The sequence below is a fragment of the Streptomyces dysideae genome, from assembly GCF_001514305.1.
Classification (GTDB): Bacteria; Actinomycetota; Actinomycetes; order Streptomycetales; family Streptomycetaceae; genus Streptomyces; species Streptomyces dysideae.
On record NZ_KQ949091.1, the window covers coordinates 94,557 to 206,649 of the forward strand.

Annotated in this window: 113 protein-coding genes, 1 tRNA gene and 6 pseudogenes (1 of these 120 running past the window's edge); 74 read left to right on the plus strand and 46 right to left on the minus strand. The window is 67.6% G+C overall.

The features are described from left to right. Positions 1–436, minus strand: a 436-nt coding sequence (locus AQJ91_RS53775; protein WP_199848020.1) for a hypothetical protein, incomplete at its 3' end; no start/stop codon positions are given. A 133-nt stretch (positions 437–569) separates the two neighbouring features. Here AQJ91_RS53775 and AQJ91_RS25220 point away from each other — a divergent pair. The 8 genes from AQJ91_RS25220 to AQJ91_RS25255 all read left to right on the plus strand — a co-directional run bounded on the left by AQJ91_RS25220 (position 570) and on the right by AQJ91_RS25255 (position 10,588). Next, positions 570–1,958 carry an MFS transporter gene (locus tag AQJ91_RS25220; RefSeq protein WP_067026001.1) on the plus strand — a complete coding sequence of 463 codons (1,389 nt, stop codon included), beginning with the start codon at positions 570–572 and terminating at the stop codon, positions 1,956–1,958. Between the two features lie 132 nt (positions 1,959–2,090). After that, complete coding sequence (locus AQJ91_RS25225) at positions 2,091–3,242, plus strand: uroporphyrinogen-III synthase (protein ID WP_067026002.1); 1,152 nt, start codon at positions 2,091–2,093, stop codon at positions 3,240–3,242. A gap of 291 nt (positions 3,243–3,533) precedes the next feature. Further along, positions 3,534–4,130, plus strand: coding sequence for a CGNR zinc finger domain-containing protein (locus AQJ91_RS25230; protein ID WP_067026004.1), 597 nt, complete (start codon positions 3,534–3,536; stop codon positions 4,128–4,130). A gap of 339 nt (positions 4,131–4,469) precedes the next feature. After that, on the plus strand, positions 4,470–4,991 hold the full coding sequence (locus AQJ91_RS25235; protein WP_010039908.1) for a sigma-70 family RNA polymerase sigma factor: 522 nt from the start codon (positions 4,470–4,472) through the stop codon (positions 4,989–4,991). A gap of 47 nt (positions 4,992–5,038) precedes the next feature. Then, positions 5,039–5,818, plus strand: a complete 780-nt coding sequence (locus AQJ91_RS25240) for a zf-HC2 domain-containing protein (protein WP_324618025.1) — start codon at positions 5,039–5,041, stop codon at positions 5,816–5,818. Positions 5,819–5,909: 91 nt separating this feature from the next. Beyond that, positions 5,910–8,228 (plus strand): HelD family protein, encoded by a 2,319-nt coding sequence (locus tag AQJ91_RS25245; protein WP_067026007.1) that lies wholly within the window; start codon positions 5,910–5,912, stop codon positions 8,226–8,228. Between the two features lie 306 nt (positions 8,229–8,534). Beyond that, a complete protein-coding gene (locus AQJ91_RS25250) occupies positions 8,535–9,947 on the plus strand; it encodes an NAD-dependent malic enzyme (protein ID WP_067026008.1) in 1,413 nt (470 codons plus the stop codon). A 359-nt stretch (positions 9,948–10,306) separates the two neighbouring features. After that, positions 10,307–10,588, plus strand: a complete 282-nt coding sequence (locus tag AQJ91_RS25255) for an HU family DNA-binding protein (RefSeq protein WP_007382399.1) — start codon at positions 10,307–10,309, stop codon at positions 10,586–10,588. Between the two features lie 100 nt (positions 10,589–10,688). Here AQJ91_RS25255 and murA read toward each other — a convergent pair whose 3' ends face one another. After that, a complete protein-coding gene (gene murA / locus AQJ91_RS25260; protein ID WP_067026009.1) occupies positions 10,689–12,035 on the minus strand; it encodes a UDP-N-acetylglucosamine 1-carboxyvinyltransferase in 1,347 nt (448 codons plus the stop codon). A gap of 264 nt (positions 12,036–12,299) precedes the next feature. Between murA and AQJ91_RS25265 the strand changes: the two genes are divergently transcribed. From AQJ91_RS25265 to AQJ91_RS25310, 10 genes and pseudogenes are all read left to right on the plus strand, one after another. Continuing rightward, the gene (locus tag AQJ91_RS25265; RefSeq protein WP_067026011.1) at positions 12,300–12,872 is read left to right on the plus strand and encodes a YqgE/AlgH family protein; all 573 of its coding nucleotides are present in this window, start codon (positions 12,300–12,302) and stop codon (positions 12,870–12,872) included. Positions 12,873–12,901: 29 nt separating this feature from the next. Next, the gene (locus tag AQJ91_RS25270; RefSeq protein ID WP_079085174.1) at positions 12,902–13,207 is read left to right on the plus strand and encodes a DUF3039 domain-containing protein; all 306 of its coding nucleotides are present in this window, start codon (positions 12,902–12,904) and stop codon (positions 13,205–13,207) included. 237 nt (positions 13,208–13,444) lie between these two features. Then, positions 13,445–13,580: pseudogene (locus AQJ91_RS52335) on the plus strand (carbohydrate ABC transporter permease); the annotation flags it as partial. A gap of 1 nt (position 13,581) precedes the next feature. After that, positions 13,582–15,216, plus strand: a complete 1,635-nt coding sequence (locus tag AQJ91_RS25280) for a beta-N-acetylhexosaminidase (RefSeq protein ID WP_067026020.1) — start codon at positions 13,582–13,584, stop codon at positions 15,214–15,216. 225 nt (positions 15,217–15,441) lie between these two features. Beyond that, complete coding sequence (locus tag AQJ91_RS25285) at positions 15,442–16,335, plus strand: FAD binding domain-containing protein (RefSeq protein ID WP_067026021.1); 894 nt, start codon at positions 15,442–15,444, stop codon at positions 16,333–16,335. Next, positions 16,332–17,960: a 2Fe-2S iron-sulfur cluster-binding protein gene (locus tag AQJ91_RS25290; protein WP_067026022.1), complete on the plus strand. Its 1,629-nt coding sequence runs from the start codon at positions 16,332–16,334 to the stop codon at positions 17,958–17,960. The genes AQJ91_RS25285 and AQJ91_RS25290 overlap by 4 nt, the downstream gene beginning before the upstream one ends. Then, complete coding sequence (locus AQJ91_RS25295) at positions 17,957–20,266, plus strand: xanthine dehydrogenase family protein molybdopterin-binding subunit (RefSeq protein ID WP_067026024.1); 2,310 nt, start codon at positions 17,957–17,959, stop codon at positions 20,264–20,266. The genes AQJ91_RS25290 and AQJ91_RS25295 overlap by 4 nt, the downstream gene beginning before the upstream one ends. 112 nt (positions 20,267–20,378) lie before the next feature. Further along, positions 20,379–20,912: an AAA family ATPase gene (locus AQJ91_RS25300; RefSeq protein ID WP_067026027.1), complete on the plus strand. Its 534-nt coding sequence runs from the start codon at positions 20,379–20,381 to the stop codon at positions 20,910–20,912. 276 nt (positions 20,913–21,188) lie between these two features. Beyond that, positions 21,189–22,355: an SUKH-4 family immunity protein gene (locus AQJ91_RS25305; RefSeq protein WP_067026029.1), complete on the plus strand. Its 1,167-nt coding sequence runs from the start codon at positions 21,189–21,191 to the stop codon at positions 22,353–22,355. Between the two features lie 43 nt (positions 22,356–22,398). Next, the gene (locus AQJ91_RS25310; protein ID WP_067026190.1) at positions 22,399–22,884 is read left to right on the plus strand and encodes a GNAT family N-acetyltransferase; all 486 of its coding nucleotides are present in this window, start codon (positions 22,399–22,401) and stop codon (positions 22,882–22,884) included. Here the strand turns inward: AQJ91_RS25310 and AQJ91_RS25315 are convergent. Continuing rightward, positions 22,849–23,862 carry a helix-turn-helix transcriptional regulator gene (locus AQJ91_RS25315; protein WP_067026030.1) on the minus strand — a complete coding sequence of 338 codons (1,014 nt, stop codon included), beginning with the start codon at positions 23,860–23,862 and terminating at the stop codon, positions 22,849–22,851. The genes AQJ91_RS25310 and AQJ91_RS25315 overlap by 36 nt on opposite strands. 172 nt (positions 23,863–24,034) lie before the next feature. On the opposite strand from AQJ91_RS25315, the gene AQJ91_RS25320 reads away from it, so the two are divergent. From AQJ91_RS25320 to AQJ91_RS25350, 7 genes are all read left to right on the plus strand, one after another. After that, a complete protein-coding gene (locus tag AQJ91_RS25320; protein WP_067026032.1) occupies positions 24,035–24,496 on the plus strand; it encodes a VOC family protein in 462 nt (153 codons plus the stop codon). A gap of 308 nt (positions 24,497–24,804) precedes the next feature. Next, positions 24,805–26,286 (plus strand): MFS transporter, encoded by a 1,482-nt coding sequence (locus AQJ91_RS25325; protein WP_067026192.1) that lies wholly within the window; start codon positions 24,805–24,807, stop codon positions 26,284–26,286. 12 nt (positions 26,287–26,298) lie between these two features. Next, the gene (locus tag AQJ91_RS25330; RefSeq protein ID WP_060892904.1) at positions 26,299–26,496 is read left to right on the plus strand and encodes a hypothetical protein; all 198 of its coding nucleotides are present in this window, start codon (positions 26,299–26,301) and stop codon (positions 26,494–26,496) included. Continuing rightward, a complete protein-coding gene (locus AQJ91_RS25335; RefSeq protein WP_067026033.1) occupies positions 26,496–26,864 on the plus strand; it encodes a type II toxin-antitoxin system death-on-curing family toxin in 369 nt (122 codons plus the stop codon). The genes AQJ91_RS25330 and AQJ91_RS25335 overlap by 1 nt, the downstream gene beginning before the upstream one ends. A gap of 141 nt (positions 26,865–27,005) precedes the next feature. Continuing rightward, the gene (locus AQJ91_RS25340) at positions 27,006–28,808 is read left to right on the plus strand and encodes a DEAD/DEAH box helicase (RefSeq protein ID WP_067026035.1); all 1,803 of its coding nucleotides are present in this window, start codon (positions 27,006–27,008) and stop codon (positions 28,806–28,808) included. 340 nt (positions 28,809–29,148) lie between these two features. Beyond that, the gene (locus AQJ91_RS25345; RefSeq protein WP_067026041.1) at positions 29,149–29,790 is read left to right on the plus strand and encodes an IclR family transcriptional regulator; all 642 of its coding nucleotides are present in this window, start codon (positions 29,149–29,151) and stop codon (positions 29,788–29,790) included. 76 nt (positions 29,791–29,866) lie between these two features. Further along, positions 29,867–30,658 carry a S16 family serine protease gene (locus AQJ91_RS25350; protein WP_067026043.1) on the plus strand — a complete coding sequence of 264 codons (792 nt, stop codon included), beginning with the start codon at positions 29,867–29,869 and terminating at the stop codon, positions 30,656–30,658. Here the strand turns inward: AQJ91_RS25350 and AQJ91_RS25355 are convergent. Beyond that, positions 30,655–32,679, minus strand: coding sequence for a transposase (locus AQJ91_RS25355; protein ID WP_067026045.1), 2,025 nt, complete (start codon positions 32,677–32,679; stop codon positions 30,655–30,657). The genes AQJ91_RS25350 and AQJ91_RS25355 overlap by 4 nt on opposite strands. A 272-nt stretch (positions 32,680–32,951) precedes the next feature. Then, positions 32,952–33,191, minus strand: coding sequence for a hypothetical protein (locus AQJ91_RS53780; RefSeq protein WP_159054649.1), 240 nt, complete (start codon positions 33,189–33,191; stop codon positions 32,952–32,954). 116 nt (positions 33,192–33,307) lie between these two features. On the opposite strand from AQJ91_RS53780, the gene AQJ91_RS25365 reads away from it, so the two are divergent. Then, the gene (locus AQJ91_RS25365) at positions 33,308–33,646 is read left to right on the plus strand and encodes a transposase (protein ID WP_159054650.1); all 339 of its coding nucleotides are present in this window, start codon (positions 33,308–33,310) and stop codon (positions 33,644–33,646) included. Between the two features lie 7 nt (positions 33,647–33,653). Here AQJ91_RS25365 and AQJ91_RS25370 read toward each other — a convergent pair whose 3' ends face one another. The 6 genes and pseudogenes from AQJ91_RS25370 to AQJ91_RS25385 form a co-directional block, all read right to left on the minus strand. Continuing rightward, on the minus strand, positions 33,654–33,854 hold the full coding sequence (locus AQJ91_RS25370; RefSeq protein WP_067026049.1) for a hypothetical protein: 201 nt from the start codon (positions 33,852–33,854) through the stop codon (positions 33,654–33,656). Positions 33,855–33,867: 13 nt separating this feature from the next. Beyond that, complete coding sequence (locus AQJ91_RS25375; RefSeq protein ID WP_067026050.1) at positions 33,868–34,452, minus strand: ArsR/SmtB family transcription factor; 585 nt, start codon at positions 34,450–34,452, stop codon at positions 33,868–33,870. Positions 34,453–34,598: 146 nt separating this feature from the next. After that, a complete protein-coding gene (locus tag AQJ91_RS25380; protein ID WP_407696912.1) occupies positions 34,599–35,423 on the minus strand; it encodes an ABC transporter permease in 825 nt (274 codons plus the stop codon). Positions 35,424–35,446: 23 nt separating this feature from the next. Further along, positions 35,447–35,647 (minus strand): annotated as a pseudogene (locus AQJ91_RS55975) (polyamine ABC transporter ATP-binding protein); the annotation flags it as partial. Further along, positions 35,640–36,284: pseudogene (locus AQJ91_RS49965) on the minus strand (ABC transporter permease); the annotation flags it as partial. The pseudogenes AQJ91_RS49965 and AQJ91_RS55975, both read right to left, overlap by 8 nt. Positions 36,285–36,465: 181 nt before the next feature. Further along, complete coding sequence (locus tag AQJ91_RS25385) at positions 36,466–36,960, minus strand: Lrp/AsnC family transcriptional regulator (protein WP_067026053.1); 495 nt, start codon at positions 36,958–36,960, stop codon at positions 36,466–36,468. 127 nt (positions 36,961–37,087) lie between these two features. Between AQJ91_RS25385 and hppD the strand changes: the two genes are divergently transcribed. From hppD to AQJ91_RS25395, 3 genes and pseudogenes are all read left to right on the plus strand, one after another. Next, a complete protein-coding gene (gene hppD, locus AQJ91_RS25390; RefSeq protein ID WP_067026055.1) occupies positions 37,088–38,242 on the plus strand; it encodes a 4-hydroxyphenylpyruvate dioxygenase in 1,155 nt (384 codons plus the stop codon). Between the two features lie 92 nt (positions 38,243–38,334). Then, positions 38,335–38,532: pseudogene (locus AQJ91_RS57835) on the plus strand (Teichoic acid biosynthesis protein C (Precursor)); the annotation flags it as partial. A gap of 59 nt (positions 38,533–38,591) precedes the next feature. Next, entirely contained in the window at positions 38,592–39,209 is a 618-nt protein-coding gene (locus tag AQJ91_RS25395) for a Teichoic acid biosynthesis protein C (Precursor) (RefSeq protein WP_234382914.1), read from the plus strand. Here AQJ91_RS25395 and AQJ91_RS25400 read toward each other — a convergent pair. Continuing rightward, entirely contained in the window at positions 39,188–40,597 is a 1,410-nt protein-coding gene (locus AQJ91_RS25400; protein WP_067026196.1) for a tetratricopeptide repeat protein, read from the minus strand. The genes AQJ91_RS25395 and AQJ91_RS25400 overlap by 22 nt on opposite strands. 93 nt (positions 40,598–40,690) lie before the next feature. Between AQJ91_RS25400 and AQJ91_RS25405 the strand changes: the two genes are divergently transcribed. After that, entirely contained in the window at positions 40,691–42,106 is a 1,416-nt protein-coding gene (locus AQJ91_RS25405; RefSeq protein WP_067026056.1) for an FAD-binding oxidoreductase, read from the plus strand. A gap of 16 nt (positions 42,107–42,122) precedes the next feature. Here AQJ91_RS25405 and AQJ91_RS25410 read toward each other — a convergent pair whose 3' ends face one another. Further along, a complete protein-coding gene (locus tag AQJ91_RS25410; protein WP_067026057.1) occupies positions 42,123–42,605 on the minus strand; it encodes an SsgA family sporulation/cell division regulator in 483 nt (160 codons plus the stop codon). Positions 42,606–42,859: 254 nt separating this feature from the next. Between AQJ91_RS25410 and AQJ91_RS25415 the strand changes: the two genes are divergently transcribed. Beyond that, on the plus strand, positions 42,860–44,461 hold the full coding sequence (locus AQJ91_RS25415; protein WP_067026059.1) for an RDD family protein: 1,602 nt from the start codon (positions 42,860–42,862) through the stop codon (positions 44,459–44,461). Positions 44,462–44,550: 89 nt separating this feature from the next. Next, a complete protein-coding gene (locus AQJ91_RS25420; RefSeq protein ID WP_067026061.1) occupies positions 44,551–45,198 on the plus strand; it encodes an RDD family protein in 648 nt (215 codons plus the stop codon). Between the two features lie 18 nt (positions 45,199–45,216). On the opposite strand, the gene AQJ91_RS25425 is transcribed toward AQJ91_RS25420, so the two are convergent. After that, positions 45,217–45,501 carry a hypothetical protein gene (locus AQJ91_RS25425; protein WP_067026198.1) on the minus strand — a complete coding sequence of 95 codons (285 nt, stop codon included), beginning with the start codon at positions 45,499–45,501 and terminating at the stop codon, positions 45,217–45,219. A 385-nt stretch (positions 45,502–45,886) separates the two neighbouring features. On the opposite strand from AQJ91_RS25425, the gene AQJ91_RS25430 reads away from it, so the two are divergent. Both AQJ91_RS25430 and AQJ91_RS25435 read left to right on the plus strand, forming a co-directional pair. Continuing rightward, the gene (locus AQJ91_RS25430) at positions 45,887–48,238 is read left to right on the plus strand and encodes an immune inhibitor A domain-containing protein (protein ID WP_199848021.1); all 2,352 of its coding nucleotides are present in this window, start codon (positions 45,887–45,889) and stop codon (positions 48,236–48,238) included. A 122-nt stretch (positions 48,239–48,360) separates the two neighbouring features. Next, the gene (locus AQJ91_RS25435; protein WP_067026064.1) at positions 48,361–48,705 is read left to right on the plus strand and encodes a hypothetical protein; all 345 of its coding nucleotides are present in this window, start codon (positions 48,361–48,363) and stop codon (positions 48,703–48,705) included. Between the two features lie 17 nt (positions 48,706–48,722). Here the strand turns inward: AQJ91_RS25435 and AQJ91_RS25440 are convergent, their stop codons facing one another. Beyond that, positions 48,723–49,313 (minus strand): isochorismatase family protein, encoded by a 591-nt coding sequence (locus tag AQJ91_RS25440; protein WP_067026066.1) that lies wholly within the window; start codon positions 49,311–49,313, stop codon positions 48,723–48,725. 296 nt (positions 49,314–49,609) lie between these two features. After that, the gene (locus AQJ91_RS25445; RefSeq protein WP_067026068.1) at positions 49,610–50,956 is read right to left on the minus strand and encodes a nicotinate phosphoribosyltransferase; all 1,347 of its coding nucleotides are present in this window, start codon (positions 50,954–50,956) and stop codon (positions 49,610–49,612) included. 111 nt (positions 50,957–51,067) lie between these two features. On the opposite strand from AQJ91_RS25445, the gene clpS reads away from it, so the two are divergent. From clpS to AQJ91_RS25475, 7 genes are all read left to right on the plus strand, one after another. Beyond that, the gene (clpS, locus tag AQJ91_RS25450; RefSeq protein WP_067026070.1) at positions 51,068–51,385 is read left to right on the plus strand and encodes an ATP-dependent Clp protease adapter ClpS; all 318 of its coding nucleotides are present in this window, start codon (positions 51,068–51,070) and stop codon (positions 51,383–51,385) included. 12 nt (positions 51,386–51,397) lie between these two features. Then, complete coding sequence (locus AQJ91_RS25455; protein WP_067026072.1) at positions 51,398–52,000, plus strand: DUF2017 domain-containing protein; 603 nt, start codon at positions 51,398–51,400, stop codon at positions 51,998–52,000. A 295-nt stretch (positions 52,001–52,295) separates the two neighbouring features. Then, positions 52,296–53,834: an alanine/glycine:cation symporter family protein gene (locus tag AQJ91_RS25460; RefSeq protein ID WP_067026075.1), complete on the plus strand. Its 1,539-nt coding sequence runs from the start codon at positions 52,296–52,298 to the stop codon at positions 53,832–53,834. A gap of 191 nt (positions 53,835–54,025) precedes the next feature. Beyond that, positions 54,026–54,448 carry a M67 family metallopeptidase gene (locus AQJ91_RS25465; protein WP_067026077.1) on the plus strand — a complete coding sequence of 141 codons (423 nt, stop codon included), beginning with the start codon at positions 54,026–54,028 and terminating at the stop codon, positions 54,446–54,448. 123 nt (positions 54,449–54,571) lie between these two features. Next, complete coding sequence (locus tag AQJ91_RS57840) at positions 54,572–54,667, plus strand: putative leader peptide (RefSeq protein ID WP_324618026.1); 96 nt, start codon at positions 54,572–54,574, stop codon at positions 54,665–54,667. A 119-nt stretch (positions 54,668–54,786) separates the two neighbouring features. Then, entirely contained in the window at positions 54,787–55,074 is a 288-nt protein-coding gene (locus AQJ91_RS25470) for a MoaD/ThiS family protein (RefSeq protein ID WP_067026078.1), read from the plus strand. 6 nt (positions 55,075–55,080) lie between these two features. Continuing rightward, positions 55,081–56,031, plus strand: coding sequence for a PLP-dependent cysteine synthase family protein (locus AQJ91_RS25475; protein ID WP_067026080.1), 951 nt, complete (start codon positions 55,081–55,083; stop codon positions 56,029–56,031). A 70-nt stretch (positions 56,032–56,101) separates the two neighbouring features. Here AQJ91_RS25475 and AQJ91_RS25480 read toward each other — a convergent pair whose 3' ends face one another. Then, entirely contained in the window at positions 56,102–56,554 is a 453-nt protein-coding gene (locus tag AQJ91_RS25480) for a type II toxin-antitoxin system PemK/MazF family toxin (protein WP_067026082.1), read from the minus strand. A 236-nt stretch (positions 56,555–56,790) separates the two neighbouring features. Here AQJ91_RS25480 and AQJ91_RS25485 point away from each other — a divergent pair, with 236 nt between their 5' ends. Then, on the plus strand, positions 56,791–57,543 hold the full coding sequence (locus tag AQJ91_RS25485) for an MBL fold metallo-hydrolase (protein WP_067026085.1): 753 nt from the start codon (positions 56,791–56,793) through the stop codon (positions 57,541–57,543). A gap of 273 nt (positions 57,544–57,816) precedes the next feature. Here AQJ91_RS25485 and AQJ91_RS25490 read toward each other — a convergent pair whose 3' ends face one another. Further along, the gene (locus AQJ91_RS25490) at positions 57,817–59,067 is read right to left on the minus strand and encodes a PTS transporter subunit EIIC (RefSeq protein ID WP_067026086.1); all 1,251 of its coding nucleotides are present in this window, start codon (positions 59,065–59,067) and stop codon (positions 57,817–57,819) included. Between the two features lie 294 nt (positions 59,068–59,361). Here AQJ91_RS25490 and AQJ91_RS25495 point away from each other — a divergent pair, with 294 nt between their 5' ends. From AQJ91_RS25495 to rdgB, 4 genes are all read left to right on the plus strand, one after another. After that, positions 59,362–59,595 (plus strand): PTS sugar transporter subunit IIB, encoded by a 234-nt coding sequence (locus AQJ91_RS25495; RefSeq protein WP_067026087.1) that lies wholly within the window; start codon positions 59,362–59,364, stop codon positions 59,593–59,595. A gap of 90 nt (positions 59,596–59,685) precedes the next feature. After that, positions 59,686–60,423, plus strand: coding sequence for a ribonuclease PH (rph, locus tag AQJ91_RS25500; RefSeq protein ID WP_067026089.1), 738 nt, complete (start codon positions 59,686–59,688; stop codon positions 60,421–60,423). 141 nt (positions 60,424–60,564) lie between these two features. After that, entirely contained in the window at positions 60,565–60,972 is a 408-nt protein-coding gene (locus AQJ91_RS25505; RefSeq protein ID WP_067026091.1) for a hypothetical protein, read from the plus strand. Positions 60,973–61,018: 46 nt separating this feature from the next. Continuing rightward, complete coding sequence (gene rdgB, locus AQJ91_RS25510) at positions 61,019–61,621, plus strand: RdgB/HAM1 family non-canonical purine NTP pyrophosphatase (protein WP_067026093.1); 603 nt, start codon at positions 61,019–61,021, stop codon at positions 61,619–61,621. 55 nt (positions 61,622–61,676) lie between these two features. Here the strand turns inward: rdgB and AQJ91_RS25515 are convergent. Together AQJ91_RS25515 and AQJ91_RS25520 are read right to left on the minus strand one after the other, a co-directional pair. After that, positions 61,677–61,760, minus strand: a tRNA-Leu gene (locus AQJ91_RS25515). A gap of 53 nt (positions 61,761–61,813) precedes the next feature. Continuing rightward, positions 61,814–62,842 (minus strand): HNH endonuclease family protein, encoded by a 1,029-nt coding sequence (locus AQJ91_RS25520; protein ID WP_067026095.1) that lies wholly within the window; start codon positions 62,840–62,842, stop codon positions 61,814–61,816. Positions 62,843–63,003: 161 nt separating this feature from the next. Here AQJ91_RS25520 and AQJ91_RS25525 point away from each other — a divergent pair, with 161 nt between their 5' ends. Beyond that, on the plus strand, positions 63,004–63,513 hold the full coding sequence (locus AQJ91_RS25525; protein WP_067026097.1) for a GNAT family N-acetyltransferase: 510 nt from the start codon (positions 63,004–63,006) through the stop codon (positions 63,511–63,513). Here the strand turns inward: AQJ91_RS25525 and bcp are convergent. Beyond that, positions 63,510–63,977 carry a thioredoxin-dependent thiol peroxidase gene (gene bcp / locus AQJ91_RS25530; protein WP_067026099.1) on the minus strand — a complete coding sequence of 156 codons (468 nt, stop codon included), beginning with the start codon at positions 63,975–63,977 and terminating at the stop codon, positions 63,510–63,512. The genes AQJ91_RS25525 and bcp overlap by 4 nt on opposite strands. A 106-nt stretch (positions 63,978–64,083) precedes the next feature. Here bcp and AQJ91_RS25535 point away from each other — a divergent pair, with 106 nt between their 5' ends. Together AQJ91_RS25535 and AQJ91_RS25540 are read left to right on the plus strand one after the other, a co-directional pair. Continuing rightward, positions 64,084–64,413 carry a DUF3618 domain-containing protein gene (locus AQJ91_RS25535; RefSeq protein ID WP_067026101.1) on the plus strand — a complete coding sequence of 110 codons (330 nt, stop codon included), beginning with the start codon at positions 64,084–64,086 and terminating at the stop codon, positions 64,411–64,413. Between the two features lie 43 nt (positions 64,414–64,456). Further along, entirely contained in the window at positions 64,457–64,813 is a 357-nt protein-coding gene (locus AQJ91_RS25540) for a GroES family chaperonin (protein WP_067026103.1), read from the plus strand. Positions 64,814–64,925: 112 nt separating this feature from the next. On the opposite strand, the gene AQJ91_RS25545 is transcribed toward AQJ91_RS25540, so the two are convergent. Next, positions 64,926–67,355, minus strand: a complete 2,430-nt coding sequence (locus AQJ91_RS25545) for a transglycosylase domain-containing protein (protein ID WP_107122531.1) — start codon at positions 67,353–67,355, stop codon at positions 64,926–64,928. 213 nt (positions 67,356–67,568) lie between these two features. On the opposite strand from AQJ91_RS25545, the gene AQJ91_RS25550 reads away from it, so the two are divergent. The 3 genes and pseudogenes from AQJ91_RS25550 to AQJ91_RS25560 all read left to right on the plus strand — a co-directional run. Continuing rightward, positions 67,569–68,369 (plus strand): ABC transporter permease, encoded by an 801-nt coding sequence (locus AQJ91_RS25550; protein ID WP_067026202.1) that lies wholly within the window; start codon positions 67,569–67,571, stop codon positions 68,367–68,369. Between the two features lie 85 nt (positions 68,370–68,454). Beyond that, on the plus strand, positions 68,455–69,219 hold the full coding sequence (locus AQJ91_RS25555; protein ID WP_067026204.1) for an ABC transporter permease: 765 nt from the start codon (positions 68,455–68,457) through the stop codon (positions 69,217–69,219). 9 nt (positions 69,220–69,228) lie between these two features. Then, positions 69,229–69,525 (plus strand): annotated as a pseudogene (locus AQJ91_RS25560) (ATP-binding cassette domain-containing protein); the annotation flags it as partial. Positions 69,526–69,778: 253 nt separating this feature from the next. Here AQJ91_RS25560 and AQJ91_RS25565 read toward each other — a convergent pair. Both AQJ91_RS25565 and AQJ91_RS25570 read right to left on the minus strand, forming a co-directional pair. After that, on the minus strand, positions 69,779–70,000 hold the full coding sequence (locus AQJ91_RS25565) for a DUF397 domain-containing protein (RefSeq protein WP_067026107.1): 222 nt from the start codon (positions 69,998–70,000) through the stop codon (positions 69,779–69,781). Then, positions 69,997–70,866: a helix-turn-helix domain-containing protein gene (locus AQJ91_RS25570; RefSeq protein ID WP_067026108.1), complete on the minus strand. Its 870-nt coding sequence runs from the start codon at positions 70,864–70,866 to the stop codon at positions 69,997–69,999. The genes AQJ91_RS25565 and AQJ91_RS25570 overlap by 4 nt, the downstream gene beginning before the upstream one ends. 210 nt (positions 70,867–71,076) lie before the next feature. Here AQJ91_RS25570 and AQJ91_RS25575 point away from each other — a divergent pair, with 210 nt between their 5' ends. The 3 genes from AQJ91_RS25575 to AQJ91_RS25585 all read left to right on the plus strand — a co-directional run bounded on the left by AQJ91_RS25575 (position 71,077) and on the right by AQJ91_RS25585 (position 72,499). Next, entirely contained in the window at positions 71,077–71,532 is a 456-nt protein-coding gene (locus tag AQJ91_RS25575) for an ATP-binding protein (RefSeq protein ID WP_067026110.1), read from the plus strand. Continuing rightward, on the plus strand, positions 71,517–71,900 hold the full coding sequence (locus tag AQJ91_RS25580) for a hypothetical protein (RefSeq protein ID WP_067026113.1): 384 nt from the start codon (positions 71,517–71,519) through the stop codon (positions 71,898–71,900). The genes AQJ91_RS25575 and AQJ91_RS25580 overlap by 16 nt, the downstream gene beginning before the upstream one ends. An 80-nt stretch (positions 71,901–71,980) precedes the next feature. Then, positions 71,981–72,499: an ATP-binding protein gene (locus AQJ91_RS25585; RefSeq protein ID WP_079085190.1), complete on the plus strand. Its 519-nt coding sequence runs from the start codon at positions 71,981–71,983 to the stop codon at positions 72,497–72,499. Positions 72,500–72,637: 138 nt separating this feature from the next. On the opposite strand, the gene AQJ91_RS25590 is transcribed toward AQJ91_RS25585, so the two are convergent. Then, positions 72,638–73,213, minus strand: a complete 576-nt coding sequence (locus tag AQJ91_RS25590; RefSeq protein ID WP_159054651.1) for a TetR/AcrR family transcriptional regulator — start codon at positions 73,211–73,213, stop codon at positions 72,638–72,640. A 171-nt stretch (positions 73,214–73,384) separates the two neighbouring features. Beyond that, entirely contained in the window at positions 73,385–74,062 is a 678-nt protein-coding gene (locus AQJ91_RS25595) for a TetR/AcrR family transcriptional regulator (protein ID WP_067026117.1), read from the minus strand. A gap of 355 nt (positions 74,063–74,417) precedes the next feature. Between AQJ91_RS25595 and AQJ91_RS25605 the strand changes: the two genes are divergently transcribed. The 5 genes from AQJ91_RS25605 (at position 74,418) to AQJ91_RS25620 (ending at position 78,678) form a co-directional block, all read left to right on the plus strand. Then, positions 74,418–74,636 carry a hypothetical protein gene (locus AQJ91_RS25605; protein WP_159054652.1) on the plus strand — a complete coding sequence of 73 codons (219 nt, stop codon included), beginning with the start codon at positions 74,418–74,420 and terminating at the stop codon, positions 74,634–74,636. 194 nt (positions 74,637–74,830) lie between these two features. Next, positions 74,831–74,989 carry a hypothetical protein gene (locus AQJ91_RS53785; RefSeq protein WP_159054653.1) on the plus strand — a complete coding sequence of 53 codons (159 nt, stop codon included), beginning with the start codon at positions 74,831–74,833 and terminating at the stop codon, positions 74,987–74,989. Between the two features lie 4 nt (positions 74,990–74,993). After that, entirely contained in the window at positions 74,994–77,171 is a 2,178-nt protein-coding gene (locus AQJ91_RS25610; protein WP_159054654.1) for a type IV secretory system conjugative DNA transfer family protein, read from the plus strand. Between the two features lie 62 nt (positions 77,172–77,233). Beyond that, positions 77,234–77,872, plus strand: a complete 639-nt coding sequence (locus AQJ91_RS54560; RefSeq protein ID WP_199848025.1) for a hypothetical protein — start codon at positions 77,234–77,236, stop codon at positions 77,870–77,872. 137 nt (positions 77,873–78,009) lie between these two features. Next, positions 78,010–78,678, plus strand: a complete 669-nt coding sequence (locus AQJ91_RS25620; protein ID WP_067026124.1) for a replication-relaxation family protein — start codon at positions 78,010–78,012, stop codon at positions 78,676–78,678. 12 nt (positions 78,679–78,690) lie between these two features. Here AQJ91_RS25620 and AQJ91_RS53790 read toward each other — a convergent pair whose 3' ends face one another. Beyond that, entirely contained in the window at positions 78,691–79,170 is a 480-nt protein-coding gene (locus tag AQJ91_RS53790) for a hypothetical protein (protein WP_159054655.1), read from the minus strand. 317 nt (positions 79,171–79,487) lie between these two features. Between AQJ91_RS53790 and AQJ91_RS25625 the strand changes: the two genes are divergently transcribed. From AQJ91_RS25625 to AQJ91_RS25640, 4 genes are all read left to right on the plus strand, one after another. Next, complete coding sequence (locus tag AQJ91_RS25625) at positions 79,488–79,796, plus strand: hypothetical protein (RefSeq protein WP_067026126.1); 309 nt, start codon at positions 79,488–79,490, stop codon at positions 79,794–79,796. After that, positions 79,793–80,077 carry a DUF2958 domain-containing protein gene (locus tag AQJ91_RS25630; RefSeq protein WP_067026128.1) on the plus strand — a complete coding sequence of 95 codons (285 nt, stop codon included), beginning with the start codon at positions 79,793–79,795 and terminating at the stop codon, positions 80,075–80,077. The genes AQJ91_RS25625 and AQJ91_RS25630 overlap by 4 nt, the downstream gene beginning before the upstream one ends. Further along, positions 80,074–80,289 (plus strand): hypothetical protein, encoded by a 216-nt coding sequence (locus AQJ91_RS25635; RefSeq protein ID WP_067026130.1) that lies wholly within the window; start codon positions 80,074–80,076, stop codon positions 80,287–80,289. Before AQJ91_RS25630 ends, AQJ91_RS25635 begins: the two co-directional genes overlap by 4 nt. A gap of 699 nt (positions 80,290–80,988) precedes the next feature. Next, on the plus strand, positions 80,989–82,233 hold the full coding sequence (locus AQJ91_RS25640; protein WP_159054656.1) for an L-histidine N(alpha)-methyltransferase: 1,245 nt from the start codon (positions 80,989–80,991) through the stop codon (positions 82,231–82,233). 182 nt (positions 82,234–82,415) lie between these two features. On the opposite strand, the gene AQJ91_RS25645 is transcribed toward AQJ91_RS25640, so the two are convergent. From AQJ91_RS25645 to AQJ91_RS25675, 11 genes are all read right to left on the minus strand, one after another. Continuing rightward, the gene (locus AQJ91_RS25645) at positions 82,416–83,276 is read right to left on the minus strand and encodes a hypothetical protein (RefSeq protein WP_234382916.1); all 861 of its coding nucleotides are present in this window, start codon (positions 83,274–83,276) and stop codon (positions 82,416–82,418) included. Continuing rightward, complete coding sequence (locus tag AQJ91_RS25650) at positions 83,276–84,007, minus strand: hypothetical protein (RefSeq protein WP_159054657.1); 732 nt, start codon at positions 84,005–84,007, stop codon at positions 83,276–83,278. Before AQJ91_RS25650 ends, AQJ91_RS25645 begins: the two co-directional genes overlap by 1 nt. Before the next feature lie 218 nt (positions 84,008–84,225). Then, the gene (locus tag AQJ91_RS49975) at positions 84,226–85,578 is read right to left on the minus strand and encodes a tyrosine-type recombinase/integrase (protein WP_159054658.1); all 1,353 of its coding nucleotides are present in this window, start codon (positions 85,576–85,578) and stop codon (positions 84,226–84,228) included. 74 nt (positions 85,579–85,652) lie between these two features. Continuing rightward, positions 85,653–85,874, minus strand: coding sequence for a helix-turn-helix domain-containing protein (locus AQJ91_RS57845; RefSeq protein ID WP_079085180.1), 222 nt, complete (start codon positions 85,872–85,874; stop codon positions 85,653–85,655). Between the two features lie 79 nt (positions 85,875–85,953). Further along, positions 85,954–86,775, minus strand: a complete 822-nt coding sequence (locus AQJ91_RS25655; RefSeq protein ID WP_067026136.1) for a replication-relaxation family protein — start codon at positions 86,773–86,775, stop codon at positions 85,954–85,956. A gap of 145 nt (positions 86,776–86,920) precedes the next feature. Continuing rightward, positions 86,921–89,062, minus strand: a complete 2,142-nt coding sequence (locus tag AQJ91_RS25660; protein ID WP_067026138.1) for a type IV secretory system conjugative DNA transfer family protein — start codon at positions 89,060–89,062, stop codon at positions 86,921–86,923. 396 nt (positions 89,063–89,458) lie between these two features. After that, positions 89,459–90,037, minus strand: coding sequence for a class I SAM-dependent methyltransferase (locus tag AQJ91_RS49985; RefSeq protein ID WP_159054659.1), 579 nt, complete (start codon positions 90,035–90,037; stop codon positions 89,459–89,461). A 287-nt stretch (positions 90,038–90,324) separates the two neighbouring features. Next, on the minus strand, positions 90,325–90,597 hold the full coding sequence (locus AQJ91_RS53795; RefSeq protein WP_159054660.1) for a hypothetical protein: 273 nt from the start codon (positions 90,595–90,597) through the stop codon (positions 90,325–90,327). A 12-nt stretch (positions 90,598–90,609) separates the two neighbouring features. Further along, positions 90,610–90,840 (minus strand): hypothetical protein, encoded by a 231-nt coding sequence (locus AQJ91_RS53800; protein ID WP_159054661.1) that lies wholly within the window; start codon positions 90,838–90,840, stop codon positions 90,610–90,612. Between the two features lie 854 nt (positions 90,841–91,694). After that, a complete protein-coding gene (locus tag AQJ91_RS25670; RefSeq protein WP_067026142.1) occupies positions 91,695–92,186 on the minus strand; it encodes a DUF3846 domain-containing protein in 492 nt (163 codons plus the stop codon). A 170-nt stretch (positions 92,187–92,356) separates the two neighbouring features. Continuing rightward, positions 92,357–92,680 carry a hypothetical protein gene (locus AQJ91_RS25675; protein ID WP_067026145.1) on the minus strand — a complete coding sequence of 108 codons (324 nt, stop codon included), beginning with the start codon at positions 92,678–92,680 and terminating at the stop codon, positions 92,357–92,359. A gap of 348 nt (positions 92,681–93,028) precedes the next feature. On the opposite strand from AQJ91_RS25675, the gene AQJ91_RS25680 reads away from it, so the two are divergent. Continuing rightward, complete coding sequence (locus tag AQJ91_RS25680; RefSeq protein ID WP_067026147.1) at positions 93,029–93,973, plus strand: hypothetical protein; 945 nt, start codon at positions 93,029–93,031, stop codon at positions 93,971–93,973. Between the two features lie 242 nt (positions 93,974–94,215). Here the strand turns inward: AQJ91_RS25680 and AQJ91_RS25685 are convergent, their stop codons facing one another. Further along, positions 94,216–95,790, minus strand: coding sequence for a recombinase family protein (locus AQJ91_RS25685; protein WP_159054662.1), 1,575 nt, complete (start codon positions 95,788–95,790; stop codon positions 94,216–94,218). Positions 95,791–95,823: 33 nt separating this feature from the next. Between AQJ91_RS25685 and AQJ91_RS25690 the strand changes: the two are divergent. Next, a pseudogene (locus AQJ91_RS25690) lies at positions 95,824–96,582 on the plus strand (ATP-binding cassette domain-containing protein); the annotation flags it as partial. A gap of 33 nt (positions 96,583–96,615) precedes the next feature. Next, positions 96,616–97,395: a DUF1707 SHOCT-like domain-containing protein gene (locus AQJ91_RS25695; RefSeq protein ID WP_067026151.1), complete on the plus strand. Its 780-nt coding sequence runs from the start codon at positions 96,616–96,618 to the stop codon at positions 97,393–97,395. Between the two features lie 247 nt (positions 97,396–97,642). Here AQJ91_RS25695 and AQJ91_RS25700 read toward each other — a convergent pair whose 3' ends face one another. Beyond that, positions 97,643–98,983 carry an SGNH/GDSL hydrolase family protein gene (locus tag AQJ91_RS25700; protein WP_067026153.1) on the minus strand — a complete coding sequence of 447 codons (1,341 nt, stop codon included), beginning with the start codon at positions 98,981–98,983 and terminating at the stop codon, positions 97,643–97,645. A 259-nt stretch (positions 98,984–99,242) separates the two neighbouring features. On the opposite strand from AQJ91_RS25700, the gene AQJ91_RS25705 reads away from it, so the two are divergent. Beyond that, positions 99,243–100,643 (plus strand): DUF445 domain-containing protein, encoded by a 1,401-nt coding sequence (locus tag AQJ91_RS25705; RefSeq protein WP_067026155.1) that lies wholly within the window; start codon positions 99,243–99,245, stop codon positions 100,641–100,643. Positions 100,644–100,748: 105 nt separating this feature from the next. Here the strand turns inward: AQJ91_RS25705 and AQJ91_RS25710 are convergent, their stop codons facing one another. Further along, positions 100,749–102,227, minus strand: coding sequence for an alginate lyase family protein (locus AQJ91_RS25710; RefSeq protein ID WP_107122528.1), 1,479 nt, complete (start codon positions 102,225–102,227; stop codon positions 100,749–100,751). A gap of 358 nt (positions 102,228–102,585) precedes the next feature. Here AQJ91_RS25710 and AQJ91_RS25715 point away from each other — a divergent pair, with 358 nt between their 5' ends. Further along, positions 102,586–103,683 carry a hypothetical protein gene (locus AQJ91_RS25715; RefSeq protein ID WP_067026157.1) on the plus strand — a complete coding sequence of 366 codons (1,098 nt, stop codon included), beginning with the start codon at positions 102,586–102,588 and terminating at the stop codon, positions 103,681–103,683. Between the two features lie 83 nt (positions 103,684–103,766). Here the strand turns inward: AQJ91_RS25715 and AQJ91_RS25720 are convergent, their stop codons facing one another. Further along, positions 103,767–104,549, minus strand: a complete 783-nt coding sequence (locus AQJ91_RS25720; RefSeq protein WP_234382918.1) for a class I SAM-dependent methyltransferase — start codon at positions 104,547–104,549, stop codon at positions 103,767–103,769. Positions 104,550–104,627: 78 nt separating this feature from the next. On the opposite strand from AQJ91_RS25720, the gene AQJ91_RS25725 reads away from it, so the two are divergent. Further along, positions 104,628–105,086 (plus strand): Lrp/AsnC family transcriptional regulator, encoded by a 459-nt coding sequence (locus AQJ91_RS25725; RefSeq protein WP_067026159.1) that lies wholly within the window; start codon positions 104,628–104,630, stop codon positions 105,084–105,086. A gap of 76 nt (positions 105,087–105,162) precedes the next feature. Here AQJ91_RS25725 and AQJ91_RS25730 read toward each other — a convergent pair whose 3' ends face one another. Beyond that, entirely contained in the window at positions 105,163–105,975 is an 813-nt protein-coding gene (locus AQJ91_RS25730) for an NAD(P)H-dependent oxidoreductase (RefSeq protein WP_067026161.1), read from the minus strand. 109 nt (positions 105,976–106,084) lie between these two features. Here AQJ91_RS25730 and AQJ91_RS25735 point away from each other — a divergent pair, with 109 nt between their 5' ends. The 3 genes from AQJ91_RS25735 (at position 106,085) to AQJ91_RS53810 (ending at position 107,443) form a co-directional block, all read left to right on the plus strand. Then, the gene (locus AQJ91_RS25735) at positions 106,085–107,029 is read left to right on the plus strand and encodes a helix-turn-helix transcriptional regulator (RefSeq protein WP_079085185.1); all 945 of its coding nucleotides are present in this window, start codon (positions 106,085–106,087) and stop codon (positions 107,027–107,029) included. Positions 107,030–107,096: 67 nt separating this feature from the next. Then, the gene (locus tag AQJ91_RS53805; protein ID WP_159054663.1) at positions 107,097–107,273 is read left to right on the plus strand and encodes a hypothetical protein; all 177 of its coding nucleotides are present in this window, start codon (positions 107,097–107,099) and stop codon (positions 107,271–107,273) included. After that, on the plus strand, positions 107,270–107,443 hold the full coding sequence (locus tag AQJ91_RS53810) for a hypothetical protein (protein ID WP_159054664.1): 174 nt from the start codon (positions 107,270–107,272) through the stop codon (positions 107,441–107,443). The genes AQJ91_RS53805 and AQJ91_RS53810 overlap by 4 nt, the downstream gene beginning before the upstream one ends. Here the strand turns inward: AQJ91_RS53810 and AQJ91_RS25740 are convergent. The 3 genes from AQJ91_RS25740 to AQJ91_RS57850 form a co-directional block, all read right to left on the minus strand. After that, positions 107,406–108,443, minus strand: a complete 1,038-nt coding sequence (locus tag AQJ91_RS25740) for a DUF2330 domain-containing protein (protein ID WP_067026219.1) — start codon at positions 108,441–108,443, stop codon at positions 107,406–107,408. The genes AQJ91_RS53810 and AQJ91_RS25740 overlap by 38 nt on opposite strands. A gap of 431 nt (positions 108,444–108,874) precedes the next feature. Beyond that, positions 108,875–110,950 (minus strand): FAD-dependent oxidoreductase, encoded by a 2,076-nt coding sequence (locus AQJ91_RS25745; protein WP_067026163.1) that lies wholly within the window; start codon positions 110,948–110,950, stop codon positions 108,875–108,877. After that, positions 110,950–111,162 carry a DUF6879 family protein gene (locus AQJ91_RS57850; RefSeq protein ID WP_324618028.1) on the minus strand — a complete coding sequence of 71 codons (213 nt, stop codon included), beginning with the start codon at positions 111,160–111,162 and terminating at the stop codon, positions 110,950–110,952. Before AQJ91_RS57850 ends, AQJ91_RS25745 begins: the two co-directional genes overlap by 1 nt. 415 nt (positions 111,163–111,577) lie before the next feature. On the opposite strand from AQJ91_RS57850, the gene haaT reads away from it, so the two are divergent. After that, positions 111,578–112,093, plus strand: the 5' portion of a protein-coding gene (haaT, locus tag AQJ91_RS25750; protein WP_067026165.1) for a cyclophane-containing RiPP biosynthesis TPR protein HaaT. It continues 2,265 nt past the right edge of the window; the window shows 516 of its 2,781 coding nt (coding positions 1–516); its start codon is at positions 111,578–111,580; its stop codon lies beyond the right edge, outside the window.

The following is a 112,093-nucleotide window of genomic DNA, read 5'->3' on the forward strand; positions in this document are numbered from 1 at the left end:
CGGCTTCGGCGGCCAGTCTGTGGCTCCTGGCCCTGGCGGCTTCGGCGGCCAGTCTGCGGCTCCTGCCCCTGGTGGTTACGGCAGTCAGTCTGCGGCTCCCGCTCCCGGTGGTTACGGAAGCCAGCCCGCGGCTCCCGGCCCCAGTGGCTACGGCCAGCCGGCCCCCGCTCCGTACGCCCACCCGCAGCAGCCCCCGGCCCCGGGCCCCTATGCCCAGCCCTATCCCCAGCAGCAGTACCCCCAGCCCCAGCAGCAGCCCTACGCCCAGCCGCCGGAGCAGCCCCAGCCGCAGCAGCCCCAGCAGTACCCCCAGCCCCAGCCGCCCCACCCCGGCCAGCAGTACCCCCAGCAGAACCCCCACGGGCAGCCCCAGAACCCGCCGCAGCACTGACGCCCAGGCCACTCCTTCATAACGGACGGCCGCAGAACCTCTCATCCCGCCTCCTCCCGGGGTGAGAGCAAAGTTCCTTTCCGGTCACCCGGTGCCACAGTGTGGAAACGCGCCCTCCCTACCTTCGGGACTCAGCCACTCGTAGTTATGACCGAGCCCGGAGCACCGTGGAGGCGTAATGACAGCCCCAAGCACCGCCAGTGCATCCCACAAGGGATCCCACTGGATCGAGCAGTGGGACCCCGAGGACGAGACCTTCTGGGAGTCGGAAGGCAAGCACATCGCCCGACGGAACCTGATCTTCTCGGTGATCTCCGAGCACATCGGGTTCTCCGTGTGGAGCATGTTCTCCGTACTGGCCCTGTTCATGGGCCCCGAGTACGGGATCGACCCGGCCGGCAAGTTCTTCCTGGTGGCCGTGGCCTCGCTGGTCGGCGCCATCCTGCGGGTGCCCTACGGCTTCGCGGTCGCCCGTTTCGGCGGCCGGAACTGGACCATCTTCAGCGCGGGCCTCCTGCTGCTGCCGACCACGGCACTACTGATCGTGATGGAGCCCGGCACCTCGTACGCCACCTTCATGGCGGTCGCGATCCTCACCGGTGTGGGAGGGGCGAACTTCGCCTCCTCCATGACCAACATCAACAACTTCTACCCGCTGCGCCTCAAGGGCTGGGCTCTCGGCATGAACGCGGGCGGCGGCAACATCGGCGTCGCCGTGGTCCAGCTGCTGGGCCTGCTGGTCATCGGCGTCGCCGGCGCCGGTCACCCGCGCGTGCTGCTGTCGATCTACATTCCGCTGATCGTCGTGGCGACCGTGCTCAGCGCACGCTGCATGGACAACCTGGGGCCGGTGCGCAACGACACCGGTGCGGCCAAGGAGGCGGTGAAGGAGGGGCACACCTGGATCATGTCCTTCCTCTACATCGGGACCTTCGGCTCCTTCATCGGCTACAGCTTCGCCTTCGGCCTCGTGCTGCAGAACCAGTTCGGCCGTACGCCCCTGCAGGCGGCCGCGCTCACCTTCATCGGCCCGCTGCTGGGCTCGCTGATCCGGCCCGTCGGCGGTCAGCTCGCCGACCGGATCGGCGGTGCCAAGGTCACGCTGTGGAACTTCGCGCTGATGGCCGTCGCGACCGCCGTCATCGTCACCGCGTCGGTGCGGGAGTCGCTGCCGCTGTTCATCGGCGGCTTCATCACTCTCTTCATCCTCACCGGCCTGGGCAACGGCTCGACGTACAAGATGATCCCCGGCATCTTCCGGGCCAAGGCCGCGGCGAAGGGGATGGCCGGAGAGGACGCGGCCGTCTACGCCAGGCGGTTGTCCGGTGCCTCCATGTCCCTGATCGGTGCGGTCGGCGCGCTCGGCGGCCTCGGCATCAACCTGGCGCTGCGGCAGTCCTTCCTCTCCGTCGGCAGCGGGACCGGAGCCTTCGTGGCCTTCCTCGTCTACTACGGCACCTGCTTCGTGGTCACCTGGGCCGTATACCTTCGCCGCCCGGCGTCCGCCAAGGCCCAGGTCACGGCCGCATCGGAGGCGAAGCCGCAGCTCAGCTACGCCGAGGTGTGACGTAACACCGTCGACATCTAGCCGAACCGAGCCTGTCACGCACCATTGACAGGCTCGATCGGCATGTAGGTGTCGACTTGTGGGCGAATCCGCCCAGACAAGTGCAACGACTCGAGTGCGGGACGAGAGTTTATGTACGACGAAAAGCAGCAACCTCAACACGGGCCCCTCGCGGGGTTCACCGTGGGCGTCACCGCCGCGCGCCGAGCCGATGAGCTGGGGGCGCTGCTCCAGCGGCGCGGTGCCGCCGTCCTGCATGCCCCGGCCCTGCGGATCGTGCCGCTCTCCGACGACAGCGAGCTCCTCGCCGCAACCAAGGACGTCATCCACCAGAAACCGGACGTCGTGGTCGCCACCACCGCGATCGGTTTCCGCGGCTGGGTCGAGGCCGCCGACGGATGGGGCCTGGGCGAGGACCTGCTGGACCGGCTGCGCGGTGTGGAGCTGCTCGCGCGCGGTCCCAAGGTCAAGGGCTCGATACGGGCCGCCGGGCTGACGGAGGAGTGGTCGCCGTCGTCCGAGTCCATGGCCGAGGTGCTCGACCGGCTCCTGGAGGAGGGCGTCGAGGGCCGCCGTATCGCCCTCCAGCTGCACGGCGAGCCGCTGCCTGGCTTCGTGGAGGCGCTGCGGGCCGGGGGAGCGGAGGTGCTGGGCATTCCCGTCTACCGGTGGATGCCGCCGGAGGACATCACGCCGGTCGACCGGCTGCTGGACGCGACGGTGTCCCGGGGCCTGGACGCGCTGACCTTCACCAGCGCGCCGGCGGCCGCGTCCCTCCTGTCGCGGGCCGAGCACCGGGGCCTGCTCGCCGAGGTGCTGGCCGCTCTCCACCACGACGTCCTCCCCGCCTGTGTGGGACCGGTCACCGCACTGCCCCTCCAGGCCCACGGCATCGACACGGTCCAGCCGGAGCGCTTCCGCCTCGGCCCGCTCGTCCAGGTCCTCTGCCAGGAACTGCCGGGCCGCGCCCGCACCCTGCCGATCGCCGGCCACCGGATCGAGATCCGCGGTCACGCGGTCCTGGTCGACGGCGAGCTGCGCCCGGTCCCGCCGGCCGGCATGTCGCTGCTCCGCGCCCTGTCCCGGCGCCCCGGCTGGGTGGTCGCCCGCTCCGAACTCCTGCGCGCCCTCCCGGGCGCGGGCCGCGACGAACACGCGGTGGAGACGGCGATGGCCCGACTCCGCACGGCCCTCGGAGCGCCGAAGCTGATCCAGACGGTGGTCAAGCGGGGCTACCGGCTGGCACTGGACCCGTCGGCGGACACGAAGTACGCGGACGTGTGACCAGGTACCCGGCGCCGGGGTCGGCACCCGGCGCCGGTGCCGCCCTCGCCGGGGGCCGCCGCCCCCAGACCCCCGCTTCGGCCTGAACAGCCTCGTCCTCAATCGCCGGACGGGCTGGGTTGCCACGGAACACGCCCCCCGGACGCGCGCTGGCCCAAGCTCGCGTCGACGCACCGCCGGTACGAGGGGTTCCGGCCGCGGGAGCGGGCAGGCACTGTTAGAGGGAACGGTTCCCCCACCTCTCCTCATGGCGTCTCATGACCGGGGTAATCCCTAGGCGGTGACAGGCACATGGCACTGGGTACGGCCACTGCCGCGTACGAGCTGCGGTTCGACTCCGGGCGGATCTGCCTGGATCTCCTCGCGACCACACATCCCGAGGAACGGTTCGACTCGGTCGAGGTGCTGTGCGCCTGGATCACCGGATCGGGACTCGTCCCGCCCGGCACGCGGCTGGCGCACGCCGATGCCTCCTGGCTGGTCGCCTTCCGTGAACTGCGCGGACAGCTCGGCCAGTTGGTGCGCGGCAGCCTCGCCCCCGAGCCCTGGCCGTCATACGACCGTGCCCTCGCCCGGGTGAACGACCTCGCCCGCACCGCGCCCCCGGCCCCGCGGGCCGTACGCGGCGAGGACGGCACCCTCGTACGGGAGTTGGAGCGGCCGCCGGAGTGCGCCGCGCTGCTCGGCGCCATCGCGCGGGACGCCGTGGAACTGCTCACCGATCCCGTCGCGCGGGCGTGTCTGCGGGAGTGCGCGGGCGACAACTGCCCCATCGTGTACCTCGACACGTCCCGCGGCCGCCGGAGGCGCTGGTGCTCCAGCGAGGTCTGCGGGAACCGCGAAAGGGTGGCCCGGCACCGCCGCCGAGCCGCCCTCGCACGCGCCTGAGCGACCCGCACGCCCGGCTGAGGGTCCGTTATGCGGCTTGTATGGCACGGCAGTCGAAGTGATTTCGATTACACGTCGTTTATCTTGGCCGCCCCACGGGCAGCCGCCGAGATCTTGCCGATGTGGCGGAAATGTAAAGATCGCGCGGTGGGAATGTGCGCTCATGTCCCCCTCGTCATGACACCCAGAAGAAAACTGTCGCCTCCGTTTGAACACTCAACACGCCCCTTGCGTACCGGTGATTGAGCGACCGACTGGGGGAACCCCCGGACATCGGAGGTGGGCGTGCGCAAGGATTCCGTCGTGGCCAATGAACGTGGATCGAGGGCCCGACATCGCATGTCCCAGCCCTCGGAACCTGATGAGGAGCTGATGCGTGCTCTGTACAGAGAACACGCCGGACCCCTCCTGGCGTATGTCCTTCGGCTGGTCGCCGGTGATCGGCAGCGAGCAGAGGACGTTGTGCAGGAGACACTCATCCGTGCCTGGAAGAACGCCGGCCAGCTCAATCGAGCGACCGGATCGGTACGCCCCTGGCTGGTGACGGTCGCCCGGCGCATCGTCATCGACGGCCACCGAAGCCGGCAGGCCCGGCCGCAGGAGGTCGATCCGTCGCCGCTGGAGGTCATCCCCGCGGAGGACGAGATCGACAAGGCGCTGTGGTTGATGACGCTGTCGGACGCGCTCGACGACCTGACTCCCGCCCATCGGGAGGTGCTCGTCGAGACGTACTTCAAGGGGCGTACGGTCAATGAGGCGGCCGAAACCCTGGGCATACCCAGCGGAACCGTCCGCTCCAGGGTGTTCTACGCCCTGCGCTCGATGAAGCTGGCACTGGAGGAGCGGGGGGTGACGGCGTGATGAGTGTTTACGGGGGTTCCCAGGGGTTCGGTGCAGGTGGTTCGGGTATGTCTGGAGCCATGCAGGGACATCCGGGCCCGAGCGAGCACGAGACCGTCGGCGCCTACGCCCTCGGCATCCTCGACGACTCCGAGGCAACCGCTTTCGAAATGCATCTCGCGACCTGCGAGTGGTGCGCCCAGCAGCTCGACGAACTCGCCGGCATGGAGCCGATGCTGGCCGCCCTCGCGGACCTGCCGGGCTCCGGTACACCCGCCATCGGCGAGTCGCTCTCCTCGAAGCCCAGCCCTCGGCTGGTCAACAAGCTCGTCGACGAGGTCTCCGAGCGCCGCGCCCAGAAGCGCCGGCGCGGCTTCTACCTGGTGGCGGCCGCGGCCGCGCTGATCATCGGCGGCCCGCTGGTCGCCGTGGGTGCGACCGGCGGCGGCGAATCGAGCAGCGGCGGCAACACGACCCTCTCGGCGAGCCCGGCCAAGACCCTCTTCGACGGCATGGGCGACAAGCTCTCGGCGACCGACCCGTCCACGGACGTGAGTGCGACCGTGGCCATGGAGGAGAAGGACTGGGGCACCCAGGCGGTCCTCGAACTGAAGAACGTCAAAGGCCCGCTCAAGTGCGCCCTGATCCTCGTCGGCAAGAACGGCGAGCGGGAGACGGTCGCGTCCTGGTCCGTCCCGAACTGGGGCTACGGCCTCCCGGACGCCAAGACCGAGAAGGCCAAGAACCCGCTCTACATCACCGGCGGCGCGGCCATGTCACCGGACGAGATCGATCACGCGGAGGTCGTGACCTTCGACGGGAAGCGGCTCGTCGAGATCGATGCGTGAATCGCTGAGCGCGCATACATCGCTTCCGTAGCTTTACCGGGTCCCCTTCGCGTACGGTTGACGGCTGCCCAGCACGTCAGAAGGGGGCCCGGTGGCCGCTCAGGCTCATCAATCTGCGGTCGGCTCGGTTCACGATTCGGTTCGTGACCGGGAGATCAGCGTCGAACAGGAACACCTGGACCGGGTGTACCGGCGTCTTGAGGAGAAGATCCACGAGGCCGAGTTCCTGATGAACGACGCGGCCAAGCGCGGCCAGGTCGGCACGCCCGGTGCCCTGGCCGAGCGGGACGCGCAGGTGTTCCGGGCCGGCATCCACCTCAACCGGCTCAACAACGAGTTCGAGGACTTCCTCTTCGGCCGGATCGACCTGCTCCTCGGCAAGGACGGCAAGAAGGGCCCAGACGGCGCCTACACCGCCGTGGAACCCGCCGACGGCGCGGTACGCGACGACAGCACCGCCGACATCGCCGAGACCCTGCACATCGGCCGCATCGGCGTCCTGGACTCCGACTACGCCCCGCTGGTCATCGACTGGCGGGCGCCGGCCGCCGCGCCGTTCTACCGGTCCACCCCGGTCGACCCCGGCCGGGTCGTGCGCCGCCGCGTCATCCGCTCCAAGGGCCGCCGGGTCCTCGGCGTCGAGGACGACCTGATGCGCCCCGAGCTGAAGGCCGTCCTCGACGGCCACGAACTGCCCGTCATCGGCGACGGCGCCCTCATGGCCGCCCTCGGCCAGGCCCGCAGCCACACCATGCGGGACATCGTGGCGTCCATCCAGGCCGAGCAGGACCTGGTCATCCGCGCCCCCGCCGCCTCCGTGACGTACGTCGAGGGCGGCCCCGGCACCGGCAAGACCGCCGTCGCCCTGCACCGCGCCGCCTACCTCCTCTACCAGGACCGGCGCCGGTACGCGGGCGGCATCCTCATCGTCTCCCCGACCCCGCTGCTGGTGGCGTACACCGAGGGCGTGCTGCCCTCCCTCGGCGAGGAGGGCCAGGTCGCCATCCGGGCCATCGGCTCCCTCGTCGACGGGATGGAGGCCACGCTCTACGACTCCCCGTCGGTGGCCCGCGCCAAGGGCTCGTACCGCATGCTCAAGGTGCTGCGGAAGGCCGCCCGCGGAGCCCTGGAGCTGAACGATTCACCGACCCGTCTTCGGGTCGTCGCCTTCGGCCGCCGCCTGGAGCTGGAGGCCGACGATCTGAACCGCATCCGGCACAACGCGCTGGGTGGCACCGCCCCGGTGAACCTGCTCCGCCCCCGCGCCCGCAAGCTCCTCCTAGACGCCCTGTGGGACCGGTCGGGCGGCGCCGACCGGCACACCGACCCGGAGCTGGCCGCCGAACTGCGCTCCTCCTTCGACGAGGACGTGACGAGCGAGGACAGCTTCATCGACTTCCTGGGCGCCTGGTGGCCGGAGCTGACCCCGAAGTCCGTCCTCACGGCCATGGCGGACGAACGGCGCCTCGGCCGCTGGGCCCGCCGCATCCTGAACCCCGGCGAGGTCCGCAAGGTCGCCCGCTCGCTCCGGCGCGACGGCTGGTCCGTGCACGACATCGCCATGCTCGACGAGCTCCAGTCGGTCCTCGGCACCCCGGCCCGCCCCCGCAAGCGGCGCGACCTGGACCCGCTCGACCAGCTCACCGGCCTGGAGGAGCTGATGCCGGTCCGTGAGGAGTCGCAGCGCGAGCGGGCCGAGCGGCTCGCCCAGGAGCGCACCGAGTACGCCCACGTCATCGTCGACGAGGCCCAGGACCTCACGCCCATGCAGTGGCGCATGGTCGGCCGCCGCGGCCGGCACGCCACCTGGACGGTCGTCGGCGACCCGGCCCAGTCCTCCTGGTCCGACGTCGACGAGGCGGCCGAGGCCCGCGACGAGGCCCTCGGCAGCCGCCCGCGCCGCCGCTTCCAGCTCACCGTGAACTACCGCAACCCGGCCGAGATCGCCGAGCTGGCCGCCAAGGTACTGGCGCTCGCCATGCCCGGCTCGACCTCACCGTCGGCCGTACGGTCCACGGGCGTCGAGCCGCGTTTTGTGGCAACGAACCATGGACGCGGCACTGCCGTACCGGACTCGCTCGCGAAGACCGTCCGCGAGGAGGCCGGCCGGCTGCTGGACCGCGTCGACGGCACGGTCGGCGTCGTCGTCGCCATGCAGCGCCGCGAGGAGGCCGCCCGCTGGCTCACCGGGCTCGGCGACCGCGTGGTGGCGCTGGGCAGCCTGGAGGCGAAGGGCCTGGAGTACGACGCGACGGTCGTCGTCTCGCCCGCGGAGATCGCCGACGAGAGCCCGGCCGGCCTGCGGGTGCTGTACGTCGCCCTGACCCGGGCCACCCAGCAGCTGACGGTCGTCTCGGCCGACCGCGACGAGCCTGACGCGCAGGGCGTGCCGGACCTGCTCAGAGACTGAACCGCGGCCAACTCGCGGGACGGGAATGGGCTAACGGGATCTGTTTGTTAGCCTGGGTGTGGCACCGGCTCGATCCAAGCCCCCGGGCCCAACCTTCGTCGCTACGAGCGACCACTTGCCGCGAGGCGAGCATGGCGGGTCGGTGCCACTGACCGTGCGAGAGGCCCACGTCACCACATGTGACGTGGGCCTCTTTCGCTGTGAACAAAACGTTCGCAATCCGGGGTGGCTAACGCCTACCCGGGAGTAGGTGCGACCATCGGACGGCATAATCCAGCGACACGGTGAAAGCAGAGGAAGTCGGCCATGGCAACGGCGCCCAGCGTCTCCTACTCGATGACGGTCCGGCTGGAGGTGCCCGCGAGCGGAACCGCGGTCTCCCAGCTCACCGGGGCCGTCGAGTCACACGGAGGCTCGGTCACCGGCCTCGACGTCACCGCCTCCGGGCACGAGAAGCTCCGGATCGACGTCACCATCGCGGCCACCTCCACCGCGCACGCCGACGAGATCGTCGAGCAGCTGGGCGGCATCGAGGGCGTCACGCTGGGCAAGGTCTCGGACCGTACCTTCCTCATGCACCTCGGCGGCAAGATCGAGATGCAGTCCAAGCACCCCATCCGCAACCGTGACGACCTCTCGATGATCTACACGCCGGGTGTGGCCCGGGTGTGTATGGCGATCGCCGAGAACCCCGAGGACGCCCGCCGCCTCACCATCAAGCGCAACTCCGTTGCGGTCGTGACGGACGGCTCCGCCGTGCTGGGCCTGGGCAACATCGGTCCCAAGGCCGCGCTGCCGGTCATGGAGGGCAAGGCGGCCCTCTTCAAGCGGTTCGCCGGCATCGACGCCTGGCCGCTCTGCCTCGACACCCAGGACACCGACGCGATCGTCGAGATCGTCAAGGCCATCGCCCCCGGGTTCGCCGGCATCAACCTCGAGGACATCTCCGCCCCCCGCTGCTTCGAGATCGAGGCGCGGCTGCGCGAGGCCCTCGACATCCCGGTCTTCCACGACGACCAGCACGGCACCGCGATCGTCGTCCTCGCCGCCCTCACGAACGCGCTGCGCGTGGCCGGCAAGGCGATCGAGAACATCCGCGTCGTCATGTCCGGTGCCGGCGCCGCCGGTACGGCCATCCTCAAGCTCCTGCTCGCCGCCGGCGTGAAGAACGCCGTCGTCGCCGACATCCACGGCGTGGTGCACGCCGGCCGCGAGGACCTGGTCGACGCCGCCGCCGACTCGCCGCTGCGCTGGATCGCCGACAACACCAACCCCGAGGGCCTCACGGGCACGTTGAAGGAGGCCGTGCGTGGCGCGGACGTCTTCATCGGCGTCTCCGCCCCGAACGTCCTGGACGGCGACGACGTGGCCGCCATGGCCGACGACGCGATCGTGTTCGCGCTCGCGAACCCGGACCCCGAGGTGGACCCGGCGATCGCCCGTCAGACGGCGGCGGTCGTGGCCACCGGGCGTTCCGACTTCCCGAACCAGATCAACAACGTCCTGGTCTTCCCCGGTGTCTTCCGCGGCCTCCTGGACGCCCAGTCCCGCACGGTCAACACCGACATGATGCTGGCCGCCGCGAAGGCGCTGGCGGACGTGGTGACCGAGGACGAGCTGAACGCGAACTACATCATCCCGAGCGTCTTCAACGACAAGGTCGCGGGCGCCGTGGCCGGCGCGGTGCGCGAGGCCGCGAAAGCCGCGTCCGCGGAGTGACCAGGACATCGAGCGGCTGTGCGGCGGCTGTGGGGCTGTGAGGATCGCCACGCCGGGCCGGAACTCCGGCGCGTCGTGGAACCAAGCGCCTCCGGCCGCCGTTTATGGTGTCGGCCAGGCTCAAGCCCTCGACGGAGCGTCACCATGCCTCGGCCGTGGCGCTCCTCGTGTGACTCCCAAGGGTGTTCTCACGCCTCCTGGGGGTGCCGGATTGGCTTTCCCGCCGCAGGTAGGGGCAGGATGCGTCCCTGGGCGCGAGGGTCTGACGACGGACCCGGGTCCGGGGACTCACCGAGGACCCTGGCAGCATCGGCTTCGATCGCACGCCTCAACGGCAAGAAGAACACGGGAGTAACAACATGAACCGCAGTGAGCTGGTGGCCGCGCTGGCCGACCGCGCCGAGGTGACCCGCAAGGACGCCGACGCCGTGCTGGCCGCGTTCGCCGAGACCGTCGGCGAGATCGTCGCCAAGGGCGACGAGAAGGTCACCATCCCCGGCTTCCTGACCTTCGAGCGCACGCACCGTGCCGCTCGCACCGCGCGCAACCCCCAGACCGGCGACCCGATCCAGATCCCGGCCGGCTACAGCGTGAAGGTCTCCGCGGGCAGCAAGCTCAAGGAAGCGGCCAAGGGCAAGTAAGCCTTCGCGTACGCGACGACACCGCGTACGAGGCTCAGCAACGCCAATGGGGCGGCCCCCCTCACCGGGGGCCGCCCCATTGGCGTACTCAGGCAGTGGACTATCCGAGCGCCTTGCCGGGCAGCTCCACCTTCGCGCCCAGTTCCACAAGCTTCTCCATGAAGTTCTCGTAGCCCCGGTTGATGAGGTCGATGCCGTGGACGCGGGACGTGCCCTGGGCCGCCAGGGCCGCGATCAGGTACGAGAAGCCGCCGCGGAGGTCGGGGATGACCAGGTCGGCGCCCTGGAGCTTGGTCGGGCCCGAGACGACCGCGGAGTGCAGGAAGTTGCGCTGGCCGAAGCGGCAGTTCGAACCGCCCAGGCACTCGCGGTAGAGCTGGATGTGGGCGCCCATCTGGTTGAGCGCGGACGTGAAGCCCAGCCGGGACTCGTAGACCGTCTCGTGGATGATGGACAGGCCCGTGGCCTGCGTCAGGGCCACCACCAGCGGCTGCTGCCAGTCGGTCTGGAAGCCGGGGTGGACGTCCGTCTCCAGCGCGATGGACTTCAACTGGCCGCCGGGGTGCCAGAAGCGGATGCCCTCGTCGTCGATCTCGAAGGCACCGCCCACCTTCCGGTAGGTGTTCAGGAACGTCATCATCGAGCGCTGCTGGGCGCCGCGGACCAGGATGTTGCCCTCGGTCGCCAGCGCCGCGGACGCCCAGGAGGCGGCCTCCAGGCGGTCCGGGAGGGCGCGGTGGTTGTAGCCGCCGAGGCTGTCCACACCGGTGATGCGGATGGTCCGGTCGGTGTCCATCGCGATGATGGCGCCCATCTTCTGCAGGACGCAGATGAGGTCCTCGATCTCCGGCTCCACGGCCGCGTTCGAGAGCTCGGTGACGCCTTCGGCGAGCACGGCCGTCAGCAGCACCTGCTCGGTCGCGCCGACGGACGGGTACGGCAGCTTGATCTTGGTGCCGCGCAGCCGCTGCGGAGCCTCCAGATACTGGCCGTCCGCCCGCTTCTCGATCTTCGCGCCGAACTGCCGCAGCACCTCGAAGTGGAAGTCGATGGGCCGGCCGCCGATGTCGCAGCCGCCGAGACCCGGAATGAACGCGTGGCCCAGACGGTGCAACAGCGGGCCGCAGAACAGGATCGGGATGCGGCTCGAACCGGCGTGGGCATCGATGTCGGCGACGTTCGCGCTCTCCACGTGCGAGGGGTCCATCACCAGCTCGCCCGGCTCCTCGCCCGGACGGACCGTCACCCCGTGCAGCTGCAGCAGCCCGCGTACGACGCGCACGTCACGGATGTCCGGCACGTTGCGCAGCCGACTTGGCGCACTGCCCAGCAGCGCGGCGACCATGGCCTTCGGTACGAGGTTCTTCGCACCGCGGACACGGATCTCGCCCTCCAGCGGGGTTCCGCCGTGGACAAGCAGTACGTCATCAGTGCCGTTGACGGTCATGTATCTCGCGTTCCGATGAGTTGGGCAGGGGCCGAGGAGACAGGGTAATCGCCGCCGCCCCCCCTTCTGTAAGCCCGAAGACGGCCCAGGAACGTCATGGCTCTGTCACAACACGAAGCGTTCCCCGTCGGGCACATGGGGTCACCGTGGCGGTTGTGCGCCCCGGGGGTGCGCCGGGTCGCCCTGAGCTGCGTGCACTCCCCTGAAGAGCCCGTGTGGGGATTGCCTCTCCACGCGGAGGGAAGATGCGGGATCATGTCTGGCATGACCGAGGTGTCCTCGCTCACAGGGCGGTTGCTCGTGGCTACGCCCGCCCTGGCGGACCCGAACTTCGACCGTGCGGTGGTGCTCCTTCTCGACCACGACGAGGAGGGCTCCCTCGGTGTCGTCCTCAACCGTCCGACCCCCGTGGACGTGGGCGACATCCTGGAGGGCTGGGCGGACCTGGCCGGCGAACCCGGCGTCGTCTTCCAGGGCGGCCCGGTCTCCCTCGACTCGGCCCTCGGCGTCGCCGTCATCCCCGGCGACGCGACCGGCACGAGCGCCCCGCTGGGCTGGCGCCGGGTGCACGGCGCGATCGGTCTGGTCGACCTGGAGGCGCCGCCGGAACTCCTGGCCTCCGCCCTCGGATCCCTGCGCATCTTCGCCGGATACGCCGGCTGGGGCCCCGGCCAGCTGGAGGACGAGCTGGTCGAGGGCGCATGGTACGTCGTCGAGTCCGAACCCGGCGACGTCTCCTCCCCGTCCCCGGAGAGACTCTGGCGCGAGGTGCTGCGCCGCCAGCGCAGCGAACTCGCGATGGTGGCCACGTACCCGGACGACCCTTCGCTCAACTGATGGCTGTGAGCTTCAGTACCCTGGCTCCTATGAGCACTCTTGAGCCTGAGACCCAGCCGCAGCGCGGGACTGGAACGGGGACCCTCGTAGAGCCGACGCCGCAGGTGTCCCACGGCGACGGTGACCACGAGCGCTTCGCCCACTACGTCCAGAAGGACAAGATCATGGCGAGCGCCCTCGACGGTACCCCCGTCGTGGCGCTCTGCGGCAAGGTCTGGGTGCCCGGCCGCGACCCGAAGAAGTACCCGGTGTGTCCCATGTGCAAGGAGATCTACGAGTCGATGGGCGCCGGCGGCGACAAGGACAAGAGCGGCAAGGGCGGCGACAAGAAGTAGCCCTTCCCGACTGAGCTGAGCGAAGGCCCTCGGGGTGCACTGCGATGTGCGCCCCGAGGGCTTTCGTGTGTCACGAAGTGGTTGAGACCTCTTGTGGACATGTTCATGTCCAGGCCGAATCGGTGGCCCCGGGACGGCGAGAACGCGGTGGACCAGAACACCCAACACCGTTCGGGGTGTTCGGCTGAGCATGAGTTCTGGCAACAGGACTCACCCCCGCTCAGTTTCTGGGAACGGTTGGTGGCCACGAGTGTTTTTTCCTTCATCTCGGCCTGGAACGACTTCCTGTTCGCCAATTCGTTCATCATCAGCGACACCTCGATTCGTGCAGCGGCGGCTGGTCTCCGGACTGGGCGGCGCGGTAAAGGACTGATGTGACTTCTCCGACGGAACTGATTCCCGCGCCCCGCAGCGTCGTCGCCGGTTCCGGCGAGGTGCGGCTGACGGCGCGCTCCCAGCTCTACGCCGGCACCGCGACGCAGGGCGTCGGTCACTGGCTGCGCACCGTCCTCCGGGAGGCCACCGGCCTGCCGCTGCGCGAGGGGAGGGAACTCGACGACATCGAAGGCGGCGGCATCGGGCTCCAGCTCGTGCCCGAACTCGGCCCCGAGGAGTACCGCCTCGTCAGCGACCGGACCAGCGTCCTCATCGAGGGCGGCAGCGCGGCCGGTGTCTTCTGGGGCGCCCAGACACTGCGGCAACTCCTCGGCCCCGATGCGTACCGCAGGGCCCCGCTCAGTCGCGACCGCACCTGGGCCGTGCCGCACCTCACGATCGAGGACGCCCCCCGCTTCCGCTGGCGCGGCCTCATGCTCGACGTGGCCCGGCACTTCATGCCCAAGGACGGCGTCCTGCGGTACCTGGACCTGATGGCCGCCCACAAACTCAACGTCTTCCACTTCCACTTGACGGACGACCAGGGCTGGCGGATCGAGATCAAGAAGTACCCCCGGCTGGCCGAGGTGGGCTCCTGGCGATCACGTACGAAATTCGGCCACCGGGCCTCCCCGCTCTGGGAGGAGAAGCCACACGGTGGCCACTACACCCAGGACGACATCCGGGAGATCGTCGCCTACGCCGCCGCGCGGCATATCACCGTCGTCCCGGAAATCGACGTACCGGGACACTCGCAGGCCGCGATCGCCGCGTACCCGGAACTCGGCAACACCGATGTCATCGACACGACCTCCCTCTCCGTCTGGGACACCTGGGGCATCTCTCCGAACGTACTCGCCCCCACTGACAACACCCTGCGCTTCTACGAGGACGTCTTCGAGGAAGTGCTCGATCTGTTCCCCTCGGACTTCGTTCACGTCGGTGGTGACGAATGCCTCAAGGACCAGTGGCGGCAGTCGCCGGCCGCGCAGGCGCGGATCAGGGAACTCGGGCTCGCGGACGAGGACGGGTTGCAGTCGTGGTTCATCGGCCACTTCGACCGGTGGCTCACCGCGCGCGGGCGCAGGCTCATCGGCTGGGACGAGATCCTGGAGGGCGGGCTCGCGGCCGGGGCGGCCGTGTCGTCGTGGCGCGGCTACCAGGGCGGGATCGCCGCCGCGCGGGCCGGGCACGACGTCGTCATGTGTCCCGAGCAGCAGGTGTACCTGGACCACCGGCAGGACGCGGGTGCGGACGAGCCGGTCCCCATCGGCCACGTCCGCACCCTGGAGGACGTGTTCCGGTTCGAGCCCGTTCCACCGGAGTTGACGCCGGACGAGGCAGGGCACGTGCTCGGCACGCAGGCCAATGTGTGGACCGAGGTGATGGAGGACCACGCGCGCGTGGACTACCAGGCCTTCCCGAGGCTTGCCGCGTTCGCCGAGGTGGCCTGGAGTCGCCTGCCCGCCCCGGCGGAACGGGACTTCGCGGACTTCGAGCGGCGGATGGCCGTCCACTACCGGCGACTTGACGCGCTCGGGGTCGGTTACCGGCCGCCCGCGGGACCGCTGCCGTGGCAGCGGCGCCCCGGTGTGCTCGGCCGCCCGATCGAGGGACCGCCCCCGAACAAGTAATGGAAAAACCCCGGCAGGTTCACCGAAGAGTGGCAATTTGCGCGCACCGGTGATGCCGTGCGAAAACGGATAATATCGCCAGCGAGGTGGGTGAATGCCTCCTAGCGGACCCCCGCGTTCGTGCCCTGCGAAGATGTGCCAGAGTTGCCACGTCCGCCCTGTCAGCACGTACCGTACGGCAGCAACAGGTGGGACCAGGTGGGGCAGCGGGAAGGGGTAGCCGGTTTGACCACGCACGCACCGCAGGCGGCGCAGGCCGTCACGCTGCCCACGACGCTGGACGAGGCCGTGGCGGCCCTCGCGGCCACGCCGGCCGCCGTGCCCGTCGCGGGCGGCACCGACCTCATGGCCGCCGTCAACTCGGGACAGCTCAGGCCCGCCGCGCTGGTCGGCCTCGGCCGGATCAGCGAGATCCGCGGCTGGCAGTACCAGGACGGCCACGCCCTGCTGGGCGCGGGCCTCACTCACGCGCGGATGGGCCGCCCCGACTTCGCGGCCCTGATTCCGGCGCTCGCCGCGTCGGCGCGCGCCGCGGGCCCGCCGCAGATCCGCAACGCGGGCACGCTCGGCGGCAACATCGCATCGGCCGCCCCTACGGGGGACGCGCTGCCCGTGCTGGCCGCCCTGGAGGCGACGCTGATCATCGCGGGCCCGGGCGGAGCCCGCCGGGAGATCCCGGTGTCGCATCTGCTGGCCGGCATGGAGATGCTGCGGGCCGGTGAACTCATCGGCTTCGTGCGCGTGCCGCTGCTGCACGCCCCGCAGGTCTTCCTCAAGGCGACCGGCCGCACCGGCCCCGGCCGCTCCATGGCGTCCGTCGCGCTCGTCCTCGACCCCGCCCGGCGCGGAGTCAGGTGCGCCGTCGGTGCCATAGCGCCCCTGCCGCTGAGGCCCCTGGATGCCGAGCAGTGGGTCGCCCGGCTGATCGACTGGGACAACAACCGCGCGATCGTCCCCGAGGCGCTGAACGCCTTCGGCGAGTACGTCGCCGTGGCCTGCATCCCCGACCCGGGCCCGGCCGAGGACGGCTCCGTAGCGCAGCATCCGCCCGCCGTACTGCACCTGCGGCGCACCGTCGCCGCACTGGCCCGACGAGCACTGGGGAGGGCGCTGTCGTGACCGACGACCAGCACGGAGAGGGAGCGCCCCAGGGCGCGGGCCGCTGGGACCCGCTGCCCCATGGTGACTACGACGACGGCGCCACCGCCTTCGTGAAACTCCCCGAAGGGGGCGTCGACGCCCTCCTGGCCTCCTCGGACACCCCGCTCGCCGCGCGGGGCCACGGCTATGTGCCGCCGCAGCTGGCGGCCGCTCCCGAGGGCACAGACCCGGCGGCCGCCGGCACCTGGGCCGCGCCCGCCGAGGGCACGCAGTGGCCGGACCCGAACGCCGTGCCCCAGGGCGCCGGCAACGACCGGTTCACGTACCAACCCGGCGCCACCCAGCAGTGGAACTTCTCGGAGACCTCGGCCCCCCAGGAGCCCGCTCCCGCACCCGGGCACGACGTGACCGGCGAGTGGTCGATTCCCGTCGCCGGAGGTGATCTTCCGGACGAATCGGGCGAGTTCACCACATCCTCGCTCGTCGAGCAGTGGGGCGGCGGCACACCCCCGGCCACGCTGCCCGGCGGCGCGCCCGCGCCCTGGGCGACACAGGCGCCAGGACAGCCCTGGGGACAGCAGGCGGAGGCGTTGCACGCGCCCGAGCAGGGCGGCACGCACGGCGGCGAGCAGGCGCCCGCGCAGGACAGGTCCGGCCCGGACGGGCACGCGCACGTGACGCCCGGTCAGGAGGCGCAGGCACACGCGCACGTGCCCGCGCCGCGTGCGGAGGCCGTCGCGGAGCCGTACGCGGAGTCGCCGCCAGAGCCCTCCGCCGGCCCCGCCCCGGAGGCCGTACAGCCCGCTCCCGCGACCGATGGGGCACCCGAGGACGCCCTGGATGCCCCGGCCCCCGCAGAGGCCGCTGAGACCCCTGCCGAGCCTCCCACGGAGCCCGCCCCGGACGCCCCGGAAGCGGACGCCGAAGCGGAACCGGAATCCGCCCCGGACCCCGGACCGGAGGCCACCGAGGAGCAGCCCGCCGCGTACCCGGGCGAGGAACACCCCCTCGCCTCCTACGTCCTGCGCGTCAACGGCGTGGACCGCCCCGTCACCGACGCGTGGATCGGCGAGTCGCTGCTCTACGTGCTGCGCGAGCGCCTCGGCCTCGCGGGCGCCAAGGACGGCTGCTCGCAGGGCGAGTGCGGGGCCTGCAACGTCCAGGTCGACGGGCGCCTGGTCGCCTCCTGCCTGGTACCGGCCGTGACCGCCGCCGGCAGCGAGGTCCGTACGGTCGAGGGCCTGGCCGTCGACGGACAGCCGTCGGACGTGCAGCGCGCGCTGGCTCGGTGCGGCGCCGTGCAGTGCGGCTTCTGCGTGCCCGGCATGGCGATGACCGTGCACGACCTGCTGGAGGGCAACCCGGCGCCGACCGAACTGGAGACCCGCCAGGCGCTGTGCGGCAACCTGTGCCGCTGCTCCGGCTACCGGGGCGTCGTGGCGGCCGTCCAGGAGGTCGTCGCCGAACGCGAGGCACACGCCGCGGGCGACGAGGCCGAACAGGACGGCGACGAGGCGCGTATCCCTCACCAGGCGGGCCCCGGGGCCGGCGGCGTCAACCCGTCGGCGTTCGAGGCACCCGGAGCCATGGATCCGCCGCGTTCGCATGACCAGGTGTACGGACAGGACGGAGGCCAGGCGTGAGCAACGAAGCCGCCACCGCGACCACAGCCGCGGAGGCAGCACCCGCCCCCGAGCCGATCCCGCACGGCCTCGGCGTCGCCCTGCCGGCCGCCGACGCCCGCGCCAAGACCGAGGGCACCTTCCCGTACGCGGCCGACCTGTGGGCCGAGGGCCTGCTGTGGGCGGCCGTACTGCGCTCCCCGCACGCGCACGCGCGCATCGTGTCCATCGACACCTCCCACGCGCGCGAGATGCCCGGCGTACGGGCCGTCGTCACGCACGAGGACGTCCCCGGCAGCCCGCGCTGCGGCCGCGGCAAGCCCGACCGCCCGGTGTTCGCCTCCGAGGTCGTACGCCACCACGGCGAGCCCATCGCCGCCGTCGCAGCCGACCACCCCGACACCGCGCGCATGGCCGCGGCCGCCGTCATCGTCGAGTACGAAGTACTCGACCCGGTGACCGACCCCGAGCAGGCCTTCGAGGCCGAGCCGCTGCACCCCGACGGCAACCTGATCCGGCACATCCCGCTCAGCCACGGCGACCCGGGGGCGGCCGGCGAGATCGTCGTCGAGGGCCAGTACCGCATCGGCCGCCAGGACCCGGCCCCTATCGGCGCCGAGGCGGGCCTCGCGGTACCGCGCCCCGACGGCGGCGTGGAGCTCTACCTGGCGTCGACCGACCCGCACGCCGACCGTGACACGGCCGCCGCCTGCTACGGCCTGCCACCCGAGCAGGTGAAGATCGTGGTGACCGGCGTCCCCGGCGCCACCGCCGACCGCGAGGACCAGGGCTTCCAGGTCCCGCTCGGCCTGCTGGCGCTGCAGACCGGCTGCCCGGTGAAGCTGACGGCCACGCGCGAGGAGTCGTTCCTCGGCCACACCCACCGGCACCCCACCCTGCTGCGCTACCGCCACCACGCGGACGCCGAGGGCAAGCTGGTGAAGGTCGAGGCACAGATCCTGCTCGACGCGGGCGCGTACGCCGACACGTCCTCCGACGCCCTGGCCGCCGCGGTGGCCTTCGCCTGCGGCCCGTACGTCGTCCCGAACGCCTTCATCGAAGGCTGGGCGGTCCGCACCAACAACCCCCCGTCCGGCCATGTGCGCGGCGAGGGCGCGATGCAGGTCTGCGCGGCCTACGAAGCGCAGATGGACAAGCTCGCGAAGAAACTCGGCATCGACCCGGCGGAGCTGCGCCTGCGCAACGTCATGGCGACGGGCGACGTGCTGCCCACGGGCCAGACGGTGACCTGCCCGGCCCCCGTGGCCGAACTCCTGCAAGCGGTGAGGGACTTCCCGCTGCCGCCGCTGCCGAAGGACACGCCCGAGGACGAGTGGCTGCTGCCCGGCGGCCCCGAGGGCGCGGGCGAACCGGGCGCGGTGCGCCGGGGCGTGGGCTACGGCCTGGGCATGGTGCACATGCTCGGCGCCGAGGGCGCGGACGAGGTCTCCACGGCGACGGTGAAGGTCCAGGACGGCGTGGCGACGGTGCTGTGCGCGGCCGTCGAGACGGGCCAGGGCTTCACGACGCTGGCCCGGCAGATCGTCCAGGAGACGCTGGGCATCGACGAGGTGCACGTCGCCCCGGTCGACACCGACCAGCCGACGGCCGGCGCGGGCTGTCGCGGCCGTCACACCTGGGTGTCGGGCGGCGCGGTGGAGCGCGCGGCGAAGATGGTCCGCACGCAGCTGCTCCAGCCGTTGGCGCACAAGTTCGGCATGTCGACCGAACTGCTGCAGATCACCGACGGCAAGATCACGTCGTACGACGGCGTCCTGTCGACCACCGTCACCGAGGCGATGGACGGCAAGGAACTGTGGGCCACGGCCCAGTGCCGCCCGCACCCCACCGAGCCGCTGAACGAGTCCGGCCAGGGCGACGCCTTCGTGGGCATGGCCTTCTGCGCGATCCGCGCGGTGGTGGACGTGGACATCGAACTGGGCTCGGTACGGGTGGTGGAACTGGCGCTCGCCCAGGACGTGGGCCGGGTCCTCAACCCCGCTCAGCTGTCGGCGCGCATCGAAGCGGGCGTCACCCAGGGCGTGGGCATCGCGCTCACCGAGAACCTCCGCACGGCACGCGGCCTGATCCGCCACCCCGACCTCACCGGCTACTCCCTGCCGACGGCCCTGGACGCCCCCGACATCCGGATCGTGAAACTGGTCGAGGAGCGCGACGTCGTCGCCCCCTTCGGTGCGAAGGCGGCGAGCGCGGTACCGGTGGTCACCTCCCCGGCGGCGATCGCGTCGGCGGTGCGGGCGGCGACGGGCCGCCCCGTGAACCGCCTCCCGATCCGCCCGCAGGCGGCGGTGGTGACGGCACAGTGACCGAGGAGCCGCGATGTGAACCGCCGCCCACTGTGGGCAAGTCGGCGGTGTGGATCGCGGTGTTCCCGCTCGCGGCGGTTGTTGTGGTGCTGGGTGGCGTGTATCTGACGTGATGCGTGGGGTCGTGCTGATCACCGGTGTCATGGCGGCGGGCAAGTCGACGGTCGCGCAGGCGCTGGCGGAGCGGCTGCCGAGGGCGGCGCATGTACGCGGTGATGTCTTCCGGCGGATGATCGTCTCGGGTCGCGAGGAGTACGAGCCCGGTGCGGACGCCGGCGGCGAGGGTGAGGCCCAGCTCCGGCTGCGGTACCGGCTGTCGGCGGCGACGGCGGACGCATACGCGGAGGCCGGTTTCACGGCGGTGGTGCAGGACGTGGTGCTGGGCGAGGACCTGGCAGCGTACGTGGGCCTGGTGCGCACCCGCCCGCTTTGTGTGGTCGTCCTGGCGCCGGGCCCCGAGGTCGTGGTGGCGCGGGAGGCGGGGCGGGCGAAGACGGGGTACGGGGCCTGGACGGTCGAGGCGCTGGACGGGGCGCTGCGGGCACGGACGCCGCGGATCGGGCTGTGGGTGGACTCGTCGGAGCTGACGGTGGGGGAGACCGTGGAGGCGATTCTGGCGGGGCGGGAACGCGCGCGGGTGGTCTGAGCGTCTTCAGGGGCGGGCGTTGGTGCTGGTCCGGGGCGTTGTCAGTGGTGGCGCGTAGTGTTCTGGACAGTGGGAATGGCTGCCGAACCTGGTGGTTGGCCAGCAGGCCGGCGGGCCGTTTCCTGCCCGGGAACTGAGGCCTGGGTCCGGGGACTGAGGTCTGGGGACTGACGTCTGGGGGCTGAGGTCTGGTCTGGGGACTGGGACTGGGACCGGGATTTGGGGACTGGGACCGGGGATTGTGAGCAAGCACATGCGGGGGAGCTGGGGGAGCCCATGAGCACGACCTATGCCGGAGGTACGGCGATCACTCTGACCGAGGCGGACCTGGATCCGTACGTCACACACGCGTCGACGCGGCGGTGGCTGACGGGGCCCGGACTGCCGGGCGACAGCGGCGTGTTGACCTTCGCGGCGCTGAGCGAGGACGGCCTGCGGACGGTGGCGGACACGACGGGCGACCCCGAGGACCGGCTGGCGGGGGAGCTGCGGGACCAGTTGGTGATAGGCGGGCTGCTCGGCCCCGGAGGCATGGAGACGGAGTCGGTTCTGCTCGACGGCGAGACGGGGGAGATCTCGACGACGTACTTCCTGCACGACCGCCCGGACCTGATGGACCGCCGCCCGCTGGCGCCCTCGCTGGCCACTCTCGTACGTTTCGCGGCGGCGACGGACGAACTGGCGGCGTTGCGAGGCCAGTTCGCCTCGTACGTAGGCCGGTACGGCTCGAAGGCGGTGGCGGAGGCCTCCGGGCAACTGCTGGCGATCTTCGAGGAGGGAACGGACGGCGAGCTGCCGCCGTTCTGGAAGATGGCGGCCCTGATCCGCCCCCTGTCCCTGGTGGCCGGCCGTGCCGGAGTGTCGGGCCTGGCCCTGGACCTCCCACTGCGGCTCCTGGACCAGGAGTTCGGCCGGGGCAAGGTCGTGCGCTACGAGGACGTCGACTTCCCCACGACACTCACCCACGAACCGACCCGCCGCTTCCTGCGCGAGGTGGGTCTCCCGGAGGACGGCTTCCTCTTCGCCCTGGACACGGAGGTCCCGCTCCCGACGCTGACCGAGCACTACGCGGACGCCGCCGGTTCGACCGAACTCCCTTCCCGGCCCGATCACTTGATACGCCTGGGCGGACTCATCGAGGACAACTGCCTGGTGGTGGACGGCGAGACGGGCGCGATCCTGAACTGGAGCGAGCCCGAGGCGAAGCTGTACCCGTTGAACACGGACGTCTCGACCCTCGCCTTCACCCTCTGGATGCTGCACCGGGAGAAGGCGATCGACGAGGAGTTGACGGGCGAGCTGACGACGGACGCGTACGACCAGCTGGCGATGACGATGCTCCAGGTCCTGTCGACGATCGACGTGACCGGCACCAGGACGGGCAAGGGCGACTGGCACTACTGGACGGAGCTGTTCCAGGACGAGGCGGGTGGGGTGCTCTGAAATCCACGGGCGGGAGGTGATCGCGCGGCAGCACAATGCCCCGATGGGCAACATCACCATCCGCCCGGCGAAGCAGGACGAGTTGGCGGCGGTGGCAGCCCTCCGCCGGCAGTGGATCACGGAGCAGGACGCCACCCCGCCTGCCACGGAATGCGCGGACTTCATAAGCGAGTTCGTCACCTGGGCGAAGGACAATGAGTCCTCTCACCGCTGCATGGTCCTGCTCCGCGACACGGAGATCATTGGCATGGCCTGGCTTGCGCTCCTGCCCCGAGTCCCGACGCCATACGCACTGAACCGGGCGTCCGCCGACGTCCAGTGCGTCTACGTGGTCCCGGAGGCGAGGAACGAGGGCCTGGGCGGCCGTCTGATCGAGGCCACTCTGGCTGCGGCGAGCGACCTGGGCGTGGAACGCGTAACGGTCCATTCCTCCCCCCTAGCGATCCCGGCGTACACCCGGCACGGCTTCGAGCCGTCGCCGCGGTTGCTCCAGTCACACGTGGCCGTCACCCATGTCCGGCACAGGTGAGACCGTTGCACCGGCCGACAGCAGCCTCTGCGCCAGCGCGCGACAGCGCCTTCCGAGCCCCGGAGGGTCGAGTACCTCGAAGTCGTGCCCCAGCAGGAGTACGTGCATGAGCACGTAGTCGAGGCTGCCGGCGCCGCTGAGTACCTCGCAGAGCTCGCTCCCGCGCGGTCGAACGAGGGCTGCCGACGCCGGGATCTGCGCGCGCACCGTGTCAGCCGACGCGTGCACGAGGAAGCGTGCCTGGTGCGGGTAGACCCGGCTCGCCACACCCTCCTGCACGTACGTCGCCGCGTCGGGCGCCGCGCGCGGGCGGAAGCGCCAGGTCCGTGCGGACACGTCGGTCATCCGGTCGACGCGGAAGCTGCGCCAGTCGTCGCGATCGAGGTCGTAGGCGAGGAGGTACCAGCGCCGGTCGGAGGTGACCAGGCGGTAGGGCTCGACCCGCCGACGTCGCACCTCGCTCCCGGACGGTCCGGACGGGTAGTCGAAGCCAGCCTCGACCTCGTCGCGACAGGCTCTGGCCAGCGTCATGAGCACCTCGGGGTCGACCGGCGTGCGGCCTCCGCCAAAGGACTCCACCGAGCCGGAGAGCGCCCGCACCTCGTGCCGAAGCCGGGTGGGCAGCACCTGGTCGAGCTTGGTCAGCGCCCGGAGCGCGGCGTCGCCGGCGCCGCCACCCGCGCCACCCGCGCCGGCGAGCAGCGAGACCGCGGTGGCGATCGCCTCCTCGTCGTCGAGAAGCAGCGGCGGCAGGTCCTGCCCCGGGCCGAGTCGGTAGCCGCCGCCGACACCCTGGCCGGCATGCACCGGATAGCCGAGCGTGCGCAGCCGCTCGACATCACGCCGTACCGTGCGCGGCGTGACCCCGAGCCGCTCGGCGAGCTCGGGGCCGGTCCAGACCTGGCGCTGCTGCAGCAGCCCGAGCAGGGTGAGCACCCGCTCCGTCGTACCCCGCTCGTTACCGCTTGCCGCGTCCATGCCGCCCACCCTCCCAGAAATAGCGGACCGATCCTGTCCGCCAGGGATGTCACGGTGGCTCCATGGCCGCGGACGAGCTCGACTGGAACCGGACGTTGCGCGAGCAGTGCTCCGGCTGCCTGCTGCGCGACCTCCGCCTGCACACGAAAGCCGCTACGAACGGAGCACCCCGATGAGCCGCCACCTCCAGGTCACCTTCGACGCCCACGACCCGCGCGCGCTGTCGTCCTTCTGGCGCGACGTACTGGGCTACGTCCACCCGGGTCCGCCCGGAGCCGATCTCCCCGCGGACGCCGACCCGCTGGCCGCGTGGGACGACTTCCTCGCGCGGATCGGCGTACCGGAGGAGCAGCGCAACACGAGATCGGCCATCGAGGACCCGGAGGGGCACGGTCCACGGCTGTTCTTCCAGCAGGTGCCGGAGGACAAGGTCGCCAAGAACCGCGTCCACCTCGACGTCCGCGCGGCTCCCGGACTGCAGGGGGAGGAGCGGATGGCGGCGCTGGAGGCCGAGTGCGACCGGCTGGTTGCGCTGGGAGCGACGCGGGTACGTCGCCACGAGCCCGCTCCCCCGATGAGCTCCGGCTTCATCGTCATGACCGACCCGGAGGGCAACGAGTTCTGCCTGGACTGAGGCGGCTCAGCTGTAGTCGCGGAGCCGCGGCCGGTCTTGACCGATGCACCGGTGCTTCCCGGTTTTGCCTGGTCAAGGCGGTAGAGGCCGTGGCCGGATTCGAACCCACGTAACTCGCTTCCACACCCTTCATGTTCCGAAACGGAGTCCGAGGTGCTCGTACACTCCCGCGCCGACGGGGAGTTCGACCCACAGATGTTCGTCTCTTACTGGGGTGCCGCCCACGACGGTTCGTACGACCAAGGTCGCAGACCGAGGCCTGCTTTGGACAGGGGTCAAAGTGGGTTGTGGGGCTTACGCTGGCCCGCATGACCCCGTTGGAACCACGCGACACCGGCGTCGCGGAGAGCCCTGACCTGCCGTCCCTCCCAGAAGAGGGGGGTGTGTTGAGTCGGCCTTATCGAGCGCTCAGTGTCGGGATCGTCTCCGTTGTGCTGGTGTTCGCGTTCGAGGCCACCGCGGTGGGGACGGCGATGACCGTCGCCGCGCGGGAGCTGGACGGGGTGGCGTTGTACGCGTTCGCCTTCTCCGGGTACTTCACCACCAGCCTGTTCGGGATGGTGCTCGCGGGGCAGTGGTCGGACCGGCGGGGGCCGCTCGGGGCGCTCACCACGGGGATCGGGGCCTTCGCTGCGGGGCTGCTGCTCGCCGGGACCGCGACGGACATGTGGTTGCTCATCGCCGGGCGGGCCGTGCAGGGGCTGGGGGGCGGGCTGGTCATCGTCGCCCTGTACGTCGTGATCGGGCGGGCCTATCCGGAGCCGTTGCGGCCGGCGATCATGGCGGCGTTCGCGGCGAGCTGGGTCGTGCCGTCGGTCGTCGGGCCGCTCGGAGCGGGGGCGGTGACCGAGCATCTGGGGTGGCGGTGGGTGTTCGTCGGGATTCCGGTGCTTGTGGTGTTTCCGCTGGCGCTCGCTCTGCCGCAGATACGGCGTCGGGCCGGCGGTGCGGTCGAGGGGGTCGGCGGTGGCGCCTCCTTTGACCGGCGGCGTATTCGGCTTGCCCTCGGGATCTCCCTCGGCGCGGGGCTGTTGCAGTACGCCGCCCAGGATCTGCGGCCGCTGTCCCTCGTGCCGGGTGCCGTCGGTGTCGCGCTGCTCGTGCCGGCCGTGCTCGGGCTGCTGCCGCGCGGGACGTACCGGGCGGCGCGCGGGCTGCCGTCGGTCGTGCTGCTGCGCGGGGTCGCCTCGGGGGCGTTCATCTCCGCCGAGTCCTTCGTGCCGTTGATGCTGGTGACCCAGCGGGGGCTGTCGCCGACGCTCGCCGGGTTCTCGCTCGCGGCCGGTGGCGGGACGTGGGCGCTGGGGTCGTGGGTGCAGTCGCGGCCGCGGGTGGAGCCGTACCGGGAGCGGCTGGTGACGGCCGGGATGCTGCTGGTGGCCGTGTCCATCGCGGCCGCGCCGAGCGTGCTGATCGACTCCGTGCCCGTCTGGACCGTCGCCGTCGCCTGGGGCTTCGGCTGCTTCGGGATGGGCCTGGTGATCTCCTCCACCAGCGTGCTCCTGCTCCACCTCTCCGCCCCGGAGGAGGCCGGTACCAACTCCGCGTCCCTCCAGATCTCCGACGGACTGTCCAATGTCGTGCTGCTGTCCATCGGGGGTGCCGCGTTCGCCGCGCTGGGCGGCGGCGCGGTGAGCCATGCGGCGACGGAGGCGGCCGGGTCGCATCCGGGGGCGTTCGCCGCGGTGTTCCTGCCGATGGCGGGGGTGGCGTTGGCGGGGGCGTGGGTGGCCACGCGGTTGCGGGGCCCGCTGAGTGATGCCGCAGTGACACCGACTGGTACCACGTAGTACCGTCGAGGCATGGCTGGACTGAACCTGCGGTTTACGGACGAAGAGCTCGACGCCCTGCGTGAGCGTGCGGCGGCGGAAGGGCGCAGCATGCAGGCCTTCGCGCACGACGCGGTGGTCGCGGCCATAAACGAGCACTCGCGGCTGTTCAACGAGGCGGCCGAGCATGTGCTGAAGGCCAGCGCCGAGCTGAACCGGAGGCTCGCCTGATGCACTACCTCACGCTGCCCGAGCTGCTGAACCTCGCTCAGCGGCTTGGTGCGGACGAGGTGCGCGACTACGGGCTCCTGGACTCGGCGCTCACGCGCCCGCAGTCGAGCGTGTTCGGGCAGGACGCCTATCCGGACGTATGGCAGAAGGCCGCGGCGCTGATGGAGTCCCTGGCCCGTAATCACGCCCTCGTCGACGGCAACAAGCGCATCGCCTGGTATGCGACCTGGGTCTTCCTGCACATGAACGGGCACCCCCTGGACGCGGACTTCGACGTCGACGAGGCCGAGCAGTTCGTGCTGGACGTCTGTCAGGGCGCCTTGGACGTGTCCAAGATCGCCGCCCAGTTGCCCCGCTTCGCGCGCTGACCGAGCGGCCGCACGTTCGCTGTGACGTGGGTCCCACCCACGGGTTACCCGGCCTCGTCCGAGCGTTGACACCATCCCGGCGCCGGTAGGGTGGCCCGGTTGTCATACGTAGCCGAGCCGCCCAACCCCCCAACGGAGACCGTGACTACCACCGCCGCCAGCGCTGCCTCGCACTCGCATCACCTCTCTCCCGCCTTCCCCGGCCGTGCCCCCTGGGGCACCGCCAGCAAGCTGCGTGCCTGGCAGCAGGGGGCGATGGAGAGGTACGTCCAGGAGCAGCCGCGTGACTTCCTCGCGGTGGCCACGCCCGGCGCCGGGAAGACGACCTTCGCGCTGACGCTGGCGTCCTGGCTGCTGCACCACCACGTCGTGCAGCAGGTGACCGTGGTCGCGCCGACCGAGCACCTCAAGAAGCAGTGGGCGGAGGCGGCCGCGCGGATAGGCATCAAGCTGGATCCCGAGTACAGCGCGGGGCCGCTCGGCAGGGACTACCAGGGCGTCGCGGTCACGTACGCCGGTGTCGGTGTGCGGCCCATGCTGCACCGCAACCGCGTCGAGCAGCGCAAGACCCTCGTGATCCTCGACGAGATCCACCACGCCGGTGACTCGAAGTCGTGGGGTGAGGCGTGCCTCGAGGCCTTCGAGCCGGCCACCCGTCGCCTCGCCCTCACCGGTACGCCCTTCCGGTCCGACACCAACCCCATCCCCTTCGTGACGTACGAAGAGGGCAACGACGGCATCCGGCGCTCGGCCGCCGACTACACCTACGGATACGGCAACGCGCTCGCCGACCACGTCGTCCGGCCCGTCATCTTCCTCTCCTACAGCGGCAACATGCGCTGGCGCACCAAGGCGGGGGACGAGATCGCCGCGCGGCTCGGCGAACCCATGACCAAGGACGCGATCAGCCAGGCCTGGCGTACGGCCCTCGATCCGCGCGGTGAGTGGATGCCCAGCGTGCTGCGCGCCGCCGACCAACGGCTCACGGAGGTCAGGAAGGGCATCCCGGACGCCGGGGCGCTCGTCATCGCCTCCGACCAGGACTCCGCCCGGGCCTACGCCAAGCTCATCCGTGAGATCACGGGTACCAAGGCGACCCTCGTGCTGTCCGACGACGCCGGCGCGTCCAGCAGGATCGACGAGTTCAGCGGCAGCAACGACCGGTGGATGGTCGCCGTACGGATGGTGTCCGAGGGCGTCGACGTACCGCGGCTCGCCGTCGGGGTGTACGCCACCACCATCTCCACGCCCCTCTTCTTCGCCCAGGCCGTCGGCCGTTTCGTACGGTCCCGGCGGCGCGGCGAGACCGCCTCCGTCTTCCTGCCGACCGTCCCCGACCTCCTCACCTTCGCCAACGAGATGGAGGTCGAGCGCGACCACGCCCTCGACAAGCCGAAGAAGGACGGCGAGGAGGACCCGTACGCCGAGTCCGAGAAGGAGATGGAGGAGGCGAACAAGGAGCGGGACGAGGACACCGGCGAACAGGAGCAGTTCGCCTTTGAGGCGCTGGAGTCCGAGGCCGTCTTCGACCGGGTCCTCTACGACGGCGCCGAGTTCGGCATGCAGGCCCACCCGGGGAGCGAGGAGGAGCAGGACTACCTCGGGATCCCGGGGCTGCTGGAGCCCGACCAGGTGCAGCTGCTGCTGCAGAAGCGGCAGGCCCGGCAGATCGCGCACAGCCGCAAGAAGCCGGACGCCGAGGCCGATCTGCTCGAACTGCCCGCCGAGCGGCGGCCGGTGGTCTCGCACAAGGAGATGATGGAGCTGCGCAAGCAGCTCAACACGATGGTCAGCGCGTACGTCCATCAGAGCGGCAAGCCGCACGGGGTGATCCACACGGAGCTGCGGCGGGTGTGCGGCGGGCCGCCGAGTGCCGAGGCCACGGCGGGGCAGTTGCGGCAGCGGATCGCCAAGGTGCAGGAGTGGGCTACCCGGATGCGGTGACGCTGTGCGCCGGCCAGAGGGTGCGGCGTGCGGGTTGTGTGCGGGGGATGTGCGCGCGGCGTGCGCGCGCCGTACATATCGGGGCAAACGGAAGTACTCCGTCTTTGCTACTGCCCGGATTCTGGACGGAGCCTTCCGCTCAGCGAACCGCCTTCGCTACTGTCCCGCTACGCACACGCCCCGTGGCAGCGCCGCCGCGGAGCGCAGCCGTGAAGCGACGCGGTCCGGACAAGCCCGGGCCGCGGGCCGATCGGCGGCCTCTGAGGCGCGTCACTGACGGGACTTGGTGACGCATCTGCCGCGAGGAGACCGCCGACCTCACCACTAAGGAGTGGGCGTCGTGACCGCGGAGACCTCCCAGACGCTCGACCGGGGACTACGTGTCCTCAAACTGCTGGCCGATACGGACCACGGGCTGACCGTCACCGAGCTTTCCAAGAGACTGGGCGTGAACCGGACCGTCGTGTACCGGCTCCTCGCCACGCTGGAGCAGCACGCACTCGTACGCCGTGACCTGGGCGGCCGTGCCCGGGTCGGGCTCGGCGTGCTGCGGCTCGGCCGGCAGGTGCATCCGCTGGTCCGTGAGGCCGCGCTGCCCGCGCTGCGGTCGCTGGCCGAGGACATCGGGGCGACGGCGCATCTGACGCTGGTGGACGGGGCGGAGGCGCTGGCCGTCGCCGTGGTCGAGCCGACGTGGACGGACTATCACGTGGCCTATCGGGCCGGCTTTCGGCATCCGCTGGACAAGGGTGCCGCGGGGCGGGCGATACTCGCCGCGCGGCAGCAGCCGGTGGGGGAGCCGGGGTACACCCTGACGCACGGGGAGCTGGAGGCCGGGGCGAGTGGGGCCGCGGCGCCGTTGATCGGGGTCACCGGGGTCGAGGGCAGTGTGGGGGTCGTGATGCTGGCGGACGCGGTGCCGGAGCGGGTGGGACCGAGGGTCGTGGACGCGGCTCGGGAGGTTGCGGAGGCGTTGCGCTGACGATGGTGCCCGGAGGGCGGCATGGGCTGCCCTCCCGGCACCTGGCCGGAAGTCACCCTCACGTTAGATTGACCCCGTGCTCTCTCGCCTCACGCGCCCCCAGGCCCTCGCCGTCTGCGCTCTTCCCGTCGTGGCTCTGCTTGCCACGGTGGCCTTCGCGCCGCTGCCGTTCTCGTTGACGCAGCCCGGTATGACGGCGAACGTCCTCGGCGCGAACAAGGGAACCCCGGTGATCACCATTTCCGGTGTCCCCACCCGGGACACCAGTGGGCAGCTCCGTATGACGACCATCGAGGCGACCGGGCCGGACGCGGACGTGCAGTTCGGGGATCTGATCGACTCCTGGTTCCGTACCGACCGTGCGGTCATGCCGCGTGACTCGGTCTACCCCAGCGGGCAGTCCACCAAGGAGATCGAGCGGCACAACACCGAGCAGATGCGGAAGTCCCAGGACGCCGCGACCGAGGCCGCGCTGAACTACCTCGACCTCGACGGCAAGGACATCGACGTCACGCTGAAGCTCGCCGACGTCGGCGGCCCCAGCGCCGGGCTCCTCTTCTCCCTCGGCATCGTCGACAAGCTCGACGGCGACGGCAGAGGCGGCGACCTCACCGGTGGCCGCACCATCGCCGGTACGGGGACCATCGACGCCGACGGCACGATCGGCGCGGTCGGGGGCGTGGCCCTGAAGACGCAGGCCGCCCGGCGGGACGGGGCGACCGTCTTCCTGGTGCCGAAGGCGGAGTGCGGCGATGCGAAGGCCGAGCTGCCGAAGGGGCTGCGGCTGATTCCGGTGACCACGCTGAAGGGTGCGGTCAGCTCACTGGTGGCGCTGGAGAAGGGGACGGGGTCGGTTCCTAGCTGCTAAGACTTATCCCGTATGTGTGTACGGGGGCGGCCGGTGTGCGGTCGTGTCGTTCCGGCGTGGGCCTTGGGCCGCTGGGGTGCGGGTCGGGTCTCATCCGGGGTTGCCACGGTGCAGGGTCCGGCATTTCGCCGAGCAGAGGCCGTCCGTTGCCGGGGAAGGGTGTTCCCGCGGGGATCGGCTGCCGCGCGGGTCCGGCCCGAGGGCGCGGACTTCGGTGCGGTTGACTCGGTCAGGGCTTCTTGCAGCCCTTGGGCGAAGAGGATCTGGGCGGCCCGGGCGCGGGCGTGGTCCAGGCGGGCGGTGGCGGGGTCGTCGGGGTCGGTGAGGGTGGTGAAGGCGGCCAGGGCAGCGGAGACCAGGTCGCGGTCGCCCTTCAGTCCGCAGCCGCCGTCGGCCGGGTCACAGTGATGGGCGCGCCGGCGCAGGGACTTGGTCACGCGTCGGCCGCACAGGCAGTGCTGGGACAGGGCGGTGGTGAAGGTCGAGGCGCGCAGGAGGCGTCCGCCGGCGGCCGTGCACTCGGCGGCGAGGGCGGTGATCAGCCGTCCGGGGGTGGTGGCGGAGCAGGCGCGGCCCCACAGGCGGAACCAGGTGCGGATGTCGCAGTCCTCGACGGTCAGGTTCGGGCCGTGGGCGGCGACCAGAGCAGCGGCGGTCTTCTTCGCGCGGTGGTGGGAGGCCTCGGCCGCGCTCACGGCCGCGGCACTGTGGCGGGCCCGCAGATTGCGGTAGCCGGTGCTCACCGTGTCGCGGTGGTAGGCCTGTTGAGGTTCTCCGGTCGCGGTGGTGTGCCGGGGTCCGGCCGGGGCGGTGTGGGCCTTCGGGGGCAGGCCTTGTGCCTGCCGGCGTTCGTCGCGGGCCTTTTGACGCCGGGAGTGCTGGTACTGCTGGGGGTTGGTGGCGCGCCGTGAACGGTCAAGGGCGCGCTGGCGCCCCCGGGCCTTCTTGCGCGCTGTGGCCAGGGCGTCTTGCTCCTGCTCGGTCAGGGTGATTCGGGAGGAGCGTACCGGCCCGTCATCCGGCTCACCGGTGGTGGGCAGGGAGACGACGGCGAGGTTGGAGACGTTGCCGTCCACCCCGCCGACGCGCTGCAGGGCGGCGGCCTGCCGGCGCCGGGTACGGGTGGCGGTGGAGGCGTGGCCTGGGGCCAGGACCATCAGATGGGCCTCATAGGCCCAGCCGCCCGGTGCGGCCGGATCCCGCCGCCGCACCAGGTCGATCTTGTGCCACCGGCTCGGGTCGTTCAGGTAGTGCAGCAGATAGGGCCAGCGTCCGACGCCCTGCGGCAGCCGTACCGGCAGGACCATTTCCCCGCGTCCGGTGGGCCCTCCGGCGAAGACGACGGCCAGCGGCCCGGTGTGCTCGAACCAGGTCGCCGCCCTGCTGCGCGGGCGCCCCCGGGTGTCGGTGAGCCCGGTGGGTACGCTTCCGGTGGGCCGGGCGGGGGCGGGCAGACGGCGCGGCTGGGCCAGTACCCGCATGCCCGGCGAAAGCCCTGCAGCCTGGGCGGGGTTGGTGACCGAGGGCGCCAGCGCCGGGTGGCGGAACGCCTCCAGGTGTCCGGCGAGGGTGCCGTGCAGGCGGAAGGTCTCCCACTTGCGGTCGGTGGTGTGCGAGCGGGCCCGGCCCGGGATGCGGGTGTACTCCCACCAGGTCCCGGTCTTCGGGCGCCCGGCCCGCCGCCCCGATGTGTCCGGGTGCAGGTGCCGGGCCACGCCGGCCCACACTTCGTCGGCCTGGTGCATCACCAACGCCTTCGACACATGATCGCTCAGCCACCCCGAGCGCTCCAGATGCCGATACGCGCGGTGCTCCAGCCCGGTGCGGGACAGGCCCAGTTCGGCCCGCCAGGCCTTCACGTCCCTCTCGCGCCGCACGTCACCGGCCCAGTAGGCGTCCACCACATCCCGCGCATCACGCTGCAGGGCACGTTTGACCGTCCACATCGCTGAAAACAACTGCTCGACCCGGCGGCGGACATCCGCGTCGCCGACGACCAGCGGCAGCCGGATCACCGACACCGGCGCGTCCTTCGCCCGCCGCCACACCTCACCCCGGTTCGGCCCCCGAAACCGCCGCCCCTCCCCAGGAGCAGGAGCAGGAGCAGTTGCAGGAGCAGCCGATGATCGACTGACCACGCTCTCCCCCTCTCCCGGTCCAGCGTCAGCGTCAGCGTCAGCGTCAGCGTCAGCGTCAGCGTCAGCGTCAGCGTCAGCGTCAGGCATAACGTCATGAAGTCAGTTCGGGTTACGGTCAGTTGTATGGAACTTCGCCTCGCCACCTGCCGTTCAGCTCAGTTGAAGGCGTGGACGGGGCTGTCCGGGCCGCAGCTGCACGCCCTCACCCGTTTGTGGCGGCACCGCCCGGACAGCGGGTGCGACCGGCCCTGGTCACTTGCCTCGGTAGCGAACAGCGCGGCCAGTTGCACCGGCTCACCGCCGACCTCGCGCCGCACCTCGCCGCCCTGCTCGGCCCGCCGCCCACCGACCGGCGGGAGCGGTGGCTGGTGGACGGCACCCTCATTCCGGTGCACGACCAGAAGAAGTCGAAGAACTACCAGCGCAGCGTGAACGTGCAGATCGTCTGCCGGGCCCACGACCGCCGCATCGTTGCGTCGTCGGCGACGCCTGGCCGGGCAACCGCAACGATGTGGTGGTCTTCCGGGAGACCGTCGGCAAGACCCTGCCCGATCATCCCCGCGTCTCCGGCGACGGTGGTTATCAAGGGATTGAGCGGATCCGCTCGCCCCGGCGCGGGCCTGACCGGAAGATCATCAAGGACCGGGCCTACCGGCGGTTCCGCAAGCGCCGCGCCGTCGCCGAGCACACCATCGCGCGCCTCAATGACCACCGGATCCTCCGCCAGTGCCGCCGCAAGGGAGAAGGGATCAACCACGCTGTCGCCGGCATCGCCGCCCTGCACAACCTGAAAACTGGAGATCAGCGGCTGACCACAAACCGGCAACTGCCCACAGAAAAGCACGCCTGACCTGGCATTACGGGATATCTCTTAGGCCCGCCATGGTCGGCTTCAGGGGGAGGGCCAGGCGTAAGCCGACTTCCACCAGGGTCCAGCCGAGGCGTGTACGGAGGTCCTGACGGCGCCTCGCCTCGGCCGCGAGGCGATGGGTCTCGGCCTCGGCACGGAGTTCGGCGGCGCGTGCGCGGTGCAGGGCGAGATGGGTCTCGGGATGCATCGGGCAGGGCCTCTCAGTCCGTGCGGATGGGGAAGACGTGGCTGTGGACGCGTACCTGCTCGGCTTCGGGGGTGCCTTCGGGTACGGCCTGTGCACGGTAGGTGTCGACGAGTGCGTGCACCTTCGTGGTGAGCTCGGCGGCGAGTTCGGGCGTCAGCCGTAGGGTCCAGTCGCTCATGTCCGAGGCGCGGTACCACTCCTCGGACCACTCGTGCCTGGTGGCGATGAACGTCGAGAGCTCCTGGCTGTGGACGGTCGCGAGCTCGTGCATGAACACGGCCGCGGCCCCGCGGACCGTCGGATCCGGGTCCAGGAGCAGGGTCTCGTCGAGCTGCACACCCTCGTGCATCGCCCGCCACCACCGCTCCCGCCCCTTGCCCTGCTCCGGCGCGTCCTCGACGAAGCCGTACGCACCGAGTTGCCGCAGGTGGTAGCTGGTCGCCCCGCTGGACTCGCCCAGTTTCGCGGCGAGTTGGGACGCGGTGGCGGGGCCGTTGCGGCGCAGTTCGTTCAGTAGGCGCATCCGCAGGGGGTGGGCGAGGCCGCGCAGGGAGCGGGGGTCGAGTACGCGTGTGGGCCGTTCCTCAGGCACTGGCATGCGTGCAAAGGTAAGCTTGCAAAGGGAGCTTTGCAACAGGTTTTTTGCAGCGAGTTCTTTGCAGCGGGTTCTTTGTCCTCGTACATGCCGTCCGCGTCACCGTTCTTCACGGCCTCCCGCGCGCCGATGGAGCCCTGGATGCTGCCTCACGCCCCCGCCTCCAGACCCCGCGGCCGCAGCAGCAGTTCGGCCACTGAGGCCAGCCAGCCCACCAGCAGTGCCAGCGCCACCGTGAGGACCGAGCCCAGCACCAGCACCGGCATCCGCTGGTTGGTGATGCCGGTCGTGATCAGTACGCCCAGGCCGCCGCCCCCGCCGAAGGCCGCCAGGGTCGCCGTACCGACGTTCAGGACGAGCGCCGTCCGTACGCCCGCCAGGATCAGCGGGACGGCCAGCGGCAGCTCCACCTTCGCCAGGACGCCCAAGGGCGACATGCCGATGCCCCGCGCCGCCTCCAGCAGGGTCGGGTCGTTGGCCTTCAGGCCCGCGACCGTGTTCGAGAGGACCGGGAGGACGGCGTAGACGATGATGCCGATCAGGGCCGCCTTCCGGCCGAAGCCCAGCCAGATCACCAGCAGCGCGAGCAGGCCGATCGCCGGGGTCGCCCGGCCCATGTTGGCGACCGCCATGGCGACCGGGCTGGCTTTCCTGAATGCCTTCCTGGTGAGCAGGATGCCCAGGGGGATCGCGGTGATCAGAACGAAGAACGTGGAGATCACCGTAAGTTCGACGTGCTGCCACAGCGCCTTGGACACCTGGCCGTTCGCGAGGGCGTTCTCCGAGATCGAGTCCAGATCCGTCTGCTCGAACCACAACCAGGTGGCGAGGAGTACGGCGACGAGGAAAGCGGGCAGGAGGGTCAGCTTCTGCCAAGTGATCTTTCTCTTCGGGGGACTTGGCGGCTTCGGAGCGTCCGTCTCCCGCTGCTTCGCCAGCGCTTCTTCCAGCGGTTCCGCCAGGCCCTCGTCCAGGTGCTCGTCCAGCTCGGGAGTAGTCACGCCTTCTTCCCCCCTCCAGCGCCCTCCTGCGCGGCGTGCGTCTGGGGGGCCCAGGCCTCCTCCAGTTCGTGCTGAGCCTCCATGGCCTCGAGCAGGTCGGCCTCCAGCAGTTCGTGCACGGAGTTCATGAGCGTCCACATGCCGACGACGCCCGTGTACTCGCCGTGCGGCCCGGTCACCGCGACTCGCCCCGCGTTGCTCCCCGGGAATGGTCAGCCGTCCGATCAGGACGTACGCGGCGTCGAACAGCAGGGCCAGGACGATGATCCCGAGCGTTCCCGCGAGCACCTGGTTGAGCGCGTTCGCGCTGCCCAGCGAGGCGAGCCCGCGGAAGATCACGTTGCCGAGGCCGGGGCCGGAGGCGTAGGCCGCGATGGCCGCGATGCCCATCAGCATCTGCGTGGAGACCCGGATCCCGGTCAGGATCGGCGGCCAGGCCAGCGGCAGCTCCACCCGCAGCAGCCGGGCGGGCCGGGACATCCCGATGCCCTTCGCCGCGTCCACCAGCGACGGGTCGACGCCGCGCAGGCCGACGATCGAGTTGCGCACGATCGGCAGCAGCCCGTAGAGCGTCAGCGCGATCACCGTGGGCGTGACGCCCAGCCCCACGACCGGAATGAGCAGACCGATCACGGCGAGCGACGGAATGGTCAGAACGGTCGAGGTCGCCGTGGTGGCGAGGTTGCCGGCCCATTCGCTGCGACAGGTGACGACGCCGATCAGGACCCCGAGCGCGGTCGCCACGACCATGCACTGGAAGACGGCGCTCGCGTGCTGGTAGGCGTCGGTGATCAGCTGCTGGTGACGGTTGCCCAGGTACTCCCAGAAGGTCACGTGCGCTCACCCCATGGCTAGTGCCCCAACAGGCAACGTTCGCCCCGTCGCGACGCCCGGCACGCATCTCGCCGCACCGGCCGAGAGCCCAAGTACATCCAGTACGAGGACTTCCGGCCGGCACGCCGAGAGCACGCACCGGACGCCGCTCCTTGACGGGCAAACGCTGCCTGCCGGGGCACTAGGTCTCCCGTCCCTCCGCCGCCTGCGCCCCCAGTGCCGCCTGCTGGACCAGTGGGATGATCCGCAGCGGAACGGGGTTCTCCATGACGATCGCGGTGGAGGCCCGGACGATCCCATCGAAACCGACAACCCGGTCGATCACCCGCTGGAGATCGGCGTTGGAGCGGGCCACCAGCCGGCACAGCATGTCCCCGGTCCCCGTCGTCGTGTGCAGCTCCAGCACCTCCGGCACGGTCGCCAAGTGCGCCCGCACGTCGGCGCCTTGCCCCTGCCGGATCTGCAGCGTCGCGAAGGCCGTGACCGGATATCCGAGCGCCGCCGGATCCACCTCGGGACCGAACCCCCGGATGACGCCATTCGACTGAAGCCGGTCGAGCCGCGCCTGCACCGTCCCGCGCGCCACCCCCAGCCGCCGGGACATCTCCAGCACCCCGATCCGCGGCTCCCGCGCCAGCAGCACGATGATCCGCCCGTCCAGATGATCGATCGCCACGACAGTCACCTTCCAGGGTGGTCATCCTGTACACAGAGCCCGCAGATACGGGCATACAGCTGAACAGATTGCCCAGCGAAGACGCAAACTGTTGCGCAGCTTGCAGCATCGGAGCGAGGCTGCGCCCATGGCCGTATTCTCTGCGAACACACACCACACTCCCGACACCGCCCGGCAGGCCGACCCCTTCCCGGTCAAGGGAATGGACGCGGTCGTCTTCGCCGTGGGCAACGCCAAGCAGGCGGCGCACTACTACTCCACCGCCTTCGGCATGCGGCTGGTCGCCTACTCCGGACCGGAGACCGGCAGCCGCGAGACCGCGAGCTACGTCCTCGAGAACGGCTCGGCCCGCTTCGTGTTCACCTCGGTGATCAAACCGGCCACCGACTGGGGCCGCTTCCTCGCCCGGCACGTGGCCGAGCACGGCGACGGCGTCGTCGACCTCGCCATCGAGGTCCCGGACGCCCGCCGCGCGTACGCCTACGCCCTCGAGCACGGCGCCCGCTCGGTCACCGAGCCGTACGAGCTGAAGGACGAGCGCGGCACGGTCGTCCTGGCCGCGATCGCGACGTACGGCGAGACCCAGCACACCCTGGTCGAGCGCACCGGCTACGAGGGCCCCTACCTCCCCGGGTTCGTCTCGGCGTCGCCGATCGTCGAGCCGCCCGCCCAGCGCACCTTCCAGGCCATCGACCACTGCGTCGGCAACGTCGAACTCGGCCGCATGAACGAGTGGGTCGGCTTCTACAACAAGGTCATGGGCTTCACGAACATGAAGGAGTTCGTGGGCGACGACATCGCGACCGAGTACAGCGCGCTGATGTCGAAGGTCGTCGCCGACGGCACGCTCAAGGTCAAGTTCCCGATCAACGAGCCCGCCATCGCCAAGAGGAAGTCCCAGATCGACGAGTACCTGGAGTTCTACGGCGGCGCCGGCGTCCAGCACATCGCGCTGAACACCAACGACATCGTGCAGACGGTACGGACGATGCGGGCGGCCGGGGTCCGGTTCCTCGACACCCCGGACTCGTACTACGACACCCTCGGAGAGTGGGTCGGCGACACCCGCGTGCCCGTCGAGACCCTGCGCGAGCTGAAGATCCTCGCCGACCGCGACGAGGACGGCTATCTGTTGCAGATCTTCACCAAGCCGGTCCAGGACCGTCCGACCGTCTTCTTCGAGATCATCGAACGGCACGGCTCGATGGGCTTCGGAAAGGGCAACTTCAAGGCCCTCTTCGAGGCGATCGAGCGGGAGCAGGCCAAGCGCGGAAACCTGTGAATAACCCGTAGAACTTGCAACCGACGTAGGAGAGTTGGCACTCCCCCGTCCTGTGGGGTGCCAGGGGGCGCCCCCAGGATCCGGGGGAGACCATGAAGGCGAAGACGGACGTGCGCTTCGACCTGACCACACCGGCCGAGCGCTGGCTGTGGAAGAAGGGCACGCTCAAGGAGCCGACGGTTCTGCAGTCCTTCGCCTTCGACGAAGTGCACAAGCGCCTCTACGTCCGTCAGGTCACCCGCGGCGGCGGCGAGGCCGGCGACCTGTGCCTGAACCGGCTCGACCACGAGGGCAACCGCCTCGGCCACATGTACCTGCGGGGCTTCGGCCACGGCGTCAGCATGGGCGTGTGCAGCACGGCACCGACGGCAAGGTGTGGATCTGGACCGAGTGCGCCGCGGGCGACAGCGGCTACGGCCGGGGCGTCACCCGGTTCCGCTTCGCCAACGGTGCCACGCGCCAGGTCGACGACGTCAAGGTCCGCTTCCCGATACCGGGTTCGACCGGCAACCAGCCCTCGGTCTGCCAGGCCACGAACCGCATCGCGATCCGCCACCGGGTGAAGAACGTGCCCCGCTACCGGATCTACGACCTCGACAGCTTCGTCGCCGGCGACTACACCAACCCCGTCGCCGACTTCGCGCAGACCGGCGTCCACCCGGACCCGGCGGTCCCGTTCCAGGGGTACGCCCTGCACGGCGACCACCTCTACCAGCTCGCCGGCACCCAGTACGACCCCGTCACCAACCCGCCCGCCGAGCGCGGCAACACCTACGTCTCCTGCCTCGGCATCCGCACCGGCAAGCTGATCCAGCGGCTGCGCACCGAGGCCGGCCACTCGCTGGAATACCGCGAGCCGGAGGGCATGGCCGTGCGCGTGACCCCGAAACCCCGGCTGTGCATGGGCTTCGCGTCCGGCACGCTGGGCGCCCGCAGGTTCTCCGTCTACGACAAGCCGCGCGGCTGAACGGCCGGCGGTTCACCCAGCGCCGCCAGCGCCTCCTTCGCCACCGGCACCCGCACCGGCGAGAAGTACGGGTTGATCCGCAAGGCTTCCTGAAGGTGTCGCCGGGCGGGCCCGGACAGCTTCAGCTCCCGCTCGATCATGCCCAGATGGAAGGCGTACGGCGCACTGCGCACCCCGCCCCCGCGCACCTTGTCCGTCGCGATCCTGGCGTACCGCAGCGCCTCCTCGTGCTCCCCGGCCCGGTGCAGCGCCCACCCCCGCGCGTCCGCCACCGCGATCCCGGGCTGCCGCCGCCACTCGGCCCGCAGCCGCCGCACCGCGGCCTTCGGGTCGCCGTGGTCCGCCTCGAACCGGCCGAGCACCAGCTCCTCGTCCACCCCGCCCGCCGCGGCCTGCCGGACCCGCGTCCGCAGCGAGTCGTACTGCACCCGCGCCGCCTGCGCCAGCCCCAGCGACTCGTACAACTCGCCCAGCTCCAGGGCGTACTCCGGGCACGGCCGCTTGGCGAGCGCCATCCGGTACGCGTCCAGTGCCTCCGTGGTCCGGCCCAGCGCCGCCAGCGTCCGCCCCTGTCCGGCGAGCGCGGCCCGCTGGTCGGGGTCGAGGCGTACCGCCTCCTGGAAGTGGCGCAGGGCGACCTCCAGGTCCCCGCGCTCCCAGGCGAGCTGCCCGGCCCGCTCCGTATACGCCGCCCGCTCGGCCTGAGCCGTCGCGCCGGCCGCCGCGTCGGACAGCGCGGCCGCCGCGTCCTCCCGCCGGCCCAGGTCCCGGTACACACCCGCCGCCCGCGCCAGCACCGCGGGCCCGGACCGCAGCTCCAGCAGCCTGTCCAGGGTCCGCTTCGCCGCCTTGTGATCGCCGAGCCCGGTGTACGCGTCGATCAGCGGCGGATACGCCGTCCACCGCTTCCGGTCCGCCTTCAGCGCCGCCTCGCCCCAGCGCCGCGCCGCCCGGAAGTCCCGGCGCGCGTTCGCCAGCGCCGCCATGCCGTCCAGGGCCGCAGCGTTTCCGCCGGCTCCCTTGTCCCGTGTCTTCAGCGACCTCCGGAGTGCCTTCTCGGCCTTCGGGTAGTACCCCGCATCCGCGGTCCGCCGCCCCTGCTCCACATACGCCGCCCCCAGCACCGCCCACGACTCGGCGTCCCCGGGACGCGCCCGCAGATGGGCCTCCCGCTCACCGATCAGCACCGCCAGATCGGGCAGCGCGACCGGCACCCCGGTGGTGACCGCCGCCAGCACCTGCGCCTCCGGAGCCGGAGCCGGCGCCCGCGTCCCCGTCGACCCCGAGGGCAGCAGCATCAGCACCCCGCCGAGCACGGCACACCCGGCGACGGAGGCGATCAGTGCCCGCCGGGTGCGGCGCGGGCGGCGCTCGTCTTGGTTCTCCATGGCGATCACTGTGCGTCCATACGACGACCACACCCGGGCATGCGGCGATTGGTGTAGACGGGGTTCACACCGATGGCCCCGGGTGCGACCCTAGTGATCATGAGCCGTAGTGAAGCGCCTCCCGTCAAGGACACGGCAGCAACCGGCGACCTCCTGGACCGTCTGCTCGCCGGTCTGCCCGGCGATGCGGTCCTCACCGACCTCGACGTCACGGCCTCCTACGCCAACGACATGGCCAGCTTCTGCCCGGCCGGCGCCCCCGCCGTGGTCGTCCTGCCGCGCACGGTCGAGCAGGTCCAGCATGTCATGCGCACCGCCACCGCACTGCGCGTCCCGGTCGTCCCGCAGGGCGCCCGCACGGGCCTGTCGGGCGCGGCCAACGCCTCCGACGGCTGCGTCGTGCTGTCCCTGACGAAGATGGACCGCATCCTCGAGATCAACCCGGTCGACCGCATCGCCGTCGTCGAACCGGGCGTCATCAACGCCGCCCTCTCCCGCGCGGTCGGCGAACACGGCCTCTGCTACCCGCCGGACCCCTCCAGCTGGGAGATGTGCACGATCGGCGGCAACATCGGCACCGCGTCCGGCGGGCTGTGCTGCGTGAAGTACGGGGTGACCGCCGAGTACGTCCTCGGCCTTGACGTCGTCCTCGCCGACGGGCGTCTGATGTCCACCGGGCGCCGCACCGCAAAGGGGGTCGCCGGGTACGACATGACCCGCCTGTTCGTCGGCTCCGAGGGCTCGCTCGGCATCGTCGTACGGGCGACCCTCGCGCTGAAGCCGCAGCCGCCCCAACAGCTTGTGCTGGCCGCCGAGTTCGCGTCGGGCGCCGCCGCCTGTGACGCCGTGTGCCGGATCATGGAGGGCGGGCACGTGCCGTCCCTCCTCGAACTGATGGACCGTACGACGGTCCGGGCCGTCAACGACCTGGCGCACATGGGACTGCCGGAGTCGACGGAGGCCCTGCTGCTGGCCGCCTTCGACACCCCGGACCCGGCCGCCGACCTCGCCGCCGTCGGCGCGCTGTGCGAGGCCGCCGGCGCCACCCAGGTGGTCCCGGCCGACGACGCCGCCGAGTCCGAACTGCTCCTCCAGGCACGGCGGTTGTCGCTCACCGCGCTGGAGGCGGTCAAGGGCGTGACGATGATCGACGACGTGTGCGTGCCCCGGTCGAAGCTCGGTGAGATGCTCGAGGGGACCGAGCGGATCGCAGAGAAGTACCAGCTCACCATCGGGATCGTCGCGCACGCCGGCGACGGCAACACCCATCCGACCGTCTGCTTCGACGCGGCGGACCCCGACGAGTCCCGGCGCGCCCGCGAGTCCTTCGACGAGATCATGGCCCTCGGCCTGGAACTCGGCGGCACGATCACCGGCGAGCACGGCGTGGGCTTCCTGAAGAAGGAGTGGCTGGCACGCGAGATCGGCCCCGTGGGGATCGAGATGCAGCGGGGCATCAAGCAGGTCTTCGACCCGCTGGGCATCCTCAATCCCGGCAAGTTGTTCTGAGACACCCCTGCCGAGCTCACTCCCCGTCCATGGATTCGTCCGACGGCCACGGGTCCCGCAGCCACAGATCGTCGTGACAGCCCGGCGTCGGGGCGAGCAGCTCGGCGAGGCCGTCGTCGATGCCGAGCTGCTCCGCCTCAGAGCCCGGGGGGACCACCCGCAGCGTCCGCTCCAGCCAGGTCGACACCTGCGCCGCCGGGGCCTCCAGCAGGGCGTCCCCATCGGGCGAGCTCAGCGCTATCAGGACGACGCTGCGGCCCTCGACCTTCGTCGGCCACACCCGTACGTCCCCGTGCCCGCACGGCCGGAACACGCCCTCGACCAGCAGCTCGCGGGCGAACGTCCAGTTCACGGGGTGGTCGGAGTTGATGTGGAAGGTGACGTGGATGGCGTACGGATCTGTGGAGTCGTAGCTGAGCCGGGCCGGGACCGGGATGCTGCGGTCGGGCGACAGGATGAGCTTGAGCTGCAGCTCCCGCTCCACCACGGTGGGGTACATGTCGTGCTTCCTCTCTCGTAACCGGGGCCCACGGCGGGCCCGTACGAGTGGAGAGCGGGGAGGGGGCGGGATCATTACGCGGGTTCGCGGAACTTTTTTCCGGGCCGTGCCCGAGGTGGTCCTCACCCTGTGAAGTACGTGTACGAGGTCGCCCGGAAAGGGGTGGGTAACGCGGGACTGGCGGTGGTGGTTGCGCCGGTCTGATAGATGTGGAGGCCCTCAAATGACCCCCGAGCAGATACGGGACGACGGACATGAGCGCCCCAACCCCGGCCCCCGGTGACGACAGGCCCCGCGATGGGTATTACCCGGACCCGTCCATTCCTGGATATGTCCGGTACTGGAACGGTGCCTCCTGGGTACCGGGCACCAGCCGTCCGGCACCCTCGGACGGCGAGCCGCTTGCCCCGCCGCCGGGCGCGGGCCCGGCGGCGTCGGTCGAAGAGACGGGCCCGCACTTCTTCGACGAGGAACCGGCCGAGGCACCCCCAGCAGCCGACGCCCAGCACGGCAGCCGGCCCGAGCCGGCGTCCGCGTGGGGCGCCGACCAGTCCCGGCAGTCCGGCTTCGGCGGCGACCAGGACCAACGGGTCTCCTGGGGCGCCCCGCAGAGCGACGACCCGCGCGTCCCGGCCGACGGCCGCGCGGCCGCAACGGACGGCACGGCGTCGATCCCGCCCGCCGAGCCGGAGTCCGGTGCCGTCGAGTCCGGCGACACGCGTGTGTTCCGCCGGCTGCCCGGAGCGGCCGGTTCCGGCGCCGCCACTCCGGGCGTTCCGCGCCCCGCCGACCCCTCTCCCGACGAGGGCACCATGACCTTCCGCGCGCTGTCCCCGCGCACGGGGGCGCAGGGTGGAGGCACGGGCGCTTCCGCCGGCCCGGGCGGCGCACAGCCCGGCGTCGGCCGTCCCCAGGCGGGGGCCGGCTCGGCTGCCGGTGGTGCGGGGGCGGGCGGGGCCGACGCAGGCCCGCCGGCCGCCGGATTCGGTGCCTCCGGAGCGGCGGGTGCCCCGCAGGGCCCCGGCTTCGGCGCCGGGAAGGCGGCAGCGGAGCGGGCCGCGGCGGCCCAGCAGCCCTCTCCGGCGGCCCAGGCCCAGGCTCAGGCGGGCCTCGCCCCCCAGCCCTCTGCCGTCGCCCCCACGGCCCGCTCCGGCCCTCAGCAGGCGCCCGCCCCGAACGTCCCCCAGCAGCAGTCCGGCGGACCGCAGCGCGTGCCCTCCGCGGCGCCCATGACCCCGGGTGCCGGCGGCGGTCAGCCCTCCTGGGCCCAGCAGGTGCACCGCCTGGCGGGTCCCGAGGCCGACGACCAGCCCGTCGCGCCCTGGAAGCCGCCGGTCGAGGACGTCTTCCAGGCCGCCGCCCGGCGTCAGGCGTCCGCCCGGCCCGCGAGCCTCGGCAAGCGGCTGGCCGCGCGGCTGCTGGACAGCGTCGTTCTGCTGGGCGTCACCGCGGTGGCCGGCGTACCGCTGGGCACCATGGCGCTCGACCACGTCAACGAGAAGATCGACGCCGCCAAGCTGTCCGGCGAGACGGTCACGGTCTGGCTGCTGGACGGCACGACGTCGGCGTACCTCGGGATCGTCCTGGCCGTCCTGCTGGTGGCCGGTGTCCTCTACGAGGCGCTGCCCACCGCCAAGTGGGGCCGCACCCTGGGCAAGAAGCTGCTCGGCATCGAGGTGCGGGACATCGAGGGACACGAACCGCCGTCGTTCGGGGCGGCCGTGCGGCGCTGGCTCGTCTACAGCGTCCCGGGCCTGCTCGTCGTCGGGGTCGTCGGCATCCTGTGGTGCCTGTTCGACCGCCCGTGGCGCCAGTGCTGGCACGACAAGGCGGCCCATACGTTCGTCGCGGGGTGACCGGATACAGCGCCGGACCGAGGTGATTCCGTACCCCGGACGGCCGCTCGCCGGATGCGGAGCCGGGGGGTTCGCGGTCGACTCGGGCCATGAGCAGCGAACCGCCCCCCGGCTCCGGCCAGCCGCCGGAAGACGACCCGTTCAGGAAGCAGCCCCCTCCTGGCGAGGGCCCGGGCTCGCCGTACGGCAGTCAGCCACCGCCGGACCAGGGGAGCCCGTACGGCGGCCCCTACGGCGGTGATCCGTACGGCGGGGGCGCCGGCGGATCCGCCGCGGACCCGCTGGCCGGGATGCCCCCGCTCGCGGACAGCGGCAAGCGCACGCTCGCCCGTGTCATCGACCTGATCCTCGTGGGCATCGTCGTCTGGCTGCTCACCCTGGGCTTCGGCGTCAACGAGTACGACGTGGACTCCGACGAGGTCGAGTACGGCAAGTCCTTCGCGCAGTCGCTCATCGCCGCCCTGCTCTACATCGGCTACGACACCTTCATGATCGCCAAGTCGGGGCAGACGATCGGCAAGAGGCTGCTCAACATGCGGGTGGCCAACCTCGACAACGGCTCCACGCCGTCCGTGCAGACGGCGCTGCTGCGGTCGGCGGTGCTGTGGATCCCGTTCGCCTTCTGCTGCGCCTGCATCTGGACGGCGATCGCGGGCGGCTGGAGCTTCTTCGACAAGCCCTACAAGCAGGGCCTGCACGACAAGGCGGCCAAGACGGTGGTGGTCAGCACCAACTGACCGGGCCGCCCGGCAGGGTCAGGAAGCGGTGGGCTCGTGCACGGGCTCGGACGCCGTTGCAGCGACCGCGGCGACCGAGGCGGGCACGGGCTCCTCCTCCGCTGTGGGCTTGCGCACCGCCACCACCCGGGGCCTGGGCACCGGCACCGTCATGGCGACGAGCAGCCCGAGGGCGAGCGCCGCGACGGCGATGAACGCGATGCCGACGCCCGAACTCGTCTGTGACAGCAGCAGCATGGCGAGGGTCGACAGGATCACGGTGCACGAACCGTAGGCGAGCTGTGCGGCGGTCGGACGAGGCATGGTCATCGCGTCCTCGGATTCGGGGGTCCACGGGTGTCGGCCTGGCATTCCGCCGACGTCCGGGCGTTCCGCCAATCGACTCTAATCGCCTGCATGCCCGAGTGGAACGAACAGTAAGCGTGACCTAACCAACAGTGCCGGTGCACAGGGGGCGCACGGAGTCATACCGTCCACCAAGTGGACAGAGCCGCGCGCCCGTTCGACTGTTCACAAAGCGAACCTCGACTCCGCATAGTGCACTTGTCCTGTTCAAGTCAAGGTCTGTCTTTTCTTTTGAACCTCTAGTCAAATGTCGTCACTTGACTACACGCGTTGATCAGGCGCGCGCGGACCTTCCACGACCAGGACCTCCTTCCGCGCGCCCGGACGCGGGGGAGGATCTCAAGTGACCAGCAGACCCTGGACGTTCAGAGCGGCCGCGACCACCGTCGCGCTCGCGGCGGCCACCGCCACGATCTCGACGTTCGCCGTGGCCCAGGCCGACCCGGCCGACCAGTCGGCCACCGTGACCCGGCAGGACCCGCAGCCGGAACAGCACGAGGAGGAACACGATCTCGAAGGCCCGCTGAGCAAGACGCGGGAGGCTCAGCGCGAAGAAGCCCTGAACCAGGTCATATCCGGCGACGCCAAGGTGAAGGAGCGCGACGGCTCCCAGGTCGTCGAGCTCAAGAGCAGGAAGGGCGGCAGCAAGTACGTAGAGCTGGGCCGCGAGCAGACCGACAAGATCTTCACGATCCTCGTCGAGTTCGGCGACCAGATCGACAGCAAGTTCGGCGGCACACCCGGCCCGGCCCACAACGAGATAGCCGAGCCCGACCGCGCCGAGGACAACAGCACCGCCTGGCAGGCCGACTACAACCAGGCCCACTTCGAGGACCTGTACTTCGGCGACGGCACCGGCTCGATGAAGACGTACTACGAGAAGCAGTCCTCGGGCCGCTACTCCATCGAGGGCGAGGTCACCGACTGGGTCAAGGTCCCCTACAACGAGGCCCGTTACGGCAACAACGCCTGCGGCCAGAGCACCTGCTCCAGCGTCTGGAACGTCGTCAGCGACGGCGTCTCGGCGTGGGTCTCCCAGCAGAAGGCGGCCGGGAAGACCGACGCCGAGATCAAGACGGCCGTGGCGCAGTTCGACCAGTGGGACCGCGACGACTTCGACGGCGACGGCGACTTCAACGAGGCCGACGGCTACATCGACCACTTCCAGGTCGTGCACGCCGGTGAGGACGAGTCCGCGGGCGGCGGCGCCCAGGGCACGGACGCCATCTGGGCGCACCGCTGGTACGCGTTCGGCACCGACGCGGGTGCCACCGGCCCGGCGGGCAACAAGAAGGGTGGCGCCCAGATCGGCGACACCGGCATCTGGGTCGGCGACTACACCATCCAGCCGGAGAACGGCGGACTCGGCGTCTTCGCCCACGAGTACGGCCACGACCTCGGTCTGCCGGACCACTACGACACCTCCGGCGGCGGCGAGAACTCCACCGGCTTCTGGACCCTGATGTCCTCCGGTTCCTGGCTCGGCACCGGCAAGGGCACCATCGGCGACCTGCCGGGCGACATGACCGCCTGGGACAAGCTGCAGCTGGGCTGGCTCGACTACGACACGGCGAAGGCCGCGACGGCGTCGAAGCACAAGCTGGGCGTCGCCGAGTACAACACCAGGAACAAGCAGGCCCTCGTGGTCGAGCTGCCGAAGAAGACGGTCACCACCGAGATCGTCGAGCCGGCGCAGGGCGCGACCCAGTGGTGGAGCGGCAGCGGCGACAACCTCTCGCAGACGCTGACCCGTTCCGTGGACCTCACGGGCAAGTCGGCCGCCGCGCTCACCCTCGACGGCTGGTATGACATCGAGGCCGAGTACGACTACCTCTACACCGAGGTCTCGACCGACGGCGGCGCCAACTGGACCGCGGTCGACGGCACGGCCGACGGTGCGGCGATCCCGCGCGACGCCAGCGACAAGCCGGCGCTGACCGGTTCCTCCGAGACGTACCGGAAGCTGGCGTACTCGCTCGACGCCTACGCGGGCCAGAAGATCGACCTGCGCTTCCGTTACGCCACCGACGGCGGCGTGGCCCAGACGGGCTTCGCGGCCGACGAGATCACCGTCACCGCGGACGGCGCGGCCCTCTTCTCGGACGACGCCGAGACCGAGGACGCGGCCTGGACGAAGAAGGGCTTCTCCCGCGTCGGCGCGTCCATCACGGACGACTACGCGCAGTACTACATCGCCGAGAACCGCCAGTACGTGTCGTACGACAAGACCCTCAAGGTCGGCCCGTACAACTTCGGCTTCTCGACGACCCGTCCGAGCTGGGTCGAGCACTACGCCTACCAGAACGGCCTGTTGATCTGGAAGTGGGACACCTCCCAGGCGGACAACAACACCAGCAAACACCCCGGTGTCGGCCTGCTCCTGCCGGTCGACTCGCACCCGACCCCGCTGAAGTGGGCGGACGGCACGCTGATGCGCAACCGCATCCAGTCCTACGACTCGCCGTTCAGCCGCTACCGCACGGACGGCATGACGCTGCACAACGGTGACGTCGCGATGACGATCCCGTGGTCGAAGGGCGTGCCGGTCTTCAACGACCACACCAGCACGTACTACGACGCGACGACCCCGCTCGCGGGCGTCAAGATCACTGACACCAACACCAAGATCAAGATCGTCAAGGAGGCCCTGAACGGCTCCACGATCACGGTCCAGGTCGGCCCCGCGGTGAAGTAGGCCGCATTTCCGCAGGTCAGAAGGTGATCGGCGGCGACCCCCTGGCGGGTCGCCGCCGATCCGTGTTTAGGTGCGTCCTGTGCCCGTCTTATTGACACCGACCAGTACGGGGGAGTGACCGCATGGCCGCAGGGGGATTCTGCAGGCTGCCGTCCGGCAGCGTGGTGGTGGCGCTGAACCTGCCCAGACCCACCACCGACGGCACGGACTGCGTCCGTGTCCTGGTCCACGCCCAGAACCGCGCACGCGCCCTGACCAGGCTGCGCAACCTGGGCATGCGGGCCGTCTACCTGCGCGGCAACGCGGCCCCGCCGACCCCGGACGAGATCACGGCGGTGCTGCATCATCCCGACGGCCTGATATGGCGTACGGCTCCTGACAACGGTGTCGTGACGGGCCCGGGACTCGCCCAGGAGCTCTGGCACCCGATCAGGGCGCTGCTGAGACACCCGGCGGCACAGGCCTAGGCCCAGGCCAGTCAGGCTCAGGCCACCACGGGCTTCCCGGACAGCTCCACGCCCGCCTCGCGCATCTCCTCGAGCGACCGCTCGGTGGTCTCGGCGGCGACCCCCGCGGTCAGGTCGAGCAGCACCTGCGTACGGAATCCCGCCCGGGCGGCGTCCAGGGCGGTGGCCCGCACGCAGTGGTCGGTGGCGATGCCCACCACGTCCACCTCGGTGACGTCCCTGGCCCGCAGCCAGTCGGCCAGCGGCACGCCGTTCTCGTCGAGGCCCTCGAACCCGCTGTACGCCGCCGCGTACGCCCCCTTGTCGAAGACGGCGTCGATCGCGCCGGAGGCGACCGCGGGGGCGAAGTTCGGGTGGAAGCCGACGCCCTCGGTCCCGGCCACGCAGTGCGCGGGCCAGGAGTGGACGTAGTCGGGGTTGGAGGCGAAGTGGCCGCCCGGCGCGATGTGGTGATCGCGGGTGGCCACGACATGCTGGTAGCCGGACCCGGCGGCCTGCCCGATCAGCTCGGTCACGGCGGCGGCCACGTCGGCACCCCCGGCCACCGCGAGACTGCCCCCTTCACAGAAGTCGTTCTGCACGTCTACGACGATCAAGGCGCGGCGCATGGTCGGTGTCCTTCGACTGTGAGTGAAGTAATTGAGCCTAGAGACTTCGGCGGCGGTGCGGGAGGGGGCATTGCGCGCGTGCGCCGGGGCGCACGCGCTCTAGTGCCCCGGCAGGCAACGTTCGCCCGTCAAGGAGCGGCGTCCGGTGCGTGCTCTCGGCGTGCCGGGTACAAGCCCTCGTACTGGACGTACTCGGGTTTGTGCCCGGTGCGGCGAGTGGGGGCACCTCCCACGCCCTTGGGCAGTGGGGGAGCGTGCCGGGCGTCGCGACGGGGCGAATGTTGCCTGTTGGGGCACTAGCTACCCGAGCGCCCGTGCACGTACTCCGTCGGAAGGACGGGTTCCCCGCGGGAGAGCTGTGTAGCGGACAGCGGCAGACCGGCGCGGGCGGCCGTGTGCCGGTCCCGTACGGCGTCCAGGGGCTCGCGGGCCACCACGGCGCCGCCCTTGACCAGCTCGACCAGCAGCTGGCGGTCGGCGAGCTCGGCCGGGACCGCCCCGGTGCCGACCACCTCGGCCTCGGCCACCCCCTCCGCGTCCAGCCGCCGCGCGGCCCACTTGCGGCCGCCGACGGAGGTCTTGCCGCCGGTCGACTTCTTCGCTACCGCCACCAGCGGCGCCTTCGGGTCGGCGGACTCGGCGCGGGCGACCAGCTTGTAGACCATCGAGCAGGTCGGGTGCCCGGAGCCGGTCACCAGCTGGGTGCCGACGCCGTACGCGTCGCACGGCGCCGCCGCCAGCGAGGCGATGGCGTACTCGTCCAGGTCCGAGGTCACCACGATCTTGGTGTGCGTGGCGCCCAGCTCGTCCAGCTGCTGCCGCACCCGGTGCGCGACCAGCAGCAGGTCCCCGGAGTCGATCCGCACGGCGCCCAGCTCGGGACCGGCGACCTCCACGGCCGTACGGACCGCCTCGGTGACGTCGTACGTGTCCACCAGCAGCGTGGTGCCCCGGCCCAGTGAGTCGACCTGGGCCCGGAAGGCGTCCCGCTCGTGGTCGTGCAGCAGGGTGAACGCGTGTGCGCTGGTCCCCACGGTCGGGATGCCGTAGCGGAAGCCGGCGGCCAGGTCGGAGGTGGAGGTGAAGCCGCCGACGTAGGCGGCGCGGGAGGCGGCGACGGCCGCGAGCTCGTGGGTGCGGCGGGCGCCCATCTCGATGATCGGTCGGTCACCGGCCGCCGCGGACATCCGGGACGCGGCCGCGGCGATCGCGGAGTCGTGGTTGAGGATGGAGAGGATCACCGTCTCCAGCAGCACGCACTCGGCGAAGCTGCCCTCCACCCGCATGATCGGCGAGCCCGGGAAGTAGACCTCGCCCTCGGGGTACCCCCAGATGTCGCCGCTGAAGCGGTAGGAGGCGAGCCAGTCCAGGGTCTCCTCGTCGACGATGGAGTGCTCGCGCAGGAAGCCGAGGACGCCGGCGTCGAAGCGGAAGTTCTCGACCGCGTCCAGCACCCGCCCGGTGCCCGCCACGACGCCGTAGCGGCGCCCGTCCGGCAGCCGCCGGGTGAAGACCTCGAACACGCTGCGCCGCCCGGCCGTGCCCGCCCTGAGGGAGGCCTGGAGCATCGTGAGCTCGTACTGGTCCGTGAAGAGCGCCGTCGAGGGAACATCCACCGGCAGCCCAAGGTCCGCTGTGTTCATGGCAATGGATGGTACCCCCATTTCGTCAGTCTGACGATTTGTGCGGGGCATGGGACACAACAGTGGCTCCTGCGCTGTCCGTTTGTGCGACCACCCCCCTCCGGTGGCAGCATGGGCTGTGTGACGTCACCCGCTCCCGTAGAGATCGAACGCACCGAGCCGGCGGAGGAGGTCTTCGCCGTCCCCGAGCCGGACGTCCCCTGGGTCACCATCGTCCACAACGACCCGGTCAACCTCATGAGCTATGTGACGTATGTCTTCCAGACGTACTTCGGCTACTCCAAGGACAAGGCCACCAAGCTCATGCTCGATGTCCACCACAAGGGCCGGGCGGTCGTCTCCAGCGGTTCCCGCGAGGAGATGGAACGCGACGTGCAGGCCATGCACGGCTACGGTCTGTGGGCCACCCTCCAGCAGGACCGGAAGTAGCGATACCCCCTGATGCCAGGACAATTCGAACCGCTCCCCGGCGGCGGCGCGGCCGTCGCCCTCGACGACGTCGAGATCTCCATCATCCGGTCGCTGGCCGTGCAGCTCCTGGAGCTCATCGGCCCCGGCCCCGGCGAGGACGCCCCCGACGACCCGCTCGCGGAACTGTTCGCCGAGGGCCCGAGCGAGCCGCCGGCCGACCCGGTGCTGCGCCGCCTGTTCCCCGACGCCTACGGCGACCCGGAGGCGGCCCCGGGGCCCAGGGAGACCGAGGAGCAGCGGGCGCACTCCGCGGAGTTCCGCCGGTACACCGAGAACGACCTGCGGGCCGGCAAGCGGGAGAACGCCCTCGCGGTGGTCCGCTCCCTGGACGCGCTGAGCCCGGTCGGCGAGGGCGGCGCCGTCCTCAAGCTGTCGGGCGAGGAGTCCAGGCAGTGGCTGGGCGCCCTCAATGACCTGCGCCTCGCGATCGGCTCCCGGCTGGAGATCACCGACGAGGAGGACACCGACCTCCTCTACCGGCTGCCGGACGAGGATCCGCGCAAGCCGATGGTGATGGCGTATCTGTGGCTCGGCGGCCTCCAGGAAACGCTGGTCTCGACGCTGCTGCCCTGACGTGCGGCGGTCATGTCCGGAAGTGTGACGAATTCGTGTTCGCTCAGAGGACGCTCAAATCCGCATAACGATCCAGTCACTGCCCCTGGGGTTTTGTACCCCGGGGGCACTCTCGTGGCCCCTCCTGTGATCTGCGCCACTAAAGATCGCATAAACGCCGTGATAAGAACTGGCAACTCGTTTTCGGCACTACCCCCTCGCCTTGTCGCAGAACGGACAACGGCGTTTGCCCAACCCCATCCGCTGTGCCACGCCGGCACGTCCTGCACGTCCCCGCCGCTCTTGAGGTAGCTCGATGTCACTCGACTCCATCACCACATCCATTGACGACGCCGTCAGTGGTTTCTTCGAACCCGTATCCGAGAAGGTCGCTAAGTACGTCTTCTACTCCGTCACGGTCAACGACACGGAACTCCCCCTCATCGTCGCCTGGCTCGTGATCGCGGGCCTGGTCTTCAGCGCCTGGTTCGGGCTCATCCAGATTCGGAAGTTCAAGCTCGCCCTCGACGTCGTGCGCGGCAAGTACGACGAGAAGGACGCCCCCGGCGAGGTCAGCCACTTCCAGGCGCTGACCGCCGCCGTCTCCGGCACCGTCGGCCTCGGCAACATCGCCGGTGTCGCGGTCGCCGTCACCATCGGTGGTCCGGGTGCCACCTTCTGGATGATCCTGTGCGGTCTGCTCGGCATGGCGAGCAAGTTCGTCGAGGTCACCCTCGGTGTGAAGTACCGCGAGACGCACGAGGACGGCACCGTCTCCGGCGGTCCGATGTACTACCTGCCCCGCGGCCTCGCCGAGCGCTTCGGCTCCGCCGGTGCCAAGTTCGGCAAGGTGCTGGCCATCGCCGCCTCCGTCATGATCCTCCTCTTCGGTCTGTTCGGCGGCAACCTGTACCAGACCAACCAGAGCTACGCGCAGATCTCCTCGACCTTCGGTGGCGAGGACGGCTTCCTGGCCTCCTCCGCCGGTGCCGTCCTCTTCGGCCTGGTGGTCTCCGCGCTGGTCGGCCTGGTGCTGCTCGGCGGCATCCGCTCCATCGCTTCCGTCACCAGCAAGCTGGTCCCGGCGATGGCCATCATGTACATCCTGGCCTGCCTGGTCGTCATCCTGAGCAATGTCTCCGCGGTGCCCGACGCGGTCCAGGACATCATCAAGGGCGCGTTCCAGCCCGAGGGCGTCGTCGGCGGTGTGATCGGTGCCCTGATCCAGGGCTTCAAGCGGGCCGCCTTCTCCAACGAGGCGGGTCTCGGCTCCGCCCCGATCGCCCACTCCGCGGTCAAGACCAACAAGCCCGCGAGCGAGGGTCTGGTCGCCCTGCTGGAGCCGTTCATCGACACCGTCGTGATCTGCACCATGACCGCGCTGACGATCATCATCGCCAACCCGGCCAGCTGGGGTGAGGCGCGCGAGAGCGGCGAGGTCGTCGGTGTCGTCATCACCTCGGACGCCTTCGGGACCGTGCTGCCCTGGTTCCCGAAGCTGCTGACCATCGCGGTGCTGCTGTTCGCCTTCTCCACGATCCTGACCTGGGGCTACTACGGCCTCAAGGCCTGGACGTACCTCTTCGGCCGCAGCAAGGTCAGCGAGACCGTCTTCAAGGCCATCTGGAGCGCGTTCGTCGTCCTGGGCTCCCTGATGTCCCTCGGCTCGCTGATCGACCTGGGCGACTCGGCGCTGTTCCTGCTGTCGGTGTTCAACATCATCGGCCTCTACCTGCTGGCCCCGATCGTCAAGCGCGAGCTGGACAAGTTCCTGGACTACGTCCGGGAGCGCAAGGCCCGCGCGGCCGTGGGCAGCGGCGAGGCGGAGGACGTGGCGTCCGCCAAGACGCTCTGACCCTCTCTCCGCGGTACGCCTCCGGGCCCGTTCGCACCGTTCCGACGGTGCGGGCGGGCCCGGTCGCTTGTGTTGAACGGGCCTTCAAATCCGGGTGACCGGCTGAGCCCGCGACCTCCCGTTGTCCGGAATACGGGCTGTCCCGTACCACCCCTCGGTACCGGACAGCCCCTCTGCTTATCCTGGCCAGCATGCTGACCATCACCCAGGCCCTGTACGACCAGATCGTCGCCCACGCGCGCAAGGACCACCCTGACGAGGCGTGCGGCGTGGTGGCCGGCCCGGCGGGCACGGACCGCCCCGAGCGCTTCATCCCCATGCTGAACGCGGCCATGTCGCCCACGTTCTACGAGTTCGACTCCGGCGACCTGCTCAAGCTCTACCGCGAGATGGACGACCGCGACGAGGAGCCGGTGGTCATCTACCACTCCCACACCGCGACCGAGGCCTACCCCTCCCGCACCGACATCTCCTACGCCAACGAACCCGGCGCGCACTACGTCCTGGTCTCCACCGCGGACACCGACGACCTCGGCGAGTTCCAGTTCCGCTCGTTCCGGATCGTCGACGGCGAGGTGACGGAGGAAGAGGTCAAGGTGGTCGAGGCGTACTGATCTCCCCGCGCCGGGCCACCCGGAAGTCGGCCTGAACAGTGCGGTCTCACTCCCCGGCCGTCAATCGTCCGGGATGTGGGATCACATTCCAAAAGCCGGACCGGGAATCGATACGATGAGCCCATGGTTTCCCACGACGTGAGCGACAAGACGCCGGGCACGCTGCTCGTGGCGCGGCTGCACGTCGACCTGTGCAGGCTCGCCAGCGCCATCTGTTGACGCCGACCCCTGCCGCCGTACGGCCGTGAGCCGCGGCGCCTGAGACGCACCACCCCTTGCCGTATCTGCGCTGCCGCGCGCCCACCGACCTGACTTCCTCCCGACAGGAGCCCTGAGCCATGGCCATCGAGGTCCGCATCCCCACCATCCTCCGCCAGTACACCGACGGTCAGAAGGCTGTCGACGGCACCGGGGACACCCTCGCCGAGCTGTTCGCCGACCTCGAGACCCGGCACGCGGGCATTCAGTCCCGCCTCATCGACCCGGCGAACGGCGACCAGCTGCGCCGCTTCGTCAACGTCTACCTGAACGACGAGGACGTCCGCTTCCTCGACGGCATCAACACCAAGCTGACCGACGGCGACAGCGTCACGATCCTGCCGGCCGTGGCCGGCGGTATGGCCTGATCACCCATGCGTTACGACTCCCCGCTGGCCGCGGTGGGCAACACCCCCCTGGTGCGCCTGCCGCGGTTGTCGCCGTCCGACGACGTCCGTATCTGGGCCAAGCTGGAGGACCGCAACCCCACCGGCTCCGTCAAGGACCGTCCCGCCCTGTACATGATCGAGCAGGCGGAGAAGGACGGCCGCCTGACGCCGGGCTGCACCATCCTGGAGCCGACCAGCGGCAACACCGGCATCTCCCTGGCCATGGCGGCCAAGCTCAAGGGCTACCGCATCGTGTGCGTGATGCCCGAGAACACCTCGCAGGAACGCCGGGACCTGCTCGCCATGTGGGGCGCGGAGATCATCTCCAGCCCCGCCGCGGGTGGCTCCAACACCGCCGTACGGGTCGCCAAGGAACTGTCCGCCGAGCACCCCGACTGGGTGATGCTCTACCAGTACGGCAACCCGGACAACGCGGGCGCCCACTACGCCACGACCGGCCCGGAGATCCTCGCCGACCTCCCGTCCATCACCCACTTCGTGGCGGGCCTCGGCACGACCGGCACCCTGATGGGCGTCGGCCGCTACCTCCGCGAGCACAAGCCGGACGTCAAGATCGTCGCCGCGGAACCCCGCTACGACGACCTGGTCTACGGCCTGCGCAACCTCGACGAGGGCTTCGTACCCGAGCTGTACGACGCCTCCGTCCTCACCACCCGCTTCTCGGTCGGCTCCGCCGACGCGGTCACCCGCACCCGGGAACTCCTCCAGCAGGAGGGCATCTTCGCGGGCGTCTCCACCGGCGCCGCCCTGCACGCGGCGATCGGCGTCGGCAACAAGGCCCTGAAGGCCGGCGAGAGCGCGGACATCGCGTTCGTCGTGGCCGACGGCGGCTGGAAGTACCTGTCGACGGGCGTCTACACGGCGGCGACGACAGAGGAAGCGATCGAAACGCTGCACGGTCAACTCTGGGCCTGAGGAGCGCCCCGTCAGGGGCGCGGGGAACTGCGCGACCCGCCACTGCGGACCCGCAGCCGAAGGACAACCGCTAACCGGCTAGGTGACGGACCTGGTCCCAAAGGACCGGGTCCATCACTCCCGCCCGCCTCCGGAAGTCCCACACGGGCACCTCACGCAACTCGTCGATCTCCAGAAAACTGGCCCGCCCCTGCGCATCGCCGACGGCACCCGGCGGCAGCGGGATCACCCCGGCCCGCTCGTCGCGGTACTTACTGGTGATCTTCGCGACCACCACCTGACGCCCGCGCACCGAGAGCACCAGACACGGCCGGTCCTTCGCACCCGGCCCGTCCTCGTACGGCACGCTCGCCCACCAGATCTCCGCGGGCCGCGGCTGAGTCCGCGGGCGCCCCTCAGGCCGCCCCGGCGGACGCGTCCTGCGCCCCTCCGGACGCCGCCCCCGGCCCCACCCTTCGACGAGCGTGGCGACCAGCGCCAGCAGTACCACCGCCGCGAGCGCGAGCCACCATGACGTGTCCATACGGACGACGTTACCGGCGCGCGCACAGACCGCGCGCCCTTCTCGCGCCAAATGCTCTCCCACAGCCCGAAAGGCGTGGGAGGTACCCCCACCGGGTCCAGCCGAACCGGTGACAGCACAGGTGAGTTCGCCCACAACAGCCCTTGGCGGAGGAGCGACCGGAGGTTTTGCGCCTTACGCTCGACGCACCGCACGACCCCCGTCTTTCACTTCCCGCCAGCGGAGGTTTCTGCTTTATGAAGCTCACCGTCGTCGGCTGCTCGGGGTCGTTCCCGTCCGCGGAATCGGCCTGCTCGAGCTACCTCCTCGAGGCCGACGGCTTCCGGCTGCTTCTCGACATGGGCAACGGTGCCCTCGGCGAGCTGCAGCGCCACTGCGGTCTCTACGACCTCGACGCGATCTTCCTCAGCCATCTGCACGCCGACCACTGCATCGACATGTGCGCGTACTTCGTCGCGCGCTACTACCGGCACGACGGCGGCCGCTGCGACCCGATCCCGGTCTACGGCCCCGAGGGCACCGAGCACCGCCTCACCACGGCCTACGCCGACACCCCCACCGCCTCCTCCATGAGCGAGGTCTTCGACTTCCACACGGTCAAGCCGTCCACCTTCGAGATCGGCCCCTTCACGGTGCACACCGAGCGGGTGGCGCACCCCGTGGAGGCGTACGGCATCCGCGTCGAGCACGGCGGCAGATCACTGACGTACTCCGGCGACACGGGCGTCAGCGCCCACCTCGACGAACTCGCCCGGGACACCGACCTGTTCCTCTGCGAGGCCGCCTTCACGCACGGCAAGGAGAACATCCCCGACCTGCACCTCAACGGCCGCGAGGCGGGCGAGACGGCGACCCGGGCAGGTGCCCGCCGCCTGGTCCTCACCCACATCCCCCCGTGGACCGACCCGCAGGTCAACCTGGCCGACGCCCGCGCGGCCTTCGACGGGCCGGTGGAACTGGCGGCGCCGAGGGTGACGTACGAGATCTAGTGCCCCAACAGGCGACATTCGCCCCGTCGCGACGCCCGGCACGCTCCCCCACTGCCTTGAGGGCGTGGGAGGTGCCCCCACTCGCCGCACCGGGCACAAACCCAAGTACGTCCAGTACGAGGGCTTGTACCCGGCACGCCGAGAGCACGCACCGGACGCCGCTCCTTGACGGGCGAACGTTGCCTGCCGGGGCACCAGTTCTTCGTACGTGCGCGACGGCCCCGGAACCTTCCCGGTTCCGGGGCCGTCGTCATGCCGCACTTCGGTCGGGGCTCACGCCTTGGTGAGGTCCTCGACCTCCTCCTCGGGCTCGCGGCCCGGGGTCGGCAGGTTGAACTTGGTGATGGCGAACCGGAAGACGGTGTAGTAGATCGCCGCGAAGACCAGACCGATCGGGATGATCAGCCATGGCTTGGTTGCCAGGTTCCAGTTGAGTGCGTAGTCGATGAAGCCCGCGGAGAAGGTGAAGCCCGCGTGCACGCCGAGCGCCCAGGTGATCGCCATGGACAGGGCGGTCAGGACCGCGTGGATCACGTACAGCGCCGGGGCGATGAACATGAACGCGAACTCGATCGGCTCGGTCACCCCGGTCACGAAGGAGGTCAGCGCGAGCGAGATCATCATGCCCATCACGGCCTTGCGGCGCTCGGGACGAGCGGAACGAGCGATGGCGATCGCCGCGGCCGGCAGACCGAACATCATGATCGGGAAGAAGCCCGACATGAACTGACCGGCCGTCGGGTCACCCGCGAAGAAGCGGTTCAGGTCGCCGTGGACCACCTCGCCGGCGGCGTTCGTGAAGTCGCCGATCTGGAACCAGGAGACGGTGTTCACGAACTGGTGCATGCCGACCGGGATCAGCGCACGGTTGATCAGACCGAACAGACCCGCACCGAAGGCGCCGAGGCCGGTCATCCACTCGCCGAACTCGGAGATGACCTCACCGACCGGCTCCCAGACCAGGCCGAAGAAGACACCCATGACGGTGCCGACGAAGGCCATGATGATCGGCACCAGACGGCGGCCGTTGAAGAAGCCGAGCCAGTCGACCAGCTTGGTGCGGTGGAAGCGCTGCCACAGCACGGCGGCCAGCAGACCCATGACGATGCCGCCGAGGACACCGGGGTTGTTGTAGGTCGCGGCTATGTCCGCGCCATCCTGGATCTTCGCCTCGGTGACCGGGAACGCCTTCAGGACGTTGCTGTAGACCAGGAAGCCGACCAGGGCGGCCAGCGCGGTCGAGCCGTCCGACTTCTTGGCGAAGCCGATGGCGACACCGATGCAGAACAGCATCGGCAGGTTGTCGAAGATCGCGCCACCGGCGGTGGCGAACACGGCCGCGACTTTGTCCCAGCCGAGGCCGTCCTTACCGAACACGTCGGGCTGGCCGAACCGGAGAAGCAGACCCGCCGCCGGCAGTACGGCGATCGGGAGCTGCAGGCTGCGGCCGACCTTCTGCAAACCCTGGAACAGGCCGGATCCCCGCTTCTTCGCGGGGGCCGCCGATGCGGTGGCGGTGCTCATAGACTTCCTCCATCGGGTGGTGGTCTACACCACTCAGTGGTGTAGACCTGTTGTAGCAGATGAAGGATGCATAAGGAACCCGCGATTCCCGTGACCGCAGGCCTACGTGGAGTTACGTGGAGCTACGCCTTGACGGTGGGCGGGTTGGCGGCCGTCCATAGGGTGGTGTAGACCAGTCGGCGGACGGTGCGCTGTCGTGAAAGCCATCCTTCGGCATCCACGACATGACCGCTCGCAAAGATGGGGCAACTGTGGATTACTGCCACAAGGCGGTTCGGACCAGGGAGAAGGAACATGGCCAGCAAGGCTGAGAAGATCGTCGCCGGGCTCGGTGGCATCGACAACATCGAAGAGGTCGAAGGCTGCATCACCCGCCTGCGCACCGAGGTCGTGGACGCCGCCAAGGTCGACGAGGCCGCCCTGAAGGCCGCTGGAGCGCACGGAGTCGTGAAGATGGGCACGGCGATCCAGGTCGTCATCGGCACGGACGCCGACCCGATCGCCGCGGAGATCGAGGACATGATGTGAAACCGCGGGATCATCCCCGGCTTCACCCCCTGAGGGCCCCTGCCCACGGCGGGAGGGGCCCCTTCCGTATGTGCCGCTAGGCTCAGCGGCATGTCACGCATCGACGGCCGCACCCCCGAACAGCTCCGCCCCGTCACCATCGAACGCGGCTGGAGCAAGCACGCCGAGGGCTCCGTCCTCGTCTCCTTCGGCGACACGAAGGTCTTCTGCACCGCCTCCGTCACCGAAGGCGTCCCCCGCTGGCGCAAAGGCAGCGGCGAGGGCTGGGTCACCGCGGAGTACTCCATGCTGCCCCGCGCCACCAACACCCGCGGCGACCGCGAATCCGTACGCGGCAAGATCGGCGGCCGCACCCACGAGATCAGCCGCCTCATCGGCCGCTCCCTGCGCGCGGTCATCGACTACAAGGCGCTCGGCGAGAACACGATCGTCCTCGACTGCGACGTCCTCCAGGCCGACGGCGGCACCCGCACCGCAGCCATCACCGGCGCCTACGTCGCCCTCGCCGACGCCATCGCCTGGGCCCAGGGCAAGAAGCTCGTCAAGGCCGGCCGCCAGCCCCTGACGGGCACGGTGTCGGCGGTCTCGGTCGGCATCGTCGGCGGAGTCCCGCTCCTGGACCTCTGCTACGAGGAGGACGTCCGCGCCGAGACCGACATGAACGTCGTCTGCACCGGCGACGGCCGCTTCGTCGAGGTCCAGGGCACCGCCGAGGCCGAGCCCTTCGCCCGCGAGGAGCTCAACGCCCTGCTGGACCTTGCCGTTTCGGGCTGCACGGAGCTGGCGGACCTCCAGCGCAAGGCACTTGATAGGGTCCTCGAAAAGTAAAGGGAACACCAAGAAGGGTGGCCGACGGAGGCAACCCCGCCGCCCGCCCCGGCGTCCCTAGGGGTACGGGCGTACGGCACACCACTGTACGCCCGGCCAACACGGGGGCCTGCGAGGCCTGAGCAGGGAGGAAGCACAGCCATGGCCACGAGCCGACGCGGTCTTCGCAGTCGTATCACCATCGCCGCCGCAGCAGTGGCGGCCGTCGCGCTGACCGCCGGACTGACCACCGGCTGCGATGCCGTCAGCAAGGCACTGGACTGCGTCCAGACCGCCGACGCCATCGCCGACAGCGTCACGGACCTCCAGCAGGCCGTCGAGGGCGCCGCGAACGACCCGACCCAGCTCGAGGAGTCCCTCGACTCCATCGACAAGAACCTCGACGAGATCGGCGACAAGACCGACAACGCCGACGTCAACAAGGCGGTCGACGACCTTAACAAGGCCGTCAACAACGTCCGTACGGCCGTCAAGAACGGCGACGAGACGCCGGACATCAGCCCGGTGACCGACGCGGCCGGCGAACTGACGAAGGTCTGCACGCCGTAACAGGGCCGGGGCGGGGATCCTGGCGGCTCCTGGGACACTGAACCCCATGACCCGCTTGATCCTCGCCACCCGCAACGCCGGAAAGATCACCGAGCTCAGGTCGATCCTCGCCGACGCAGGCCTCTCCCACGACCTCGTCGGCGCGGACGCCTATCCCGACATCCCCGACGTCAAGGAAACAGGCGTCACCTTCGCGGAAAACGCCCTGCTCAAGGCCCACGCCCTGGCCCAGGCAACGGGCCTGCCTGCGATCGCCGACGACTCCGGCCTCTGCGTGGACGTCCTGAACGGCGCCCCCGGCATCTTCTCCGCCCGCTGGTCCGGCCACCACGGCGACGACAAGGCCAACCTGGACCTCCTGCTGGCCCAGCTCGCCGACATCGACGACGCGCATCGGGGCGCCCACTTCGCGTGCGCGGCGGCGCTTGCTCTTCCCGACGGCACGGAGAGGGTGGTCGAGGGACAGCTGAGGGGGGTACTGCGGCATGCGCCGGTGGGCACGAACGGGTTCGGCTACGACCCGATCTTGCAGCCGGAGGGGGAGACGCGGACGTGCGCCGAGCTGACCGCCGCAGAGAAGAACGCGATCAGCCATCGGGGGGAGGCGTTCAGGGCGCTGGTACCGGTGGTGCGGGAGTTGTTGGGCTGAGGCGACGAAGGTCCACCCGGCTACATGCTCCGAGTGGACCTTCGATTCAAAGGTGTACGGCCGGAGGGACTCGAACCCTCAAGGGATTTCTCCCGCAACACCCTAAATGTTGTGCGTAGGCCAATTCCGCCACGGCCGCCCATATCGGTCATTGTGCTCGACCGGCAGTGCTCAGTGTACGGGGAGATCAGCTCATCCGGCGAGGGGGACCGGCCCTTTCCGGCGACACCACGTCTCTGTCAACGCATGGCAGTTGGGGCACAGGTATCGCAGATTCTCGCGACGGTTGTCGCGCCACTCCCCGTTGACATGGTCGATCTGCAAGGTGATCGGCTGCCCCAGCCACTCGCCCTTGTTGCCGCAGGTCTCACACGCATAGGGCACCCCGGTCTCGGTCAGTGCACGGTGAAGTTGAGTCCTGTTGGTCCGCCCGGCGTGATCGGGGAGTACGACGAGAACTCGGTGGGCGGTGGGTGCGGGCGCCGGACGTTCCGGCCGTCCCCATGCCCTGCGTGTGAAGTGGCTCGTGTCGAGGCCGAGTCGAGCCGCCGCTCGCCGGACCCGCCGGTGATTGGTGTCGTTGACGTCCAGGCCGAGACCGCGCATCACATCGGCGTAGCTGGCGGAGTGCCGTACGAGGTCGCGGAGTCTGTCCTCGGGGATCGATACGCGCTGGTGCGAGAAGTGCCTTGTGTCGATGTGTCGGGCGCGCAGCATGTGGCTGAGGGTTGCGCGCGAGCGGCTGTCGTCCGGTACACCCGGTGTGCGAGCCACGCCGCGCACACTGGTCGCCGTTGCTGCGGCTGCCCTGAGTTCTTCAGTGGTGAAGGGCAGGTCCAGTTCGGTCCTGTTGATGCCGGGGAAGTGGCTGATGTCGATACCTGCTGCGTGGATGCGGCGGCGGATGTGAGACAGAGTGCCGGTGGCTGGGGTGGCGCCCAGCTTCAGTGCCACTTCGCGCAGCGAGGACGACGAGGCGGCGGCTTCGGCAATGGCGGAGTCCGGGTACTTGCGCCATGGACTGCGCTTGGCGAAGTGGCTTGTGTCGAGTCCATGCCCCGCCACTTTCTCCTGCAGTACGCGGCGTTGTCCTCCGCTTGTCCTGAGACCGAGCCGCCGCATCAGATCGGTCCAGTTGCGGGCCTCGGCGACAACCGGTGCGAGCTGATCCTTGCCGTACGAGTCCGTGGCGCTCGGTGCCGATTGCGGTGCGTTCTGCATGGACGTCCCCCTCCGTTTCCGGCCACACGTTCGTGGCCTCGTACGGAGTAACGAACCGCTGATCAGACAGTCACGCTCGACATGTAAAAGGGCTGATAGATTGATGTTGATCAGTGAGGCCTTCCGGGCGTGGACGCTTGTCCGTTCGGGAGGCTTTTTTCATGACCTCAGACCTCAAGCTGGCTATTCGCCCAGCCACCCCCGCCGATCGCCCCGCGCTCGAACGCCTATGGCTCATGTTCCGGCACGACATGTCCGAGTTCGGTGGTCAACTGCCCAATCCCGACGGCACGTTCAGGAGTGAGCGGCTGGAGGCTGCCTTCTCCGGGGACGTGGACTGGGCGGCGTATCTCGTCAGCCGTGGTGGGCATCCCGTCGGGTTTGCCCTTGTGCGGGGGCTCAGTGGGGCTACTCGCGTGCTCAACAGCTTCTTTGTCGTGCGAGGGGCTCGGCGGACCGGCGTCGGGATGCGCGCCGTCCGGGATGTCGTCGCCCGGCATCCGGGGCAGTGGACGATCGCTTTTCAGGACGACAACACCGGTGCCGTCCGCTTCTGGCGGCGCGTAGCCGAGGCGCTCGCTCCCGGTGACTGGACCGAGGAGCGCAGGTCGGTGCCGCAGCGGGCCGACCTGGCTCCTGATGTCTGGGTGTCGTTCGGATACCCGGGTTAGATGCCCAGGTCCTTGATGATCTTCGTCACGTGTCCGGTTGCCCGGACGTTGTACAGGGCTCGCTCGACCTTGCCCTCCTCGTCAACGATCACCGTGGAGCGGATGACGCCCATGTAGGTCTTGCCGTAGTTCTTCTTCTCGCCGAAGGCGCCGTAGGCCTCAGTGACGGTCTTGTCAGGGTCGGCGAGGAGGGTGATCTTCAGGGATTCCTTGTCGCGGAACTTCGCCAGCTTCTCGGGCTGGTCGGGGGAGACGCCGATGACGTCGTAGCCCGCGCCGGCCAGGAGCTCGAGGTTGTCCGTGAAGTCGCAGGCCTGCTTCGTGCAGCCGGGGGTCAGGGCCGCCGGGTAGAAGTAGACGATGACCTTGCGGCCCTTGTGGTCCGACAGGGAGACGTCTTTGCCGTCGGCGTCGGGGAGGGTGAAGGCGGGGGCGGTGTCGCCGGGCTGGAGTCGCTCGCTCATCGATCCAGCGTAACGGGGGGTCCTGACAGTGCGGAGGCGGGCGGAGCTGACAGACTGTTCGGCGACAGGCATGCGACAGGCAGCAGCGGACTTCGGAGGCCTTACGGTGGCGGACACGTCGGACACCAGAACCCCGGCGCAGATCGAGGCGGACATCCAGCGCCGCCGCGACGTGCTGGCCGAGACGCTCGACGAGATAGGGGTGCGGGTGCATCCCAAGACGATCGTCGGTGATGCCAAGGCCAAGGTCGCGTCCAACATCGATCACACGCTCGGGCGGGCCTACGTCGGGGTCAACCGCGCCGTGAGCCAGGTGAAGGCCCGGTTCGTCGACGACGAGGGCGCGCCCCGGCTGGAGCGGATCGTGCCCGTCGCCCTGGTGGTGGTCGGTGTGGTCGGGCTGCTCGCTGTGGGTGCCCGGCGTCGCAAGCGCTGACCCGGCGGCGTACGCAGGCGGTAAAGGCAGGTAGGTTCGAGGCGTGAGCGCCAACAGAAACGAGCAGAGCACCCAGCACGACAAGCTGCCCATCCGGATGCTGCACGACCGTGTACTCGTGCGGCAGGACACCAGCGAGGGCGAGCGGCGTTCGGGCGGTGGCATTCTGATTCCGGCCACGGCGGCCGTGGGCCGTCGGCTGGCCTGGGCCGAGGTCGTCGCCGTGGGGCAGAACGTACGGACCGTGGAGCCGGGCGACCGGGTCCTCTACGACCCGGAGGACCGCGCCGAGGTCGAGGTGCGGGGCGTCCCCTACGTGCTCATGCGCGAGCGTGATCTGCACGCCGTGGCCGCGGACCGGTTCGAGGGGTCCGAGGACTCGACGGGGCTGTACCTGTAGATGTACCTGTAGAACAACGTGGGACGACGGCTGGACAGGGCTGGTGACGATCATCGTCACCAGCCCTTTTTTCGTGCCCGGAGGGTCCAGAGGGTCAGGAGAGCCCGGAGGGTTACTCTCTGCGGGCTGTGAACAGCGGGCCGCCGGCGGTTCCTGTCGTGCCGCCTGGCGTGCCTCCGGTGGTTCCGTCGGTCGTGCCTCCGGTGGTGGTGCCGCCGTCCGACGTGCCGCCGGTGGTCGTGTCTCCTGTCGTGCCTCCGGTGGTGGTGCCGCCGTCGGTCGTCGTGCCGCCGTCGGTGGTGCCCCCGGTCGTGGTGCCGCCGTCCGTCGTGCCGCCGTCCGTCGTGCCGCCGGTCGTGGGGTCGCCCGTCGTGCCGCCGTCGGTCTGGCCCTCGGTCTGGCCCTGGGGCGTGCCCTCGGTGTCCTCGCCGCCGGTGGTGGTGCCGCCGTCGGTCGGGTCGCCGGTGCCGGGGTCCTGGGACGGCTGGGCCGGCGGGAGCTGGATCTCGTCGGCGCCCTCCTGGAGTTCCAGGTCGAAGTCGGTGACCGGCTGGCCCTTCAGGGCGTCCTTGGTGAACTGGGCCCAGATCTCGGTCGGTGCACCGCCGCCGTTGATGCGGGGCAGGCCCATCACGTTGTACAGGGACTTGTGGGCGGCGGTGTCCGGGTCCTGGCCCATCACGGCGACGACGGTCGCGAGTTCCGGGGTGTAGCCGGCGAACCAGGCGGCGGTGTCCTCCTCCGCCGTACCGGTCTTGCCGGCCGCAGGGCGGCCCGCGGCCTGGGCGGCGGTGGCGGTGCCCTGCTCGACCACGCTCTGCAGCACGGACGTCGTGGTGTCGGCGGCCTCGCGGCTGATGACCTGGGAGGTCTTGCGCTTGGGCAGCTCCATGACGTCGGCGCCGTCCTTGGTGATCTTCTCGACCATCGTGTACGTGCCGTGCTTGCCGTGGTTGGCGAGGGTCGCGTACGCCTCCGCCATGTCGAGGACGCTGGCGGTGGCGGTGCCCAGCGCGATCGACGGGTACGGCTGGAGGTCGGGGGTGTCGGAGGGCAGGCCGAGCTTGATGGCCGTCTCCTTGACCTTCTCGGGGCCGACGTCGACGGCCAGTTGCGCGTACACCGAGTTGACGGACTTGTCGGTGGCGCTGCGGACGGTGATGTCGCCGTAGGAGACCTGGTCCTCGTTCTCGGGGTCGTAGGTCTCGCCGGTCCAGCCCTCCACGGGGCGCTTGTTGGTGCCGTCGTAGTAGGTGTTCGGGGTGATCGTGCGGCCGTCCTGGGTGGTGGAGCCGTTCTCCACGGCCGTGGTGAACACGAAGGGCTTGAAGGTGGAGCCGACCTGGAAGTCCCGGCGGGCGGCGTTGGGGGTGTACTGCTTGACGTAGTCGATGCCGTTGTACATCGCGACGACCTTGCCGGTCTTCGGGTCGACGGCGGCGCCGCCCGCGCGAACGTATGTGTCGACCTTGCGGTTCTTCTTGTCGAGCTTGTCCATCAGTTGGTCGTTGACGGCGTCGACGAAGGCGTCCTGCTTGTCCTTCTGCAGGGTGGTGGTGATGCGGTAGCCGCCCGCGTCGAGATCGTCCTTGTCCACGATCCGGTTCTTGGTGAGGTAGTCCTTCACGATCTGGACGAGGTAACCGCGCTGCCCGGACAGGCTGGTGGAGACCGTGGCCTCCTTCGGCGTCGCGAACTTCGTGCCGTCCCGCTCGGCCTGGCTGAGCCAGCCCTCCGTGATCATGCCGTCCAGGACGTAGCTCCAGCGGGCTTCGGCGGCGGCCTTGTTCTCCGGGTGGGCGACGACGTCGTACTCGCTGGGCGCGTTGAGGAGGGCGGCGAGGTAGGCGCCCTGGGCCGCCGTCAGGTCCTTGGCGTCGATGCCGTAGTAGGCCTGGGCGGCGGCCTGGATGCCGTAGGCGTTGCGGCCGAAGTAGCTGGTGTTGAGGTAGCCCTCGAGGATCTTGTCCTTGGACTGACTGCGGTCCAGCTTGATCGAGATGAAGAACTCCTTCACCTTTCGGGTGACGGTCTGCTCCTGCGCCAGGTAGTAGTTCTTCACGTACTGCTGGGTGATCGTCGAGCCGGACTGCTTGCCCTTGCCGGTCGCGGTGTTCCACCCGGCGCGCAGCATCGCCTTGGGGTCGATCGCGGACTCGGTGTAGAAGTCGCGGTCCTCGGCGGCCAGTACGGCGTGCTGGGCGTCCTGGGAGACCTGTGCGAGCGTGACGTTCTCCCGGTTGACCTCGCCGTCCCGGGCGAGCTGGCTGCCGTCGGCGTACAGGTAGACGTTGCTCTGCTTGGTGGCGAGTGCGTTGGCCGGCGGGATCTTGACCATGGAGTAGCCGAGGTAGAACAGGCCGATCAGCAGCAGGGTGCCGACGAGGAAGGTGCCGAGCACTGTCCGCCAGGTCGGGAGGATCCGGCGCCATCCGGTGCGCCTGGGCCGCCGGGGTTTCTGGCCGCCCGGCTCGGGAGCCGCCTCCGGCTCTCTGGGTGCCGAGCCCTGGTTCGGCTGCGGCTGCTGCGGCTCGTCGCTCATGTCGTGCACGGACTCCTGTTTCGCCTCGTACGTTCCCGTACGCCTCGTTACGCCTCGTTACGCCTTCTGCGCCCCCTCTTGAAGACTCTCGCACCAAGCGTTCCGTTCCCGGATTCCGGCGCGCGCTCGGCCGGAAATCCCGTGGCAGGCCGGATCACTGGAGGACTAGGCTCCTCCGCTTCGGTGTCTGCGCGGGTGAGGAGGGCTGTGGATGTGGGCTCGGGACGGTTGTACCTGGCCGTCGCGGCGGGGGGATTCAGAAGGTACGCGACGTATCGCGCCGCCACGGCCGCCGGAGTGTTCACCAACACCGTTTTCGGCCTGATCCTCGTCTACACCTATCTGGCGCTGTGGGATGAGAGACCCCACTTGGGAGGGTACGACCAGGCGCAGGCCGTCACCTATGTGTGGCTGGGTCAGGCCTTGTACTCGACGCTGGCGATCCAGGGAGGCGGCGTCGAGAGGGATCTGATGGCCCGTATCGGCACGGGTGGGATCGCGGTCGATCTGTACCGGCCTGCCGATCTCCAACTGTGGTGGCTGGCGAGCGACTTGGGGCGGGCGCTGTTCCAGATGCTGGGGCGGGGGGTGATCCCGTTCGTGTTCGGTGCGCTGTTCTTCCCGATGGCGTTGCCGGGGGATGTCACCACCTGGGGGGCGTTCTTGGTCGCGCTCCTGCTGGCGATGGTGGTCAGCTTCGGGATCCGCTATCTGGTGGCTCTGAGCGTGTTCTGGCTCATGGACGGCACGGGTGTCTCGCAGGCGCTGATGGTCACGGGGGTCTTCTGCTCGGGCATGACGCTGCCGCTGAACGCCTTCCCGGGCGCGCTCGGTGACGTCGTCCAGGCGCTGCCGTGGGCGGCGCAGCTGCAGATGCCGGCGGATGTGCTGATGGGGGAGACCGACCCGCTCGGGGCGTACGCCTTCCAGGCGGTGTGGGCGGTGGTGCTGCTGGCGGCGGGGCGGCTGGTGCAGTCGGCGGCGACGCGGCGGGTGGTGGTGCAGGGTGGCTGAGATCTCCAGGCTGGTGGGGTCGTCCAGGCCGGTGGGGTCGTCGAGGGCCAGGGACGGCCTGCGGACCTACGGGCTGATCGCCGGGATGTGGATCCGGTCCACGATGGCCTACCGCACGTCCTTCGTCATCACGGTGTTCGGGAACCTGCTGCTGACCGGGCTGGACTTTGTCGCGATCCTGCTGATGTTCTCGCAGGTCGACTCGCTCGGCGGCTGGACGTTGCCCGAGGTCGCGTTCCTGTACGGGCTGTCCGCGACGGCGTTCGGGTTCGCGGACCTGGTGCTCGGCTCGATGGATGTGCTGGGCGGCCGGATCCGGGACGGTTCGTTCGACACGCTGCTCGTGCGGCCGGCTCCGGTGCTCGCCCAGGTCGGCGCGGACCGCTTCGCGCTGCGCCGGCTGGGCCGGATCACGCAGGGTGTGCTGGTGCTGGGCTGGGCGCTGGTGGCGGTCGACGTCGAGTGGACCGTGCCGAAGGTGCTGCTGGTGCCGGTGGTGCTGGTCAGTGGTGCGGTGATCTTCGGTGCGCTGTTCGTGGCGGGTGCGGCCTTCCAGTTCGTGGCGCAGGATGCCGCCGAGGTGCAGAACGCGTTCACGTACGGGGGCAACACGCTGCTGCACTATCCGCCGACCGTGTTCGGGAAGGACCTGGTGCGCGGGGCGACGTTCGTCCTGCCGCTCGCCTTCGTCAACTGGGTGCCCGCGGCGTACGTGTTGGAGCGGCCGTATCCGACAGCGCTGCCGGAGTGGGCGGCGTTCGCGCCGCCGCTGGTGGCGGTGGGGTGCTGTGCGCTGGCCGGGCTGGCGTGGCGGGCGGGGCTGCGGTCGTATCGGAGTACGGGGAGCTGAGGGGTATTGATGGACGCCGGGTTCATTGACGTCGAGGGCGTCGAGAAGGTCTTCGACGTGCGCAGGAAGACCGGGTTCCTGAAACGGGAGCGGCGGCAGGTGCGGGCGGTCGACTCGATCTCGTTCCGTGTGGCGCGGGGCGAGATGGTCGGGTACATCGGGCCGAACGGCGCGGGCAAGTCGACGACGATCAAGATGCTGACGGGGATCCTGACGCCGAGCGGTGGCCGCCTGCGGGTGGCGGGTATCGACCCGTCGCGGGAGCGGACGCGGCTGGTGCATCGGATCGGGGTGGTGTTCGGGCAGCACTACCACGAACGATGCGCTGGACAAGTCCAGTGTATCGGCCGGTAGGCCCCTGTCGGCAGACTCCGCCAGAGAGGGCAAAACCGCAGCTCAGAGCCCCTGTCGCGCGTCAGTCGCCCCCGTGCCTTGAACCACCAGGAGCAGCCCAGACGGCCGCAGGGAAGTGCGGCCGATCTAACCGGACGATCTTGCAGGCAAAGAGCGCCCGACCACGGGGAAGGTCGGGCGCTCTTTGGTTCGGGGAGTGTAGCGGCTATGCCTGTCCGAACTCACCAGCACGCGCACCCGCGACGAACGCGCCGAACTCCTCGGCCGAGAACGTCAGCATGGGCCCGCTTGGGTTCTTGCTGTCACGCAGCGCCCGACCACCGCCGGGCAGAGCGGCAACCTCAACACAGTTGCCGTTGTTACCGGAGTACGAGGACTTGACCCACTCCAACCCGCAAGCCGAAGCGGTTTCGATGTATGGCTTCATCGGCCTTGTTCCATTTCCTTAAGGGCGTCCGTGATGAGCGCCCGGGACTTGCTGACGTTGGCCGCCGCCATGTTCAGGCGGCGGAAGAGTGTGGTGTAGGTCTCGACGTCGGCCGCCTCCTCGTAGTAGAGGGTGCTGGTCGGTGACTCGGTGTACACAACGTCGGTTTCCGCCGAGGTCGGGAAGCTCATGATCACAAACGGCCCGAAGAGGCAGGCGTTCATGGGGTCTTCGCGCGGCAGGATCTGAAGCTCGATGTTCTGCTTCCTACTGTCCGCGATCAGAGCCTCAAGCTGGGCCTTCATCACGTCGCGACTGCCGACCTGGTGGTACAGCACGTTCTCGGCGACGATGACCCACAGTTGCAGCGGGCTGTCCCTGGTCAGGATGCTTTTCCGCTCCCGCCGCACGTTGATCTGCGCTTCTACCCGCTCCTTGCCCGCATCGGGGGCTTGCAAGCGGATCAGTGCTTCCGTGTACTCCGGGGTTTGCAACAGGCCGGGCACCAAGTTGGTCTCGACGTTGTACAGCTCCGAGGCGTCCCACTCCACAGCGGCGTAGGCCGCGTACGCCGGATCGACCACGCTCAGGTACCGGCTCCACCATCCCTTTTGCTTGGCCTCGCGCGACAGCTTCTCGATCGCGTTTCGCTCGGTGGGGTCGGTGACGTTGTACGCGTCCATCAACGCGCGGAGGTCGGGCAGGCGGATGCCGGACTGGGCGTTCTCGATCCGGCCGACCTTGGACTCTGCCGATCCAAGCACCTTGGCCGCGTCGGCATGCGTCAGTCCGGCCGCTGCCCGCAACTCCTTGAGTGTGCGTGCGAGCCGCCTCTGACGGAACGTCGGGTTGTTGTTGATCGGCACTGGTCGGCCGCCTTCCTACTACTTCTCCGCAGGTCAAGTGTGCCGCTCGCCGACTGTGAGGGCAACAAGCATTCGACACCCTCCAAAGTAGGGACTTGACACTTTGGGGCAACTACCGTGCACAGTACCTACTGTGACGGTGTGTCTGCTCGGGTGGCCCTAGGCCCCTCGCACCACCAGAGGCACTGGACCCGTACGAGGGGACCGAGTATGGCTGAGCTGAGGTCGTTGCAGGTGCGGTACAGGAGATACCGACCTTGCGTACCGGTGGCGCGTGCTAAAGCACGCGAGTTAGCGCACGAGTGGGGTCTACTCCACGTTGCTGACCAACTGGAGTGGGGAGTCACCGAGTTGGTGACGAACGCCGTAATCCACGGGCGAGCGCCCCGAGGAAGTCGCGTTGTGGTGGGCTACCACCTTGCGGACGATCTTCTCCGCGTGGACGTTCGCGACTGGGCAAGCGGGATGCCGAGGCTGATCCCGCCGACTCCGCCCGGCGAAATCGTCCGCGAACACGGCCGGGGCCTCGCCACTGTCGCCGCGCTGGTGGATCGCTGGGGCGTGATCCCCAGAGTCATCGGGAAGAGCGTGTGGTTTGAGATCACGCTCGGTTCCAAGGAGACGACCGCCCCCTTGAGTGAGGAGGGGCGATGCCTACCGACCTGATGCATGCCCGCCCCCTGCTCTTCGGCTACGTCCGGGCACTTCCTGAACTCGACCCCATCACCGTCACGCGCCTGACGGATGAACTAGCCCACTTCGCCGCTCGCGAAGGTTTCTTGCTGGCCGGGGTCTACGTCGAACGTCGCTGGCTGCACGGCGTGGCATGGGACGCGTTGGTCACTGACTGCTGCCGCTACGACGTGCGAAACGTAGTCGTCTCGGATTCCACGCACCTGCACACGTTGCCCGCCCTGTCCTTCGTGATGCAGAGCGTCATCGAGGACGCCATAGGCGGCCATGTCTGGTTCGTCCATCCCAACGCCGAGGAGTACCCGCCGTGTCCGTCCAGGCCGAGGAGCGCCGCCCCGTGAATGTGCCTCGTCAACCGAACCAGCTTTTCACCACCAGCATCCGCCTTGCTGCTGTGTCCTCGGCCGTACCGTGCTCGCGGATGTTCGTGCGGGACATCCTCGATCGGTGGAAGCTCGGCGACTACATCGAGGTGGCCGAACTGGTGGTGAGCGAGCTTGTCACCAACGCCGTGAAGATGACCGGCATCACGGACCCGGAACCGAAGACTTGGGACATAAGGGCAGAGCACGTCATCGGGGTGCAGCTCCGCACAACGAACGGCAGTCTGTTCGTTGAGGTGTGGGACAGAATCGTGGACGCCCCCGTGGCGAAGAACCCCGACAACAACACCGAGGGCGGCCGTGGCCTGATGCTCATTTGCGCGATGGCGAAGCAGTGGGACGTGTACCGGCCGCAGTCAGGCGGCAAAGTCGTCTGGGCTGAGCTTGAACTGGGGAAGCCCGCCGAACCTCCGCCGCTCTCGTCTCCGCCCCTGACGGTGCACGTACCGGGGATGACCACGGCACCCCGCGGAGCGACGGAGAAGACGGCGCACCTGGGACTGATTGAGCGGATGTTGGACGACTCGCGTTCTGAGGACGCGCCCCCGGAAGCTTGAAGGACGGGATCAGGCGCAGGCCGGCCACGGCCTGGTGGTCGATCTGTTCCAGGCGGCACGACGCTGGAAATGAAAACGCCCCGCCACCCTTACGGGTACGCGGGGCGTTTCCGTTGCGGGTGGCGGGGTTGCGTTGTGTCAGAGAAGTTGGCTGAGCACGAGGTTCGCGGCGTCTTCGCCGGAACGGTCGGGGTGCTTGAGAACCCACGACAGCAGACCAGATAGGTAGAGTTCGGCGACTTCCATGTGGTCGTCGCTGCGGCCCCGATAGTTCGCCAGCAGTCGGCCGAGAAGGTCGGCGAGCTGGTCGAAGTCCACCAAGACGACTTCGTGTGATGTCGATCGGGTTTCGTCGCCCACTCTGGTGACGTCGCGGCTTGCGGGAAGCAGCGAGATGGCCAGAACTGGGCATTGCACGACCGCTTCCGCCAGCTCGTAGACGAAGCTTTCCAGGGTTAGGTTTGCTGCTTGAGCTTGCTTCACGACAGGCAGCAGCATCGGCGTGTACGCCGCGATGGCGACAGCTTGCTTGGTGGCGAAGTAGCGGTTGAACGCCGCCGTACTGACACCGGCCTCCTTGGCGATGTCGTCCAGCGTCACGCCGTACCAGCCGTGCGCGTCGAACAAAAGCGCAGCGGCGCTGACGGTCTTACTGATAGTGCGCTTGCGCTTGGTAGCGGCGGCACGCTGCTGGGGTGTGGTTTCTTCTGACACGCGTCTCTCCAAAGTTCCTCGGATAGGGCGTGCCACCAACCAAGGTTCGATTGGCGGGCGCCACATCCGATGAGGAGAGAGGGCTATTGCCATTTGGGCAATCTGTTTATATTTAAACATATTGCATCAATAAGTGCAATAGCTGCACTAGAGATGCTGGACTAAAAAAATCTATACGCGCTTCTTAATGCGTTCAATCTGCTCTCTTAGCTCCTGGCCTCGATCCTCGTGGAGTGTCACGCCAATAAGCATCCGGCATACCTCGTAAGTGATGTCTTCCGGTACTCCATCTCCGGTTTTCTGGTAGATAGTCGTGAGGATGGATTCCGAGATCTTGGTCAGCATCTCGCGACTGGCCCGCCAACCTTGCGGACTAAAGAATCCATTGGGAAACGGCTGTTGCGTGAGAATGATTACCAAGCCATGATCCAGAGGCCATCCGAACGAATGACTCTCTCCTGGCGGCGTCTCGAAGTATGCCTTAAGCATTCCGACGGTGAGCGCTCGATTTTCATGGCTCAGCTTTGCTGCCGTGTAGACATAGCGGATCAATTCATCGACGCCATCCCTCGGCTGGTAGATGTGAGCGTTGTTCGCCTCAATGATCGTGTCAACCAGCGGTGACAGTAGACGGTCGTAGGCGGCCTTCAGGACGTCGTACTTGGTCGGGAAGTGGTACGGGATCGTCGCCGTCCCCACCCCCGAGGCTTCGGCGATCTGATCAAGCGTGTACTCGCCCTGGGTTTGCTTGTCATACAGGTCAAGCGTGCCGCTCACGATCAACTCCCTTGTGCGTTTGCGCTTGGTCTCGGCTGCCCGTTGCTGGGGGCTCAATCCTTCGTCGCTCATGAAGCCATCCTAGCCGAGTCAGTGTCAAGCCTGTTTCAGAGTTTGACCTAAGTCAGGTTCTGACCTAACTTAAAGCCGTCGAGCCAGCCACACCGGCCGGCTCCAGGTTGAAGGGCACCCCTATGCCTGCTGACGTGCAGCGAGTTGATCCGTACGACCCAAGACGCGACGCCTACCAAACAGGTACAGCGCTGGCTCGGTGGCTCGCCCAGATCACGCAGCCGACAGAACAAGTCGAGCGGCAGACCGCTCTGAGGCGGACGCACTACGACGACCAGGGCCGCGTGTCCGTGGTCGAAGAGCAGATCATCCACGAGCGCATCACAAGAAGGAGCTGATCTACATGTTCCAGGCCATGACCGAAGACCAGAGCGTCGCCCTGGGCGGGCTGTACCTCCTGATCTTCTTCGGAGTACCGATCGCCCTGTTCCTTTGGGCCTGTCACAGGTTTGGTCCCAGGATGGCCGCTCGCAAGCGTGACCGTCAGATCGAAACGTCCATGCGCCTCGGTCTCCGTGACGCCGAGGCGTACGAGCGCATCGCCCAGCAGATCAGGGATGAACGCCACATCTAGTCATCACCGGCCCCCTCCCGAAGGTCCGTCACCTTCACCCCCCGCAGAGGAAGGCAGCCGAGAACACCTCTCGGCCAGTGCCACCCCTGCTACCGGGCGACCTTCGGCGAGGGGGCCGCCTCGTTGATCCACCCCATCAAATCCCCGCCGGCCACAGCTCGTAGGTCGGCGGCACCTACCCGAGAGGGCATCCCGTGGGAAAGGCCCGGAACTTCCTACTCCTGCTCCTACTGGCCGCGCTCACGATTCGCGTGGCTTGGCTGGCCGTTGAACCGCTGCTTCCGTACGTCGTCAGCGGCCTGGCGATCGTGCTCGTCATGGGCTTCGTGTACTACCGCATGACCAGGTGGTGACAAAATGACACAAACCTACCGCCTCAACTTCCCGACCGATCTCGACGCCGACCAAGTAGCGACGTGGCTACGTGCTTGCTCCGGCACACTCACCACTGGCCCGCGGCGACTCCTGAACGTGTCGTCCATGGTGTTCGAGGTCGAGGCGACAGAAGCAGGCATCCAGTACCGCCTCGTCGTACCGGAGGAAACGGCCGACTTCCTGACCGGCCAGCTGCGAGCCTTGGTCCCAGGCTCAACGGCAACGCCGGCGGGCACGGATGATCCGACCCACCAATGGACAGCTGCGGTCGAGCTGGGACAGACGAACCCACGACGGAGCCTCGGCACCGTGAACCCCGAGGCTCTCTCGGCAAGCCTGCTCGCTGGGATGCAGGGCCTCGGCCGGGGTGAAGCGCTGCTGCTTCAGTGGGTCGTGTCACCGGCACTTCGTCAGCGACCACCACAGGCAACGGGCGAGTTGGTTCTTCCCGGACGACGGTACGCGTCGAAGCCCGACCGCGACCAGATCAACGACGTGCGGGCGAAGCTGTCGGAACCCAACTTCCTCGCGGTGCTCCGCGTGGCCGTGAAGGCTCCGACCAAAGAACGCTGCGAACACCTCCTGGCCCGTGTCCGCGCCAGCCTCCGCGCGGTCGGCAGTCACAGCAACCGACTCAAGCAGCGGCTCGTGACGAGTGGTCGCGTCGTTTCAAGGGTTCAGCAGCGGACGGTGCCGACCCTGTTTCCAATGCAACTGGCCGGCGTCGAGCTGGTCGCCCTGATCTGCTGGCCGATCGGGCAACCGCATGTTGCCGGGCTTCCTCGTTCCCGGACACGGCAGCTTGCTGCTACGGGGGCGATTCCACGGACGGGGCGGGTGGTCGGGCGGAGCAACTTCCCGGGCAACGAACGGTTGCTGGCCCTGTCGCCGCTGGAATCCACCTGGCACATGCAAGTTGTGGGACCGACAGGTTCAGGGAAAACGGCGCTGCTGACGAATTTGATCAAACAGGACATGGACGCCGGTAGGGGCGTGATCCTGATCGAAAGCAAGGGCGACCTCTTTAACGCCGTCCTCGACCGGGTGCCTGAACGCAGGCTGCAAGATGTCGTCCTGATCGACGTAGGCGACACCGCCCATCCTGTCGGCTGGAATATCCTGGCGGGCTCACCGTACGTGGTCGCTGCCGACATCCAGCGCCTTTTCGATCATTTGTACCCACAGGATTCAAGAGGCGTTCGCGTACGACAAGGGTTCTACCACCTGATCCTCACCGCCATGTTGAGCACCGGTTCAATCGCACCCTTGACGTTTGCTGACATTGGCGCGCTGGCTGTCCCGAGGCCGGATCAGGAGGAGTTCGCCGCCCGCCTGATCCGGGGCGTTTCACATGTCGAGGAACTGGCCTCGTGGTGGCAAGGGTTCAGCGACGCCCGGACGAGGGCGACGCACTTCCAACCGATCCTTGACCGTATCTGGCAGCTCAACAACCGGCCGTCGATTCGGAACATCATCGGGCAGAGCCACAGCACCGTGGACATGGGCGAGATCATCCGGGGCAACAAGGTGTTGTTGGTAAACCTTGGTCGCTCAACCGAAGGCAGAGACACAGCCGGATTGCTGGGGTCGCTGCTGCTGAATTCGGTCTGGTCTGCGGTACAGGCCGGGGCGGCGAATCCGGCCCGACCAACCATGCTCGTGCTGGACGAATACCAGGATTTCGCCGGGCTACCGACTCTAGCTGCCGACTGGTTCGCCCAGGCTCGTAGCTTCGGTTTGGCTGTGACGGTGGCACATCAGTTCTTGGGACAGCTCACTAGGGAACTCCAGGACGCGACCAAGAACAACGCGAGGTCTACCGTGGTTTTTCAAACCAGTGCGGACGAAGCCCGAGATTTTGCCCGGCAGTTTGGCCGCAGCGTCACCGACGAGGATTTCATGAACCTAGCGCGGTTCGAGGTGCTTATGCGGCTCGCCACACGCGACGGCGTCAGTTCGCCGGTTACTGGCGTGACGCTGCCACCAGTGGAACCGACCGGATTTGCTGACGAGGTGCGGCGACATTCCCGCCAGACCTACGGACGGCCGCGGGCGGATGTGGAAGCTGAGATTAAACAGCGGCGAGGCGGTCAGCCGGCCCCGACAGCTCCTCACCGGCGTCGGCAGTTCGGTGGACCGAGGAATACAACTGGCGGGTAGCGATGGCTGGGTTGTATGCTGATCCGTTCGGCTCTTTCGAACTCACCCACGGAGGTAAGAAGTTGACAGACATCGAGAAGATGGCCGAGCAGCTGGACAAGCTCATCGAGGAGTACGCCAAGACAAGTAGGCCGCTGTCGAACGAGAGAACACAGATTCACAAGAGCCGTCTCGAAGCTGCTATCGAACGCGCTTCACTGCCCGGCAGCACGTACCGTACGCAACTGGCGGGCATTCGGGAACGAGCAGCATCCGACGGGTGGAGGCTGGAAGCTATCAACGCTATCGCCATCGGACTCCGTGACGACATTCGGGACGGGTGGGTTAAGTCGGTAGTCGAGCTGGTTCACGCCGACATGCACAGTGACTACCTGGAGATGGCCGAGACCCTGCTTGATTCTGGGTATAAGGACCCGGCGGCCGTCATCACTGGGACAACCCTTGAAGTCCACGTACGGGCGCTATGCGTCAAGCACAGCGTAGACATCGCACTGCCGAACGGCTCACCGAAGAAGGCCGACACCATGAACGCCGACCTCAAGAAGGCCGGTGTCTACGACGGCTTGCGGCAGAAGCAGATCACGGCCTGGATGGATCTCAGGAACAAGGCGGCGCACGGTGACTATGCCGAGTACGACAAGGCCCAAGTGCGCCTGTTCATCGACGGCGTTCGGGACTTCATGGTGAAGTACCCCGCATAGTTTCGGGCGTAGGCGAAGCCGTAGGTCAGGGGTAGGCCGACCGTAGGTCTACCCCTCCACCCATACACGACCTGAGCAGCGAGAACGCCACCACCACGGCGTGACTACCCCCAAGGTTGGAACCAGTGGAGCTATCTGTGCGTGACTATGAGGTGTTGAAGTTGGTGAACACCTTTACGCAGCTGGCCTCGACGCACGTTACAGAACTTCTTTTCGCCGATCGCTCGCATAGCGTGCCTGACAAGGTTCTCGGGCGCATGGTGCGGCTCGGCTATCTTTCGCGCGTCGGCAGGCGAACCAGCGGGGATAAGGGCGGGGCGGGTGCATACGCCTACCAGCTCGGCAGATACGGGCGGGCACTGCTCGGGGTAGATGGTCGGCAGTCGCCGACCGTGAATAACCACGCCCTGATGGTCGCCGACGTTTACCTTGAGCTTCGCCGGGCGGAAAAGCTCGGCGTCCTACGGCTAACCGATTGGTCGGTTGAAATAGCCGTCCCCCCAACCGTGCGGGCAGACTTGGCGGTATCTGTGGACTTTCCGCAGCAGTCGCGACAGAGCCGCTACTTTCTAGAAATCGACCTGGGGACGGAACGACCGGCACGAATCACGGAAAAGCTCGCAGGGTATTGGCGGGCGGTCGAAGCTAGTGCCGACGACTGGTTTCCTTACGTAGTGTTCGTCGTGCGGCAGCAGGCGCGTAAGGCCGAGATCGAGCGGACTATCCGCAGGCTTCCCGAGGAGCGTCAGGAGATGGTGCGGGTGTATGTTTTTGGCGAGCTTATTCCCCAGCTTATGCACCTCTAACGACCTGCATGGCTACTGGTAGCGAATCTGACATTCGTTCACGCGCTGTTGGCGCAGTTCCAGGATGACGGTCATTTCCTCGTATGTCTGCGGCTTCATTTCCGCTATTGAGCTGTTGACGTCATCAATGCATTGATTCAATTCTTGCCGACTGTCAACAGGTGGGGTAATTTCGGAAGGTATAGGCGTAGTGGTGGTGGTTGTGCTGTAACTTGTATCCCGTTGGTTTGCAAAAAAAGCAACGAGAAGCAGTACTACTATAGATGTCGCACATATGAGTGTCATAACCGTCGAGACCACTTTGCGGCCGTGGATTAGCGACCTGTATTTCTCCCGCTGCTTGTCATCTATGAGTTGCAAGAGCTTGTTAGAGCGACTATGAGAAATTCCGTACAATATAATGCCCACTAGAGGCATTAAGAGTCCAAGCGCACCCCACCCGTTAAGGGTAGATATAGCATTCAACTCTTTATTTATTTCACTTTCGCTCATTTCAGCTCATTCTAACATTCGCATCACATTGAGGCAATCAAAATGAGGCGAAAAGTATTGAATAACAGGGGTGAATGGTCTATAATTAAAGAGTAAAAGTAAAGGCCCCGCTTGCGACAGGACCTCTACGGTTTCGGCTAGAATTAGTAGCCAAAACCTGATGTTATTTATATCACCTCCTGCCGCTTTGGGCAAGGAGGTTATTTTTTACCAGATACCAGAAACGACATAACCAACCTAGAATCAATTAAATGTAAGCAGCGCCGGAAGTTCGACCACTTCTTGGGTCGGTTTCCTATGGCGCAGGAGAAAAAGGAATGAGAATACAGAACATAGCGAACAAGATTGAAGCGTTAGGCGGCACCTGCCAGATAGACGCCCATCCACGAGACGACAACCGCCACATTGTGAGGCTGACAGGTAAGCTCGGCCGCTACGACATTGAAGCCATTGACTACGGTGCACCGTCGCCGCTGTCTACGGACGCGGACGTGTCAGCAATCGCGTTCAAACATCAGCATGACGAGTCAGACCCTATGACGGACTATTCCGCGTGGATGTTTCTCCGTACGATTGGGTCGCTTGGGATGCTTGCGCCAAAGCGGGCGAAAGAGGGGGTGATGTGAAACTCCTGACCAAAGAGCTGAAACGGAAGCTGCCAGGTTTCAATATCGCGAGACACGAAGCGGTGGCGGTAGCAAAATTCTTTACGCCGTGGAGTAACTGGACCTGGTACGCCGCCGAGTACGACCCGGCCACCCGTACGTTCTGGGGGCTGGTGGACGGCTTCGGCAAGGAGTATGGCTGTTTCAGCCTGGACGAGCTGGAGCAGGTACGCGGGCCGCATGGGCTACGGATCGAGCGAGACTTGTACTTCGAGCCAACGCCGCTCAAGGAGCTGGAGTGAAGGCCGCGTTCCACCTGGTCGACACGGCGACCGGTGAAGTCGTCCAGGAGCTCGGTCGAGGGTGGGCGACGAAGGCTACGCGGTCACGACGACACGAGAGCAAGCAAGTACGCACCCAAGTGATGCAGACACAAGCCCAGACGACACAAGACTTCGTCTTGGCGGCCGGGCTCGTCCTCGGGGTGTTGTTGCCGCTCGTCGTCATGTCGTGACGGTAGACGCCGACACACTTACGCCCGCGCTGCTGCAAGCGCGGGCGTCCTGGTTGATTGAGGGCATCAGGGGGTCGAGGCCGGCGCGCGGTTGGTTGAGACGATCCAGCCGCCCCGCGGGCGCGACGGCTTCACGCCGCGAAGACCTCCACGCTCACCGTCCTGTCCCCGTAGTTGGCGACGTGAAGCACCAGCTCGTACTTGTCGTACGTCGCGCCGAGACGGGTTAGCTGTGGGACAACCGCATCAGAGTCGCGCTTAGGGGTTACCTGAAGCGAGAAGCCTTTGGGTGGGTTGTCTAATGTGAAATTGCCGAGCGAGACGCGTTCTTGCTTTCTTGGCCTCACCTCAAGTTCCCCAACGGGACACGCGTCATCCGGGGTTTCGGATAGGAGAAGCCCGGATGTATCAGATTCTTTTCGAGGCATTGGAACTGGTTTAGCGTCTATCATTTTCCATCTTTCTTTGACTTTAAGGGTGGAATGTTTCAAAGGCGGCGCAATTGGTGTATATTATGTGTAGGTAAATAGCGCGCTTGCTTGAATACTCCACTTTATCTGTTTTAGGGCGTATAATTGCCTTAGTGGTGCAAACAGCAACACCCTGCTGTCTGTGGGGTAGCAAAAGCGCTATGCTGCTTCTTATGTTACAGACTTTCTGTGAAGCATGCAATATTAAATAACTGAATACACGGCCAATATGTTACATTTCAAGAATCGCGAACTTGCCGAAAAATACCACGTGTCTCCAAAGACCGTATCTAATTGGATTGATTTAGCCAAAGGCGGCAAGGTCGACTTGATGCTCATCCAGAAAGGAAAATACTCCTACGTAGCGGACACGCAAGAGAATGATGCGGTTTTAAAACTGCTCGCCGCGAAGGGCAAGAAGTACCGCAACACGGCGTACTTCAAAGAAGTGAGTCCTCGCCCAGAGTTCTACGACATCTATAGCGACCGCCAGATACTCGACATCATCACGAACCTGAGCGTCCATGGTGAGGTTCCGCTTCAGTACAACTACCTGCAAGATGGAGCGAAGCACTGGGAAGACCGGATGACGCGGTTTGAATCCGAGAGTGTCACGAACAGTCTGGCGGGTACCATCGAGCTACTCCAGGACAACCTTGCCGCCATCGATCGCCTGCTCAAAAGCAAGAAGAAGGTCAACGTCATTGATCTCGGGGTGGGTAATGCTCGACCCGTCAAGGAGTTTCTGGGTCACCTGCTAAAACATGGCGTACTACACCGCTACATCGGCATTGACATCAGTCCCGCGATGCTCGGCATTGCCGAACGAAATATCAAGGAGTGGTACGGCGACGCTGTGCGTTTCGAGGGCTACGAGCGCGATATCACCACCGAGCAGTTTGATGATCTGTTAGTTAGTGACATGCTCGACGAGGATGCCGACCAAACCCTTAATCTCGTCCTCCTGCTCGGCGGAACGTCAGTTAATTTCCGTTCCTCGAACGATGCGTTCAAACCCATCTTCAACAGCATGCACCGCAACGACTTGTTGATCCACACACTCAAGCCGGACACCGAGGCTTCGAGGCGGTATCTCGACCTAGGCCCAAAGCCGGGTTCTATCAGCCTTGCGCCGAACTTTAAATACATCCTCGACTTGCTGAACATTGATGAATCGTTGTATGACGCTGAACCCGGCTTCGATGGCGACAAGAGGATGCGCTACGTTCGTGTCAAACTCAAAGCAGCAGTACAGATTAAGTTCGACTTGGGAGGCGGCAAGAAGCGTGTGGTTTCCCTAGAAACGAACGGGCGCATCCTCCTGTTTCGCGCGTGGCACCTCGATACAACCGAAATCATTACCGAACTCGGCAAGGCTGGGTTTACGCTCTTGCAGGCAAGTCTTACCGAGGACCGCCAATACTTCCTGTCGATCTCTGGCGTTGAGAACCGAACCGACATGGAGCGCGTGTAGTCGCGCGGTAGACACAGGCCGCCGATCCTCGACACCCTCCGCGTCGTCCGACGCATATCAACACCCCGCAACCAGTCTCGGCTGCGGGGTGTTTTGGTTGGCGGGATCAAAGGCCGGTGCCGGCATGAGGTTGGATCGGGCGGTTCTAGGACGAGACTGCGACTGCTGGTGATGGATCGAACTCATGCGCAGCCCGGTCGCTTCGTCTCTCGAACCACCCTGAAGATCGCCACGGCCCCCAAGAACGGCGACGGGCCGCCGGTAAGGGGATAGTTGTCCTTCGCTCCCGCGTAGAGGGCGAGCTTCTTCTCTGCGAGCTCGTCCAGGATGGCGGTGATGCTTCGCTGTGCGTCCCGTACCGAGGAGCGAGAGAACTCGATGTCTCCTGAGATGTCGCTCCAGTCCCGGAAGCTTTGAACGGCGCTGTCTATGAGGTCCTGCTCTTCGTCGGTGCAGTCGTCTGGTTCCTCGTGCGGCAACCATCCAAGGCAGCCGGAGAGGATCGGCCAGAGGTCACGCCCTATCTTCATGTGGTCGAGCACCACGACATCAAACGCTGGCTCGTCGTCCATCGTGACGACGTCGATGATCCTGTCGACCTGCACCCTCTTGAGCTTGCTGATCTCATCGGCAAGCCTCTTGATCCCCCACACCTCGATGGTGATGCTCCGGTACAACGGGCGAAGCTCGTTGTCGATGAACTGGTCGACCTCGCCCGGCAAGGTGTCGTTGGTGAGGAAGCGCCACACCTTCACGTCGCGGTGCTCCAGGAGACAGCCCTCCAAGTCACCGCGGATCTTCGCCTTGGTCTTGTCGATCCGCTCGCCGCGCGTCGCGTGCGCCGCGAAGAACACCCGGGCCTTCGGACAGTAGCCGTCGTTCTTGGTGTCGCCCTTCGGTCCAGCCGCCCGCACCGGCTGATAGTCGCCGGGGTACAGCTCCAAGCCGAGCCGATCCATGCAGTCCTGGAAGGTGTTTCCCTCAAGTCGGAGGAGCTGACCCTCCACGAGCTTCCGCAGCGAGTTGTGATCCACAGCAGCCATTACCGCACGGCGCGCACGTCCGGCGCAGCTAGGTTGGGCGGATCAAGAGGCCCTGGCCGGCGTGGGGTTGATCCGGCCGCTCCAAGGCCACGAGCGTCAACCGAGTTCCACGCCTGGGTGGGAAGAGGCTGCACCCTGGCTTCGATATCCCGAAGAAGGCGCAGGATGTCCCCGGGCAGGAGGAAGGACTGTGTTCTGTCGGTGTCATGAAACAAGGGTGTGCCGTGCATCACCGCCGTGATCTCTTTGCTCGACCACTTCACGGGGTGTTGCGGCGTTGATCGGATGTCGAACTTCCCGTTGTGTGCAGCAGCGTTACGGACATGACGAAAGAATTGCCACTCGGTGTCGTTACTGTCGTACTCGTCCTTGACAACCTCGTAGCAGGACAGAATCAGCATGCGGAGCGGTGTCGTTAGTGCGGAAAGATGTAGATAGTGTCCATGCTCGTAGATCTCCTCCTCGATCTCTGAAATGACAACGTCGATGGGCTTTCCAGTCTGCGACTGAAGCTCAAACTTCTGCACAATCAAGGGAGTTTTCGACGCATCCTTGAAGCTATCGAGCTGTCGCGCCTCGAAAACATCACTAGGAATGGCTCCTCCGGCCGCAGCTACCCGGTCAACGAGCTTGCGAGCGACGAGATCGTTGTATCCATGGGTTGCAGCAAAGTAGCCTATGATGAATGGGTAGAATGGTTTGGCGCGATCAAAGAGGAAGTCGGGTTTCATCGGCTCATTTTACCAATTTACGCACCTGTTGTACATCGGGTTTACGCGAAGCTCAACTAAACCACGACAACTGCTCGGGCACCTGGTCGTCAGAAACGGCCATTTTAACGGCAACGGCGCCAACAAGCCACACTCTTCGACGCATTTTCCATCGTTGATCCACCTCTGTTGCGCGCTCCGTAATGCTGTCGTGAATGTTCATGGCATGGAAGAGGTCATTAGTCCAAATCTTTGACGGCAGCGCTGACGGCAAGACTGCCGAGCAATGACACTCTTCGTAGGTCTTGCAAGGCTGCGTCAACCTCTGTTATTCGGTTTGTCCATGTGCGTGGAAGGCGGCTGGTACTTAGTTTTGGTCCATGCATTCGGGGGTTCGATCCCCTCCACCCCAGCCATGAAAAGGCACCGAGTAACCTCGGTGTTTTTTCATGGTCGTTTGTTCCGAGTAAAGTTGCCAGCGTTGATTTTGGCGTTTGACGGCTAAGTTGACGGCTACCGTAGCCGTCAACCCCTTCCGTCGACGTGTTGTCGTGTACCAATGGCAGCACCGCGCCCTCCATGAGCCGCAATGACTCACGGCGAGAGTCCATTGTGTCGTGCTGGTAGATCTGCTGCGTGATGGCGATGTTGCTATGTCCGAGGATCAGTTGAGCATCGCGAGCAGGCACGCCGAGGTCTTTTAGGTTGGTGGCGGCAGCATGTCGCAGGTGATGAAGCTTGATCCTACGAAGCTTGTGACGAGCACAAATCGTCTGAAACGCCCTGGTGAAGTTGTACGGCTCGATCGGTCCTCCCGATGAGCTAGTGAAGACCAGGTCATTGTCATCTGTCTTGACTCGCCGCTCTCGATGCTCTGACAGTTCATTAGCCACCATCGCAAGGAGCGGCAAGTCTCGTCGTCCAGCTTGTGTTTTGAGTGGGCCAAATTGAAGGATGCCGTTCGCTCGTAGGAGTTGCTGGCGGACGTGAAGCTCACCATGCACAAAGTCAACGTCTTGCCAACGCAGCCCGATTACCTCGCCGCGACGAAGCCCGTAGATAGAGGCAAGCAAGAACGCGGGGTACCACTTGTGTTCCTTGGCTGCCTCCAAGAATCGGGTGACTTCCTTGGGCGTCCACGGCTTAACGTCATCCACCTGATGGCGGGGAAGTTCGACTAGCCTCGCGACGTTGCGAGTGATTAGCTCCTCTCGCATCGCCCGACTCAATGCCGGACTGAGTACCTCTCGAAGTATCTGCACCTTGCGGACAGAATGGCCCTCGGTAATATGCTTGTTCAGGAACCGCTGGACCATGGACACGGTCAGCCGTTTCAGCGGCGTATGGCCAAGTCCAGGCTTGAGATGCAAGCGTACGTTGACTTCATACAGCTCATAGGTAGATGGCCGACGATTCGGCTTGACGACCTCCGCCAACCAGTAGTCGAGGTAGTCACCGAGCAACCAGTTTTTGTCTGCGGTCGGGATTCCTTGCTGACTCTTCGCCTTGGCCTCGGTCAGCTTGATGTGCACCTCGGCGCGGGTCGCGCCGTAGACGCGAACCCGCTTCGTTGTGCCGCTCGTCGTGAGCACGTAAACGGCACCTTCATACCGACCATCCTTACGCCGGTAGATTGTGCCCTCGCCGTTTGCGTTACGACGAGCCATTAGGCGAATGACCCCCGCCAAAGCTGCTGGACGTACTGCCGGAGGGCATCGACCGGCACAAACCGGCGACGCCCTATGTGGACCGAACCCAATTGGTTCGTCCTGAACAGGTCGTACAGCTTCCACTTACTAATACGCAGTCGGGTGCGTGCTTCCAGTGTCGTCAGAAGTTGCGTGCCATCTTCGGCACCATGGGTCGCGTTTAAAATCACCTCATTCATAAATGTGTCTCCCTCTAGTTAAACTTTTTCGGTCGGGCCTGTGAACCTCCCGGCGGCGCTCTAGCATGTGGTTTTGACATCATGCGGCAGCTCCTTGCTCCGCCCCTCCAAGCAGTCGCGGGCCGTCACCGAGGAGACCGACGTCAAAGAGAGCCTGGGTGTCGGTTGCGAGCTTCTTCACTACGCCCGCGATCTGTTCACGACGACGTGCCGTTTCAACCAGCCAGACGACTTTCGGGAAGACGCCGCGCCACTGCTGTTCCACGCCGCTCCGCCAGTAGTCGACGTACCGCAGGCACTTCTTCTGAATGGTCGGCAGCGTCTCGGTGGACAGATCGACCTCGATGAAGCTGCTGTGTTCAAGAGCGGCCCGGCCTACGCGGACGTACGCGTCCGGCCTGACCATGACGAGTTCGTTGTGCTTCCCGGTGAAGTGACGCCAGGCGGCCGGCTCGGCGTCATACGCCAGTAGTTCGCCCTGACCAACCCGGTGCCGCTCGACAAGTTGGACGTACAGTTCAGCGACGGCGAGCATGTGGTCTTGGAAGTACGGTTTCGACCCCCAGACCCGACGACGGCGACCGCCGAGCGGGCCGTCAGTGTCGAGGACGGCTTGACCCAACCCGCTCAACCCGTAGATGTAGCCGGACGATCCCGCCCGCACGCCCCCGATGATCCGCGAGAACCTTGTCACCAACCCGAGTTCGGTAAGTCGGGTCATCATGAGCTGCGCCCGGCGGGTACGAGCACGGGGCGATCCATCCGTCACGAGGAGCCGTTGTAACTGCCGCCCGCTTGCCAGGCGAACCCGCTGCAAGACGGTGAGCGCGGCAAGGTCACGCGGACTGAGCCGAGAGCGCAACCGGGCCACCCGCGCGGTTTGCAGTCTGGGTTTCACCATAGGAAAGCTCCTCTTCCTATCGGTGAAAATCTCGCTGGCGCTTGCTCGGCTCTAACAGAGGGACAGCGGCACAGGCAACCGACACGGAGCGAAGCGTGACGCGAACCGCGAGGCGAAGGCCTGGACGAACATGAGCACCAGACCGTCATGCCGTCCTCCGTGGCTGTTGGCCGATCCGTCCATCCGGCCGGGCGTCGTTGCCGTTCCAGCGCTGCCGTAGTTCCTCATCGAGGGCCTGGCCGTCGACCCCGTACCGCGCCGAGCTTTCACGTCGTAAGTCGGTCGGATCACTGAGGGCCTGGCCGTCCGGCTGAAGCGTGCGGATAAGGAACGGTTCGCTTGGCCGGTGGTTCACCAAGACTTCGGCGTACGCCTCGTGAGCCCCGAGGAGCGACACGTCATTCGCCACCAGGCCGCCACCGAGGACACTTGCCAGCGTCGAGGAGTCCTCGGCACTGGGGCGAAACACCACACGGCTACGGGCGTTGGCGATGATCCCCGCCCGCATCTTCGGCGGAAGCTGGCCCATGTGCTGATGCGCCACCGTGAGCCCGACACCAAGGCCGCGCGCCTGGGCGAACATGTCGCCAAGGTCGACGGGTAGCCGGAGGTACTGCTGTACCTCGTCGATCACGACCATAACGGCGTGACGTTGATGTGCGGGCGTCACCGCTCGTCGCTGCATCGCTTGCCAGAGCTGCGTCACCAACAGTGCCCCGATCATCTGCGACGTCTCCTCCCCAATGACCCCCGTGTTCAGGTTCACCAGCACGATGCGCGGACGCTGGAACAGCTCGTCTAGCGCGAACCGCGGTGACGCTTGACCGAGCAGTCTTCGGATGGCCGTGCGGCTGAGGAAGGCGCGCGTCTTGTTGAGAACCGGGCTGATGACTTGTTGGCGTTCGGCCTCTGACAGACCGTCGTACCAAGAGAAGAAGGGAGCCAGGACAAGCGGATCGTTGACCGCAGCGAGCACTCGACGACGGAACGCCGCATTGGTCAGGATGACCGGCAGGTCGGCGAGCGTGCTTTGGTTGCTGCGGGAGAGAGCCACCAGGGCGTGCATGAGGACATCGGCGCTTCGAGGGCCAAGGCTGGTGCCGTAGAGCTCACGGAACAAGTGCAAGAGGTGGTCGGCGCGCTGCTCAGCGTCCTCGGCTGATCCCGCCAGTGGGTTGAAGCCGACGACCATCTCAGCCTGACCCGGCTCGATGACCACCACGTCCTTGCGACGATCCGCGGGCACGCCGGCCAGGATCGCTTCTACGAGGTCGCCCCGAGGTTCCAGGACAAAGACACTTCGCCCGGCCGCGACGTCGGCATGAAGCAGTTGGTTCAGGAGTGTCGATTTTCCGCTTCCTGTTGGCCCGACGACGTGCAGATGATGTAGCGCACTTTCGACCGGCAGCGTCACCAGCTGGTTGCGCTGACTTGGATGCAGGCCGGCGCCGAGGACACGGCTCGTCCGTTGGTCGCGAGCATCTACCGGAACCGTCAGCGCGGAAGGTGCCGGGTACTGACGACCGCGACCGGTGACAGATGAACCAGCACCGTCTACCGGCCAGCCGACGACCGACGCCAGCTCTGCCACGTTGAGGATGCCCGACCACCGGTTGCCGCTCTCCGCCTGGTCGAGCTGGTGGACGCTGCGAGCGATAGCCCGCGTGATCCACAGTTCTGCCCGGCTGCTGCTGACAAGTTGGAGTGCTTCGCCAAGACGACGCACAAGGAGACGGGCAGATTCAGGGCTGCGAGCTCGCGCCCCGATTCGGCCCCGGACAAGGAACAGCTGCTCGGCTGTCTTGAGCTTCCAGAGTCGGCGGTCGTCCGTCGTCTCCTTGACGACAGCGACCAGGCCGAGGGCACGAGCGATGCTGAACGCTTCCGGCTTGGTGCGCCTGGACTGCTTCGCCCCGATGACCCACTGGACGACGACGGATTGCCCTCGCTTGAGGGTGTTCATAATTTCGAGGAGTCCAGCGGTGACGCTGGCCGTCATGTCGGTGCGTACAGGGTCGGCGAGGCTCGACAACTTCGCGTTGGCCGCGACCAGGGGCGTGGGTCGCTTGAGGTGGTCGAGCGGAACCAGCACCAGGCCGGGAAGCTGCGCTTGCAACTGGCCGGGCAGTTCACGGGCGATGCGGTGGTCGAGGCCAACCAACCAGCGGACGTCACCACCGGATAGCCCACGCATCTCAAGGGCGACGGCCGGCGTGCGCTTGAACCAGCCAACCAATGGCCGGTAGGCCAGGGGTTGAAGTGCTCTGACCACATCTGGGGCGGTCATGTCGTGGGGAAAGTGAATCTCGAACCAGGCGAGGCCGGTGTGATCCGGTGGGCTTGGTCGCTTTGCTCGGGGTGTTAGTGAATCTGTCTTGGCATTCGTCCTCCTATCTCGTTCCTAAAATCCGAGGGCATACGAAACAAGGCCAACGCTCGGAAGTGTTGGTTGCTTGTAGCGATGCTGCTTCGGGTGATTGTGGGAGCTGCTGACCTCGGGTGGTCGCCTGCTCCTGTTCCACTATGGGGAAGTAGACGGGGGTATTCAATGACTTTGGCGTGGACTACAACACCGATGCGAACGAACTCAACAGGGGTGAGATGCCAATGGGACGCGAGCCCATTTACTATACTTATGCAAGTGACTGAGGATAGGTTTAAACCACCCTCCGGGCGTTGACGGTCACTTCCGACAAATAAAGCAGGTAGCCCATTCCAGGTCGAGTTCCCGGACTTCGCTAAACGACTGGCCTAGGGTACTGCGGACTTCTCGCCCGTCAACGCTGATGGGCGTGGCGTCCTCGTCCGAATGATGAATTTTAGTAACAAGGATGAGGGTTCCGTCGGGGCTTAGGAGGTTGCTCATTTTCTCCACACACTTCTTCTTGTCCTGCAAGAACGCATAAACTAGCTTGCACGTGATGAGGGAGTATGGCCCCTCATAAAGGGTGACACTCTCAAAATCTTCGCATATATAATTTATGCCGCGGTCTAAGTAGGCCGTGGCAGCTTGGGCACGCTCAATCGCGGAGGATGACGGATCAATGCCTGTCGACGTGTGGCCACGATGGAAAAGGTCCCTCGTCAATCCGCCCGTGCCGCAGCCGATGTCTAGGTGCTGCTTCTTTTGATCGGGCGGCAATAGCGCAAAGATGCGCTCAAGATCGACAGGGAACAATGGACGGAAGTCTTTGCCTCCGTCGTATACCTTGCTCCATTTTTGATCTGTCGTGTTCATAATTTCTTGGTTGGTTAGTCTCACCCCCGCCACATCTTCAGAGACTACTTATGCTTTCTTATGTGCCGGACGAGGGCCCAGGCAACGGCAGCCCAGAAAAGGACAACTGCATAGGGGATCAAGATTATGACTACGTTGATGAAATCGTCCATACAACTACTGGCGCCCCTCTTTCTTCTTGCTGTTCTCCTTTGGGCGTCTACTGCCGTACCAACTTACGATCGGACCAAGGAAGATGGAAAGGAGTGCTGTAAAGAGCAGGAAGAAGACGAAGATAGTTTCACCTATCGGGAGTATCCAGGGGTCCACGACTACTTCCGTTCACCCTTTCTGGGCTTCTTCCTTGCCTGATCGCTTTTCTTTAAATCGCGCCATGCATAGCCAATAACGATCCAGCTCATGAGTGCGACTATCCAGGCCGGAGCAAGTTTGCTGTCCGATAGGTACAAGGCTAGCGCCATTATTACGCCACCTATTCCAATTGCGAGATCTGCATAGGCGGTCTTTTTGGAGATGCCTTTAACGATGACCGCCGTCAATAAGCTGAGGATAAAAATAACTACAATTACAGTATCGGCGGTCATATGGCTCTCTGACTAACCTCGCGTTAAGCCTAGAATGAATTCGATCAATTTGTAGCTACCAGCAAGAAGGATTCCGCCCAGTATGAGCGCGATACCTACAACCCATACAGTCATGTCGCTGTATCTGCTGAAGGCTCCGATAATAGTCACTGTAATAAATCCGGCGAAGGCGGCAATAGTTCCTAGAACTAAGCGCAGGCGCTCGCCTACCGTTGACTCGGTATTGGGTGTCAGCTGTTTCATAAATTCTATCCTCTAGATTTTAGTGTTGCTGTACGGGCGAGACGGGTCTTTCGACTCCGCCCCGCCCGCCGGACTACTCCGCTTCTAGCAGTAGTAGGCCTTCAACCCCTGGGTCTCCCAAGGAGCCGCACTCAGATTGAACTGAGTACACATGCCACGGTTGGCGTACTGGATCATGTACCAGCGGTGACCCATGACGAGTCCGTACGCCAGACCACCCCAGACGGTCGGCCAAATGGCCGGAGGGATGGACGCGTCGTATGCGGCTCGACGGGTCTCCTCCTTGTTCAGGTAGATCGTGCATCGGGGCCAACCACAATTGACAGACACGGCCTCTGCGGGCGCGGCTGTTGCGAGGTTGACACCGACCGACATCGTGGTGACCAGCAGCAGGGAAACGAGCCCCTGCTTCACTCGGGGGCCGAAACCCTTACGAGTCAAACCCATTGCTTACTCCTCTGGGTGGGGGTTGTGAATGTGCGAGATTCACGCCAACAAGCCGCCCGGTGCCTGACCGAGGTAGCGTGGCATTACGGAATACAAATGGCTTTTATATATCCGCTCTCGTCGATGGTGGATTATGAGGCATTTCTAATATAATTACAAGCTCTAACTGTTTAGAAAAGAAAAATCCCTCATCCCGACATGGCTTTGCCGGGATGAGGGTCCGCCGTCACCGTCGGGAGTAAGCGCAACGGGAGGCGGGGTATGGATGCGGCACGCACGCCGTCACGTAGTCTATTAATGACACAGTCCGATCATCTTGCAGAGGGCGGAATTTACAACGCGCGCGTATTGAAGACCCGCCCCGATAACCCATACAGGTCACCAGGACGGGGGTGTTCTACCGGCCACTACTCGGCACGGATGACTCGCGCGTTCCTGACAGTCGCGTACGTCTCCTCGTGGATGATCGCGTAGTTGTACGCCTCCAGCCAGTCGGTGAACGTAATCGCCTTACGCGACCACGGGCCGTCAGGGTGATGCAGGAACTCAACGCCGTACATCTCGGTTTCCAGCAGCAGTTCAATCAGCTGCGGGGGCACCGACTTGGTACGTCCATTCCTACCAGGCGCACCCGTGAGGATTGCATCCCCACTGATATACGCCTGGCCGCGGAGCCCCTTGGCGTGCTGCCACAACATGACCGTGGTGCGCATGTTGAATGGCAACGACCAAAGCATCGCGCCGTCGTTGGCAAGGATCGAGGCCGGCGGGTGGTCGAAGTTGAACGCCTCGAACTGGCCGCCAACCATCTCTTGGATGGTTTCTACGTTCTCTGCGTCGAACTCAACCCGCTTGATGGGTTGCTCTTCGTCGCAGGGAAACAAGATGCCGGTTATCACGGAACCACTTACTTTCCGACCGTGGGACTGCGTCTGAGGTGACGGTCGTTTCACCTCAGATTTGAACCTCACGGCCAAAGTGATGAAGCCCCGCCCCGATGACCCATGTGGGCCACCAGGACGGGGGATTTCCGTACTGCCGGGAGCGTTGGCAGATACGGAGACTGGGGTCAGCTGCCGTTGCCGACCTTGGTTCCGGGAACGCGGCCACGGGTGCCGCGTGCGTCCTTGAGAATCTGGGACATGTTGTCGGCAGCCTTGTTGAACTCCTCCAGGGGCACGTACGCGTCGCGCTTCTTGCCGTCGGGCGTCGTGATTTCGAGGATCACGAGGTCCTCAGAAATGTCCTTGAACGCGCCCAGCTCGGTGACGAGGACGTCCAGTGCCTTCGGCTGGTCAATGTCCGGGTGCTGTCGGACGACGACACCGGCGAACTGCTTGTCGGTGCCCTGCTTACCGCTGAGGTCTGAGACCTTCTGGCTTACGATTGCCATCTTTCTGCTCCACTCGGTTGTTTCGGTTCTCGGTCGAGGCTTGTTCCTCGGCCGTACTTCTATTACACAAAAATGTTCTGTTGGAGGACTTGGTGAGTTTGGTCGGTGAAGGTTGCTGGTGCAAGAAAGCTGAAAATGTCGTGCCGATTCGGAAGCTGACAGCGCGGCCGGACATCGCAGCCAGTAGAACGAGGGGATCAAGCGCGCACCGCGGAGGACGGCCGGCCGGGGCCTGTTGGATGGCTAGATCAAGCTGGCAGCTCCGAGGCTGAGGAGCCCTTCGACCAGCACGGCGACCGGTGGGAAAAATCTCTCGGCGACTACGGTGTGCCGTGGGATCATCTGGTCATGACAGGCCAGATTGACGAGCCCGACGATGCAGGCTTGAGCGAGGACGAGTGGCGTAGGCTCGCCCGCTTCGATGACGCATCCATGCAGCTTACTGAGCGAGAGAATCGGCTCGTGGCTGAAGCCCTTGCCCCGGTGATTAGTCGTGTCGCTGAAGCGATGTCTATCATGACCGACTTCCCGGCGCCGGCATGGGTAGCCGTGCAGGACGTAATACAACGTCTTGCTGAATACTCCACGTTCATCACTGAGACGGTCAGTCAGAATTTTCAGTCGAATTTGCGGGACGTCTTTGAGGCGCTGGGCAACTTTGCCAAGCGCAACTTTCCAGAGAACTGGGGCGGTGTTTATGCACCGTCGTTCAAGGGTCTGGGTTCGATCCTGATCGACGAGGGCATCCCCTTGATGTGGGTTCCCGGCCCCAAGGTAGTCGAGTCACTTCTTACGGCTGAGAGTGCTTCCGCGCGTCGCCGCATCATCGGCTCTCGGTGGAAGAGGATCGTGTCCGACTGCGAGGCGGTGCTTCATGGGATAGACCACCCGAAGCTGTTGGGTGATCGTGATTTTGCTTTGGGCTGTGTCAATGCGCTTCGCGATGGGCACGTAAATCCTGCCCAGGCGCTCTCCGCTAACCTGCTTGATACTATTTTGCTTCATCTCAATGACGACATCCGTAAGTCGGTCAGGTCGAACCACTTCAAGCAGAGCGGAGTGAAGTTTGACCTCGACGAACACGAGTTCAGGACGGCGCTTACTTTTGCCCCTGTGTGGTGCGCGCACGTCAAGTTCAAGGCGGATAAGAAGGACACTATCCCGCGCGTATTTGCGAGGCATGCAAGTGTCCATGCCGTGTCCCGCAAGCAGTACAGCCGGATAAATGCCGTCATCGGGCTCATGGTGGTGACGTCGGTACTCAAGTTCTTCGATACTCAAATGTCGCGGTAGAGCATTCCGTCGACTGTCGTATCTTGCTGTATAATAAAATGCAAGACAATTATCCATGCCAGCCCAGCAACTAAAACCATCAGCACCTTTGATCCAGCAGCCGACCATCAAGGTCGAGCCGGTTCAAGGTGAAGCGGGCACAAAAGAATCCAGCCCCACACCAACAGCGGTGCAGGACTGGATTGATGCGCAACTAGCGAATGCGCCAGAGCTTACGCCAGATCAGTTGAAGCGTATCGCCGCTATCCTTGGCGCCACACCACCTGTAGACGCTCGGGATTAAAGCGGTTGCTGCCCTTGGTGGCTGGCATCAAGATGATGGCCTCGAACATCTCAGCCGCGATGGCTCGCCGCTGTTCTACTTCCAAGCTCGGCCACGTCTCGACCATGTTGGTTGACTTCGGCGTGGCGTGCTTCTTGGCGTAGGCGGTGCGCTCCTTGACGAGTGCCGCGATAGCCGCTTCTTTCTTTCGTACTTCGGGCCAGATGTGCGGACCCATGTCGGAGTTCTCTTTGAACTGAGCCAACAGGCTTGCCTTGCCCGCATTGAGGGTTGCGAGTTCTTCAGCCTTCGGCCATGGCTGCGTTTCAACCTCAATGTGCTGTTCTTTCAGGCGCGCAAGGATGAGCTTGGTGACGATCGCATCAATCGCGTTTCCTGACCCGCAGTTTCCGCAACCGCCATCGTTGTACTTGCACTGGTAGGTGTAGCGGTTGTTCGGCTGTGCACCACCAGTGGGCTTTCCGCCGCAATTTGCACACCGCAGGATGCCGGAAAGCATGTACTTCAACTTTCCGATGTCCTCGTGTCCTTCCGGACGGTCGGGGCCTGCGAGGAGTGCGACGACTGAATGCCAGGTGTGCTCATCCAAGATGGCGTCGTACTGACCCTTGACCGGGTTGCCTTGGTCGTCGGTGAGGTAGCGCGTGTGGTGGGGCTGATCCATCGGGCCATAGACGCGGTACCCGACCATACGCGGCGACGTCATCATGAGGACGAACGTCCTACGGCTCCAGGGGTTGCCCTTAGTGGTGAGCCTTCCTGCCGCGTTCCACTTGCGGATGATGGTTGAAGCTTTCACGCCAGCGAGCAACATTCTTGCCGCTGCCTTGATCTGCCAAGCTTCCTTGTCGATGATGGCGCGCTTGTCATCCGCCCAACCGAAGGCGCGGTTACCACCTACGGGGATGCCACGAGCGGCCCGCGCAAGATGACTGTCCCTCAGTCGACGTGACGTGTCGGTGGAGGAGCTGGCGCGGGCGTTGAGGACGTAGCGCGCCGCTGAACGACCGTTGTCTGTCAGGAGGTCGAGCGATCCACGGATATCGAGGATCGGTCGGTGGTAGTACTGCACTACCTCGATGGCGTCTTCAAGGTGTCGGTGGTCGCGGGTGAGACGGTCGATGTCATAGACGACAGCGCCGTCTACCGTGGTCAGCTTGTCGAAGCCCTCGGCTGGCACGAAGTGAGCCGATTCAGTCTTGCTCTTGCGGAGGTCGCCGAGCATCCCCTCAAACACGGGACGGATGACGCGATAGATGTAACTGCCGTCCTCTTGCTTGATGCGCTTCTTCTTCCACGCCGAGGTGTCAGGCTCGTCGTAGGTGCCGACGTACGTACCCCCGCGCGATTCGACGTACTTGCGGCAGAACGCCTCTTGTTCGTCGCGGTTGTTGATGTCCCCACCGGTGAGCGGAAGACCGGACGTTTCACGGTCGGGGTGGGTTTCGAAGGACAGTCGAACCAATCCGGCGATGTTGAGGCCGGTGAGGTCGCCACGATGGACGCGCTCTAGTGTATTCGGTTGTGACTGCACTGCGTGATCTCCTGTTACTAATTGTAACATTGATCACATCGTTTGGGGTACTGCTGCGGGCAGCGTACGACGCTGTGGTGGGACCTGCCGCTGATCGACTCGTACAAGCTGATGCACCGCATGTACCGCATTCCGGACGCCCGTTACCGCGAGAACCTCGACCGGCTGGCCGAACTCCTCGACCTGGGCGAGCTGTTGGACGTCCCGGTGCGCCAGCTCTCCCTCGGGCAGCGCATGCGGGGTGACATCGCGGCGGCGCTGCTGCACGACCCCGAGGTGCTGTACCTCGACGAGCCGACGATCGGGCTCGACGTGATCTCCAAGGCCAAGGTCCGGGACTTCCTGCGGGAGTTGAACGCCGAGCAGGGTACGACGGTGCTGCTGACCACGCATGACCTCCAGGACATCGAGCAGTTGTGCCGCCGGGTGATGGTCATCGACCACGGGCGGCTCATGTACGACGGTGCGCTGGCCGGGCTGCACGAGGTGGGGGAGAGCGAGCGGACCCTGGTGGTCGACCTGGAGCGGGAGATGCCGCCGATCGAGGCGGCGCCGGCCCGGGTGGTGCGGGTGGAGGGGCCGCGGCAGTGGCTGGCGTTTCCGGCGGCGGAGTCGGCGGCGGTGCTGGTGGCGCGGGTGGCGGCGGAGTATCCGCTGGTGGATCTGTCCGTGCGGGAGCCGGACATCGAGACGGTGATCGCGAAGATGCTGCATTCATTGGGGGACACCCCCAAACCCCCGCCGGAGGCGTCGGGCAGATACGGCGAGCAGCCGGAGGAAGCGGTCTCATAGCACTGGGTCGGGGGAACTCGTAGGCTGCTGTACATGACCGACGAACTCCCTGAGCTTCGCGCATCCGACGCCGATCGTGAACGAGTCGCCGAGATCCTGCGGGACGCCCTCGCGGAGGGGCGGCTGGACATGGAGGAGTTCGGAGAACGGCTGGACGCGACGTATCAGGCGCGTACATACGGAGAGCTGGCGCCGATCACCCGTGACCTGCCGGTGCCCGGGGCGACCGCCCCTAAGGTCGACATGGTCAAGCACCCTGAGGGTGGCGTGAGTTGGGCGGACCGGATCGTGGGCGGCGAGGGGGCGTCGACGTGGGCCGTCGCCGTCATGTCCGGGTTTCAGCGCAAGGGGCGGTGGACGGCGCCGAAGCGGTTCGACTGCGTCGCCTTCTGGGGTGGCGGGGAGATCGATCTGCGCGAGGCCGACTTCGCGGACCGGGAGATCGTGATCAACTGCGTCGCGATCATGGGCGGGGTCGATGTGATCGTGCCGCCGGGGGTCGAGGTCGTGGTGCGCGGCATCGGGATCATGGGGGGCTTCGACCAGCGTGAGGAGGGCGTGCCGGGGGATCCCGGGGCACCTCGGGTGATCGTGACCGGGTTCGCCTTCTGGGGCGGGGTCGGGGTACGGCGGAAGCTGGCGAAGGCGGAGCGGCAGCGGCTTCGGGAGGAGCGGCGGCAGGAGAAGCTGGAGCGGCGGGCCTCTCGGGGGGAGCTGCAGGGGTCGATGCGGGAGGAGCATCGGGACGTGTGGCGCCATGGGCATGGGCATGGGCATGAGGAGAGGCGGGGGCGGGAGCGGGGCGAGGACTGAGCCGGCGGTCGTGTCGCCCGGCGTTTGCTGGTGCCCGGGGTCGGTGCTGAGGCGGACGGGCGCCGCCCCAGCGGCACGACTGCCCGCAGCTGGGCGGCTGTGGCTGCCCGCAGCCGCCGACGGCGTAGCACCCCCGCTGGCGGCGTCCACCCCTTGAGCGGCCGTCACGGGTGGTGCGTGGGTGGGAGAGGTTGGTTGCCCGCAGCCGCCGACGGCGGAGTACCCGTCACGGGTGCGTGCGCGGGCGCTACAGCTCCGCCGGTGCCGTCCCCTTCAGGACGTTCAGGTCGAAGGTCTCCGCCATGCGCGCGTAGCCCTTGTCGCTCGGGTGGAGGTGGTCGCCCGAGTCGTAGTCGGGGCGGAACTTGCGGGGGTTGTACGGATCCCGGACCGCCGCGTCGAAGTCGGCCACCGCGTCGAAGACCCGGCCGCCCCGGATCTCCGCGTTGATCTGCTGGCGTACCGACTCACGCGCGGCCGTGTAGCCGCGGTGCCCCTGGAACGGCATCAGCGTCGCGCCCACGACCTTCAGACCCCGCGCATGCGCCTGCCGGACCATCGTGCGCAGCCCGTCGAGGATCTGGTCAGGGTCCGCGAGATTCGGGTTGCGGAGGATGTCGTTGACGCCGAGGTCTATGACGACGACCTTGACGTTCATCCGGCCGAGCGCGTCACGGCCGAAGCGCCCGACCCCGCTCTGGTTGTCGGCGGGCCGCCCGTTGCCGTTGGCGAGGACCTGGTTGCCGCTGATCCCCTGGTTGACGACGCTGTAGCGGGGCACGTCCTGCCCGGTCTCCACCGCGGAGCGGATCCGCTGCCAGAGGACGTCCGTCCACCGCCGGTTGGCGTTGGCCGTGGACGTGATGCCGTCGGTGAGGGAGTCACCGAAGACGACGACCGTACCGTCGGACTCGTCGCTCAGTACGTCCAGCGCGGTCAGGTACCGCCAGACCTGCGCCTGCGTGGTGTACCGCATGCCGGTCGCGTCCTCGGTGAGGTCGCCCTCGGCGACGTAGGAGGTCTGACGGGCGTGCGGGTGGAAGGTGACCGGGCCGGAGACGGTGGGGGAGTAGGTGGTGACCAGGATGTCGCTGTCGGCGGGGATGGTGAGGCGTACCGCGTCGCTCAGCGTCTGCTGCCCGGGCGGGATGACGACCGTGGTGTTGCCGCCGAAGGTGAGCCGCCGCATGGTCTCCGCGATCGCCGCCGGGCTCTCGGCAGCGGCGGCGACGGCGATCGACGCGTGCGTGATCGTCAGCGCCGACTGGCCGTACAGGTTGGAGAGGGTGATGCGGACACTCGTACCGCCGACCGTCGTGTGTACGACGTTGCGGACCGAGCGCCCCGCCAGGCCCTCCGTCTCGGTGCCGGGCTCGGCGCCGACCGGGGACGCGGACCAGGTGCCGACCCAGGTGCCGGTGGAGACCGGCGCGGCGGAGTTGCGCGGGGTCTTCCCCCTGGCCAGGGTGCTCCTGCCGGTGTCGCCGTCGTCGGCTGCGACACCGACGTAGATGGCGGCCGATACCGCCACGATCAGGGCGATGACCGCGGAAAGCAGGGCGCGGTGTCTTGTGGGGGCTGCTGACATCGGCTGCTCCGCAGCGGGCCCCACACCCCCAGCGTGACGCCTGGTCATGCGGTGCGTGTCTCCTCGGGCAGATGGGAGCCCGAGGCTCCGATGTGATCACCTCATGATGCGGCATGAGGCGGGGAGAGGTTGAACAGACCCCCCCTTTGGGCCACCGGAGTTCATCTGGAGTTCGTCGTCGAACTCCCCGGCGTGCTCTCCCCACCGGACAGACGCCGGGAACTCCTGTTCCGTTCCAGTAGTCGGTCAGGAAGGGACAATGTGTACGGGGGATCGGGAACGGGTGGAGTGGATGGAACGTACGAATCCGGATGAAACGGGTACGGGCGACGTAGAGCAGCATGCCCGGCCGGGACCCGCCGGTAACCGGGGCGTCCCCGCGTCGGCGGTACGCGCGATGACGACGTTCAGCGCCGCCGACGAGGAGAAGCAGCGCGGCGTACGGCGGATGAAGCTCACCGCGACCGGGATGCTGCTGTTCGTGGCGCTGGTGTACGTCCTGGCCAAGTGGGCGTCGGGCGAGGGCGCGGGGCCCTGGGCGGACTATGTCGCCGCGGCCGCCGAGGCCGGCATGGTCGGCGCGCTGGCCGACTGGTTCGCGGTCACGGCTCTCTTCCGCCACCCGCTGGGCCTGCCCATCCCGCACACGGCGATCATCCCGACCAAGAAGGACCAGCTGGGCGTCACGCTGGGGGAGTTCGTCGGGGAGAACTTCCTCTCCGGGGACGTCGTACGGCAGCGGATGCGCGCCGTCGGTATCGGCAGCCGCCTCGGCGCCTGGCTCGCCGAGCCCGAGCACGCGGACCGGGTGACGGCCGAGCTGTCGGCGGCGCTGCGGGGCGCCCTGACCGTGCTGCGGGACTCCGACGTCCAGGCGGTGGTCGGCGAGGCGATCACCCGGCGTGCGGACGCCCAGGAGATCGCGCCCGGCATCGGGAAGATGCTGGAGAAGGTCGTCGCGGACGGCGGCCACAAGCGGGTCGTGGATCTCGTCGTCGCCCGCGCGCACGACTGGCTCGTCCTGCACGACGCGGAGATCATGGACGCGGTGCAGGGCGGCGCGCCCGGTTGGACCCCGAGGTTCGTCGACAAGAAGGTCGGCGAGCGGGTCTACAAGGAGCTGCTGCGCTTCGTCACGGAGATGCGGGACATGCCCTCCCACCCGGCCCGCGGCGCCCTCGACCGTTTCCTCACCGACTTCGCCTCCGACCTCCAGTCCGACACGGACACACGTGCGCGTGTCGAGCGGCTGAAGGGCGAGGTGCTCGGGCGTGGCGAGGTCCAGGACCTGATCGCGTCCGCCTGGACGGCCGTACGGTCGATGATCGTGTCGGCGGCCGAGGACGAGCGCAGTGAGCTGCGGCTGCGGGTGCGGGCGTCGCTGCTGTCGCTGGGCGCGCGGATGGCCGTCGAGCCCCGGCTGCAGGCGAAGGTCGACAACTGGGTGGAGGGCGCGGCGGTGTACGTGGTGACCACGTACCGCCGGGAGATCACGTCCCTGATCACCGACACGGTGGCCGGCTGGGACGCCGAGCACACGACCCGGAAGATCGAGGCACACATCGGCCGTGACCTGCAGTTCATCCGGATCAACGGCACGGTGGTGGGATCGTTGGCGGGGCTGGTGATCTATACGGTGTCGCGGGCGCTCGGGGCGTAGGCGGGGCGGTGTGTTCAGGGGACGGGGATGGGGACGGGGGCAGGGATGGGGACCCGTCCCGGCTATCCCCCGATGAAGAGCCGGGACCGGGGCTTGTGGCGCCGCCTACTGGGACTGGCCGCCGGCCTTGTTGCGGCGGCGCAGCAGGAGGAGGCCGCCGGCGAGGGCGGTGACGCCCGTGGCGGCGGTCCAGGCGACGACGTCGTTCGAGCCGGTGGCGGCGAGGTCGCCGCCGGCGGGGGAGGCGGACGCGGAGGCCGAGGGTGAGGCCGGGGCGCCGCCGGTCTGCGGGCGGGGGTCGGATGCGGCGGCCGACGCGGTGGCGGAGGCTTCCGGGGTCGGTGACGCTGCGGTCCCCTTCGCCTTGTCCCGCGTGAACGCCAGTGTGCCGAAGCCGAGTTGGTCGAAGCCGCCGCTGTTGGGGCCGTAGTCGCCGCCGCCGCCCTCGGGGCCGGACTTGGCGGTGATCTGCGTGAGGTAGGTGGCGGACAGGCCGCGGCGCTTGGTGTAGTGGTTGGCGATCATGGCCCAGATCGGCCGGGTCCTCGCCGGGTCGACACCGGCGGCCTCAGCCGCGGTCTCGGTCCCCGACCACCCCTCTCTGGCGCCCTTCTCACGAGTGTTGGCGGTGTACGGCACATCGCCGCCCATGCTCCACTTGGCGACGTACTGGGCGCCCTTGAGGAACCGGCTGTCGTCATAGCCGTACAGGTCGATGCCCTGGTTCCAGGCCATCTCGCAGAACGTGCCCATCAGGCCGACGCCGAGCAGGGCGTGCCCCTGGTCGCGGCCGGCCTCCAGCCACTCGGCGAGCCCGTCGTCGTACACGACGGGGATGGCCTTCTTCACCGCCCCCAGGCCCTCGCCGTGCTTGAAGTACTCCACGGCCCGCTCCACTATCGCCCGGTCGTCGCAGAGGATGCCGGTGGCCAGGACGCCGCACATGGCGGTCAGGTCCCAGTTGGTCCAGTAGTTGGTGATGACGGCGCCGTTGTGGTCGGCGAGGAAGCTCTCGTTGAGCGGGTGGAAGACGTCGAGCATCATCTTCTGGAACCGCTCGAGCTCGAAGCCGTCGTGGTCGCGGACGAGTTCGGCGGCGTTGGCGAACTGGTAGCCGTACAGACCGGCCGCCAGGAACCGGTCCGCGCTGCCCTGCACGCTGGTCAGCTTGGCCGACCAGGCGTTGAGGATCGCCACGGCGGTGTCGCCGTGTGCGGCGTCGCCGCTGACGTGCCAGCGCAGGGCGTTCTGGTAGGCGGCGTGGATGTCGTTGTAAAGGGTCGCGTAGTTCTGGGGCGAACCCGACCCCCGGTACACGATGGCCTGCGGGTTGGGCGTCCAGTTGGTCTGGGAGTGCCGGTTCGCGGTCAGCCGGGCGAAACCGGCCGTGTACGGCTCGGCGCCGTCCTTCACCTTGACGGCCATACGGGCGAGGTCGGCGCGGGTGTGCAGGAGACCGGGGTGTGCGTAGGCGGCGGGAGCGGCCGCCGCGGGAGACGGGGAGACGGTCGCGGCGATACCGACGGCTCCGGCTGCCGCGCCCGCGGCCTTGAGCACGTTCCGGCGGCTGATCTGTCGTGTCACGTCGTCGTTCCTCGGGGTCGAAGGTTCGCGTGCCTGTCCGGGGGGACGGTGAGGAGACGTGACGCGGGGGCCGGCGATAACAAAAAACAACCGCCCGGATCCCGACGGGCAAACTGACAAGGGGCGGATCCGACCCGGAGCCCGCCGACATGCTGGCCCGCCGCCCGGAGACGCGGTACGCGGTGATCCCGGACGCGGGGCATGACGCACACCTGGACCAGCCGGCCCGACTGCACGACGCGATCAGGACGTTCCTACGCTCTGCCCCGTAGCGGCCGGGGTCGCACGGCGCTGATGTCAGTGGTGTGCCGTACCGTGCGCCAGGTCTCGTCGTACTCGCTCGTCGGAGGTCCCTCCCATGCCCACGCAGGCCGGACTCGTCACCACGCTGCCCGCCCCGCTGCCCCGCTCGCAGGCGGACGCCCCGCAGCTGGTCGGCCTGCCCGGGGCCAGGATGCTGACGCAGCGCGGCGACGACGAACTGGTGGTCCGGCGCATGGACGGAGGCTCCGGCACCGTACGTTTCCCGGCCCCCTGGCCCCGCCGCTACGGCACCAGCACGGTGGCGCCCGACGGCAGTCTGGCCGTCTTCGCGGGCGTGCACGCGGTGCGGGCGGTGGACCCGGCGGGCGAGGTGCGCTGGGAGATACGGCACGGCTGCTGGTCCGGCGGCGCGGCCTGCGTGGGCAGCGGACGGATGCACTCCGCCTTCGACGAGTACGCCGACGACCGCGACCACCGCCACGCCGAGGGCGGCTCGGCAGGCTTCTCGGCGGACGGCCGGCTGGTCTGGGCGCACATACGGGGGCCGCTGCCCGAAGGCCCGCTGGGCACGGAGACGGTGGACGAGTGGCTGATCATCGACGCCGCCGACGGACGCCCGTTCGTCCGGGCCGACATCCAGGCGGCGGCCGCGGGCAGCGAGCACGTACCCCACCCCGACCCGGCCCAGATGGGCCTGAGCATCGGTGAGGGCCAGGACGGGGCGCCCCTGCGCTGGGGCCGCTGGGACGGAGACGACCTGCACATCCAGCACTTCGACCACGCGGACCTGGTCCTGCTCGGTGTGAGCCCGTCGGGCGACCACCTCATGACGGTGAACCACGACCAGGACACCCTGGCCGTGCACGAGACCAAGAACGGCTCGGTCACGGCGACCTGGGACGCCGAGTCCACGATCCCCCCACACCCCGAGACGGAGCCCGACAACGACGAGGCACCGCTCTTCTGGGACTGGGCAGGCGGCTTCGTGGACGAGTCGACGGTCATCGCGGGCACGATGGAGAGCGACGAGGATTGGGGCGAGGGCCGGCACTGGCTCCTGCGGACGACCGGGACACGGGAACCGGAGCAACTCCGCTACCCCTTCCCCGTGTCCGGGATCCCGACCGCGCTCGGGGACGGGACCTGGTACATGGTCGAGGGGGACGACGTACACGTGTGGACGTGCGACTGAGTGCGTGACTCGGCCGGCCATCGTGGGTTGTTGCCGAATCGGCAAAAACCTTCGAGCGGGAATTGCCGGAGTGACGCGCGGGATCAGGAAGCCCGCGTGAGCACCACGGTCCGCATACCCCCCGGCCCGCTCTGCTCGTGCGTGACCCGCAGCCCGGCGACCCGGAACTGCTCCAGCACCCACGTGTGGGCCAGCCGCAGCTTGCGGTAACTGTGCGTCCCCAGCGTCCAGTTGCCGTCTGAGGCGCCACGGGTGTGGACGAGATCGTGCACCACGACCGTGTAGTCGTTGTAGTCGTCGGGGTACTCCAGGAAGCACGTCATGATCCGGTCCTCGGTCGCGCGGACCGGGATGAAGCGGTCCGTGCCCGTCAGCGGAACCGTCAGATCGCGGTACGCGAACACGGCCGCCCCGTCGGGCGCGAGGGCGGCGGCGACATCGGCGAACAGCGCGGCGACGTCCCCTCTGGTCGGCAGATGCGTCAGCGTGTCCCCCAGACACACGACGGCTCCGACGGAGCCCGGCCGCACAAGCGTCGGCAACGCGGTACGCACGTCCGCCCGAACCGGCCGTACGGCAGGCAAGCCGTCGGAGTGCGAGGCCAGTTCGGCCAGCAGCGCCTCACTCAGATCGACGGCGAAGACGACGTCGAAGCCGAGCCCCGCCAGGGCCAGGCTGCCGTGTCCCGGCCCGCACCCCAGATCCACGGCCACCGTCCCGCCCGCCCCCGGAACGACACCCCACTCCATCAGGCTCGCGCGCTGGGCCGCGGCGAGTGAGTCGAGATCACCGCCCAGCATCCAGGTGTAGTGCTCGGCGAGAAACCGGTCGTAGTGATCAGCGGCGTTGGTCATGGCGATCGTCACGGCGGAAACCTAGACCGCCATACGGCGATGTGGAGACCGGCCCGAACGATATTCGGAGCACCCCGCAAAATAGCCACCATGGACGACACTGATACGGCGATCCTCAGTCATCTCCAGCGCGATGCACGGCTCACCAACCGCGAACTCGCCCGCAAGGTCGGCATCGCACCGTCCACCTGCCTGGAACGGGTCCGCTCCCTGCGCGCCCGAGGCGTGATCACCGGCTACCACGCGGCAGTACAGCCACGCCTGTTGGGCCGCTCACTCCAGGCCCTGGTCTTCGCCCGCCTGCGCCCCCTGAGCCGCGACGTCATCCAGGGCTTCGAGACGTACCTCTCCGAACTCCCCGAAGTGGTCTCGGTCTTCGTGGTCTCCGGCGACGACGACTTCATCGTCCACGTGGCCGTGCCCGACATCGAGCACCTGCACGCCTTCCTCATGGACCGCTTCAGCGCCCGCCGGGAGGTGGTGAGTTTCCGCAGCTCGGTGATCTACCAGCAGACGAGTACGAGGGTGATGACGCCGTTGAGCCGTTGAGCCGTTGACCGGCGATCAGAAGAGTCCGGCGGAGTAACGGCCCGCGGAGGGGCTCGCGGTTCGACATCAACGTCGTTCACGCACCACGCGGGCGGACATGAATCCCCAACCCGCCGGCCCCCGGCGCCTCCACGCCCGGCAGCAGCCGCATGTCACGGCCGTAGTCGCCACCGACGAGCGCCCGGAACGGCACCGGCTCGTCCGTGAACAGCCCGTCGAGCCGTCGACCGTACTCCCGTAGCACCGCCGCGAACCGCTCCTCGGGCAGGTCGACCGTGCCGTACACCGCGAACGGTTCGAGCGGCGCCATGCCGGTGAACCACAACACGCCGTGCTGCAACGGGTGGAGTACGTCCGTGAGGTTCCCGTGGACGCCCCGGTCGGAGAACGCCGACTCCCGGGCGCCGATCGTCATCGACAGCAGGGCCCGCCGCCCGCCCAGCGCACCGTCCTCGCCGTAGGGCGGCGGGACCGCCGGGCCGTGGGCGAAGCCGTTGGTGAACACCCGGTCGATCCAGCCCTTGAGGATCGCGGGCACGGAGAACCACCACATAGGGAACTGCAGGACCACCGCGTCCGACCAACGCACCTTGTCCTGCTCGGCCGTGACGTCGGCCGAGAGCCGGCCCGCCAGTGTGGCCCGCTCCTGGGCGGCCAGTATGTCGAGGCGCTGGTCCGCGGCGTGGTCGGGGATGTCGTCGGCGTCCACCGCCGCCTTCCACTTCATGGCGTACAGGTCGGACACCTTCACCTCGTGCCCCGCCGCACGCAGGTGCCCGACCGCGAAGTCGGTCAAGGCGGCGTTGAGGGAACGGGGTTCCGGGTGGGCGCTCACGACGAGGATCTTCTTACGCCGCGGTCGCGGCCGCGTGGAGGTCGTATCGGTCATACGGCCACGCTCTCCCGGTGACGACCGGGTAGCCAGCACCCTGTTCGACCGGCGGACCGGGATTCCTGGTACTGCGAGACCCACCCATGACGCACCCATACTTGACGGCATGGACGGGGTCGGGCACGGGGACAGGGACGGGGACGGGGTGGACCAGATCAGGCACACAGAGGGCACAGTGGACACAGCCAACCGCACCGGCAGCAACGGCCAACACATCGACGGCATCGACGGCGTCGGGGGCGACACCCACCGCGCCCTCGGCGGCTTCCTGCGCGCCCGCCGTGGACGTGTCGCGCCGGAGCACGTAGGGCTCCCCGGCGGCGGCCGCCGCCGCGTGCGCGGTCTACGCCGCGAGGAGCTGGCCCAGCTGGCCGGGATCAGCGTCGACTACTACGTACGCCTCGAGCAGGGCCGCGCAACCCAGCCGTCCCCCGAGGTCCTCGACGCCCTCGCCAGGGCGCTCGGCCTGGACGCGGCGGAACGCAGGCACCTCACCACCCTGGCCGGCACCCGGCGCGACCCAGTCCCCGAGGCGCAGGTCAGCCCCATGCTCCGCCGCATCCTGGCCTCCATGACCGACCTCCCGGCCTTCGCCACGAACCACCGCCTGGACGTCGTGGCCTGGAACGACCTGGGCGCCGAACTGATCGGCGGCCTGGGCGACCCCGCCCGCCGCGACCGCAACAACGCCAGGTTCCTGTTCCTCGACCCCGCGTCCCGGCAGGTCCACCCCGAGTGGGAGGACCGGGCGGCAGAGGCCGTGGGCCAGCTACGGGTCTCCGCGGGCCGCTACCCCGACGACGCGGAACTGGCCGCACTCATCACCGAACTGTCCACCCACAGCCCCGACTTCCGCCGCATCTGGGCCACCGGCGAGGTAGTCATGTGCACAGCCGGCCGCAAGCGCCTACGGCACCCGAAGGCCGGCCTGCTCACCCTGAACTTCGAGACCCTGCACGTACCGGCCGGGCCCGGCGACACGGGCCTGGTGGTCCATGTGTTCAGCGCGGAGGAGGACAGCGGGGAGGCTGTGGCCCTCGGCCGGTTGTGACGGAGAGGCGGAGGCCACGGTCGCCCCTACGGGATCGAGCCCTGTCCCCGGCAATGAGGGTGGTGTAGTGCGCGGCCCCCGGAGCATCAGGTGGCGCGCGGGTGGGCAGATCCCGCTGGAGTTCAGATCCAAAGGCGACGAGCTGCATCCGCACGCGCCGGGGTTGGACTGGCGGCTTGGGGCCGCGCTGGTGGTCCTGCTGCGCGGCTTCGGCCCCGACTCATGGGACACCAAGAAGAAGTGACCGGAGTCGCGCCGCCGGTCGCGTCCCTCGCCGAGGGCGCGACCGGCCCTGATCGGGCACCGTCCGGGGCCGCCGGCCGCGCCAGGACGTTCAGCAAGATGGTGCTGGACGGCTGCGGTGAAGTGCCGCTGTTCACCGCCTGGCAGTCGAGCGCGCCCGCCGGACCCTGAACCGGACTGCCAGAGCCACGAGAGCCAGGAATCCGGTCACCGTCAGCGCCCAGGCCGGGACACCGCCGACCCTCGTCACACCGCCCTCGTGGACCAACACGCGCTGGTACGGCGTGTCGGCCTTCGCCCTGCGCAGCTCATGGTCGCCGCTGATGCGATCCGGCTCGGGGAACCTCTGCTGGTACGCCGTGAGGAAGACATCCCCGGAACCCGCGAAGTCCCGTACCGCGTCCTTGGGAACGACCTTCCCGGCGTACAGCAGCTCCGGCTCCCGCCCCCCGATCGCCGAACGCGGCTCCATCCGGTGGTCGGCCAGCACATACAGCCCCAGCGACTGAGGGGTCTTCGCCAGCCGGGACAGCCGCATCGGGTACACCAGTTCCTCGCTGGCGAAGCGCAGCAGCAGCGGATCGAGGCTGCCCGTCAGCACCTCACCGCTCTCCGGGGCGAGCCGGACCGCCACGTACTCCCACTCCGCGTCCACATACGGCTTCAGCTCGGTCGCGAGGGCGTCCGGGAGCTCGAAACCGTTGTCGGCCAGCCAGTCGCGCAGGGCGTCCGGATCGGTGGCGGTCAGCCGGGCCACGTCGAAGGGACCGAGGCGCTCGCGGCCGACCACGTCGACGGAGTCGGAGTCCTGCGGGGCGGCGCCCGAGGAGTCGTAGCCGCCCAGCCAGTCGAAGGGCCAGTCGTCGCTGTTCGGCCAGAAGTGGGTGCGGGCGCGGACCACGGGCCTGATCTCGCCCTCCAGGGCGTCGAACAGCGAGGTGTCGCCCAGCTCGACCGTCGCCCGATCGGGTACGGGCATGATCCACGCGGCCTCCGGGGCGTTCCCGTCGACCGTCAGCCTCATCGCGATCTGCTCGGTGCGCCCGTCCCAGTGCACCGCCGAGACTTCCCGGTCCACGCTGACCTGCATCGCTTTGTCGGACACCATCGCGCCGCAGCCGCACGCGTACGCCGGGTTGATCAGTGAGCCGAGCTGGAGTCCGACCAGCATCAGCCCGACCACCAGCAGCTTCTGTTTCACGTACTTGTCCCCCTTGACGTTCTTCGCACGTACGGACGGCGCGCGGATCCCGCTGGTTCCGGATCCGGGCCGGGGCCGGGACGCGGCCGAACTCCGGTGAAGTGCGGTGAACGGTGGCGCGAGCTGCGTACGCCGTATGAGAATGCCGCGAGTCTCCCTTGATCCGGCTTGCTCCAGGGGGTCTTGATCAGTTCGTGATCCGGGTTCCATTTCTTCGTGCCCGACGTCCCCTGGGTGAACGTCGTCATCACCGTCATACCGCCGGGCCGACCTCAACGGACTCGACGGGCCTCAACAGACCTCACGGCGCCGCCGAGCAGAGAAAGCCCAGTCCGGCGCACCGGCGAAGGGTGCGCAGGCCTGGGCCTCCTGCCGTTCCTGTCAGCCCTCGGCAGGCCCCGTCAGCCCGTGTGGACCTTCAGTGCCGTCCGGACGGCGGATTCGAGTGCGCCTTCGATCCAGGCGGGCTTGATAGAGGTGTGGTCCCCCGCGAAGTGCAGCGGTCCTTCGGAGGTGGGGACGTCGGGGAACAGTTCCGCGTGCTGGCCGGGGAAGAGGACGGAAGCCTCACCGTAGGCGTAGTGGTCACGCATCCAGGACTGTGTCCTGCACTTGTTGGTGAAGAAGACCTCGCACCGGCGGCCGAAGACGGCCTGGATTCCGGCGAGTGCGCGCAGATACCGCTCTTCGTCGGCGAACGCGTCCCACTTGAGGGCGTCGTCCGACCAGCTGTAGGAGGCGAGCATGACGCCTCCGTCGCTGCCTTCCATAGGGTGCGCGTGTTCGAAGTACATGAAGCGGTTGGCGTTGTCGCTCACAGATCCGCCGCCACGGATATGAGCGGCATCCGGTTCGCCGCTCGCGACGGGCCGGAAGACGGCGAAGCACTCCTTGAGTTCGCCGGGGATCGTCACCCCCAGGTCCTTCACGGACCTGTGCGCTCCGAGGTGCCTGGCGTCCCTGATCGTGCCCGCCCTGTACTTGTCGTAGAGCTTTTCTTCAATGGAGTTCAGCGTCTCCCGCCACTGCTCCTCGGTGAACTCCCACCAGCGCTGGGAGAACTCCAGCAGCACCTTGGTCGCGGCGTCGTAGTGCAGCTCCGTGACGGCCCGGCGCTTGCCGTAGGAGAGCGGAGGGTCGAAGGTCACGTGGCGCAGTCCGGCGAAGGGGACGGTGATGATCGCCTCGTCACCCTCGAAGACCTCGGTGACACCCCCCTTGCCGGTCTGGCAGTCCTCCGAGACGGTGTGCACCCGCACCTTGCCCTCGCCCCGTTCGATGCGTACGGCGCGCCTGTCGAGCCTGACGTTTCGCTTCACCGGCGCGTACAGCGCGTCGACGAGCACCGCTGTGCCGCCCTTGAGCTCCCAGAACTTGGTGCTCGGGGCGATCAGCACGCTGGACAGGAAGCTGTGCACGAAGGAGAGGTGCAGCCGCGAGGTCAGGTTCTGGATGGTGCCGATGAGGTCGATGGTCCTGGTGTCGAGCCCGGCGACCTCGGTCAGATACCGGTACATGGACCAGTGGCCGTACTTCTCCAGGACCGTGATCCACCCGTTGACGAGGGCGGTTCCCTCCTTGTCCTGGACCAGCCGGCGTGCGGGTTCAAGGGCCTGGGTGAGAATGGCGGAGGCGGTCTTCGTGCGGTTGGGGCCTGTGACGCCGAAGGAGTCGTTGATCTTTTCGGGGTTCTTCTCGTAGTCGGCGCGGCGCATGTGCATGCCGTTGACATGAATCCAGGCGCGGTTGGCCTTCCGCCCGGGGTTGTCGACCTCCACATCCACCAGGTAGAACTCCTGGCGCGCGAGGTCGTACTTCTTGATCAGTGCCATGAGGAGCGGGTGGCTGTCGGGCAGGCGCATGGCCCCGGCTTCGGCGTACTGCTGGGGGTCGGCGAACGGCTGCTCCCCGTTCTCGTGGCCGCCCTTGCGGAAGGTCTTGATGCGGCCGCCGACGCGGTTGCCGTTGGCTTCGATCACGACGACCTCGTGGCCCGCCCGGTTGAGCAGGTCGGCGGCGAGCAGGCCGGCCGGTCCGGCGCCGATGACCAGCACCCGTTTCGTGGCCTGCCCCCGGCTGGCGGGCAGGCCGTTCTCGATGGCCCTGAGGTAGGCCGGGACAAGGGAGTTGTCGTGCTCGTCGTAGACGGCGATGGCGCGGGCGACCGTCCGGTACGCCTGGTGGTCGATGCCGGGCGGCACCGTGGCCGGCGCCGTCGAGGGAGCGATGGCAGGACTCAACGCGGTCGCGGGCGCGGCGGAGGCGACGGCGAGCCCGGCGGCGAGCGCCGAGGCACCGGTCGCCGTGACCACGGCGCGACGCGAGGGTGGTGGCACGTCGGGCGACGGCGGTGAGGGCTGGGAGGTGTGTGAAGCACTCGGAGCGAGATGCTCTTCGTTCTGCTCTTCGCTCGATGTGGCCGGGATCTTCGTGAGGGGAGCACTCGCGTGTGCAGCGCTCAGGTTCTGTGTGCTCATCACGCTTCACACTCGGCGTATGAACCGTGCGAAGTAAGCGAATTCACACGGACGAGGACCGCAAACCACTCGAACCACTGAGATCGGTTTGTTTTTTTGCGGGACCAATAGTCAAGACAGCGGTCACTTGGGGCTGTTGCGGCCGAGGCGTAGCCGCGGCGGGTCTCCAGACGCCAAGCGGTGTGCTTGAAGTCCCGGAAGAGGTGCGAGATCGAGCTCGCGGATCACCGCTAGCGAGAGCCTGTCATGGCTGGACAAGGATGCGAGCCCGGCGGAGCTCGAACGATGCCCGCCCATACACGGTCGTCGTGGCCTCGGCTTGATCGGCCTGAACGACAGCCTCCTGCGCGCCTGTCTGCCACGCGAGCAGGGTAAGGGACCACGTGTGTGCGGGTGTTGCTACTCGACCCGGATAGCGACGCTCTGGCCAAACGTGCGGCCGAGATCGGGGAGTGATCAGCAGGTCACGTGATCCGGCGAGGTCAAACACCGAACTGAGGCATCCTTGACCACTCGGCGTGTGCCTGATGCCCTTGGACGGTCGGGTGTCGATTTCGGGGGTCCCTTGGTGTCCAGGCTGGTTGCACCTGTGCTCTTTCGGTTCGCCGACAGCGGCACGGTGACCGTATGAGACTGAGACGGGGCGCGGCCGTAGCCGCCGTCGCCGGGGGCGGCGCCGTCACCACAATGCTCGTCGGTCTGGTCACGAACGCCGTGTCGGAGCAGTCGCGTTGGCCCTCCTGGCTGGGCTGGTTACAGGAGCATCCCTGGCTGTCGTTCGTCATGCTGGGGGCAGTCACGGCCGGGCTGACGGCGTTGCTCGCCGCGTTCGACGACCGCCGTGTACCTGACCGGAGTCCGCAGCCGACAGTCCGCTCGGATGACGAGTCGGGCCTGCCCGGCGCGGCCCTGGTGCTGCGGTCTCTGCCGCGTGATGCCACAGCGTTTACCGACCGCGCCGCCGAGCTGGAGTCGCTGGTGCGCTCGGTGCGTGTCGCGCAGGAGACCGGTGAGGTCCTTCCGGTTCATGTGATCGACGGGATGCCCGGAGTCGGGAAGACGACCTTCGCAGTGCACGCCGGGCATGTGCTGGCCGAGCGGTTCCCGGACGGGCAGCTCTTCGTCAACCTGAACGGGCACACG

Excerpts from the sequence above, each read along its gene's own strand:
- AQJ91_RS25220 (WP_067026001.1), top strand. The coding sequence starts at position 570 with ATGACAGCCCCAAGCACCGCCAGTGCATCCCACAAGGGATCCCACTGG.
- AQJ91_RS25225 (WP_067026002.1), top strand. The coding sequence starts at position 2,091 with ATGTACGACGAAAAGCAGCAACCTCAACACGGGCCCCTCGCGGGGTTC.
- AQJ91_RS25230 (WP_067026004.1), top strand. The coding sequence starts at position 3,534 with ATGGCACTGGGTACGGCCACTGCCGCGTACGAGCTGCGGTTCGACTCC.
- AQJ91_RS25235 (WP_010039908.1), top strand. The coding sequence starts at position 4,470 with ATGTCCCAGCCCTCGGAACCTGATGAGGAGCTGATGCGTGCTCTGTAC.
- AQJ91_RS25240 (WP_324618025.1), top strand. The coding sequence starts at position 5,039 with ATGTCTGGAGCCATGCAGGGACATCCGGGCCCGAGCGAGCACGAGACC.
- AQJ91_RS25250 (WP_067026008.1), top strand. The coding sequence starts at position 8,535 with ATGGCAACGGCGCCCAGCGTCTCCTACTCGATGACGGTCCGGCTGGAG.
- AQJ91_RS25255 (WP_007382399.1), top strand. The coding sequence starts at position 10,307 with ATGAACCGCAGTGAGCTGGTGGCCGCGCTGGCCGACCGCGCCGAGGTG.
- murA (WP_067026009.1), bottom strand. The coding sequence starts at position 12,035 with ATGACCGTCAACGGCACTGATGACGTACTGCTTGTCCACGGCGGAACC.
- AQJ91_RS25265 (WP_067026011.1), top strand. The coding sequence starts at position 12,300 with ATGACCGAGGTGTCCTCGCTCACAGGGCGGTTGCTCGTGGCTACGCCC.
- AQJ91_RS25270 (WP_079085174.1), top strand. The coding sequence starts at position 12,902 with ATGAGCACTCTTGAGCCTGAGACCCAGCCGCAGCGCGGGACTGGAACG.
- AQJ91_RS25300 (WP_067026027.1), top strand. The coding sequence starts at position 20,379 with ATGCGTGGGGTCGTGCTGATCACCGGTGTCATGGCGGCGGGCAAGTCG.
- AQJ91_RS25305 (WP_067026029.1), top strand. The coding sequence starts at position 21,189 with ATGAGCACGACCTATGCCGGAGGTACGGCGATCACTCTGACCGAGGCG.
- AQJ91_RS25310 (WP_067026190.1), top strand. The coding sequence starts at position 22,399 with ATGGGCAACATCACCATCCGCCCGGCGAAGCAGGACGAGTTGGCGGCG.
- AQJ91_RS25315 (WP_067026030.1), bottom strand. The coding sequence starts at position 23,862 with ATGGACGCGGCAAGCGGTAACGAGCGGGGTACGACGGAGCGGGTGCTC.
- AQJ91_RS25320 (WP_067026032.1), top strand. The coding sequence starts at position 24,035 with ATGAGCCGCCACCTCCAGGTCACCTTCGACGCCCACGACCCGCGCGCG.
- AQJ91_RS25325 (WP_067026192.1), top strand. The coding sequence starts at position 24,805 with ATGACCCCGTTGGAACCACGCGACACCGGCGTCGCGGAGAGCCCTGAC.
- AQJ91_RS25330 (WP_060892904.1), top strand. The coding sequence starts at position 26,299 with ATGGCTGGACTGAACCTGCGGTTTACGGACGAAGAGCTCGACGCCCTG.
- AQJ91_RS25335 (WP_067026033.1), top strand. The coding sequence starts at position 26,496 with ATGCACTACCTCACGCTGCCCGAGCTGCTGAACCTCGCTCAGCGGCTT.
- AQJ91_RS25370 (WP_067026049.1), bottom strand. The coding sequence starts at position 33,854 with ATGCATCCCGAGACCCATCTCGCCCTGCACCGCGCACGCGCCGCCGAA.
- AQJ91_RS25375 (WP_067026050.1), bottom strand. The coding sequence starts at position 34,452 with ATGCCAGTGCCTGAGGAACGGCCCACACGCGTACTCGACCCCCGCTCC.
- hppD (WP_067026055.1), top strand. The coding sequence starts at position 37,088 with ATGGCCGTATTCTCTGCGAACACACACCACACTCCCGACACCGCCCGG.
- AQJ91_RS25400 (WP_067026196.1), bottom strand. The coding sequence starts at position 40,597 with ATGGAGAACCAAGACGAGCGCCGCCCGCGCCGCACCCGGCGGGCACTG.
- AQJ91_RS25410 (WP_067026057.1), bottom strand. The coding sequence starts at position 42,605 with ATGTACCCCACCGTGGTGGAGCGGGAGCTGCAGCTCAAGCTCATCCTG.
- AQJ91_RS25415 (WP_067026059.1), top strand. The coding sequence starts at position 42,860 with ATGAGCGCCCCAACCCCGGCCCCCGGTGACGACAGGCCCCGCGATGGG.
- AQJ91_RS25420 (WP_067026061.1), top strand. The coding sequence starts at position 44,551 with ATGAGCAGCGAACCGCCCCCCGGCTCCGGCCAGCCGCCGGAAGACGAC.
- AQJ91_RS25425 (WP_067026198.1), bottom strand. The coding sequence starts at position 45,501 with ATGCCTCGTCCGACCGCCGCACAGCTCGCCTACGGTTCGTGCACCGTG.
- AQJ91_RS25435 (WP_067026064.1), top strand. The coding sequence starts at position 48,361 with ATGGCCGCAGGGGGATTCTGCAGGCTGCCGTCCGGCAGCGTGGTGGTG.
- AQJ91_RS25440 (WP_067026066.1), bottom strand. The coding sequence starts at position 49,313 with ATGCGCCGCGCCTTGATCGTCGTAGACGTGCAGAACGACTTCTGTGAA.
- AQJ91_RS25445 (WP_067026068.1), bottom strand. The coding sequence starts at position 50,956 with ATGAACACAGCGGACCTTGGGCTGCCGGTGGATGTTCCCTCGACGGCG.
- clpS (WP_067026070.1), top strand. The coding sequence starts at position 51,068 with ATGGGCTGTGTGACGTCACCCGCTCCCGTAGAGATCGAACGCACCGAG.
- AQJ91_RS25455 (WP_067026072.1), top strand. The coding sequence starts at position 51,398 with ATGCCAGGACAATTCGAACCGCTCCCCGGCGGCGGCGCGGCCGTCGCC.
- AQJ91_RS25460 (WP_067026075.1), top strand. The coding sequence starts at position 52,296 with ATGTCACTCGACTCCATCACCACATCCATTGACGACGCCGTCAGTGGT.
- AQJ91_RS25465 (WP_067026077.1), top strand. The coding sequence starts at position 54,026 with ATGCTGACCATCACCCAGGCCCTGTACGACCAGATCGTCGCCCACGCG.
- AQJ91_RS57840 (WP_324618026.1), top strand. The coding sequence starts at position 54,572 with ATGGTTTCCCACGACGTGAGCGACAAGACGCCGGGCACGCTGCTCGTG.
- AQJ91_RS25470 (WP_067026078.1), top strand. The coding sequence starts at position 54,787 with ATGGCCATCGAGGTCCGCATCCCCACCATCCTCCGCCAGTACACCGAC.
- AQJ91_RS25475 (WP_067026080.1), top strand. The coding sequence starts at position 55,081 with ATGCGTTACGACTCCCCGCTGGCCGCGGTGGGCAACACCCCCCTGGTG.
- AQJ91_RS25480 (WP_067026082.1), bottom strand. The coding sequence starts at position 56,554 with ATGGACACGTCATGGTGGCTCGCGCTCGCGGCGGTGGTACTGCTGGCG.
- AQJ91_RS25485 (WP_067026085.1), top strand. The coding sequence starts at position 56,791 with ATGAAGCTCACCGTCGTCGGCTGCTCGGGGTCGTTCCCGTCCGCGGAA.
- AQJ91_RS25490 (WP_067026086.1), bottom strand. The coding sequence starts at position 59,067 with ATGAGCACCGCCACCGCATCGGCGGCCCCCGCGAAGAAGCGGGGATCC.
- AQJ91_RS25495 (WP_067026087.1), top strand. The coding sequence starts at position 59,362 with ATGGCCAGCAAGGCTGAGAAGATCGTCGCCGGGCTCGGTGGCATCGAC.
- rph (WP_067026089.1), top strand. The coding sequence starts at position 59,686 with ATGTCACGCATCGACGGCCGCACCCCCGAACAGCTCCGCCCCGTCACC.
- AQJ91_RS25505 (WP_067026091.1), top strand. The coding sequence starts at position 60,565 with ATGGCCACGAGCCGACGCGGTCTTCGCAGTCGTATCACCATCGCCGCC.
- rdgB (WP_067026093.1), top strand. The coding sequence starts at position 61,019 with ATGACCCGCTTGATCCTCGCCACCCGCAACGCCGGAAAGATCACCGAG.
- AQJ91_RS25520 (WP_067026095.1), bottom strand. The coding sequence starts at position 62,842 with ATGCAGAACGCACCGCAATCGGCACCGAGCGCCACGGACTCGTACGGC.
- AQJ91_RS25525 (WP_067026097.1), top strand. The coding sequence starts at position 63,004 with ATGACCTCAGACCTCAAGCTGGCTATTCGCCCAGCCACCCCCGCCGAT.
- bcp (WP_067026099.1), bottom strand. The coding sequence starts at position 63,977 with ATGAGCGAGCGACTCCAGCCCGGCGACACCGCCCCCGCCTTCACCCTC.
- AQJ91_RS25545 (WP_107122531.1), bottom strand. The coding sequence starts at position 67,355 with ATGAGCGACGAGCCGCAGCAGCCGCAGCCGAACCAGGGCTCGGCACCC.
- AQJ91_RS25555 (WP_067026204.1), top strand. The coding sequence starts at position 68,455 with ATGTGGATCCGGTCCACGATGGCCTACCGCACGTCCTTCGTCATCACG.
- AQJ91_RS25565 (WP_067026107.1), bottom strand. The coding sequence starts at position 70,000 with ATGAAGCCATACATCGAAACCGCTTCGGCTTGCGGGTTGGAGTGGGTC.
- AQJ91_RS25575 (WP_067026110.1), top strand. The coding sequence starts at position 71,077 with ATGGCTGAGCTGAGGTCGTTGCAGGTGCGGTACAGGAGATACCGACCT.
- AQJ91_RS25580 (WP_067026113.1), top strand. The coding sequence starts at position 71,517 with ATGCCTACCGACCTGATGCATGCCCGCCCCCTGCTCTTCGGCTACGTC.
- AQJ91_RS25585 (WP_079085190.1), top strand. The coding sequence starts at position 71,981 with ATGTTCGTGCGGGACATCCTCGATCGGTGGAAGCTCGGCGACTACATC.
- AQJ91_RS25595 (WP_067026117.1), bottom strand. The coding sequence starts at position 74,062 with ATGAGCGACGAAGGATTGAGCCCCCAGCAACGGGCAGCCGAGACCAAG.
- AQJ91_RS25605 (WP_159054652.1), top strand. The coding sequence starts at position 74,418 with ATGACCGAAGACCAGAGCGTCGCCCTGGGCGGGCTGTACCTCCTGATC.
- AQJ91_RS25610 (WP_159054654.1), top strand. The coding sequence starts at position 74,994 with ATGACACAAACCTACCGCCTCAACTTCCCGACCGATCTCGACGCCGAC.
- AQJ91_RS53790 (WP_159054655.1), bottom strand. The coding sequence starts at position 79,170 with ATGAGCGAAAGTGAAATAAATAAAGAGTTGAATGCTATATCTACCCTT.
- AQJ91_RS25625 (WP_067026126.1), top strand. The coding sequence starts at position 79,488 with ATGAGAATACAGAACATAGCGAACAAGATTGAAGCGTTAGGCGGCACC.
- AQJ91_RS25640 (WP_159054656.1), top strand. The coding sequence starts at position 80,989 with ATGTTACATTTCAAGAATCGCGAACTTGCCGAAAAATACCACGTGTCT.
- AQJ91_RS25645 (WP_234382916.1), bottom strand. The coding sequence starts at position 83,276 with ATGGCTGCTGTGGATCACAACTCGCTGCGGAAGCTCGTGGAGGGTCAG.
- AQJ91_RS25650 (WP_159054657.1), bottom strand. The coding sequence starts at position 84,007 with ATGAAACCCGACTTCCTCTTTGATCGCGCCAAACCATTCTACCCATTC.
- AQJ91_RS57845 (WP_079085180.1), bottom strand. The coding sequence starts at position 85,874 with ATGAATGAGGTGATTTTAAACGCGACCCATGGTGCCGAAGATGGCACG.
- AQJ91_RS25655 (WP_067026136.1), bottom strand. The coding sequence starts at position 86,775 with ATGGTGAAACCCAGACTGCAAACCGCGCGGGTGGCCCGGTTGCGCTCT.
- AQJ91_RS25660 (WP_067026138.1), bottom strand. The coding sequence starts at position 89,062 with ATGACCGCCCCAGATGTGGTCAGAGCACTTCAACCCCTGGCCTACCGG.
- AQJ91_RS53795 (WP_159054660.1), bottom strand. The coding sequence starts at position 90,597 with ATGACCGCCGATACTGTAATTGTAGTTATTTTTATCCTCAGCTTATTG.
- AQJ91_RS53800 (WP_159054661.1), bottom strand. The coding sequence starts at position 90,840 with ATGAAACAGCTGACACCCAATACCGAGTCAACGGTAGGCGAGCGCCTG.
- AQJ91_RS25675 (WP_067026145.1), bottom strand. The coding sequence starts at position 92,680 with ATGGCAATCGTAAGCCAGAAGGTCTCAGACCTCAGCGGTAAGCAGGGC.
- AQJ91_RS25680 (WP_067026147.1), top strand. The coding sequence starts at position 93,029 with ATGACAGGCCAGATTGACGAGCCCGACGATGCAGGCTTGAGCGAGGAC.
- AQJ91_RS25695 (WP_067026151.1), top strand. The coding sequence starts at position 96,616 with ATGACCGACGAACTCCCTGAGCTTCGCGCATCCGACGCCGATCGTGAA.
- AQJ91_RS25700 (WP_067026153.1), bottom strand. The coding sequence starts at position 98,983 with ATGTCAGCAGCCCCCACAAGACACCGCGCCCTGCTTTCCGCGGTCATC.
- AQJ91_RS25705 (WP_067026155.1), top strand. The coding sequence starts at position 99,243 with ATGTGTACGGGGGATCGGGAACGGGTGGAGTGGATGGAACGTACGAAT.
- AQJ91_RS25715 (WP_067026157.1), top strand. The coding sequence starts at position 102,586 with ATGCCCACGCAGGCCGGACTCGTCACCACGCTGCCCGCCCCGCTGCCC.
- AQJ91_RS25725 (WP_067026159.1), top strand. The coding sequence starts at position 104,628 with ATGGACGACACTGATACGGCGATCCTCAGTCATCTCCAGCGCGATGCA.
- AQJ91_RS25730 (WP_067026161.1), bottom strand. The coding sequence starts at position 105,975 with ATGACCGATACGACCTCCACGCGGCCGCGACCGCGGCGTAAGAAGATC.
- AQJ91_RS25735 (WP_079085185.1), top strand. The coding sequence starts at position 106,085 with ATGGACGGGGTCGGGCACGGGGACAGGGACGGGGACGGGGTGGACCAG.
- AQJ91_RS25740 (WP_067026219.1), bottom strand. The coding sequence starts at position 108,443 with ATGCTGGTCGGACTCCAGCTCGGCTCACTGATCAACCCGGCGTACGCG.
- AQJ91_RS25745 (WP_067026163.1), bottom strand. The coding sequence starts at position 110,950 with ATGAGCACACAGAACCTGAGCGCTGCACACGCGAGTGCTCCCCTCACG.